This window comes from Pseudomonas sp. 43mfcvi1.1 (assembly GCF_900115935.1).
Lineage (GTDB): Bacteria > Pseudomonadota > Gammaproteobacteria > Pseudomonadales > Pseudomonadaceae > Aquipseudomonas > Aquipseudomonas bijieensis.
In genome coordinates, this window is sequence record NZ_UETT01000008.1 from 1 (window position 1) to 110,896 (window position 110,896).

A 110,896-nucleotide genomic window follows, 5' to 3' on the forward strand; every position below is an offset into this window, starting at 1 on the left:
TAGCCTTTTTTAATATCGATTTTTCCCGTTCAAGCCGGGCAATCCGGGCTTCCAGCTCCTGAATTTTCTGTTGTTCCGGGGTCAATGCTTTGCTCTGCGGCGTAACACCTTGGCGCTCTTGCTGAACCTGATCAACCCAGCGGCGCAGGGCCGACTCGCCGACGCCAAGTGAACGGCTGGCTTCGATGTAGCTGTAGTTTTGCTTGAGCACGAGGTCGGCAGCCTCGCGTTTGAATTCAGCAGAAAAGGAACGGCGTTGTTTGGTCATCTGACACCTCGATCTGGCGAGCATTCTCACCTAAATGGGTGTCCGGTTTCATTAGACCACTACACTCAATACTCTCAGGGCTGATGATGAAGTGGTTGATATGCTCCTCGATCCGCTCTTCCGATAAATGCAGCGAGTCCAGATAACCATTGAAAGAATCCGCCAACACCACATATTCATCGCCCTGCTGACGGCGCCCAGTCCAGGCAGGTAACCCCGCCACCATCGCCGCCACGTCCTGGCGCCCTTCCCGCAAATCCAGCAACAAGATACTCGCGCCGCCGTCGCGCCCAATCGGCAACAATCCCGTTGCGGGGAAGCCTGGCTGTGCCCGCAGTTGCTCCAGTTCAAAGGGATTGGATTCATACTCTTGGTCCGGATCCAGCCCGTACAGCGAAAAACTGAGCAATTCCTCATCGCCATTGGCGAGCGTGGCCAGCACATCGTATTCCACGTAGGCGCCGTTGCAGGTCTTGAGGAACTGGCGATAGTCGTCCGGCAAGCGGGCGCCCAGGCTGGCTTCCAGTTGCGCGATGGCCTGGTCGGTGGCGCCTTCACGGGTGTCTTCGAGGATGAGTCCGCGGTAGTCAGTCATTGATATCTCGAAAGGTATTGGGTGGGACGGGGTACCAAATCTAGCGACCATTCACTTGGGCATTTTGTGGGGGCGACCCCATTCGGTATCACACCACGCTCGCCCGATGCAGGCTGCTCATGTGCCCTACCCCCGCCGCCTTCAAACGGCTCACCAGATCCTCCCGCGCCGTTCGCCCACCGGAACGGACGTATTCCAGCTCCGCCGCCGTGATCAAGACCACCGGTACCAATCTGACCGGGGACAAGGGCATGTCATCCAGCTGGGTAGGGAAATCCGGCTCGGGGGCGCCGAGCAGGACGCCGGTGGAGTCGTCATCGGTCACGAAGAGCTTGGGCAGTTGATCGCTCATGTGGTGCGATTGGCTGAGCCCGGGAAGCTCAAGGGATAGCGCCCCGTACTGGTCGAGTTGGTGGGTGATGCCGCCAGCGTCGGCCACCGTCTTGGCGACATGCTCCAGGAGCTCGAATGCCCAACTGCGCTTGAAAGGATCGACCTCACCCACGGGGCCGCGGGCGTGCTCGGGGATATCTGCGGTTTCGACGAACAATTCCATCTCGAAGCCGTTGCCCATTCCTTCAGTGTCATCAAATGGATCGGACAGGCCTTCGGTGGCGAGGATGATCGTGTCGCCCCGGCGCACCACGCGGTAGGCCTGGCGGGTCGAAGGCCAGTATGGGCCGCCGGAAAAGCTCGGGCTGATCAGGTAGGACAGGACATCCCGCTCGACCGTGCCGACAGAATTCCAATGACGATCCAGGCAAGCTTCGCCGGCTTCCCGGACGGCCAGGTTGGCCGCTTCAGCCTCGGTCAGGTTGCTCTGTTCGTGGGGTTGCGGCACGTCTTGGGCTTGGGGCTCAGGACTTTTCGACGAACCGAGGAGCTTCTTGAAGAAATTCATGGGCGTTCCTTGCTGGATTTCGCTCGGCCTCTCTCGTCTCAGCACTCACTGATCCGATGGCTGGCGTGGCGTGCATTGTGGCGTGTTGGCCTGGATATGAAAACGCGGGCAGGCATTTGCGAGCTGTTTCGACGAAAGGCGTGACAATCAAGCTATACACCGTCAGGTAACGCTGGTGGTCCTGTTCTCCGGTGCCGAAACGCAAGTGCTCGGGCTGCGAAGTGGTGACATAAAGCGTGCCGAACATCCAGTCCCATAGCGACAGGTTGACGCCGAAATTGCGGTTGAAATGACGGCGCGCATCGCTGTGGTGGATCTGGTGCTGGGCCGGACTGTTCAGCACGTGTTCCAGCACCGGGCCAAAGGACAGCCAGACATGGGTGTGACGCAAATTCGCCGCCAGGCTATTGAAAATGAACACCAGGTACGTCACACCGAACAACGTGTAGCGACTGATCTCCCCCCCACAGGCATACCAGAAACCACCCGCGAACAGGCCCAGGCAGGCGGTGATACCGAGTTTCTCGACGATCTTCTCCACGAAATGCACACGACTCGCCGTGGCCGGCACCAGTACGGGCGCCGAATGATGAACCTTGTGAAAGGCCCAGAGCCAGCGCGAATGAAACGCCCGGTGCGCCCAGTAGTGGACGAAATCCTTCACCAGAAACACCCCCAGCCCATAGAACAACGCCAGCGAAAGGTTCTCCCCCAGACGCGGACGAGCGCCCCAGAGGTTGCTGAAAAAAGCCGAGTAATCTCCAGAGCGCAGAATGTACGGGTCCACCAGATGAACAATGGGCAACACCAAGGCAATCTTGAGAATGGCCCGTACGAAGTAGTAGCGATAATCCAGCAATGCCGAACGATGCAGATACACCTGGCTGCCACCGATGAATTGCCAGAACGAACGAGCATCGGTCAGTCGGCGGTGTTTTCTGAAACGAAACAGGCCATAGGCGACACCGTAGGAGGCGCAGAGAAACAGGACTCCGAACCGACCGTTCAGGTTGAAAATGCCGAGGAGCTGCTGGGTGACGGGCGCGATGACCCACGCATTCAGGTGTTGGTAGACAAGGGAAAACGCATCCACGAAATGCCGGCCTCTGTCGAAGGAGCGGTATTGTAAATCAGTCGCGTTGGGCTCGGCTTGGGTTTTCAGGCATTTTCTGGGGGTGGCCGCTCAAAAGAATCTAGGGGCGGCCCGATCTAACGCGACGCATATGAATGAGTGCGGTTCTACGATTATCTGGAGAAACTCGCTCTTCGACAGCGAAGGGCAAAAAGCCCAACTTTGGATAAAGCAGCAAGCCTGCCGTATTTTCATTGAAACACGATACTTGCACCTCAGTGGCGTCATAGCGGTCGAACGCCAGGGCCGTCATCGTTTCCACAAGAAAGGTTGCAACGCCTTTACCTCGAGCCTCTTGGGCAACGATGACATTGCCGATACAGCAAACCCCACCTTTTTCAGCCCGATAGAAGTTAGCAAAACCAACGACACGGTTCCCAACCTCGATGATCGTCGAATCGAATCGTTGAGCGATGGCGTCAGACATCTGAGCCTCAGTCAGAGGGTATTGAGCTTTCGGGAACATATAGAACAGTTCCCGAGCGTCCTGCGCCAAACTACAGAGGGTCTTGATGTCATCAGCCATCACTGGCCTGCTTTGCAATATCATTGGGTGTCCTTGAGATCTATGCACTTGGTGCCTTGGCTCACCTGATTGTGCTCAAACATCTGTCGGGGCGCCAGGACCGGACCGATTCCAAAAGGATGAATATGACATTGACGGTCGAACGGTTGGTCAGGATAGCAATGACCAATCCAATCAACGCGCATATCACCTCGCGCCTACCTTCACTCGGTTTGAATCAATGCATGCTCACCGCTGGCTGCCTGTTCCAAGCCGTCTGGAATCTTCAGTCGCAACGGCCACCGGCTTGGGGCGTGAAGGATTACGACGTTTTTTACTTCGACCCTGACCTGTCTTGGGAAGCCGAGAATGAAGTGATCAACGCCGCCCAGCGTCTCTTCCAGGACCTGGACGTCAACATCGAGGTCAAGAACCAGGCCCGCGTCCACCTTTGGTACGGTCAGCGGTTTGGCAAGCCATATCCTCAGCTTCAGTCGGCCAAGGATGGCATTGATCGTTACTTGATTGCGGGGACGTGTATCGGGTTGGATGTTGAAACCGGTGACGTCTATGCGCCCTATGGCCTGGACGACATAGAGCAAGGTGTTCTTCGTATCAATCCAAAGAACCCCCAGCCAGATTTGTTCGATGAGAAGGCGAAAAGTTATCAGGCTCGCTGGCCGTGGCTCAGGATCATGGAGACCAGAGGCGTTCGCTGATCCGACTCAGCCTTGGCTCATCGTCCCCGAAAAACTTGCCTCCACCGGCCCGATAAGAAAAACCGCCCCCACGCCATCCCATCGCACCGTCACGCTTCCACCATCACATTCAACTTCAACGGTGCTGTCCAACAAACCACGACGAATCCCGTTAACAACCGCCCCACACGAACAAGAGCCTGAACCCAGCGCAATACCCGCCCCGCGCTCCCAAATACGCAACCGAACACGCGTGCGATCAATGATCTGTACGAAATGCACGTTGGTCTTGAGCGGGAACAGCGCGTTGGTTTCGATGGCCGGGCCGATCGTCGCGATATCCACGCTAGCCAGGTCATCGACAAAATAGGTGCAGTGAGGATTTCCCATGCTGCACGCGGCTGGACTGCCGGCCAGTGGCAAGGCAGCGGTGTCCAGTTCCTGCGCTAAAGGAATGTCCGACCAGCCGAAAAGCGGCACACCCATGTCGACGGAAATGTCGCCGGTTGGGGTACGTTCGCAAGTAAGCAACCCACGGTTAGTGCGCAAGGCCACCGAAGTAACATTAGCTTCGCGCATGAGCAGGTCCGCAGCCCCCCGCGTCGCGCTGCCACAAACGTCCAGCGCGGAGCCATCTGCGTTCCAGAACATCACACGCGCATCGGCATCGTCGCAATCGAGCAGTACCGCCAGTTGATTGAACCCAACACCTCGGTTCCGATCCCCCATGCGCCGGGCCATGGCACTTGTCACCGGGTTGGCCGAATTTCGCGAGTCGACAATGACGAAGTCATCGCCATTGGCATGCATCTTATGAAAGCTCAGTTGCATGCAAACGCTCTGCTGGAGATGGAAATGGAATTGCCGTCGGGGTCTTTGGCGTTGGCAAAAGAGTAACCATCCGCCTTGTGGGTAGCGCCAAACTTCAGGCCCTGGGCCAGGCACTTTGCCTTGAAGCCCTCGACATCCTGGAGATCAAAGACCAGCTTTACGGTGACTTGTCCTGTTTTAACGGCCTTGCCCGCCGGGTGAACCATCAGGATCGCGCCACCGTTTGCAGGGCTCAATTCGGTGACGCGGTCATCGGCTTTTTTTTCATGGCTAAAGCCGAAGTGACGCTCGTAAAAATCACAGGTCGCTTGAACGTCCCGGACATACAGCATGATTCGATTGAGTGACGGTTGCATGTGGTCTTCCTTGATCGCTGTTGAAGATGAAGCCCTTTGCACGAAGCATGATTGCCCAGTGCCTTGGCATCACGGGCACTCCAGCGCTTCAAACCGTCCGATCATAACCGCAGAGAACGATTACAGCTCAAGGCCAATCAACAAGCACCGCTTTCGGATCCCCCTGGCGCATCTGGGCCAGTTCAGCATCTGCCTTGGCTTGTGTCGCATGGCAGAACTCGAAAGCGTTCTGTGTCTTGCCGGTCGGTCCCTTGGCCTCGGCCATGCAAACAACAGCGCCGGGGGCACAAACGGCACTGTTGAGTTTGAAATCCCCCCAAACGCCGGGCTGTTCCTGCTTCACTTTGGCGATATAGCTTTTGAGTGAGGGTTGCATGTCGCTCGTCACTCCGGCGATCAATTTGACCGGGCTGACGGCAGCGCCGTACGTATGCTGGGTGGTCAGCACGGCAGTGCAATACATTGCATTCGCCGGGATCGCAGCCGCTACACCGTTCGCCATCACCGTTGGGGTCATCGAGACTTGAGTGCCGCCAGGCCCCACCAGAACCGGAACGACGCTAAACGCGTTGTTTCGCCATACTTTCAGACTCACCCGCGAGCCAATTGACGCTTTTGCAACGGCTACCCTGAAATCGATTGAATCGGCGATAGGCCGATCATCAACTGCCACGATCACGTCCTGAGGCACTATCCCGGCCTGTTGAGCACCACTACCCGGAACGGTCGCCAACACAACAACACCGGCAGGTGGCTGCGCCAAAGCCATGGCCCGCTTCGGATCGATGGTATCGATGCTGGCGCCGATCTTACCGCGAGGTAAATTGGCAAGCTGGCAACCCTTCTCAAGCCATACCTGGCTGGCCGCTTCTTTTCGAGCCGTGGCGACCTGCTTCATGATCGGCTCAGCGCTTGCCTGGTACATCGGCACCTCGCTGAGGGACATTTCGATGTACTCACAGGACTTGGAGCGATACCGGTCAGGTGTTTCCCGGGTCACCAGTTTTTGCAGGTCAATGGGCGGCAGGCCTTGGGGCACGGCGACCGTGGAAGTCGCGGGAGAGACGCTGGCAGAGTCCGCAGTCGCGACCGAAGAGACCACGTAGGCGCCGGCCGCCAGGCCTACGGCACTGGTCATTACGCTGGTGTCGACGCCACCCGGCATGGGAAGCAGCATCGCACCGACCACTGCGGCCTCACCGAGCCCACCATCAGAGGCACAGCCCGTCAGGCCAGTGAAAGACAGTACAACGGCGAGCCTGGTGCTTGATTTGAAGGCGGTAGCAAACATTTCGCTTCTCGGTGCTTGATTCGAATGGATCGTGCCGCATCATGGCAAAGTGCCTTTAAGTTGTATATCGAATGCACGTTTGCCCGGATGTCACTCGTCTCAATCACCACGACAGCACAGTGCCTGGTTGAGGTTGGACAGGATGATGGCCAAATAGTACCTTGCCTGGACCTGCCTAAACGCCACGACCTCAGAGAAGCCCATGTCGACAAAATGCCTTGCCGGAACGCTGGTGCTACTCCCTCTCCTGGCGTCTTGCGTCAACCCCATGTACAGCGCCGCCGAGCGAGCCGAAACAGCAGAATACCTGCGCAAGGTCAGAGACCCGGCGACCTACTACGCCATGGATTGTGAAACGTTCCTGGCTACCAAACGGGGTTGGGAACAACATCCCAACATGGCGGCCGACCCCGTCAACCTGGTGATCCAACAGGTCGCCACACAACGCGACTGTTCCGCTGGCAGCGTCCCTGCGCCCAGTGCTGTTGCGGTGGCGCCAACGCCCGTGACGTCAGCGGCAATGCCCGTACCGATGTCTAATCAGTCGGGTGTATTGGGCCTGCACATCACCCCTGTGACACCAACGGTGGCTCGGCAATTCGGCTTAGCCGCGGTTAGCGGCGTCTTGGTCTTGGGGCCAGTGCCAGGAAGCGGCGCTGAAAAAGCAGGCATGTTGGCCGGCGATATCGTTTTGCAAATTGCCGGGACCTCGGTCAATAGCCCGGCCGAACTGACCGCTGTCGCCAGCCGTATTCGACCTGGTTTCACAGCGCCGCTGAAGGTATGGCGTTACCGGGCCCCCATCGACGTGCTGGTGGAAATAGGCGACTCATCGGGCTTGGCCCCCTCGGTGGCGCCTGCGGCTGTCGCTGCGCCGACGCGTCCCTTGGCCACTGCCGTCACTTCCCCGGCGAGCAATAGCGCAGCAAATATTTCGTTCTGTTTTGCCCTGTTCGAGGCCAGGCAAGTCCAGGGACTGAGCGACTATCCATCAAGAGGCCTCATCACCCCCGTCTGGCAAGGCCCGGCACTGACCGGCACACCGGCTCGCCTGGCCATGCCAGAGTTCCAGGCATTCACCCGGGCCCAAGGCTACGACGTGAAAATGCAACCGATGTTCTGCCAACCCATCGGCGCCAGCGAGCAGTGCCAGGCGATGGGATCGGAGAGTTTCATGCTGACCACTCGCAGTTTTACCGCGATGGTCAATTGCACTGAAACCTTGCAGGACGTAGAAACAACGCGCGGTCTACTGCTCAAACAGTGGCCTTATCTGCAGACCACCGCGTGGCGTCCCTTGGCGGGTCAGTAACCACCTCGAGGGGATGCTCTGGGCGACGTGGGAATCAGGTGTTCGATAAAGCTTTCGCTTTAAGCCATCCCTCACGCGTCATTTCCCAAACTTCCTTGAGCAATGTCCCACAGACAAAGTCCCCCTGCTGCGTCCCGATCATGCGCATGCCTTCGCGCTCCGAAATCCTGCGCGAAGCATCATTGCCCACCGCCTTGGGGACCTGCATGACGGGACGCTCCAGCGTTTCAAACCAATAGGCGTTGATCGTCTCGCACGCTTCGCTCATGTAGCCTTTCCCCTGCCATTGCGGCGCCAGCCAGAAACCCCGGTTGTTGCCGGGCTGGTCGTACAGGCTGATGCTGCCGATGCTCTGTGCCGGATTTTCGGCAAGACGGATCATCCAATGCCACTCGCGTCCGGCTGCAATCGCGCGGAGCGCATGGTCGCGCACGTACGTCAACGCACCGTCATCCGGGTAAGGCCAGGGCACGCGGCTATCCAGGTAACGGACCACTTCCCAGTGTGGAAATAACCGTTGAATCGCCGGCGCATCCGTCAGTTCAAGTGGGGTGAGGATGAGGCGGTGGGTTTGGAACGTGGGGATGGCTTCCAAGATGAATTCCTTTTCTAACGTTTTACGTCCAGGGGAACTTCCCTATCGAAATTACTCGTCGACCTGCAGAACGGATGTCGAAAAAACCAGGTTGCACATCCAATCATGTCACTTCGCGGCCTACACTGGATGCGCTCAGCCCCATTGAACCGCATAAGGACATCACCTTGCGACAACTTACCCTCAGCGACAAAAAACTCCGAGGTACCCCCTTTAAAGTCGACGTTCATTGGTGGTTTGACGGGGAATCCGCGTGACAGTGAAGCCCCACTCAAACCTCATCGCCGGATTGGCCCTCGCAGTCGTCGCGACGCTGAGCTGGGCGTTGAACTTCATTGCGCCCTACGTCACCGGCGCCTACACGATCTATGACTTGATGATCGTCCGGTTCCTGATCGCCGGCACGCTGGGGCTGGGTGTCGTGCTGCTCTATCGCGCCCAACTTCGGCTCCTGCGCCGCGATCAAGTGCTTCTGGCCGCCGGCCTGGGCGTGATCGGCTACCTTGGCTATAGCGCCTGCATCGCCGCCGGCATCATCTTCGGCGGGCCGGTGCTGACCCCAGCCTTCATTGGAATGGTGCCGGTCTTGCTGGCACTGCTGGGCAACGCCACGACCAAGACCCTCCAATGGCGAAAGCTGGCGATCCCACTGGTTTTCTTGACGGTTGGTTTGCTGCTATCGAATCTCGGCGCCATCCATCAACCCGTTGCAAGCGATGGCTCGTGGCTGATGGGCTTGTTGTTTTCAATCGGTGCCGTGCTCCTGTGGCTCGCCTTCAGTTGGTTGAACCAGCGCGCCCTGCTAACGCTGCCACCCCACGCGGCAGGCGCATGGACGGGCCTGATGATGGCTGGCGCCGGAATCGGTACCTTGTGCTTGTTACCGGCGGTACAAACGCTCGACCTGCTCAAACTGCCGAGCCTGGGTTTTGGTGTCTCCGTTGCGGGGGATTTATATCTCTGGGGTTTCGTGATTGCGCTGATGTCATCCGTTGTCGGGGCCTGGGCCTGGAACGCCGCGTCCCGGCGTTTGCCCATGGTGCTTTCCGGACAATTGATCGCCCTGGAGTCGCTGTTCGCGACGCTACTTGGCTTGTGGTTTCATGGTCGGCTGCCGACACTTCTGGAGATGTCAGGTCTTGCGGCTGTGCTTGTGGGAGTGATCATGGGGGTGCGGATCATCCTCAATTCCCGTGGATCGACAAGCGACCCTGCCCCTTGATCAGCAGACGATTGCCCTACTCCTTGTCTGGCTCTTTGACTGTCTTTCTGCGGGCCTTCGAAGCCATCACTTTGTATTCACCGGCGCCGGCCTCTTCCACTGAATGTGCAACCATGGAGTCACTGCGAAAACGGTCATACGTTGAGGTTTTCCTGACGGGAAGACGAACAGTTTCGATATGAGCCGCCTCTGCCGGGCCTGCGGTCAAGAAAGCACTCGGCTCCATCGCAAACCGCTCTGCCAGCGCGTACGCCATCTTGTGGCTGATAGGCCGATCGCCATTGAGGACCTTGGACACTGCCGTCTTATCGCCGATTTCAGGAAGGTCTGAACCCGTGAGCCCGTGCGTCTCCATCAGATCCTTGATCAATTGCACAGGCGTGCAGGTCGCCTCAAAAGCAGCATTCGATTCGCGAAACTGGTCGGAGTCGCGCTGGTAGGCCAGGATTTCATCCTCGAGTTCAACGAGAACTCTCTCCTCGGTCTTGCTCAGTTCGCGCCCGTCGGTGAGCTCATCGAGCAAATCGGTCGCACGCTCATAGTCGGCAGGGGTCTTGATGCCATGCACAAACTCACCGCGCAGGCGATCCAGTACGGCGTGTAGTTCGCCAAGCGTTGCGATCACGGTTTGAAAGTCGTTCCGGGCTGCGCTCATCGTCTTACCCCTTTGTTTCTTGCATACCAGACATTGGCAACGTCGTAATCGGCATGCGTGTAGATGTGTTTGACGTAGAACTTCTGCCGGGCGTAGTTGACTCCGCCTATCACCCTGAGGTTATTGCCACCTACGTCGATCACCACCCAATTCATTACGGCTCTGGGCTTGAACAAGTCGACACCGTGCGTACCGAAAAGCTTTTGCAGGTCCGCGAACGCCTTGGGGCGAGCCATCTTCAAAATGCGCAGGCAACGATCAAGCCCGGCCTTGTCGTTTGGGTACAAAATCGCAGCGTCGTCAAAACGTGATGGCGTGAGTATATCCATGGGCGTCCTTGTCTTTGAGCCGATGGTACTCTGGTTGTGTTTTTTCACAACTACGGTTTATTGGCGGCAACTGGACTCATACTGTGGCAAGCAGACGATTGGGCCTGCAGCATTGGGCCATACGGGTTATCACCTACACATCCCGAGACAAAAACATGAACCCTGTCGACCCGACCCGCCTGAAAATCTGGCAAGCCCTTTCATCGCTCTTCCTGGATACCGAGATCGACGAGTTGACCTACGATTACATCGCTCGCGTGGTCGTTGAAACCGATTATTCGCCAAAGGAAATCCACAGCATCCTGTGGAATGAAGTATTCCCGGTGCTCGAAGCCAACCTCAGGTCCGTTGCGGGTGAATGGGCGGGATGGACGGATGAGTGGCTGCTGGAGCACCTCAGTGCAAGCGATGGGATTGAGCCCAGGAAAGGCCGCGGCAGCATTGCCAAGGAGATTGTCAGGTGTTGGAGCCAGGTCGCGACGCGGCTCCCACCCGGATATGACTGACGCGATGCATCGCCCCTTCAAGCTTCCCTGAAGAGGCACCCGTTCAACCCGTCACACACCCCAACGGCACCTTCCCGGCAAAACTATCCACCAGACTCGCCACCACCATCTCCCCCATCCGCGTACGGGTCTGCAACGTCGCACTCGCGCGGTGCGGTTGCAGCACCACCTGCTCACTGCCGAACAATGCCTCGGGCACATGCGGCTCATCGACAAACACATCCAGCGCCGCGCCGGCAATGTCACCAGAAGTCAGCGCCGCCACCAGATCAGCCTCGTTGACCAGTTTGCCCCGAGCCACGTTGATCAGGTACCCACCCTTGCCCAAGGCGCGCAGCACCTCGGCATCGATGATGGCTTCGGCCTTGTCGGCGGCGGCCGCGAGGATCAGGGCGTCGCTGTCGCGGGCCAGTTGCTTGAGATCGGCGACGAAGGTGTGGTTTACATCGCTCATCGATTGCAGGTCGGTGTAGCTGATCGGGCAACCGAACGCGGCGGCGCGGGTTGCCACGGCGCGACCGACCCGCCCCATGCCGACAATGCCGATGCGCATGCCGGATACTTGGCGGGCCAATGGCAGTGGGGCCAATGGCGTCGGGCTCTGGGGCCATTGGCCGGAGCGCACGTAGCGATCACTGGTGCAGAGGCCGCGGCACACGGCAATCAATAAGCCGATGGCCAGGTCGGCAACGTCTTCGGTCAGCGCGCCAATGGTGGCGGTCACGCGGATTCCGCGATCCCTGGCGTAGGCCAAGTCAACGGCATCGGTACCGACGCCGTTGACCGCCACCACTTCCAGCTTGGGCAGTTGTGCCATGAGCGCCTGGCTGATGCCGGTGTGCCCGCCAGTGATCACGCCACGAATATTGGCACCGTGCTCTTGTAGATAGGCTTGTTTGTCGGCCTGTTCGAAATAGCGTCGTATCGTGAACAGCTCGCTGAGCCGGGCGTTGATTTCAGGGATCAGGATCGGGCTGAGCTGTAGGACTTCTGGCTTCATAAAAACCTCGTGCAGCGAATAAAAAACCGGCTCAACCGCGACCGGCAAACGGCATGGCCGTGGCCATGACTGTCATGTTCAAAACGTTGGCCGACAACGGCAGGCCGGCGATGTAGCGCACCGCGTCGGCCACGTGCTTGACGTCCACCATCGGCTCCACAGCGATGGTGCCGTTGGCCTGGCGTACGCCTTTGGTCATGCGCACCGACATTTCGGTGAGGGCGTTGCCGATGTCGATCTGGCTGCAGGCAATGTTGTATTCACGCCCGTCCAGGGCCAGGGATTTGGTCAGCCCCAGCACTGCGTGTTTACTGGCGGTGTAGGCACTGCTGAATGGCCGCGGAGTGTGGGCCGAAATCGAACCGTTGTTGATGATCCGTCCACCCTGGGGCTGTTGTCGGCGCATCAGGCCGAAGGCGCCACGGGCGCAGAGGAAGACACCGTTGAGGTTGGTGTCGATCACGTTTCGCCACTGCTCGAACGTCAGCTCATCCAGCGGCACGGCAGGCGCGTTGACCCCGGCGTTGTTGAACACCACGTCGAGGCGTCCGTAGACCTCGGCGATGGTTGCAAACAACCCATCGACACTGGCCGGATCACGCACATCGGTGGGCACCGCCAAGGCTTCGCGGCCCTGGCTGGCCGCCAATTCGGCCAATGCTTGCAACGGTTCTGGACGGCGGCCGGCCAATACCAGCGTGTAGCCGTCTTCCATCAGGCCCAGGGCCACCGCACGGCCAATCCCGCTGCCGGCACCGGTCACCAAGGCCACTTTCAATGTGTTGGACATGTGGGTTCTCCCCTCTCGAAATCAGTAAGACAAACGCGGACTCAAGGTCGCGGACCAACGCGCATTTCCAGTTGACCGATGCCGTCGATGCCGGCGCTGATGACATCGCCCGGCTGTAGCACATCGACGCCGGCCGGGCTGCCGGTCATGATCAGGTCGCCGGCCCGCAGCGCCACCGACTGGGAGATGCGGGCGATGACTTCACTGACCGACCAGATCTGACTATCGAGGCTGTCGCGCTGGCGCTCTTCGCCGTTCACGTTCAGCCACAACTCGCCTTCGGGGTGCCCCGCCCGCGAGACCGGCACGATGGCGGTCATTGGCGCGGCGCCGTCGAACACCTTGGCGCCCTCCCACGGCAAACCGTTGCGCTTGGCCATGCGCTGGACGTCACGCCGGGTCAGATCCAGGCCGGCGGCATAACCCCAGACATAGGCCAGCGCCTGGCTTTCCGGGATATGAGCGCCGCCCTCGCCGATGGCCACGACCAGTTCGATTTCGTGGACAAACTCCTCGGTCACCGATGGAAACGCCACTTCGCCGACCGCCTCCACCACGCTGCTGGCAGGTTTCATGAAAAACACCGGTGGCACCCGGGACTCACCCTGGGTATCAGGCCAAGGGTAGTTGCGACCGACGCAAAAGACCCGGCCGACGGGAAAACGCTGTTGGGTGCCGACAACCGGCAAGGTCACTGGCAGGTCCGGGGTAAAGACATACTCGAGCATGTTCATCCTGATAAAAGTCCTGTTGGAAGCGTCAGCGTACGGCGGCAATCCGTGGCGAAGTTGGAGGAATGCCGCCTCGTGTTGGAGAAAAACGGTTTTTTCCGGGTTCAGCGCGCCTTGAGCTCAATGCGATACAAGCGGCCGAGCAGCAACGAATAGGACAAGGTGCCGACCAGCGCCACACCGCCGATGAACCAGAAGGCCAAGGCAAATGAACCGGTCTTGTGGACGATTGCGCCAATCACGATGGGGGTGACGATGCCGCCGATGTTGGCCGCCAGGCTGGTGATCCCGCCGGTCAGTCCGATCAGTTCCTTGGGCGCCACTTCCGACACCGCCGCCCACGAGGACGAAGCGATGCCCTGGGCAAAGAAGGCAATTGTCAGCACGGCGATGCAGATCACGTTGGAATCGGTGAAATTCACCAGCACGATGGACATACCCAGCATCGAGCCGACCACCAGCGGCAACTTGCGGGCAAAAGACAGCGAATAGCCGCGACGGATCAGCAGGTCGGAGACGATCCCGGCGAGCAGGATGCCCACCGTCGCGCCCACGAACGGCAGCACGGCGAAGATCCCGGCCTTGATCATGGTCAGTTGACGCTCTTCGATCAGGTACGTGGGGAACCAGGTGAGAAAGAAGTACAGCGCCGACGTGCTGGCGAACTTACCGATGCAAATCGCCCAGACCTGCCGATAGCTGAACAGCTCGGCGATCTGCCGCCAGTTGAACCGCGTGCGCTCTTGACTGCTCTTGACCAGCCCGCCCCCGGCTTCGATGTACTTGAGTTCTTCCTTGCTGACTTTCTTGCAGTTCAACGGGTCGCGATACAGGAACAGCCAGGCCACACCGAAAACGATGCCGAGTGCGCCGGTGCTGTAGAACACATGGCGCCAGTCGTAGGTGGTCGCCAACCAAAGCAGCGCGCCGGTAAACAGCGCCGTGCCCAGGTACTGGCCGCAGACGTAAATGCTGCTGGCCAGGCCTCGTTCACGCGCCGGGAACCACACCGTGACCGCACGGCTGTTGGCCGGAAATGCCGGTGCTTCCATCGCGCCAACGGCCAGGCGCAGACCGAACAGCGAAGCGAACCCCGTGGCCAAGCCTTGGCACACGGTAACGGTGGACCAACTGATCAGCGATACCCCGTAGGTGAAGCGGGAGCCGAAGCGATCGGCGATGAATCCGGCGGGCACCAATGCGATCGCATAGGTCCAGGCAAACGCGGAAAAAATCAGGCCCATTTCGATCTTGTCCAGGCCCAGGTCCTTGGCGAGGAATGGTGCGGCAATCGAGATGTTTACCCGGTCGATGTAGTTGATGATCGTTGCGATCAGCAGCAACGACAGCATGAACCAACGCCGACGCGATGGCAGCCGCTGCGGCACTATGGCGTCCCGGGCGCCGGCAATCACCGGCGCGGCGGTGGCCTGGGAGGTGTGGGAATTCGACATGAAAAACCTCGTTATTGTTAGAAGAGTCGAAATGTCTACGAGCAGCCGAAGCCATTGCCCTCGATGCCGGGGCAAAACAATCGCTACTGGAATGAGAGGCGTAGACAGCCGATGTCAGATGTTCGAAAACGCTCTGCAACAGGATCTGTCGAGGGAGGTGCCGGGAGGATCAGCGAGGAATCGAAATAGCTTCATGATGTGCGCACCTTTGGATTTGTTTTTGGATAAGGTCGGGTTGCGTGGCCTCAACAGTGGTCGTACAACCATCCAAAATCAACCAAGGCGTTAGATCATTTTTCCCCGTAAAAACAGCGTCGGAGGAACCTGTCCAAAAAAATCAAATCTGCTGTTTTTTTCATCCTCTTTTTAAATTAAATCTAACCCTATGTTTTTAAATAAAAAACTATAGATCCAGTGGCTTATCGTTTTTGGACAGCCGCCCTTCTCCTTCAGGACTGCGAAAATTCACTCACAGCGCCTCATCATCGTATAAGTTCTTGAAAGTCGGCCAGATGCACCGTCACAATCCGCTTCATAGTCGTCGCCATGCACCTGTAGAGGATTCCCAGGAGATGTCAACACCGAGCCGAGTCCCTACCTACGTCATGCAGCAACGCAGCGAATTGACGGACTTTTACATCCGCGACAAAAAGGGCCGGCGCGCCGAAACCAGCCCCCATCGCCACGAGTACTTCCAGATCCAGATCAACCTCGGCGGCGACACCGTGCAGCACATTGGTAACGTCGAGCGCCCGTTTCCACGCAACACCCTGGCCTTCATCCTGCCCCACCGCGTGCATGTGATCCCGCACCCGGCCGAGAGCAATTTCATGGTGATCAATTTTTCCCAGACCTTTCTTCTGCCGCATTTGCAGTGCGACCCGATGGACCTGGAAGAAGTCTCGATTCTGCTGGCGCCCGAACTTTCGCCGTTCCGCTTCCAGGAACACCTGGACTTCATTCTGAGCGATGAGGACTTCGCCAAAGTCTGCGCCCTGATCGAACAGATGCGAGTACTGGACGAGAACCGCCAGTTCGGCACCCGCGAGATGCTCAAGGGTTTGTTGCTGCAATTGATCGGCAGCGTCTGCGCCTTGTACGCCGAGCCGCTCAAGCGCCTGGCCGAAGAGAACGCCGCCGAAGTCAGCCGGCGCGATGCCCTGGGCCGGATGTCCGAATACCTGCGCAAGAACATCGCCGACCCCGACCTCAACCTGATCAAGGTGGCAGCGGCGACGTACTTGTCCCCCACATACCTGACTCACTGGCTGCGCAAGGAAATCGGCAAGACCTTCACCGAGCTGGTACTTGAACGTCGAATGCACGCGGCGCGCAATTACCTGCTCAACGGCACGCGCCCGGTGGGTGAAGTGGCGAGGTTGTGCGGGTTTGCCGACGAAGCTTACTTCTCCCGGCGCTTTCGCCAGATACATGGCCAGCCGCCGGGGCAGTTCAGGCGCCAGCAACTGAATCCGGACAGTCCGCAGTTGCCGTTGAACAATGGCTAGCTGCATTCCACGCCATGAGCCGGTATCGTCAGGTTATCTATACTGGCTTCCCGGACGAAAAACAGAGCGTGAATAATGCCCCACAAGCCCAATCAAAACTCTCCCGTCATTTTGGTCCCTGCTCAACAAAGCGACGCGGACGCTCTGGTGAGTGTTCGAATCGAGGCCATGCGCGAAAGTCCGGAGCGTGTGGGGCGATTTGATCCAATACGCGCACGCGAGCGGTTCCTTAGTGGTTTCGAACCTCGCAACACGCGCCACATAGAGGTGTCGGGAGAGAGGGTTGGATTCGTTGTGGTCAAGCATCACAACAATGAGCTCCTGCTTGACCACTTGTATGTGAAACCAGAGGCGCAAGGGTCAGGAACAGGCTCTGCTGTCCTCGATCATATTTTCAAAGAAGCGGATGCGGCCGCGCTCCCGATAAGGGTTGGCGCCCTTAAAGAAAGCGCTTCGAATCGCTTTTATATCCGCCACGGTTTCCAATTCGTCGAAAGCAGTGAGTTCGACAATTATTATGTTCGGCAGAGCGTTGGTGAAACCTCAGGGTGAGTGGCGTTTGGGTTCAGAAAAGACTAGCCATTTCCGGTTTTTATTCTGGATCAAGCGTAGCTTTTGGGTTGCGCTGTGTGGAAAAGCGAACGGCTCCATGGAAATGCCAATCGAACCCCGCACAACGCCATAGGTCTGCTCCTGTATGACCCATCCGGAATTCAAGCCTATGTCCCCCCACCAAAGCCTGGTTTTACTTGCGCGCGGCGGTTATGCCGCTCGAGGCGTTATTTACCTGATCATCGGCATCTTCGCCTTGCTGGCGGCGCAAGACTCGAGCAAATCGAAAGATAGCCACAGCAGTCTGGAAGTATTGTTAAGCCAGCCATTCGGCCATGCTTTAGTCGGCCTGGTGGTGATGGGTCTACTTGCCTTCGCCGGATGGCGGGTGTTGCAGGCAACCCGTGATGTCGATCATCACGGTAAAGAACCCAAAGGCTTGGTGATTCGGGCAGGCTTGTTGGCGGGAGGTTTGATCAACGGCGCGCTGGCATTTTTTGCGTTGGGTTTGCTGATCAGCGGCCTCAAAAGCTCAGGCGGCTCAGGCGGCGATCAAACCCAGGACCTACTGGCGCGCCTGTTGTCCTGGGATCACTCGAATGTGCTGATTTACCTCATTGCACTGATACCGCTTGGCGTCGGCATTGCTCACATCATCAAGGGTTGGAAGGCGTCGTTCGAGAAGTACTTCGAAGCTGACGAGGACGTCATGCGCTATGTACGCCCGGTGTCGCGCTTCGGGCTGATCGCCCGCGGGGTCGTCTTCATTGAAATCGCCCTGCTGCTGATCATCAGCGGCTCGACTTATAAAGCCATGGACCCACCCGGCATGAAAGACGCCCTCGATGCACTGCAAAACCTGCCGGCCGGTGGCGTGGTTTTAATGGTCATGGCGTTGGGGCTGATCGCGTTTTCGGTCTACAGCTTTTCCGAAGCGGCCTGGCGCAAGATAAACATGGATGTGCCTGGAATGTCGGGAACATAGCGTTATTTATTGCCGAACAGGTTTTACACGACGCAAAAGATCGTCCAGTACGTAGGTATCCAGAAAGGCTGTTACTTCAGTGACCCGGCCATCCTTGAAAGTCATGTGCCAGAGGTAAGTGTTGTTGTAGGGCTTTTGATCAAGGGCCGTGGCCTTGCCGTTCCATAGAACGACCACGACATCGTCCTCGGCAATGATGCTTTGGACGGTGGGAGAGATAGGGCTGGCCAGCCGAGCGCTGATCGGCTTAACGGCCCGCTCCATTAAATCGGTCTTGCTGTTATATACAGCAGACACCGGGCTTGATCCGGCAACAGTCCATACAGCGTCAGGCGCCAGCAGATCGAACACAGTGCCTTTGCCTTGTTGCCAGTTCGTGAAGGCTTGGCGCACCTGATGTGCATTGGCGTCTTGTGTCATTGTTTCCGACGCGTTAACTGTGTTGATCGAAAGTAACAAACACAGTGCGGCAGCCTGAAGACGCATCGCCGAACTCATCCATATAGTCATGATCTTCTCTCACGCCCGTTGATAGGAATCTCTTCAAGAGAACCTTAACGGCTTGCGCCCAGAAGTCCGTGCTCAATACTGCTGCGGGGTTGCCTGATACTGTTTGGCGGTGCTCCAGCCAATTCAGCGCAAATGGTCAGTCATATCGGATCTCGCCATTCGTGGTGTTTTTCCAGTCCACGATTGAAAGGCCCTGGCAAAAGAATTGGAGTCTTCAAAACCCAAGAGGAAGGAGATCTCCGCGCTCGACATCGCCGTGGTACGCAGATAGTGATGTGCCAAAGAATCACGCAGTGCATCCAGTGTCTGCTGAAATGTCGTTCCCTCCTCCTGCAACCTGCGCTGGAGAGTGCGGGTACTGACCCCGAGTTTTCGGCTGACGGCCTGCATCGAGACTTCGCCCGCAGGTAACGTTTCAAGCAACGTGCTGCGCACCCGATCGACCATGCCAGAAGTCCTATCCAAGTCGGACAACCGTTGCCGTAGACTGGGCTCGAAAAACAACCACATCTTGTGGTTTTCCGTCAGGAAAGGCCGCTCGACGTCTGTGGTAGCGAATACTACGGTGGCCAACGGTGTGTTCATCACCGGCACGCCGAAGTAGGCGTGATACGCGTGGGACTTCAATTCAGGGGTTGGCGGCGATGGCCAACTCACTTGCAATGGTTGTACAGGACTGCGCGTTGCCAACCTTGCCAGTTGGACAAAGAAAACCAGTTTGAACGCCAAAAACACGCTCGGCGCCGGCTCCGTGGGATCCAGAAACTCCATCGTCACTGTCGTGTGCGCGCTGGTCCGCACGACCCGGATAGCCATGGGCGCAATCAACCTTACGTACTTGGCGATGCGATCCAGAGCACCGGCCATATTGGTGCTACACAGTGCAGCGAAAAGCTCTGGATCGAACCAGTCGGAAGACATGACATGGGCAATTTGCAACGGCGCTGGCAAGTCCGCATTGACAGTTTGCGCCTCCTCTTCTATCGCTCGCCATAGATTGAAGAAGTTCTTCGAATCCAAGCGCACGTTTTGCCGCGTAAACAAGTCGCCTGGCAGTTGTGCACGTCGCAGGACAGGAGCGGTCGCCAACCCAGCATCCTGCATTAATAACCGCCACCCTGGCCAAACCGAGTAATCCAAAGGTGAGCTGCGCTTGCCATTCATTGGAGTTCCACTTCCCACGCCCAACGTTGAGTTCAAACTGCAAGGGCTCAGTCTAGGTCGCCAATCACGCCATCACAACGGCGGATGGCGCCAAATAACCTTGGCGTCATTCGCAGTCAGGTTGGCGCGCTAGGCGAGTGCCAATCATCAAGAGAGCAAGCAATCTATGGCCTGATTCAACTCATTAGGCCACAACATGAAAAAGACAATTTTGATCACGGGTGCATCCTCCGGGTTTGGCTTGATGCTTGCGAAAACCCTTCATCAACAAGGCTTCTCTGTCATCGGTACCAGTCGCAACCCGGAAAAATATGCGAGTCACGTTCCATTCAAATTGTTGCGTCTCGACATCGCCGATGACAATTCCATCCAGACGTTCCCTGATGAACTGTTCAAACACACCCAGCACCTCGACGTGTTAGTGAACAATGCCGGCTACATGGTCACAGGGATCGCCGAGGAAACACCCATCGCGGCTGGCAGGCAGCAGTTCGAGACGAATTTCTGGGGTACCGTCAAGATAACGAACACCTTGCTCCCCTATTTCCGTAAGCAAAGAAGTGGTCAAATCATCACGGTCAGCTCAATCGTGGGCTTGATCGGGCCACCTAACCTTTCTTATTACTCAGCCTCAAAACACGCCGTCGAAGGGTATTTTAAATCCCTGCGTTTTGAGCTTGATCAGTTCAACATCAAGGTCAGCATGATCGAGCCGGTCTGGTTTAAAACCAATCTGGGCCACAACGCTTTCGTATCGACTGAAGGCAACATTACAGCCTACGATGCGTACCGAAAAAAAGTGAATGCCGCCACGCAAAAAGGCTTGGACGAGGCAGAAGCACCAGATGCAGTGGTCCATGCCATCACTAAACTTATCCGGGCTAAGGCACCGCAGTTCAGTAATCCGGTAGGAAAGATGAGCCGGATGATTGTATTTCTTCAAACCTACGCGCCGAAGATATTCGAGGGTTCAATATTGAAGAGCGTGACCTCTGCCAAATAACAGCATGGCGATTATAGGAGCCGACAATGAAATACTATCTGTGCAAGTACATCCCGCCACGTGCGGACTTCCTGGCTACCATGACCGCCGATGAGCGTGAATGGATGATGCAGCACGGCACCTACCTGAATGATCTCCTTGAACAGGGATTGGTCGTGGCTCATGGTCCCGTCATGGATGATTCCGGTGGTTACGGTGTCTCGTTGTATGAAATTGCCGACGATCGGGATATCAAGGCGATCACGTCGCAGGATCCTATTGTGAAGCATGGTGTAGGGCATTATGAGCACTACCCTATGCTTCATCTGAAGGCGCGTGGTTGACGAACCTGACGTAGCGGTCCGGGACGCCAAGGCCGAGACAAAATGCACAAGCAACAAAAAACCCCTGAAACTTACGCTTCAGGGGTTTTTAGTACGTCGAATTTGGCGGTGAAGGAGAGATTCGAAAGCACCCGATTGCGTTTTTTGCAAAGTCGCTCCCCGGTTTATAAGGGTTTCAGGACGATAGTTAGCGCGCAAGTGTTCCCATGGCAGTCCCATGGAATCTGTGCGGCAACAGGAAGCGAGCTGGCGTATAGGGCTTCATGCGTTTTTTGGGAACGGCGTCGGAAATGAGTCACTTTGGTAACTCATCCTCTGGTCTGCTTGAGAGGCTTTATTTCACTGGCCTGTACAGAATGGGCGCAAGGCAATTTTTAAGTAATGTAGAGGTAAGGTAATTTCCTTTTAAGGAAGTATCTTTCCATTTTCCTGTATCCCTTATAAATCATTAGCTTACGATCATATTGCCTTTTGCGTTACTCAAAATTACTTTCTTAAGTAATCCAGAAAAGCCCATAAATACGGGCTTTCAGCAAGATGAAAGCCTCCAAAATACCACATTACTTTTTCCGAACGCGCTTCAAAAAATCTGGCGCCAAATGGTAACTCACGCTTGGCGAAGGACCCAATCTGAGGAGACGCCATCGAAGCCAGCTACATCAAGCCGCATCGCGCCGGCACATGGCGTCTCGGTGTCTGAAAATATTGACCGAGGGCCAAACAATACATAGTATGCATCCTTCACGCATACTGTGTATGCACTCAGCAGTACAACATGAATGAGAATCAAAATGCTATCAGTACGACTAAATGACAATGTCCGTGAACAGCTGGATCTTTGGGCGCTACGCACGGGCGAGCCGCGCAACTCCATCATCACGAAAGCAGTGAGCCACTACCTGAGCAGCCTGACCTTAGGTGGCATTCCCCTCGAGGAAAGCGTACGAGAACACGCCTCCGAGCTGTTTCAAAGCTGGTTCTCAAGGCCAGAGCAGATAAGGGACAACTTCACGGAAATCAAACGCTGGGTCGAAGATGAGGTGATCTGGACGAAGAAGCACCATCACCCCGAAACGATGACAGGAACGCCGACTCCTGGCATTTATGGGCGGAACGTCGTAACTGGCTACTACGTCGATTCTGAGCATGAGATTTTTGTGATCAGTAAACATGTAACCTGGCCACCGGCGTCCGGGCTGGACAGCTATCACTTATACGTCACCCCATATGCTGACTGGATTGAATACATGCAGGAGGTCAAGCGTAAGATCTGATGCTGCTCCGCCAATGGACTTCGGGCCGAAGATGACGTGTTCTAGTGACGTCGACAGGTCGGCCCGACGTCCTAATTCACGTATAGGTTAGCTGAGGCTCACAAAACATACACTTTGGATAGTTCTCTACTGGTCGTCACTACGAGGTGTGCTGGTAAGTTGAATGCAGACGGTTGGTCAGCACGTATGCAATTTACTGATTCAGCGACGATGCAAATGAGTAGGCAAGTCCATGACACTACGCTGCCCTTTCCTTCGCAGGGATTCGCAGGCTCTTTGCCCCCTGCGAACATCATGACAACGCTCCGCCTTGGCTGAGTTCAGCCTTGCGCAGAATTGCAGAAAAAAAGACCCATTTAGCACGCAGGCGTGGTGGGGGGATGACGGCGCGCGCCGAGCAAACAGAAATGATAAATATGCGAACAATAATCATCTACACTAATTTAATAAATTAGCCAGCTAATTATTCACTTTAGATATAAGAGGTTAATTGAACCGGAAGGGATTCTGATGTAGTGTCATTCTGGCATGAGCGTTTCGCTCATATGTAGCAGTTGAGCAGAAAATCCCGAGATACCTTGCTGTGTCCTTCAATGGAAACGGCGGTAGAACCTGATTTTAGGTCTTACCAAGTGGGCTGGCGGCGGCAAGGAAACCAATCCGCACCGACGATACCATCTCAATGATTAGATCCGCTCGTAGGGTAGAGGCAAGCCAGTTTCGGGTTGCTCACACGTATACTTCTCTACTCTTTTCCTCCGCGAGGAGGCAGCGGGCTAATACATCTAAGGAAAGTCTTCAGCATGGACGAATACGTACCAAAAAAACTTACGGACGAGTCCATTTTTTCTGTTGACAATCTCATTTCCGCACTGGGCATCTGTGAAGCCGACTTCAAGATTATTCAATCCTTAGAAACTAAAGATCGATATACTGCGATAAATCTAAAGAAAAAAAACGGCGATGACAGAATCGTATATGACCCTCACCCGTTAATAAGAAAGATCCAACGCCGTATTAAAAACCGAATTTTTACTCAAATTAGATATCCGAAATATCTCTACGGTTCCATATCAGACCCAGACTGCCCACGCGATTACATTTCCTGCGCAAGTCGACACTGTAAAGCCAAGACCATCTTGAAAATCGACATCACGTCATTCTTTGACAATATCGACTATGATTTGGTCTACAAAATATTCAGAGAACTTTTCTTCTATTCCGACGAAGTTTCAGAAACATTAGCCGGAATTTGTACTCGTGAAGGTGTTGTACCGCAAGGAGCACCTACATCCAGCTTCATCGCAAACTTATGTTTTTTTGATATTGAGGGCGGGATTGTCAAAGGCTTGGAGAGACAAAATCTTAACTACACTCGCCTTACTGACGACATAACCGTCTCATCAACAACTCAAGATAAAGACCTAAATAAAGCCAAAGACAAAATCATCTCAATGATCCAAAATGCCGGCTTTAGAATCAATGAAGACAAAACCTGCATAGAATCAATTTCAACAACGGCTTTCAAAATTCACGGACTTAGAATAAATAAAAACACACCACAACTACCTAGAGACGAAATAAAAAGAATTAGAGCTGCGGTCAACAACTTAAAAATCCTATCCAAAGAACCCAACGCAAGAACGAGTTTCCATTACAGAAAACTTTATGAGAGTGTTTCCGGCCGAGTCAACAAACTCGCACGCACTGGTCATCCTAGGTATCATAAGCACCGACAAGACCTGAGAGATATTTTACCGCTACCATCTCAGAAGGACATAAAGAGATGCCTTGTAATGCTTTCAACTCTTATGCGAGACCATGAAACACTTTGCAGCTCTCCTTTATACATGAAGCGTTATCACCGCCTGCGCCACAGATTAATACTATTACAAAGAACATATAAACATGAAGCAAACAAAATCTGGAAAACCATCAAAGATCTAACCCCCACAAAAAGCGCAGCTGAACATGCACTATAAAAAACCCCTTATCACACTAACCTTCTTCTGCGTCGCCATTCTAATTATTATCATTTCAATGTCGGCATTTTTATCTATATCGATAGCACATCAAGAACAACTTAAATTCTGTTTCAACCCAGGATGCTTTAGCTTGGCAGCAAAGATACTTCAAGAGCCAATTAAAGTTTTTAAGATTGGTGTGGCCTTCGGAACGTATGCATTCGCCGCCATTGGTTCGACGATCGCGATAATGACCTACATCAATACAATAAAAACACAGAAAATCAATCGACACTTCCAAAAATCCACCGACTTCAAAATTTTTGTCGCCGAGTTAATTTCAAAAAACGACTCAGGCATAAAATATCAAAACCTCAATATCAATCGCTATTACAACGCCCTATTCCCTGACTCTACCGACGCTTTTTTTACACCTTCAGATTATTACAGAAACATCATAGATCGCATATCGGAACAAATCCACAAAACAAATTCCACATACGCCCCTGGAAACAACAAAATAATCGAAATTCACTTCCGCACCATGATCTCTCTTCTTGATGCATTGGGAATAACCATAGAGGAACCTACAGAGTATCTACTAATCACACTGGAACCAAAAATCTTCACATTCATAGATAATATCAACAAGCAGTTTACCAACCTCGAAATACATCTCCATGACATAGCAAGGGACTACTCACGTTATAAGTAACTGCTCATATCTAATATTGAATTTAACCACATCCTCACCAACCCAATTATTAATCTGCATAAATCTTGCTTGGATTGGCTCTAATTCGTTTTCTATCCACAGTTCTGTGGCCTCTCTAATAGACCCAAACCCACCTGCATTCTGGGGAACAATCCCCATCAATTGCGGGGGGATACGCAGGCTCGCCAGCACATCATCACGAGTCTGATTCTTGATCGAATTGAATTCGTCCTTGGCCGCTACCTCGCTGACAGGGATTAGCTGAATCCCATCCTTCTTGCCCGTTGGCGAGTAGACAAACAAATTCCGGAAATTCCCCGGCCCCTTGGATTCCTTCAGCGCCTTACGCAACGCATCAATATCCGCCTCAGTCTGCGCCGCATCCGTCATGTACAGAATGAACCCCGCATGGCTCCCGTTCTCATAATACTTACGCCGAAACAGCGTCGCCGACTCATTCAACAACGCCGACTGCAACGCACTGATCCACTCCGGCAGCCCATAAATCTCCTGATGCAAATCCGCCTCACGTAGATGAAAAATGCTCCCCGGCTCAAACGCGTGCTCGTCCTTCCACCCCTGCACCTGATAGAACTGCCCCTCCGGCCCGACCCGCATGTACTTCGCCAGCGACGGCACCAGTTGCCTGGTGCTGCCCAGCACCGAACGGCGCTTTTCCAGATAGCCATTGCCCAGGCACAGAAAATCCAGGGCGAACTGTTCAAAAGCCGCCCGGGACAACATCGGATGCGGGATAAAAGTTTTGCTCAACAGGTTGCGCTTGAACATCAACCCCGAATGCAAATGCACACTCGCCCCCACCGACCGAGCCAAGCCGTTAAGCGACAACGGCGGCTCATACCACCGCCCGTTAAACCAGCATTCCAAGTAATCGAACACCTCCCGACCACCCAACACCGGCGTCGGGTCACCGAAACTGAACACCTGGGTACCCGCACTGGCGGCGTCGAGGGTAGCCGACAGTAGCTCTTGGCTGGCAAGTTGTTTGGTCATGTGAAAATCTCCATTCGCCCGGTATTGGCAGCGGTCTGCCCTTCGAGCGGTTCGTTCTGCAATGCGTGAAAGAGCGCCCAAGCTAGGTCGGCATGACCGGTGCTGTCGTTGCGCCCTGCGGTATAGGTGAACTGCCGTCCACCTGCGGTGATGGTTTTGCGAATCGCCATGAGCGACTGGGCCATGTCGGTCCAGCCGGCGTCGAACTCCAGCCGGCCCTTGTGGATCACGTCGTAGGCCTTCAGCACCAGGCGGGTTTTCACCTCGGGCGAATAGCTGAAGGTGGTCACCGCCGGGAAGAACTGGCGCACCAGCTGGGCAACGCCACTGCCCAGGCCGGTGACATCGATACCGATGTAGGTGACCCAGTAGCGGTCGCACACGCCCTTGATGGCGGCGGCCTGGGCTGCGAAGTCCATGCCGCGAAATTGGTGGCGCTCGAGGACGCGGAATTTGCCGCCGGGCACCAGGGGCGGCGCGACCACCACCAGGCCCGAACAATCGCCCGTCTCGGCCGGGTCATAGCCGACCCATACCTGGCGGTCGCCGAACGGACGCATGGCGAAAGGTTTGTAGTCCTCGGCCCACTCCACCCAGCTATCGACCATGCAAGGCTGCAACACCGACAGCGGGAAGATGCTCGCGCCGTCATCGACGAACTCGCACATCAGCAGGTTGGCGAAGGCCTCGGGGCTGTACTCCCGGCGCAGCTCTTCGATGTCGAACAGATCGCACCCGCCCCGCTCGGCGTCGAGGATGGTGACGATCTGTCGCCACAGCCGGTCCTCACAGAATCGACCCTGCTGGAGCGCTCCGTGGGTCACATCGACTTTAGTGTGTTGCGCGGCAGGCTTGCCCTTGTTGAAGCGCTCGCCGGTCCAGAAGGTGTAGGCCTCGTGGGCCATGCTCGACGGCGTGGAGAAGTAGGTTTTACGCCACTTCTTGTGCATCGCCATGCCCGAGGCAACCTTGTTCAACTCCTCGAACTTGAACGTCCAGAAGAACTCGTCGAAGTAGAAATTGCCGTGATAGCCCTGGGCGGTGCGGGCGTTGGTCCCGAGGAAAAACAGCTCGGCGCCGTTGGGCAGCACAATCGGGTCACCGGTCAGCTCGACGCCGATGACTTCCCGGGCGAAGGCCTGGATGTAGCCACGGAACAGGTAGGCCTGGTTCTTCGAAGCCGACAGGAAAATCTGATTGCGACCGGTGTCCAGAGCGTCGACGAACGCCTCACGAGCGAAGTAGTACGTGGCGCCGATCTGGCGACTTTTGAGGATGACCCGGGTCCGCTGGTTGCCGGCTCGGTACCAGTCTTTCTGGTAGTCGAAACAGCCGTCGATGAACGCCTCGCGCAGCAGCTCGATCTGGTCTTCGCTGATGTCGTTCTTCGGTGACTTTTTCTTCGGCCCCTCGTTGCGCTTGGCGAGGTTCGGGTTGAGGTCGGTTTCGGTACCACCGCTTTGGTAACGCTGAATGCGGGCCTGGCGCTCAAGCTGCCGATGCAGCAGATCGATCTCCTTGAAATCGCCGCCGGTCTTGTTGTCCTTGAGGATCAACTGCACCAAGCGCGCCTCAAGGGCGCCGCCGATGCGTTCAACGTTGTCGGCCCGGTCCCACTTGTCGCGGGCCTTCCAGCTGTGTAGCGTTTTCTCCTTCTCGCCGGTCGCCTCGGCGATCTCGCAGACGCGCCAGCCCATCCAGTACAGAAACTTGGATTGGCGTCGGGGATCGATGGGCAGCAAGGCGGTCGTCATGCCGAGATGCTGCCGCCCACGGCGACGACTCAATAGCGCCGCCCCTTGTGCCCTCCCCGCCTACAGTCCCGCCTCGTTGCCGCCGCTCGCGCCCATGCCGACCATGCCCCTCATTGCAACGCACTGAGAATTCCCGGCATGAAGAAGTACCGCAGCAACTGGTTCCGCGTCGCCATCGAAGGCGCCACGTCGGACAAGCGCACCATCAAACGCAGTTGGCTGGAACAAGCCGCCAAGAACTTCAACCCGTCCACCTACGGCGCCCGTATCTGGCTGGAGCATTTCCGCAGCCTGCTGCCCGATAGCCCGTTCAAAGCTTACGGCGACGTACTGGCGGTTAAAGCCGAAGAGGTGGACGTCAACGGTCAAAAGAAATTGGCGCTGTTCGCGAAGATCGAACCTACCAGCGACCTGATTGCCATGAACAAGGCCAAGCAGAAGATCTACACCTCCATCGAGATCGACGAGAGCTTTGCCGACACGGGCGAGGCCTACATCGTCGGCCTAGCCGTGACCGACTCCCCCGCCAGCCTGGGCACCGACGTCCTGGCGTTCTCAGCACAGAAGCCCGAATCCAGCCCGTTCCAGGACCGTCACTATTCCGCGACCTCCATGTTCACCGAGGCAGTCGAGACCGAGCTGAAATTTGAGGAATTCGAAGAGAAGCCAAGCATCAGCGCTCAGCTCTTCAACAAGGTTCAAATCCTCTTGACCGGCAAACAGGCCAAGGATGACAGCGAGTTCGCCCAGATCGGTGAAGCAGTCCAAGCCATCGCTGAACACGTCAAGGATTTGCCCGATCAACTGGCCGCCGAGAGGCAATTCTCGAAGGGGCTGCAAACCCGACTCGATCAAGTCAGCACCGAACTGACCGAGCTAAAAACCCAGCTCTCCACCACCCAGGATCCCAACCAGAAAACGCGCCCGCAGGTATCCGGCGGCGGTAACCAGGTCATGACCGACTGCTGACTCATCAAGGACGATCAACATGCGTAACGACACCCGAGTACTGTTCAACGCCTACCTGCAGCAATTGGCGCAGTTGCATGGAGTGGCTGACGTCACCACCAAATTCACCGCAGACCCGAGCGTTGCTCAGACGCTGGAAACCCGTATCCAGGAGTCCAGCGCCTTTCTCAGCGCCATCAACATTTACGGCGTATCGGAACAGTCGGGGGAGAAGATCGGGATCAGCATCGACGGCACCATTGCCAGCACCACCGACACCACCGTCAAAGACCGCGAACCCCGCGATCCAAGCAGTCTGGATGACCATGGGTACACCTGCACCCAAACCAACTTCGACACCGGCATTCGCTACCAGAAGCTGGACCAGTGGGCCAAATTCAAAGACTTCCAAGCGCGCATTCGCGACGCCATCATCAAGGCCCAGGCCCTCAACCGGATCATGATCGGTTGGAACGGCATCAGCCGCGCCGCGACATCCAACCCAACCATCAACAAGCTGCTGCAAGACGTGAACATCGGCTGGCTGCAAAAGATGCGCGTGGAAAACCCCGCCCGGGTCATGACCGAGGTGAAAGACGGCAGCGGCAAAATCGAAATCGGCGCCAACAAAGACTTCGCAAACATCGACGCCTTGGTCGTCAGCATGGTCAACGAGTTCATCGAACCCTGGTACCAAGAAGACACCGAACTGGTGGTGATTTGTGGTCGCCAACTGCTGGCCGACAAATACTTCCCCATCATCAACACCGTACAGGCACCGACTGAAATGTTGGCCGCCGACATCGTCACCAGTCAAAAGCGCCTCGGCAACCTGCCGGCCGTGCGCGTGCCGCACTTCCCGGCCAGCGGCCTGATGGTCACCCGCCTCGACAACCTGTCGCTGTACTGGCAGGAGGGCACCCGCCGCCGCACCGTCATAGACAACGCCAAGCGCGACCGCATCGAAAACTTCGAGTCGGTGAACGAAAGCTATGTCATCGAAGACCTGGGCTGCGCGGCCCTGGCCGAAAACATCACCCTGAACTGAGGCGGCCCACCATGACCAACCCCTGCCGCCGCCACTTTGAACGCATCACCGCCGCTGTCGAAGCGGCGGCCACAGACCCCACCCAAACCATGGCCGGCGCCACGGCTTACGAGCACCAGTTAAATCAGCTCTTGCAGGACCGCTTGCGCCTGAAACAGGTCCAGTCCAACCAGGGCAAGGCAGAACTCAAACGCCTGCTACTGCCAAGCTACGAATCCTATGTGCAAGGCGTGCTGGAGGGCGGCAAAGGCGCTCAGGACGAAGTGATGACCACCGTCATGGTCTGGCGCTTCGATGCCGGCGACTTCACTGGTGGCCTCGACATCGCGACCTACGTGCTGAAGTACAGGATGGTCATGCCCGATCGCTTCGCCCGCACGTTGGGTTGCCTGGTCGCCGAGGAAGTTGCCACGGCAGCCTTCAAGGCCCAGAAGATCGGCGAACCGTTCGACCTGGCAACCCTGCATCGCACCGCCGAACTCACCGACGCCGAAGACATGCCCGACCAGGCTCGCGCCAAGCTGTTTCTCGCCATGGGCCGCGCCACGCTGGAAGGCATCACCGAAGAGGCCCCAGGCCAACCCGGCCAGCTTCAAGCCGGTGTGGATCTGCTGAAAAAAGCCATCGCCCTGCACGACGCCTGTGGTGGCAAGAAAGATCTGGAGCGGGCCGAACGCCTGCTCAACAAACGCGCCGGCCCTGCCGGCTAACCAAGCGTCCCCACGCACCCCGCCGGCTCGGGGCGGATCGGCCAGGCCGCTCCACCTGAACGTGAAGCCCCGACCACCGGCGACCTATTTCTGAGTGCTGTTCTATGAGCGGATTTATAGCCGGCGGAACCGTCGCTAGCGGCCTTATCAATACCGATGTCTTCTGGCCCCCAATCGACCTGGATCAGTTGCGCGCCACACTGCGGATCGACGCGAGCGTCACCGCGCCACGCTTGGAAACCGCCGCGGTTGCCGCCGCCATCAGCGTCAACCGCGAGCTGAGCGCATGGCGCGCCACCCAACAAGCGGCCGGCCATACGAAACTTGCCGACATGCCCGGCGAGCGCATCAACGGCGTACTGGTCCTGGTACATCTCTATCGCCGCGCCATTGAGGCCGCTACCGGCGCTGAAGTTTGCGAACGCTACCGCTCCTATGACTCCACAAACAGCGGCCACCAGAACGCAGAAGAACTCACCCCAAACATCGACGATTACCGCCGCGACTTGCGTTGGGCGGTGCGTGACTTTCTCGGCGTCAATCGCACCACCGTAGAGTTGATCTGATGAAGGTCACCGTCCGCGCCCACCAAAACGACACCGTCGATTCCCTTTGCTGGCGCCACTACGGCCGCACAGCTGGCGTGACCGAGGCGGTACTCGAAGCTAACCCCGGCCTGGCTGACCACGGGCCGATTCTGCCCCAAGGCCTGGCCGTGCAGATGCCCGAAGCCCAGATGGCCGCACCACAGCGGCGGATGGTGAATCTATGGGATTGATACCCTCTACAAGACCCGGATCTGATGAACAAACCTGAAAGCCTGCGCACTCACCTGCTCACCACCATCGGCGAACTCAAGCACAACCCCGACCGACTGCTGATCTTCATCGACAACGGCAAGATTCGATGTACTGCCGCCGCCAGTTTGTCCTTCGAGTACAGCTTTGATCTGCAGGTGATCCTCACGGACTTCGCGGGCCATCCCGACAGTGTGATGTTGCCGGTGCTGGGGTGGTTGAAAGTGAATCAAGCCGATCTGCTTGAGAACTTGAACAAGTCCGCAGAGGGTATTCAGTTCGAAGCCGACATTCTGGACAATAGCAAGGTGAACCTCAGCCTGACCCTGTCGCTGACGGAACGCGTAATTGTGGGGAAGGACGCCGATGGTAAGACAACTATCCGCCACCCCGGTGAACCTCAACGCACTGCCGCGTTTCTCGACCCAGCATGGATACCCGGCGCTCACGACTCCAGCAGCGAATGGGTCGTACCAAAGTGACGAATCGACTGGAAGCACTGGAAGACTGGGCCGGAGGTCTACTGGGTCAGCTTGAGCCCACAGCACGCAACAAACTCGCCCGCAACATCGGCCAAACTCTACGACGTAGCCAACAACAGAGGATCATCGCCCAACGCAACCCGGACGGGAGCAAGTACGCACCACGCAAGCAACGCAACCTGCGAAGGAAGCAAGGGCGGGTCAAGAGAAAGGTTCAAATGTTCCAGAAGATGCGCACCGCGACTTTTCTAAAAGCGAAAGTTAATGGTCCTGCAATCAGTGTTGGGTTCACTGGGCGCCTTGCCCGCATTGCTCGGGTGCATCAGTACGGATTGAGGGATCGAGCTGAACGTAATGCCTCGATGGTCCGTTATCAACAACGTGAGATTCTGGGGCTCACAGAAGTCGAAATTGAGCTGATTAGAGACGCTCTTTTAGCGAACGTCCCTACTTGAGATATAAATCACAAAATATAATAGCGCTACCTTTTCAGTATATCCTCTGCCAGGTCAATACAACGATTCCCCCTAGGCCTCCATAACGACCAGTCGACTTTACTCCATTTTACGGTATGAGTAGGATCAGCAGCAGTAGGAGCAGGAATATCAGCACGATCAGGAAGGCAAAACTCTGTCCCTAGCTTTTCAATTCCAACATCCGCTATAGCTCCAGCCTTCGGGACAACGTGCATGCATTCGTTTGCCGCAGTTGAAGATGCATCTATTCTATTTCTGGCTTGTATTATTGTCGCTCTGTTATGGTAAATAATTGAGTATCCCTGCAACCTCTTCTGCTCTTCCTCTATCGCCTTAGAGCGAACTTCACGAGCCCAGAACCTATACTCATACTCTTCCCTACTAGGTTCAGAGAGACTACCTTGATTTGCTGCTGCCAAAGCAGAGGCAATCGCGTACCCCAAAGAAAGCTCCTGTTGCTTCAAGAGATCAAGAACCCCTGCCCCGCCGATTGCTGTCAACTGCTCAGGACTTAATCTGAGTTTTGCAGCCAAGGCAACACTCATGTCAACCTGTTCGCTATAAGCGACATATTTTGCCGCCCGAGTAAACAAAACAATATATGGATCTCCAAACATTGTTTCAATATCATTCGAATCCTTATTATCTTCGTACTGCTTCTTCTCCACCTGAACTCGTGTAACAAAGTCTTTTCCGAGACGAATTGAAGTATCGCGAATACCCGCTAAAATCACATAACCTGTTTGTTTTGAGGACGTTTTACTATCAGCGGAAATGATAGATCCAACCCCTACCCCCCCTTCAGTTTGCGTGGCTCCCGACCATCGAGCAACAACAATATTTTTCTTTCCACCAAGTTTCCTAAGCTCCGCCAAAGACGTTTTAACTTTGTCTTGCGCTGCCAATTTGGCCATGAAAGCATCTGACTGTGCAGCCGTCAGCCCTGCCTCATCCACCGATTTGGCCCCTATACTTTTGGCTATTGATGAAAGTTGAAGATCAGCTCCTGCCTCTTGAGCGGTTTTTCCTTTGACCTTGGACAACCCAATAGAGGCCAAAGTCAACTTAACGTCCGCCACGCTGACTTCAACTGCCTGCTCCGCAAGCCCATCTAGTGCAGCTTTAATGCCGACCACATCGCTATAAACCGCGTCTGTATTAAATTTTGTCACAACCATTTTTGAGCACTGAGCAGAGATAGGGAGAGCTAGTAAGTCGGGAAGCTCTCCTCCAGGGGAGGTAACAGTTTGACCCGCAGATATTGGCAATGAAAGGCCAGTAATATTTACGGATGTTCTGTTCTCGTGACCCTGAGCATCCCCCCGCGACTCATAATCCGCTCCTAAATCCTCAAATGACAATTGAATTGGGTGTTCCTTTGCAGACCAAAATGAGCACCCATTCAATATAGTAGCAACAATCACGAAACCAGCAGACACGGCTATAAATCTCATAAGCGCCCCTAAACCATCTCAACAATCATTATTTAAAAGACAATAACAAAACTAGAGATATGTCTCGAACTTACTGCTTTATACATCCACTTCGTAAAACGCACCAACATTCAACCCGCTCTTACCTCATGAGCAAAACATTGAATCTACGATCACGCATTTAGTTTTGAATACTTCCCTAAAAATGAGCATAGCCATCATTTTGCCGCTAGCAAATAATTTTTATGAGGCCAAAAAACTGGTCAATAATCATAGTGTTGGCTTGTACGCTCGCCTCTATTGGCTAAAACAGCCCGTCATGATTTCAGCGTGAATTGACCATGCCCTAGAGTGTAGGGCAGCAGGAGGTCATCGCCTGACGCACCGAACAGGAGCATCCCCAGCGCAGGAGACAAGGATGCCTGAAGTAAAAGTACGGTCCCTTCAAAAGCTTCGCACGGCGAGCTTTGACAACCCAAAGCAACGAGAATATCGTTAACATCGGACTCAGGAAATCTAGAGATTAATCGCTTAGGACCAGCCCCGCAATAAAAACACTTCCTATTTACCATTTCGTACAAACAGATGCTCTGGCTGTATTTTATCGAGATAAACCTGATGCAAGCTTTCCAAGTAACACTCACCCACACCAGTGAGCACAAAAGACGTCTTAATATACTGAACCGTCTCGCTACTCAGCATACTTTTATTTCGCGAAGCAAGTGATATTTCTCTTTTGGACATTCGCAACACCAATAGAATATCTCCCAAGCCATCCTGAAGCAGATAATCATTATGATAGCCGTGCATAAAATGAAAAATATCCACAAGCATCATAGCGTTAGTAATTCTTATTTGGTCATGAAACTGCGCAAGGGTAATTTCCTTCTTTACCAGACGACGAAAGACCCCACCTAGAATCTTCGCCTTCTGCTCCGAGTCCACCTTCTCGACAAACTCTATAAGCTCAACTACAAGTTCATCTTTTTTACCCTCTCTTTCGAGCATCAACGAAAACTCTTTCATTTCTGCATCTGAGTACGTTCCGGCAGACTCGCAGAACTCCTTGACCTTCTGCTTGAACCTTGCCCCCTTAAACCTACGATAAGCTTTTGACATGCCAAAAACGGTGGACACAATAGGAACTTCTTTAAGCATGTCACTTTCTACAAAAGCATCAATTAATGCCTCAGCATAATCAGCAACAGGTACATCGCTTACTATATCTTTGGCTAGCGCTTTAGATTCTCGTTTTTTCATACCATCTACCTAAGGAATACAGTTTAGATGATGGAGTATAGGTGTTATCTCTGGCTCTGCTCGTTAGATAAGTGCGACTGTGCGCCTCTCTCTTACAATGAGTCGATGCTGCAGCAGTTCACCTGAAGCGCCACCATCAGCGCCATGAACGACCTCCCCACCCTCACCCGCCTAATCGAAAACCTCATCCGCTACGGCACCATCGCCGCCGTCCAGATGAAGCCCCCACGCGTGCGAGTCAAAACCGGAACCCTCACCACCACCTGGCTACCCTGGATCGCCCTACGAGCCGGCGCCGACCGGGAGTGGAATCCTCCGACAGAAAACGAACAGGCCCTGCTCTTCAGCCCCTCCGGCCAACTCGCCAATGGCGTCGTCCTGACCGGCCTGTTCAGCGACCACCTACCAGCCAACGGCGACCGCGAAGGCCTGCATCGCGTCACCTACCGCGACGGCACGGTGATCGAGTACGACAGCGTCGCTCACCACCTCAACGCCACGCTCACCGATGGCGGTACCACAAACCTCATCAGCAACGGCGGCATCAACATCGTCGGCAACATCACGCACCAGGGTGACTACACCCAGACCGGCAACCAGAACGTCACCGGTAAGGTCACCGTCTCGGTAGACGTGGTGGCAGCCGGCATCAGTCTGGTGAACCACCCGCACGGCGGCGTCATGCCTGGCAGCGGCAAGACGGGGAAACCTGAATGAACCGACACACCGGCACCGCCATCACCCCCGCGGAAAGCATCGCCCAATCCATGAGCGACATCCTCAGCACCCGCATCGGTACCCGAGTCATGCGCCGCGAATACGGCAGCCTGTTACCCGAGCTGGTGGACCATCCGTTCAACGACATCACCCGCTTGCAGGTGTACGCGGCCACCGTCATGGCGCTGATGCGCTGGGAGCCTCGTATCAGCCTAAGCCGCGTGCAGTTCCAGGGCGCCACCCTGCAAGGTCAATCCTCGTTGGACATTGAAGGCAGCATCGTCGATAGCAACAAGCCGCTGAACCTGAGCGTGCCTCTGAACTTGGGGGGTAGCGCATGAACTCATTCGTCGCGATTGACTTGGGCCAGCTCCCCGCGCCCGAGGTGGTTGAGCAGGTCGATTACGAACAGATCCTCGCCGAGCGCAAGGCCTACGCCATCAGCCTCTGGCCGGCCCAGGAACAAGCCGAGATCGCCGCACGGCTTGAGCTGGAATCCGAGCCCCTGACCAAACTGCTCCAAGAGAACGCCTACCGCGAAACGGTGTGGCGTCAGCGCGTCAATGAGGCATCGGTCGCCAACATGCTGGCCCTCGCCAAGGGTAGCGACCTGGAGAACCTGGCCGGCAACTTCAACGTCAAGCGCCTGATCATCCAGCCCGCCAAACCCTCGGCCGTGCCGCCGGTCCCGCTGCTGATGGAAAGCGACGACAGCCTGCGGGAGCGGGCTCAAATGGCGTGGGAAGGCCTCAGCACTGCCGGCCCGCGTAACAGCTACATCTTTCATGCGCGCTCTGCTGACGGCCAGGTTGCCGACGCTACTGCCGAGAGTCCGGCCCCGGCCGAGGCGGTGGTTACGGTGCAATCGATCCTGGGTGACGGCACCGCCTCGCCCGCGCTGCTGGCAAAGGTCAATGCCTACCTTAGCGACGACGACCGCCGCCCTGTCGCAGATCGGCTCACTGTGCAAAGCGCCCGGGTCATCAACTACCAGGTCAAAGCCAAGCTGTTTCTTTCAACGTCCGGCCCCGAGAGCGAATTGATTCTCGCGGCAGCCAATACGCAGTTGCTCGCATTCGTGCACCAACGTCGTCGCCTGGGATTGGAGGTTTCGGAATCGATTATCCACGCCTCGCTGCATGTCGAGGGCGTGCGCAAGGTCGTGCTGAAGGACTGGGCGAACATCGTTGCCACGAAGTACCAGGCCCCGTACTGCACGGCTATCGACTTGGCGTTGGGGGTTGAATGATCGCAGACGCGCCCCTGCTCCCCAGCAATTCGACGCCGTTGGAGCGCCAAGCGGCGCAGGCAATGGCCCAGACCCAATGTGTGCCGATTCCATTGCGCACGCTGTACAACCCCGACCTATGCCCGTTGTCCCTGCTGCCTTATCTGGCCTGGACCTTCTCGGTGGATCGCTGGGACAGCAAGTGGCCCGAAGCGGCCAAGCGCGCCGCCATCCGTAGCGCGTACTACATCCACTCGCGCAAAGGCACCATCGGGTCACTGCGCCGGGTTGTTGAACCGCTCGGCTACCGGATCGAAATCATCGAGTGGTGGCAGACCGTTCCGGTCGGTCCTCGTGCCACCTTCAGGCTCAAGGTCGGCGTGCTCGACACCGGTATCACCGAGGAGATGTATCAGGAACTGACTTGGCTTATCGACGATGCCAAGCCCCTGACACGCTATCTCACCGGACTCGCCATCAGCCTGGAAACCACCGGCCTTGTTCATATCGGCGCCTGCATCACCGAGGGCGACGAGATTGATATCTACCCACCTACACAGCGAGACATCGAGGTCACGGGCTACATCCACCAGGGCGGCCGTGAACACCAGATCGACACCATGGACATCTACCCATGACAGACCAAAACAGCCAGTTTTTCGCCATCCTCACCGCCATCGGCAAGGCCAAGCAGGCCAACGCGGACGCTTTGGGCGTTGCGTGGACCTTCGCGCAAATGGGCGTGGGCGACGCCAATGGCACCGACCCAATCCCCAGCGAGCAGCAGACACGCTTGATCAATGAGCGCCGCCGTGCCCCGCTGAATCAGTTGAAGGTTGACCCAACCAACCCCAACATCATCATCGCCGAGCAGGTCATCCCTGAGAACGTCGGTGGCTGGTGGATTCGTGAAGTCAGTCTGTATGACACCGACGGTGACATGGTCGCGGTGGCGAACTGCGCGCCAAGCTTCAAGCCGTTGCTGACTCAAGGATCGAGCCGCACACAGGTGGTGCGGATGAACCTCATCGTCAGCAACACCGCCAACGTCGAGCTGAAGATCGACCCGTCAGTTGTGCTGGCGACCCGTCAATACGTTGATATGAACTTACAGGACATCACCAACGGCTTCGCTCGCTTGCTGTCGCCGACCTTTACTGGCAAGCCCAAGGCCCCGACGCCCGCCCAGCACGACAACACAAAAGCCTTGGCTACCACTGAGTTTGTCCAACGCGGCATGGGCAACTATCGAGGGTTCATCAACGCCACCGGCTCATTGACCCTGACCGCTGCCAGTATCGGGGCGGTCGTGATCTGCATTGGAACATTCACAGTGACGCTCCCCCCGGCCGGTGATAGCCGTAGCGGCTCAACTGTCCACGTTCGAAATACTGGAAGTGGCACCATCACTGTCGCTTGTGCTGAGGCCAATACGATTAATACCGGCGCGGGTCAGGTCACGAGCATGGTTCTTGAGCCCGGAACGAATCTTGAATTGATCGGCAACGGCGCTTCGAGTTGGTGGGCCTCTGGGTCTGCCCAGCTTGGATACTCCGATATTTTCAGTGGACAGTACTCGCCCGCTGGTTTCCAAAAAGGGCCGAACCGTTTTATCGAGCAATGGATGCAAGTCACCTTGTCGGCCTCTGGTACCAGCACAATCACCTACCCACAAACGCTATCGGCGGTTTATGGGATTCACCCCGTGGTGATTTTCGGTGGCGCCTACTATGGCGTGTCGGTTGACGGTACTCCCGGGTTGTCCTCGTGCGGACTGAGAGCGAGCACAGCAGTACCGCTGCACGTATTTGTCCGAATCATTGGGAAGCGTTAACCATGCCTTACTACATCGCTGATATTCGTGGATTCGATCATTCTGAAATTCCGCCAGCTGGATCGGTGTTCATTTCCGATGAGGACTTTCAAGATTTGTTCAGGGACGTGGCGAGTCGCCCTGGCGCCTCGATAGTCCCTAACCGACAAGGCTATCCGGTGTTGCAGGATGCGCCTGAGCCGACCCCGGCAGAGCTGGCCGCTGCGGCTTTGGTTCGTCGTGACGAACGGCTGGCCCGGGCAGCATTGCGGATAGCGCCGCTACAGGATGCGGTCGATACTGATCAAGCCTCTGAAGCAGAGGTACAGCTATTGAGGTTGTGGAAGAACTACCGGGTTGATCTCAATCGGATCGATCAGCAGGACGGTTTCCCTACTTCGGTTGCCTGGCCCATTGCGCCCGCGTCCAGCGAAAGCTGACGTTGGCCTGCCTGGGTAGACTCGATAAACACGGGTGCAATACCTTGTTCTTTCTAACGGCAGGCACTGAACCTACAGCCACATACTCAGTTACACCGGATGCTGACCTAAAGGCTACATCGCCTTGCGCCTTTGCCTACAACTAAGCCAGAATCCGCCCGCTTGTGCGCCTTGAGGCCGGGCTCTATCGTTTCCTGGTCGCTGAAAAGAATCAGCGATCGGGTTTAGCGACCCGAACCATAGGCACATAAGCAACCATGCTTCATTGCGGGGTCTAACCGCAATTACGTTATGGCGGCTGTATGTAGGAGACCTTCGGGTCTGCCGGGTGCCTATGTCCGGTTCGCTAACCTGCGTGCAGTCGCCACCATTCTGTTTAGCGACAGGTCGTGACGACTCCCATTTCTCATAGGAGCGTTACCATGTTCAAGGTCACACCCAATCCTCCGGAATCAGATCCCACCTCTGCCTACTCGAGCCTAGACCCAGAAAAATTCCACGAAGCTACTGAGCGGGCGCTTGATTATTATTTGAAGCCGGAACAGGCCAAACCCAAGAAAGAACCGGCAGCGGATCAACTCTTCACTGTTATCGAAACCATCGACACTGAAAGCCTGCTCGCCAACCTCAGCGAAAACCTGGCCTCCGCCAATGCCATGATCAGCGACCTGGCCTTCGACCTTGAAGGTTCTCGCCGGCATGTTGCAATGGGTATCCAGCAAGTCATCGAGGTAAGTGAGCTGCTGGCGAATCGTGCGCTGGATATCATCGATCCGCGTTAGCAACGGGCCGTGACTGAAAGGGCCAACCGGCGCTTGTAGCCCCCCTGCCTACAAGTCCGTCGGCTCGCCCAATCGGTGCAAACGCGGCAGCCTGTGCAGTGTCAATTCAAAACACTGCACAGGCACCCCATGACCGATTATCTCCATGGCGTGCGGGTCATCGAACTCAACGACGGCACCCGCCCCATTCGCTCCATTCCTACCGCTGTAATCGGCATGGTCTGCACAGCCGATGACGCCGACGCTACCGTTTTCCCCTTCGACACGCCGGTCCTGCTAACCAGCATTCAAACCGCCATCGGCAAAGCCGGTACCACGGGCACCCTGGCGTCCAGCCTCAAGGCCATTGCTGACCAGACCAAGCCGTACACCATCATCGTGCGCGTGAAGGAAGGCGCCACTGAGGAAGACACCGCCAGCGCCCTGATCGGCACCACCACCGCCGAAGGTCGATACACCGGCATGAAAGCCCTGCTCGCCGCCAAAGCCCGCGTCGGCATGGTGCCGCGCATCCTGGGTGTGCCAGGCCTCGACAGCCTGCCGGTGGCTACCGCCCTGGTGTCCATCGCTCAGCAGGTACGCGGCTTTGCCTACGTCAGCGCCTGGGGCTGCAAAACCAAGGAAGAGGTGGTCGCTTACCGGGCCAATTTCGGCGCCCGTGAAGCGATGGTCATCTGGCCCGAGTTCCAGAACTGGAGCACCGTCACCAACGCCACGGTGACCGCCTCAGCGGTGGCCCGCGCCTTGGGTTTGCGCGCCAAAATCGATCAGGAAATGGGTTGGCACAAGACCCTGTCCAACGTTCCGGTCAACGGCGTCACCGGCATCAGCGCCGACGTGTTCTGGGACCTGCAGAACCCCGCCACCGACGCCAACCACCTCAACAGCCACGAGGTCACCACGCTCATCAACGAGGGCGGCTTTCGCTTCTGGGGCAGCCGCACCACCAGCAACGACCCACTGTTCGCTTTTGAGCATTACACCCGTACCGCCCACATCCTCGCTGACACCATGGCCGAAGCTCATATGTGGGCGGTGGACAAACCGCTGCACGCGTCCCTGGTGCGGGACCTCATCGAAGGGGTCAACGCCAAGTTTCGCGAAATGATCGGGGCGGGCTATTTGATCGGCGGCAAGTGCTGGTACCCGGACAACGTTAACGACAAAGACACGCTCAAGGCCGGCAAGCTGTTCCTGGACTACGACTACACACCCGTGCCACCGCTGGAAGACCTCACGCTGCGCCAGCGCATCACCGACCGCTACCTGGTCGACTTCGCCAGCAAGATCAATAGCTGACGCAACGGAGAACCCAACATGGCCATGCCCCGCAAACTCAAAAACCTCAACCTGTTCAACGACGCCAACAGCTACCTGGGCGTGGTCAAGTCCGTCACCCTGCCCCCGCTCGGCCGCAAGATGGAAGGCTATCGCGGCGGCGGCATGAACGGCCCGGTCAAGGCCGATCTCGGCATCTCCGACGACGGTATCCAGTTCGTCTGGAAGACCGGAGGGCTGGACCTGATCGTTCTCAGGCAGTTCGGCGCGGTCAATGCCTCGGGCATCGCGTTGCGTTTTTCCGGCGCCTTTCAGCAGGACGACACAGACGCCATCAGCGCGGTCGAGGTGGTGATGCGTGGTCGTCACGAGTCCATTGAGATGGGGGAAGCGCAGCCCGGGGAAGACACCGAGCACAGCATCACCACCACCTGCACCTATTACAAATTGATCGTCGACAACGAAGACATCATCGAAATCGACCTGCTCAATTTCATCGAAATCGTGGATGGCGTGGACCTGCTGGACAAGCAGCGCAAAGCCATCGGCATCTGACCCATTCCACCCTCTGGAGCCCGCTATGAACACTCAAGACAACCTCGACGCCCTGCCGCCCCAGGACGACAACACCGTACACCTGGATACCCCGATCATCCGGGGCAAGACCGTCATCGACAGCATCACCCTGCGAAAACCACAGTCCGGCGAGCTGCGTGGTGTGCACCTGGTGGACCTGCTGAATATGGACGTCGCCACCTTGTTCAAGATCCTGCCGCGCATCAGCCAGCCCAGTATCACTGCACCGGAAGCCGCCAACTTGGACCCGGCCGACTTGTTCACCTGTGGCGCCAAGATCGCCGGTTTTTTATTGCAGAAAGCGGCGAAGCCCGATGCCTGCCTCGTTGCGTAGAAGACGCCATGGCCGACCTTGCCGTGGTTTTTCACTGGGCGCCGGCTGACATGGACACGCTGGGGCTGCAAGAGCTAATGGAGTGGCGCGAGCGCGCCCGTGTGCGGAGTTCTACCGATGGCGAATGACTTGAAACTGCGCGTGCTGCTCGACGCCATCGACAAAGCCAGCGGCCCGCTGAAGGCCATCGACAAAAGCAGCATCGCCACCGCTCGTGCCTTGAAAGAAACCCGCGACCGCCTCAAGGCCCTCAACGCGCAACAGCACGATGTCAGTGCCTGGCGTGCTCAGCGCTCGGCCGCACTGCGCACCGAACAGGCGCTTAACGCAGCGCGGGAAAAAGTCAAAACACTCAGCCAACAATTCGCTGCCACCGGGGCGCCAACCCGGGCCATGACCCAGCGTTTTCAGCATGCTGTCAGGGCCGCTAAGGCACTCAAACAACAGCACCAAAAACAAGGCGAACAACTCCAGGCGCTGCGCAACCGACTGTCCGCCGCCGGCATCAGCACCCAACACCTGGCCCGCGATGAACGCCATCTACGGCAACAGATCAGCACCACCACTGCCAGTCTCAGCGCCCAGCACAAACAACTGGCAGCGTTGACGGAACAACGCCGACGCCTCAACGCTGCGCGGGCCTCGATGGACGGCTCTCGACGCACCGCTGGCGAGCTGACCACCAAGGGGGCTGTCGCGACGGCGGGCGGTGGTTCGGTTTTGTATGCAGGGGCGCGGTTGCTGTCGCCAGGCATCGACTTCGACGCCAGCATGAGCCAAGTGCAGGCCATCACCCGACTCGACGAACAGGCCTACGCGCTCAAAGCCTTGCGCGCCCAGGCCCGCAAGTTGGGCGGCGCAACCCAATTCACGGCAGGCCAGGCCGCCAATGCACAGGGTTATCTTGGCATGGCAGGTTTTGAGCCCCACGCCATCCAGACCGCGATGCCGGGCATGCTCGATCTCGCAGCGGCCGGCGGCACTGAGCTGGCGCAAACCGCCGACATTGCTTCGAACATCCTTTCCGGGCTGGGACTGACCGCCGATGAAATGGATCGTTTGGGCGACGTCTTGGTGGGCACATTCACCCGCTCCAATACCACGCTGCAAATGCTGGGCGACACCATGAAATACGCCGCCCCCATGGCGAAAACCTACGGCGTGGAACTGGAAGTGGCCGCGGCGATGGCCGGCAAACTCGGCGATGCGGGTTTGCAAGGCAGCATGGGCGGCACGGCACTCAGCTCGATCATGAACCGCTTGGCCGCACCGCCCAAAGGTGCGCGAAAGGCTCTGGAGCAATTGAACATCGCCACGGCCGACGCCGTTGGCAATCTGCGCCCGCTGCCGGACTTGCTGAAGGAGATCCACGGCAAAACCCGCGCCCTGGGTACTGCCGAGAAAGGCGGCCTTTTCAAAGCCATCGCCGGTGAAGAGGCCGTAAAGGGTATGGCCCAACTGGTCGAACAAGCCGGCACCGGGCAGTTGCAAGCACTCATCGCCAGCCTGCGCCAAAGCCGGGGCGAAGCCGCTCGTACGGCAAAGGTCATGGCGGACAATCTCAAGGGTGACTTGATTACCCTCAGCAGTGCCTGGCAGGACCTGGGCATCGAACTACAAGACCAACAGAACGGCCCATTGAGGGAATTGGTTCAATCCGTGACGGCGCTTGTTCGAAGCATCAAAAGCTGGACCCGGGAGAATCCGAAGCTGGCGTCTGGGCTGGTGAAAACCGTGGCCGTCATGGCCGCGCTGGCTGTCGCTGTCGGCGGTTTGATGTTGGCTTTGGCAAGTGTGCTGCTACCGTTCGCGGCGTTGCGTTTTTTCCTGGTGCTGCTGGGCTTTCGCTTGCCAGGGCTGATTGGTCTGCTGACGACGCTGGGCCGTACTGTGCTGCCCTTCCTAGCCAAAGGTTTGTGGGTGATCGGGCGCGCTTTGATGCTCAATCCCATTGGATTGACCATCACTGCCATCGCCGGCGCGGCGTACGTGCTGTATCAGCACTGGGACGCCGTGACAGCCTATTTGCGTGATGCTTGGGACGAGATCCGAAGCGGCTTTGATGATGGGCTGGACGGCATCTTGAAAGTGCTCGCAGACTTCAGTCCGGTTGGGCTGATCTACCAAGCTTTCGCCGCGGTGATGAAGTACCTGGGCGTCGATTTGCCCAATCGCTTTACCGCCTTTGGCGGACTGATGATCGATGGCCTGGTTAAAGGGTTGACCGCCGGTATCGGCAAGCTCAAGGAGGTGGTCGATCGGCTTGGCACCCGAACGATTGATGCCTTTAAGGAAACCCTCGGCATCCACAGCCCCTCGCGAGTGTTTTCCGAGCTGGGCGGCTTCACCATGGATGGGCTCGTCCAGGGCTTAACACGGCGCGCCGACGACCCCGTGCGCGCCATGACGGTTTTAAGCCAACGGCTCATCGAGGCCGGTGGACGGTTGGCGTCCGTTGACTCGATGACGATTGATCGTCGCGCCCCGATCAGCCCGCGGCCCGCCCAGCACATCGACAGTCACGACACCTATGCCATTCACATCCACACCACGCCGGGTATGGACGCCAACGCGGTGGCCTGGGCTGTGCGTGCCGAGCTGACACGGCATCAACACGAGCAAGCCGCTCGACGCCGCAGCCGCCTTGCGGACCTGGAGTAACCGACCATGATGCTTGCCTTGGGCATGTTCGTCTTCAGCCTTTCCACTGCGGCCTACCAGGCGCTGCAACGTCAAACCGAATGGCGCCACGCGAGCAACAACCGCGTCGGCGCTGCCCCCGCTCGACAATTCGTCGGTCGCGGCGACGACACCATTACCCTGCCCGGTATCATCTTGCCGGAGCTGGCCGGCAGTGCCCTGAGCCTCGACGCCCTGCGCCTGATGGCAAATACCGGTAAGGCCTGGCCGATGGTTGAAGGCAGCGGCCGGATCTATGGCTTGTGGATTATCGAAAGCCTGCACGAAACCAAAACCCTGTTCTTCCGTGACGGTACGCCACGACGTATCGAGTTCACGCTGAGCCTCAAGCGCATCGATGATGACCGCATTGACCTGCTAGGCGCTGCCACCCGTGTGGGCGTTAGTATCATGAGGGCGCTGCTGTGATTGACGCGACGTTGTCCAAGGTCACCGGCTACATCGAAGGCTTGGTCGGTGGCTACCGCCGCGATGCCGCTTACCCCGTGCCGGCGTATCGCATCACTGTCGATGGCAAGGACATCGCCCAGTTGATCAGCCCGCGCCTGATGAACCTGGACCTGACCGATAATCGCGGCATCGAGGCCGACCAACTCAGCATCACCCTCAGCGATCATGACGGGCTGCTGACTATTCCGCCGAAAGGTGCAGTGATCCGCCTGTGGTTGGGCTGGAGCGACAGCGGCCTAGTGGACAAAGGCAGCTACACGGTCGATGAAATCGAACACAGCGGCGCGCCGGACGTGCTGAATATTCGCGCCCGTTCGGCGGACCTGCGCAAGAGTTTCAAAACCAAGCGCGAGCGCAGTTGGAGCAACACCACGCTCGGTGCCGTTCTGGCCGATATCGCCTTGGGCAACGGTCTGAGCGCCAGCATCGCCGACGCCTTGGCCGGATTGACCATCCTGCAGTTGGACCAGGCCAACGAATCTGACGCCAACCTGATCAGTCGTATCGGGGAAGAGTTCGACGCCGTGGTCACCGTCAAGGCGGGGTGCCTGCTGTGCCTGCCGGCTGGCGGCGGCAAGACGGCCAGCGGCGCCGACCTGCCGCACATCACCCTCACCCGCACCGACGGCGACCAACACCGCTACCTGAAAACTGATCGCGACAGCTACGACGGGGTGCGAGCGTACTTCTACGACGTGAACAGCGCGAAGAAACAGGAAGCCATTGCCGGTGGTGGCGACTACCTCAAAGACCTGCGCCACACCTACAGCGACCGCCAGTCAGCCTTGCGCGCCGCTCGTGCTGAATTCAACCGGCTACAACGCGGTAGCGCGACGCTCAGCTACACCCTTGCCCGGGGTCGGCCTGACCTGATTCCCGAATTGACCTACACGCTGCTGGGGGTGAAGCCGGAGATCGACGCGATCATCTGGTACGGCGGCAACGTGCTGCACAGCCTCGATGCGGACAACGGTTACACCGTCGACCTGATGCTGGAAAGCAAGCTGCCCGAGGACAGGGTTGAGGATCTGGCTGAAGAGAACAGAGGCGACTTCACCGGCCTCATTGCCCATTACCGAGATCGGAAGACCGGCAAGGAAAAGGCGGTGACTGCAGGTGATCAGAGCAGGCCGAAGCGGTTGCGATGGTTGTACGCCACGGAGAAATCAGCAAAGCGGGCGATTGATCGGGAGTGGAGGCGAATGCAGAGATAGACGCCATGACCCGGACACGGAAAAGCGATTACGAACATCTCAAGGACGATTACATGCAGGACATACGTTGCGGCCATTGCTGTCGCAAGCTGGCCGCCGCCAGCGGCTTCCAGGAACTACAGATCAAATGTCCGCGTTGCCGGACGCTTAACCATTTGAAGGCCCAGAGCCTCCCCTCAGCGTGCCGCGAGCATCCAGAACACCGAGTTCATGAATGCAGCAACCCACCATTGGCAGCCTGTTCGCAGGCATAGGAGGCTTTGATGTCGGTTTTGAAAACGCCGGATACCGCAGCGATTGGCAAGTTGAACTCAACCCCATCAACCGGGCTGTGCTTGCCGATCGATTTCCCCATGCACAGCAATTTGAAGACGTGCGCACCTGTGGCGCCCACAACCTCTCCCCCGTCGATGTCCTCACCGCAGGCTTCCCCTGCCAGGACATCAGCATTGCCGGATGCCGAGAGAGCAACCAAGACACCCGAGGCCTACGCGGCGAGCGCAGCGGCCTGTTCTGGGAAGTCGTACGTATCCTCAAGGAGATACAACCTGGCTGGGTGGTGCTTGAGAACGTCGTTAACCTGCTCGCTGTCAACGATAGCCAAGACTTTGAGACAGTCGTCCGGGCCCTTGCGGACTGCGGGTATGTGGGATTTTGGCGAGTGCTTAATGCTCAATATTTCGGAGTCCCCCAGCAACGTCGTCGAATATTCCTGGTCGCCGGTTATCGACGAATGCCCCCCTTCGAGTTCCTGGCTGACGCCGCGCCAGTGGATGCAATACCTCCAGCGTCTCGCTCGATCCAATGGCCACGCCCCGCGGATACCTGGGCTGCCAATACTCTATTGGCAAACAAAGCCGGCTCCCAGATCGCTATGGGCTGTACCACTTTCGTCGCTCATCCGAACGGATGGGATCAGATGGCTGAGCGGCAGCGAGCGGCTGAAGATGATGGGTTTTGCCTCGGACTGGATGCGGCCAACCTTGCGGAGGCTTTCAGTGCCGGAAATGCCGTTGTTACGCAGGTTGCGGAGTGGGTTGGCACAAAGCTGATCAATGCATAACGTTCAGCACGCGCGATCCAGCAAGGTGTACGGCTGATAGCCGTACACCTTGACAATCGACTGTCGTACGGCTATCATCCGTACCGCTAGCAAAAAATACAATAATGAATGAATACGAGAATTAGAAACGTCAACGTAAATGAGAGGAGAGCACAGTGATCATTATGACCCCATCCAGGGTAAAAAAATGAGATCGACATAAATTTAACCTAGAAGGAAAATATAAATTTAGCACAAGGTATTAAACATGAAAACTTTAGACGAAACACTTAGAACCGTAAAAAGCGCAAGACTTGAAATAAAAACCACCGACTTTGCAAAGGAGTTCATTAAGAAAGCAGCAACGATTTCAGGCTTAGACATGTCATCTTTCATAATGGCTTCAGCCTTTGAAAAGGCAGAAGCAGTTATAGAAAACCACAGGAGAATCGAGGTTTCCGAACAAGCCTTCTCCCGTTTACAACAAATCCTCCTAGAGGATGAAACCGCTGCGCCTACAAGCGCACTACTTAGACTAATGCGAGGGCAACATGAAAACAGACGAGATGCCAACATGTGAGATTGACAGCAATCTGCTTGTCAACTTTGATAAGTACACCTACCCCAAAACGTTCAATTCCGGTGTAGGTGTAATTAATTCGTATTTTACGGGAAGTTTTAAGCGCGCCCTTAAAAGCGAAAATATTAATGCGATTGGTGCAATAACACCAACAAAAGAAGTAATCGGCTTTTGCACGCTTACCTTGTCGGACATTGACAAGGCAATAGCCCAGAATGGCATTAATGATAAAAACTTGCCATCTCGCATCCCAGTCATACGGTTGGTAATGCTCGGAGTCGATGTTAACTATCAAGGGTTGGGCATAGGCCAACAGCTCCTGATGGAAGCCTTCAAACAGGCAGCCCGAGTTCATAAAGAGATCCCTATAAAAGGGGTTTATTTGGACTCAGCACCCAACGCCGTCTCGTTCTATGAACAGCTGGGGTTCAAACAAATTGACGCGCCGGATATCAACCAAAGCACGCCAATGCTACTCGGAATCAAAGTGATCCTGCAGGCTATTGCAGCCTCTTAGCACTATCTATTGATTCGCCTACAGCGATTGTAGCAGGCTTACCTATGTCGCTATCAATGTAACTCTGTTGGCCAGAGCTTCATTGATAGCGAAGCCCATGACACCCATTCGAAGGCCTTTTCAGAACTCTGAAAAGGTTTTTACAAGGCAATCCAATCTGAGGAAAATTCCTCCTAGGTTACTTCACGCAGCGTCAGCACATGAAGCCAAAACAGAACTAATTCGCCCCGTCAGTATCAAGAAGCGGCGCTACACACCATATGGCGGGGCCTTACTGCCATCTTTTCCCCATTTCATCCTTGCTGCGTCGCCAAGCTTTTTGCTCCCTTACTCCCCCTTAATTGCACCCCTGTCCAGAGCCGATCTCGTCGCTACCCGAACGGATGGGATCAGATGGTTGAGCGGCAGCGAGCGCTGAAAATGAGGGGTTTTGCCTCGGACTGGATGCGGCAACCTTCCAGAGGCTTTCAGTGTCATAAACGCCGCTGTTGCGCAGGTCGCGGATTGAGATGGGCGGGGGATGATTGCGGATCTACCGTCATTCTCGGACCGGTAATGTCCGTCCGGGTCTTCTGGATCCGAGGAATATGTTCGACAGGAGTATACCTCTCCGCCTTTCCTGGCTGAGCCACCTTGCATCACGAAGGGGTGGCATTTGGCCATCCAGCGATGGTAGGATGCATTTTTTCGTTAACATGGAAATAAGCAAATGGAATTCGATTTTTCGATTTTATACGATAGTGACGAGAAAGAATTTAACGGATTGGACTTATATTATGGCTCTAAATCATTACAAGGCATAAGTGAAGCAATATCCATTGCCACACACGGCATCGTCAATAAATCTTATATAAGTAGATCTACAGCCAGAAAAGGCATAAAAATCGATTTCAAAACGAGCTTTAGTGGCTCCTTCAAGCAACGATTTAAGGTTGCTTTCACTAACGAAAAGACAATTTCCAATCTTCACACCCTGACCACTAAAAGTTATATCGAGTTACTGCAATATACACTCGGCCAAGTTATTGGCGACAACCGCGAGATAAACAGACGCACGGCAATCAAAACATTTGAGAAAATGTATTTCAGTGAGGACATTACCCATCGCCTTACCACATCGATCTCAGACGTGCACTTACCTGTTAAATATCAAGGTTTGAAAGCTACTCTTTATGCCGCACAGACTCCAATAGCCACCTTCAACCAAAACACGTTGAGTTATCTAGAAGAAGAAATAACCAACCCCGTCATTGAAAAACTTATCATTGGCATTAGTAGGTTCAACGCTCGCACCGGGACAGGAAGGTTGGTTCAAGATATTGATGGGGACTCCTTCAGTTTTGTACCGCACCATATGTTTTCCAAACGTCAGAAAGGCATCCTTGTTAGAAGCCTTCATGGACTCACCCAAGGTAACTTTTCAGCCTTAAATGCTGAGGTGACTCGCGTAACGCTCAACAATGGTGCGACCAAGTACTTCATTCTGCATAAAGCTGAGCTTATCGTGTGAAGCGCTTGCTGATTTGCGGTGTAGCAATACTGCTTTCCGTGATGTACTACATCTATTTTAGCATCGTCGGAGAAGTCACCAAAGCGGACCTCGGCCCTTTGGGTGACTTCATCGGCGGAAACATAAATCCTCTTTTAACCTTTATTTCAGTAGTACTACTCATCGATACCGTAGTCATTCAACGCAAAGCCGCCGAAGACTCAAAAGCCTCTGAGATCGAAGCGCGAAAAACCATAAAGCTTCAATCGGACCTAGCAGCGAAGCAGAGCTTTGAGTCATCACTTTTCAATTTGATAGCTCTTTGCTTGAACGAAATAAAGAATATCCGCCTCCCGTTAAGAAGCGGAACTTATACTGGAAATCAAGCCTTCGGACAATACCTCGAAGTGTTCGATCAGCTCATGTCCTCTCAAAATAAGACAGCGATCCTCAACCAGCTAGAAAGCCTTTCTTCGGACGCGCTTTACGACAACTTAAAAAATTTTGCCATGGTCTTCAAGTTCATCACGGACTATGCGACCCCGTCGGAGAAGGAAAATTATATTTCCCTCGCCTTAACAATGATGCCGACTTCCTTGATTACGTTACTTTGCATAGCTCGTAATCACGGAAACTGGCCGATCCTTTCCAGTTTTGAAACCGCAAAAATATTCGATCGCGAGCCGTTAATAAAAGTACTCCACCACTATTCTTAGACAATTACTCTAACGCTTCCATTGAGGAATGTGTTGACGAACTTGGAGTATGGACTCCCTCGTAGCCCCATAAACAGTTTCACCACAAGTCTCGGCCATGCACTTATTTAAATGCGCTACATCCTCGATCGTCACCATTCCCTTTAAATTATTGTAGTCTTCTGAATCGTTAATCATATATGCATGCGTTGGAGATAACGGGTAGTAAAGGTCTAGTTTTTCCGGAGGGCTGTCTGGCAGAGTTTTCTTCAAACAAGAGTGTACGTTAACGACTGGCCTATCACTTGTGATGAAAGGCTTACCTGTCTTATTTTCAATCAAAAAGTGCCGGTCCTTAGGCGTTTCAAGCAAGCCTTTCCCCAAATTTATACCCAGCATAAAACTCACGAACCACCAGTTACGCCTCATCGCGCTCGTGACAAATTCCGGCAAGTTTCTCGACGAAGCGTCGATAGACTTATCTCGGACTGTTTTAGTTCGAATTAGCTGCTGAGCAATATAAAAGCAAAAGTAGCTTCTTTGATGCTGATCAACTAATAAGTCTGTATTACCTCGGCGTAGCTCGCTGATTAACGGCCAAGCTTCTCGCTCAATCTTGCCATGCATGTCTTCCAAAACATTGAATTGGAGAATTTGCGATGCTAGGTCAGTGTCTGCATGATGGTATTTAGACCTGGATTTGAGCACATTTGAGATGGTAATAAAATTTTCGAGGAATCCCATGTGCAAAGATTGAAGATCATCGCTTGCGAGCTTAGAAATTGTACGAATGTATAAAAGATCATCATCATTGAAGGACGTAATCTTGTAAAAGCCTAGTTCTCTAGCCAGCCCTTTTACGCTATCGGTTGCGGGTAGTCCTTTTTTTGTGATGTAATGAATATCGTTCTTATTTGCCCACGCCTTTAGATAACGCGCCCAGACATAATGGTGTTTTCGCTTTACTTCGAGATCCTTAGGTTTCATAGGCATCCACTGAACGGGGTCACGTTCGAAAAAGGGCAGATATAGTAAGGCTGAATGAATTTTACGGTCGAGCCATCGCGCCTGCCAATGGATGGTTTGAATGGCTCAAAGATCCGGACGATCCCAAAAAAGCCGCCCTACTTCATTCGCCTGAAAAACCAGGCACCGATGTTCTTCGGCATCCTGGCCCAGGTGGCACCGAGACTGGAGCCGAACGACCAAGACGGGCATGTCATCGTCACCGCTGCCAGTGACCAGGGCTTGATCGATATCCATGACTGGCAGCCCCTCCGGTGCTGGCCCCCCATTACTGGCCTGGAAATGGCTCGACCCGGCCACGGCTGAAGAGATCGCCAAGACTGCTTGTCGACTGACTAAGGACTTCGAGTGGTTTCGCGTTGGCAGAGAGGTTGGCAATGTCAACCAAGGCCCACAGCTAATCCTTCCGCTGGATAATCTGCCCTGACAAGAAGGCTTTTCGACTCCTAGAGCCGGTGCGCCATAGCTACATTCAATCAACGCCTAGTGGACGTACGGATGACAAACGTGAAAGCCTAGAGACGGCCAAAAACGGCCTCTACAGAGAAAACCCTATGAGCAGAAAAAAACAAGATGTTGAACAACCGGGGATGACCAATGGCCTTAAGGCTCTTGGCCATGTAGCAATTGGAATTCAGTACGATATGGCACTGGCTTTCGCGAAGGCCAATCCTGGCCTATCTACCGAGCAGATCATTCATCTGGCAGCAGTAGGCTCTACGATCCAATTCGATGCAGTGATTGATCAACACTACACCGGGAAAAGCGCACCTGAAATAACGTCAAAGCTCCGTAATGTCCGTCCTGGAAAAGCACGGTGATTTTGAGCGGCACTAGGATGCCGCATAGCCGTAGGTAGAGGGTCTCCGCCCAGCTGAGATCCTCTACCTTGCCAGCTTCAACTACAACAAACTCGTCATCTTGAAAATAAAGACCTTTCTCAGGCCCCTGTGATCTTTGAGATCATGGAGCGTACGCAAGCGCCCTCGCAACGTGCCTTATATAACCCCGATCTGTATCAGACAGCTCCCTGTACCATGTAAGAAGATTCCACTCATCTCGTGTTAGCTCAGAATTTTCGCGGTCGCTCTTCTCCACGCCAATGTTCTTTTTCTCATCCTGATCCAACATGCCCACTACTCCATTAAGTGCATTGCGTGCGCAACGTTACTTAGGCGTGTGGGAAATCAAAACCGAAATCCATCGTAACGAATCGTTTAAATACAACTAGTTATTTCTCAGCGCCGGAAACACCGGGAGCATCAGCCATCGCCCTGATGATTCGATGCACAGCTTTTTGGTCATAGTCAGACAAGGTCCTGAACTGGTGCAGCAGCGTTTCTTCTGCCTCGGTCAAGCCTTCGAGCGCACGTTGCGTTCGCCTTCCAGTCAACACGTACGGAACATCGACACCGGCCTTGAGCACGGCTGTGAGGTAGACGGAATCAGGGTTTCGCTCTCCTTTCTCATAGCTGCCTTGAGTATTGCGGGTGATGCCACCCAGTTGCGCAAAGGCCTCCTGGTTGAGCCCAAGCCGCGTCCGTTCTTCACGCAAGCGTTCACCCACGCCAACGTCCATGTCATTTTCAGATGCACAACTTTTCAAACTTTCACCCTTTACAGGCACAAATCCTTGGGCATAATTGCACCAAATCAACACGGATGCCCACGAATGGACACTATGCCCGCCCCTCTCACACCCGAGCAAGCCCGAGCGGTGCTTGATCGAAAAGGTCTCAGCATTGCGGAGTTCTCTCGTCAGAACGCGCTGAACAGCAACCTGGTCAGCGACCTGCTGAATGGCCGGAAGAAAGGACGCCGCGGCGAAGCCCATCGGGCGGCGGTGTTACTGGGCATCAAGCTCGGCACTGTGTCGGCAACCGTCACTCCATCAGCCCTCGCGCAAGGACGCCGCCGTGAGCACATACAAATTGGTCTGCCCTCATTGCCAATCACGGATGCGCATACGCACCAGTGAAGGCACACATATTTTTCTTCGCATTGCTTACTTGCAGTGCACTAACGAGGCTTGCGGTTGGTCTGTTCGCGCCGAGTTTGAAATGACGCACGAGATGAGCCCGAGTGGGATGGCCAACCCATCGGTCAAGTTGCCGCTGGCAGATATCGCGCTACGTCGTGAGGCGATGACAACGAATGGCGCTCAACTCGAACTGTTACCCCCACTCAAGGATGGAGCGGACTAAATGAACGATACCCAGCCTATTTCGCTTGATTACCGCAGCAGCATGCAACAGGCCGCCCTCGCCTATCTGGCTCGACATCAAGCAGAACATCTAGTCGATGGCGATCAATTGTTCAAAAACTGTGTCCACCATCTGATCGTTGCCCTTGAGGTGCCGTCCGGCATTGCGACGAAATTGGCACAGTTAGCCTGGACCGAGCATCACGCAGCGTCCGGCCTCAACCACTCCACCACGCTTTAACCCTTAATCATTGGCTCAACCCTACTCGACCGTAGGGCTGGGCTTGTATTGCCCATCAGTTGGTGCGACATGGAACAGTCAGAAACGCTACGGGCTGAAGTGCTTCAGCGGCTCAAGAACGATTACGGATTCAAGGCGCGGCTGAGCGATGTCTATTGGCGCGGCGGTAAGTGCCCAGCCTGTGGACAAAAAGAGCTGTATACCCGTGTTTCGAAACCGTGGCTGATCATTTGCGGCCGCAAGAGCAAATGTGCGCAGCGTTGGCACGTTAAGGAGCTGTATGAGGATCTGTTCGATGACTGGAGCCGTCGAGCGCCCTCTTGCGATCAATATCCCATCGCGACGGCTCGAGCTTATCTGGAATTCGCCCGGGGGTTTCGGCTTGAGCTGATTCAGGGTTGGTTCACCCAGGAGTCCTACTATTCCCGCGAGCTGAACGAAGGCAGCACCACGGTCCGCTTCGCCCTGGAAAAAGGGGGGTATTGGGAACGGCTGATCGATCGTCCGCACCGCTTCGGCAAGATGAAAGCTCGGTTCAAACCTGGCGATAGTCCTCGCGGCGTTTGGTGGTGTCCGCCTTGCGTCGAATTGCTGGAGGTCGCCGAACTGTGGATTGTCGAGGGGATCTTCGACGCTATCGCTCTGGTGCATAACGGCATTGCCGCGGTGTCGTCTATGTCATCCAACGCCTTTCCCGAAGAGTCATTGAGAGAGCTGGCACGACTACGCGGCAGCAAAGTGCCCAAGTTGGTTTGGGCGCTGGACAACGAGCCCGGCGCGCACAAGTACACCAAGCAATGGGTGCGGCAAGCCCGTGCCTTGGGCTATGAATGCGAAGCAGCGCAGATCCCTCAGCCTGACAGCCGCAAGGTTGATTGGAATGACCTGCATCAGCGCTGGGCCTTCATTGATGACGGGCCCCAGCGTACCGAACAAATCAAAAAAGACCTGGCTACCGCCCGCTATCATGGCTCGCTTCTGATCGCCGAAAACGCGACCGAGAAAGGCGTGCTGATGTACGAATGGCGCGAGCGCTACGAGTTTCACTTCGCGTTTGAGAGCCGGTTGTACTGGTTCAAGATGGACCTGGAGAAATTCAACAAGGCCATGCAGGCGTTAGAGTCTTCGGAGCGCCATGAAGACCAGTTGCTTAACGATAAACAACGACGTGACAAGGCATTGCGCCAATGCGGTGGGGTTGTCGAAATCGCCAACTGCTATCCCCAGGCGCTGTACTTCCAACACAACGAGGTCACCGACGAGTCCTGGTACTACTTTCGCGTGGACTTCCCTCACGACGGCGGCAGCGTAAAGAACACCTTCACAGGCGGCCAGGTCGCTGCCGCCAGCGAGTTCAAGAAGCGCTTGCTCAGCATGGCTGCCGGCGCGGTGTTCACCGGCAGTGGGAAGCAGCTCGACAAGATCATGAAGGACCAGCTCTATGGGCTTAAAACTGTAGAGACGATCGATTATGTGGGCTACAGCAAGGAGCACGGTGCCTATGTGTTCGGTGATATTGCCGTGCGCAATGGCATCGTCAGCAAGGTCAACAAAGAGGACTTTTTTGAGTTCGACAAGCTGCGGCTCAAGACGCTGCAGAAGTCGATTGCGATGCACATCCAGCGTGATGCCAAGCACTACCGCAACGACTGGTTGCCCATGCTTTGGACATGTTTTGGTGCCAAGGGAATCGTGGCGCTGGCGTTCTGGTTTGGCTCGCTGTTCGCCGAGCAGATTCGCGCACAGTACAAGTCGTTTCCCTTCCTGGAGGTCACGGGCGAGGCCGGTGCCGGTAAAACGACGCTGCTGACTTTTCTTTGGAAGCTCCTGGGCCGAGAACACGAGGGTTTCGATCCGTCGAAATCAACCCGTGCCGGCCGCCAGCGGGCGATGGGCCAAGTCTCCAACATGCCGGTGGTGTTGATCGAGGGCGACCGCAACGAGCCGGATAAGGCACATGCTAAGGGCTTTGACTGGGACGAGCTGAAAGACTTCTTTGGCGGTGGCACCCTCGGCACCCGGGGGATGAAAACCAGTGGTAACGAAACCTACGAGCCACCGTTTCGGGGTGTCGTCGCCATCAGTCAGAACGCCGACGTTAGCGCCTCGGAAGCGATCCTGACTCGGATTATCAAAACCCACTTTACTCGCCCAGTAGTGACCACTGAGAGCCGTGCCGCAGCGGATAACCTGAACCTGATCCCGGTGGAACAACTCAGCCACTTTCTGCTGATGGCCGTGCGAGCTGAAGCCCAGGTCATGACGAAGTTTGCCGAGCGCGTGGCGGTGCATGAGCAATGTCTGCGCCAGCTTAAGGAGATCCGTGTCGAGCGGATCACCAAGAACCACAGCCAGATCATGGCGCTGGTGGACTGCCTTTGTTTGATCTGTCCGCTGGATGAAAACCAGCGTGTCACGACTCATCAAGCCCTGACCGCCATGGCTCTGGAACGTCAGGCGGCGATCAGTGCTGACCACCCTTTGGTTGCCGAATTTTGGGACGTTTACGAGTACCTGGAAAGCCTCGGCGAAGGGCCGCAGGTCAATCACAGCATCGACCCGAAACTCATCGCCATCAACCTCAACGACTTCGCCGAAAAAGCCAGCGATCACCGACAGAACCTCGCGGATCTCAAGACCCTGCGCACGCTGTTGGTCAATAGCCGCAGCCGCAAGCTGCTAGAGGTGAACAAGGCCACCTACAGCGCGGTTCGAGCAGCTCAGGCAGCCAATAACACGATGGCTAAGAAATCCACAACCGTGCGTTGCTGGACCTTCCAGAACGCCTAAGCAGCATCGTTTGTAACCACTACCAGGCGCAACGCCTGGACAACACCAAAGGAGCAACACCATGTCATCAGATCGACTCATAGAAGCGTTTGACGAAATTTTTCGATACGAGAGAGCCCTTCCGGCTATTCGCCTAGCGGGTATTGAGGCGCTACACCGATTGATGCCTGTCGCTCAAGGTCATTCGGGACAGAGTGGCGTCATAGGGCGCTTCTTGCTCGGGCTTTACAACGGCCAGGACTACCCCTTCGACATGACCGAACTGCGTCGGATCGATGCGGTTCTTTTCGATGATTGTATAGCCGTCTTGCGGCTCGATAACACGGCCGAACGAGAGGTGCATCGGTACTTCGAGAACGGCGATGCGATTTGGGAGGAACTGCGGAATCGATGGGCATGAAGACCGGAACGAAGTCGTAGCAATCATCACGCAAGACCAGGCCAAGGCCTGAAAGATGGTGTCGAGGAGCGCCAACTCCTCGACACCGACCACCACTAAGGAGCAGCACCATGCAAGCACGGAACCCAAGCAGCAGTGCCGGGGAGACTAGCACGAGCGCGCTGGAATTTGATGATGACGTTTCCTACGTTGCCCTAACCAAAAGATGCGTCGACTTCAAGGAGTTGGCGCGATGAACAATGGCAAATCCTTTCCTTGGAATCTCGACCTGACGGGGTTCTGCGACCAATGCGGGAAATACCGCGCCCACGGCAACCATTACAAGTGCAGTAAGGCCCGGCAGGCCATTAACGAGCAACGGCGGGCCGAAGAAGCCCTGTCAGGAAAAGCTTCGAGACCCAAAAGAAGTGCCTGCCTGTTCTGGTTACTCCGTCAGGGCTGATCGATAGCGCTCAGTTAGAAAACAACGCAGCACGGAAGGCCAGGGACGGCCTTCCCTCCCGCCGGGCTCTGGTGGGGGCTATTCATACATCGCATGGAGACGCGCATGGCAAATGGCGTAGAGGCTCGTGGAAATTCGGTACGGGTCTATTTTCGTTTCAATGGAGAGTTGTGCCGGGAGCTTGTGCCCGGCGGCAATACAGCGGCAAACCGGAAGCATGCGGCGCGCCTAGTGAACATCATCGAATACGAGATACAGGCCGGTACCTTCGATTACTGTCGGCATTTCCCTAACTCGGCAAGACTGGTCGAGAACACCTTCGGACACTATCTGGACCTGTGGCTAAAAATTAAAGCCAACGGTGTGGCCGCCGCCTCTTACCGAGGATATGCCAATAAGGCAGAAGTCCATGTCCGACCGCGCTGGGGAAAAGTTCAGATTGACCAGATCGACCACTTGGATTTGCAGGAGTGGGTGCAGGATACGCTTTCGACGCGGCTAAAGAACAAAACCATCCGAGACATCATCTGCAATGTGCGGCAGATTTTCAGGCTGTACCGCACTCGTAAAAAGGTTGCTCACGACCCTACAGAGGGGCTATTCGTCCGCCTGCCCGATCCTGAAGCGCCGGACCCGTTCACCAGGGCGGAAATCAAACAGATTCTTGAAACGCCGACCAGCCGTACGCAAGAGCTGTTGATGGTGCAATTCATGATTTGGGCGGGGCCGAGGGTTTCAGAGACTATTGCTTTGGCGTGGGAGGATGTCGATTTGGAGCAAGGGACGGTGACGTTTCGCCGGTCGAAGGTGCGCGGCGCTTATCGGGTGACGAAAACTCGGCGTTCGACGCGGAAGGTACGGTTGCTGGAGCCGGCTTGGGATGCGTTGCGCAAGATCAATGCAATAAATCAGAAGAAGCAGGCGGAGACAGTCGATATCGTTGAACGCGACAACAAGACGGTGCGGCAACATAAATTGCACTTTGTTTTTTTGAATACCAAAAGCGGTTTGCCGCACGTCAGTGATTTCGTAGTGCGGGATCGGTTTTTCAAGGCTCATTTGAATGCGGCCGGGGTTCGGTACCGAGGACCGGGGCAGTGTCGGCATACGTATGCCAGTCAGTTGCTGACTACGGGGGTGGCTTCGATTGATTGGATTGCGGAGCAGATGGGGCACACGAATGGGAATATGATTCGGCAGCACTATGGCACATGGATTAATGAGGATGGGCCGGATGTTATTGGTTTGCTTCAGCACGCACTTGGTTTATAAATACCTTGCACTTTATGGATGGCAAAAAAATGCCCTTACTGCATCGATATGACTCACTGCTGTTAAAAAAGAATGTAGCTCTTGCACAGCCCTATTCTCATCGTATGAGCCAATGCCTAGCGTTGCGACTTAACAATTATTCTTTGCTCAGGCGACTCAACAAATTTTCGGTATTAGATGAGATTGCGCTGCTTGAAAAAACACCGACCAGTAAATTTACTGGCACAAAAAAAGCTGAAAAATTCAGAGGTTCAATTTTGGGGCGCTTCTGGCACAAGCATTATTTCGACGCACAACATCTGCCTCAGAATGTAGTTAACAAATGGTTCGCTGACTACGCAGTAAACCAAGGCTTACTGAAAGACAAGCTACATGAAATTTTGATGATAGATGAAGATGATTCAGACATGGAGAATTATCGACTAACCAAGGCCAATCAAATATCACATGCCATCGTTTATGGCGGAATAGAATCGAGAAAAAAAAGGGGAGCGCTGACAGGCGAATGGTTAATTTACTATATCCATGATGGGCTCAACTACTATTTGGATTTAGCTGACCATAAAGAACTAGACGATCAACAAAAACTCTTTGACCGTTTGAAAGACGAGTGCGCTTGGGAGTTCCCGTTTGCGTTCGAAACTCCCACCGTCGACGATGCGGGATCCCCCATCTAAAGTGTTGCAAGCAAACGGCTGCAAACCTTAATTTTTCGCAGTCAACGCGGTTCGTGCTTAGGGATGGCGGCGATCTCGAAGGTGATACCACGAGCTGTAAATGCCTCTTGAATCCAAACAGTAAACTTAAGCATAAAAGCCATAAACACAATAAGAAATCTTATTCTATTGTCAGCTCCCGCCCAAGAGTGAGTGATACCCACTGAATTACCATACTGATCTTTCCCTCCTGCATACACCGAAAAATCCTCACACCTTAAAGTCTGAGCTGTTGATTCTACGGCGTCAATTTTTTTCTTCAGCGCGTCTACCATGGATCCTTCAAGGGAATATCCCTTTCTATGAGAGAAGCGATTCCTAATCTCGTTGATCTTATCCATAACGGTATAAATATCGGCCGGCATACCAAGATCTTTTGACTTAGTAAGTTTGGTCCTAAAAGGTACAAAACCTTTGTTATACATATATTCATCGCCAGTCAATTTTCTGGACCAGAGATTCAAAAACTCTTCAAGTATCAAATGGCCTCTTAGCACGCAAAGGGCCTCATCGGGGATGTTGATCATTGCGAGAAAATCATTCGGTTCAAATATCCTGCTGAAATCAGCTCCTACCGCAACATAAGTTTCATTAGCGACCATATTCACCTCGAGCCCATTCATCGATCATTTCTGATCGCACAGTAACATTGCTGCGGCATCTTTCGGGTCACCAGATCAACAGCCAGCCAAAAGCCCTCTCCGGGGAAGCTAGCATGACCGAATAAGCGTGCCATGTTCCCATATTGTTCCCATATCGCCCTTTTTCAGACACCAAAAACCACAAACCCCCGACTTTCTCTAGGAAAATCAGGGGTTTGTGTTTGCAGAATGTGGCGGTGAAGGAGAGATTCGAACTCTCGATACAGTTTCCTGTATACACACTTTCCAGGCGTGCTCCTTAAGCCACTCGGACACTTCACCGTATCTCGGCAAACTGTTCAGTCTGTCGAGGCGCGCTAATGTAGTCGAAAGCTTTTCCGATGGCAAAGGTTTTTTTCAGAATTTTCATGTGGTTAAGGTGGTCGGGCATTTCAAACGCCTCGGAGCATGGCAAATCGGCCAATCTCTGGGTTTGTGTCTGCACTGCACTATAGATAAAGGCATGGCCGGTTGGGCGGGCCAGGTTGTTTGTGGGGCCTTGGGCTGACCGGTGAGTCAGTCACGGCGCTTTACCTGGCCTGCGACGGTGGGTAACGTCGGCGTCACTTCTCTTACAAGGAATAGCGTCATGAGCGACTTGATTGCCTACCATCTCGAAGACGGTATCGCGACCCTGACCTTGAACAACGGCAAGGTCAATGCCATCTCGCCGGATGTGATTGCCGCGTTCAACGCTGCGCTGGACCAGGCGACGGCGGATCGGGCGGTGGTGATCATTACCGGGCAGCCGGGGATTTTGTCCGGTGGTTATGATCTGAAAGTGATGACCGCCGGTCCCAAGGAAGCGGTGAGCCTGGTCACGGCTGGCTCGACGCTGGCCCGTCGCCTGTTATCGCACCCCTTCCCTGTCGTTGTCGCGTGCCCCGGGCATGCGGTGGCCAAGGGTGCGTTCCTGCTGCTGTCGGCGGACTACCGCATCGGTGTGGAAGGACCGTTCAGCATCGGCCTGAACGAAGTGCAGATCGGCATGACCATGCACCACGCCGGTATCGAGCTGGCCCGTGATCGCCTGCGCAAGTCGGCGTTTCATCGCTCGGTGATCAATGCCGAGATGTTCAACCCGCAGAGCGCGGTGGATGCCGGTTTCCTCGACAAAGTGGTGTCGGCCGAAGAACTGCAGGGCGCAGCCCTGGAAGCGGCGCGTCAGTTGAAGAAAATCAACATGACCGCCCACAAGAACACCAAGCTGAAGGTTCGCAAGGCCCTGCTGGAAACGCTGGACAGCGCGATTTTGCTGGATCAGGAGCATATGGGCTGACGCTCCCTGGTCACTCAAGGCTTACACGGATCACCGTGGCGAGGGAGCTTGCTCCCTCGCCACGGGGTAGTGACCTTCCTTAAACCCTCAGCACTGGGCATTTTTCCTACACGCCCCGTTTAGAAGTCCGCAACCGCTCTAGGCCGCTTCTGTCGCGCCATGTGGAAACATGCGCTTAAACATCGTCCATTTCCTACCTCTATAGGGGCAATTGCCGAAAACAGTGCACATCCGTACACTGCGCCACCTTTTGTCCCGATGGGGCCTGTAGATGCTGTTTGTATTGCGTATGTCGTTGATGGGCCTGCATTTTGTCCTGGCTGGCGTGCTCGGGGTGATTCTGGGCCTGTGCCGGCCGTTCAATCCGGACAACAGCCGTTTATGCGCAAGGTTGTACGCATTGCCGGCGATGTGCATTTTGCGTTTGCGGGTCCGGGCGCAGGTCGACACGCTGGTGGACAAGCCCAACGGCTGCGTCATCATCGCCAACCACCAATCCAACTATGACCTGTTCATGTTCGGCAACGTGGTGCCGCGCCGGACCGTGTGCATCGGCAAGAAGAGCCTGAAATGGGTGCCACTGTTCGGGCAATTGTTCTGGCTGGCGGGCAACGTCTTGATCGACCGCGGCAACGCGATCAAGGCGCGAAAGTCGATGCTGACCACCACCCATACCTTGCAGCATGAGGACACCTCGATCTGGGTTTTCCCGGAAGGCACGCGCAATCTGGGCGAGGACCTGCTGCCGTTCAAGAAAGGCGCATTCCAGATGGCAATAGCCGCCGGGGTACCGATTATTCCGGTGTGCGTCAGCAGCTACATCAAGCATATGCGCCTCAATCGCTGGCGCAGCGGTGACATCCTCATACGCTCATTGCCGGCAATTCCTACAGCCGGGTTGAGCATGGATGACATGCCCCGGCTCATCGCCCAATGCCGTGAGCAGATGCGCGAGTGCATCGCGACAATGGACCGGCAGTTGCAAGCCGCCTGAATGGAAAACCCGCCTCTCGGCGGGTTTTCTTTTACCGCCGAACTCCGCGGATTTTGCTGACTCTCAAACTACAGGGCGCGTTAAGCTGGACGCTCCCTGTCACTGCCATTTTCCAATAAGAAGTGAACCACCATTATGGGTAGAGTCGTTGCTGCTGCGGTCTACAGCGCCGGAAAGAAAGTCACCAATATCACCCTCGACGAAGGCAGTGCCTGGGCTGCCAAACCTGGTCATTTTGTGTGGATCGGTCTCGAAGAACCCAGCGCCCTGGAGCTGACCAACCTGCAGCGTCAATTCAACCTGCATGAATTGGCGATCGAAGACGCCATGGAAAAACACAGCCGGCCCAAGCTGGAGACCTTTGGCGATGCGCTGTTTATTGTCACGTATTCGCCGATACGCAAGGACGGCAAGCTGCAGTTCATCGAAACCCATATCTTTGCTGGCAAGGGTTACATCATCACGGCTCGCAACGGGCACTCAGCGTCCTACGCCCACGTCCGGCAACGCTGTGAGGCACGTCCTCTCTTGCTGAAACACGGGGAAGATTTCGTCCTCTACGCCATCCTCGATTTCGTGATTGAAAACTACCAGCCCATGGGAGAAGCCATTCACGCCGAGATCGATGAGCTGGAGCGCAACGTCATGTGCAGCTCCCTGAACGAGCGGGATATCCAGAACCTGCACAGCTTGCGCCGCGACGTGTTGCGCCTGCGTCGCTACGCGGCGCCGATGGTGGAGATCAGTGAAGAGTTGCAGAGGTTGGACTTCCCCTTCATCGACAAGAACATGAGCCCGTATTTCCGCGATGTGCAGATTCATGTCACGCGGCAAATGGAAGACCTGGCGACCCTGGCCGACATCGCCAGCCAGACCATCGAAGTCGGCGTGCTGCTCGAAGCGTCGCGCCAGAGCGTAGTGCAGCGCAAGTTCGCGGCTTGGGCGGCGATCCTGGCGTTTCCCACGGCCGTGGCCGGGATCTATGGGATGAACTTCCAGGACATGCCGGAGTTGAGTTGGCAATACGGCTATTTTGCCGTGCTGGGGGTCATTGCGGTGGGATGCTCCTCGTTGTGGTGGAGCTTCAAGCGATCGGGGTGGTTGTAGGCAAACAATGGGATTTGTGTGGGATTCATCGCGAGCAGGCTCGCTCCCACAAAAGGTAACTCCCAATCCGAAACAACTGTGGGAGCGAGCTTGCTCGCGATGACGATGGCACATCCAACAGAATCGCCAACTGATCCACCGCTATCGCGAGCAGGCTCGCTCCCACATTAGATAGTGGTGATCTTCAGCCTTGGGTGGCTTCGGCCTGTGGCTTGTGAGCAACGAAACGCATCATCCACTCCGCCACCGTGGTGCCATGGTGCTCATGGGCGAGGCTCGCCACGCCCTGGCTGTAGATCTGCTCGCCGAGGTGTTGCTGGCGAATCTCCAGCAAGGCCCGGGAGTAATCGTGGATGAATTCCGGATGGCCCTGGAAGCACAGCACCTGGTCGTTGATGTGGTAGGCGGCGAACGGGCAGAAATCGCTGGAGGCGATGACGGTCGCGCTTTCGGGCAGTTCGGTGACCTGGTCCTGATGGCTGATCAGCAAGGTCAGTTCTTCCATCACCGGGCTCATCCAAGGCGCCTTGGCGGCGAGTTTGTAGCGATGGGTGCCGACACCCCAGCCTTGGGTGGCGCGTTCAGTCTTGCCGCCCAGCAACAACGCCAACAATTGATGACCAAAGCACACGCCCAGCAATTTATCGCCGCGCTGGTAGCGCTCCAGCAAGTAGGTCTTGAGGGTTTGAATCCACGGGTCGGTGCCGAAGGAGTCCGCCTTGCTGCCGGTCACCAGATAAGCGTCGAACTGCTCGTCATCGCTGGGGTAATGCCCCTCCATCACGTTGTATACGACGAATTCGGCCGCAATGGGCTGCTGTGAAAACAGACGCTGGAACATCTGCCCGTAACCCTGATATTGGTCGACCAGTTCCGGACGCAGGATATCGGTTTCCAGAATGCAGATGCGTAGCGACATAAAAAATACCTGACACGATGATGGGAATATTGCACACCCCAGAGCCTGCCCTGAAACACGGTTCCAAGGCAAGCCCCTCCCCGGGTCTGTCAGAAAAGTTCATGCCTGGCGGCTTTCTCCAACAACAGGGTCGGCGGTGAGAAGCGCTCGCCGTATTGCTCAGCCAGATACTGGGCGCGGCCGACAAAGTCCTGCAAGCCGTATTGATTGATGAATTGCAGCGCACCGCCGGTCCAGGCCGCGAAGCCGATGCCGAAGATCGAGCCGACGTTGGCATCGGCCGTCGACGTCAGTACGCCCTCCTCCATGCAGCGCACGGTTTCCAGGGCCTGGATGAACAGCAGACGGTCACGGATATCCTGGGGGGAAATCTGCCCACCGGCTTTCTCGAAGCGGCTCTTGAGCAGCGGCCACAAGTACTTTTGCCCATTGGCCGGATAATCATAGAAACCGGCGCCAGCGGCCTTGCCGGGGCGTTTGTATTCGTTGAGCAGCAAATCAATTACGGCGAACGCCGGATGCTCCATCGGCCTTTTCCCTTCTGCACGCAGGTCCTTGGCGGTTTGCGCGCGGATATGGCTCATCAGGCTGAGGGAAACTTCGTCAGAGATCGCCAGAGGCCCGACTGGCATCCCGGCCTTGCGCGCTTCGGTCTCGATCATCGGCGCACTCACGCCCTCGCCGAGCATGGCGATGCCCTCGTTGGTAAAGGTGCCGAATACCCGGGACGTAAAGAAGCCACGACTGTCGTTGACCACAATCGGCGTCTTGTTGATCTGCAGGACAAAATCAAAACCCCGGGCCAGGGTCTCGTCACTGGTGCGCATGCCCTTGATGATCTCCACCAAGGGCATTTTTTCCACCGGGCTGAAAAAGTGCAGACCAATGAACTTCGTCGGGTCCGGCACGGCCATGGCCAGGCCGGTGATCGGCAAGGTCGAGGTGTTGGAGGCGATCACCGCATCATGTCCCACCACTGCCTGGGCGGCGGCCGACACGCTGGCTTTCAGGGCGCGATCTTCAAACACCGCTTCAATGATCAGGTCGCAACCGGCCAGGTCCGCGTCGCTGTCGGTGGTGCGAATCCGCGCCAACGTAGCTTCGCGCTGCTCGGCGGTGAGTTGGCCACGGGCGACTTTTTTATCCAGCAACGCCGCCGAACGGGCCTTGCCCTTCTCGGCGGCTGCCAGGTCGACATCCTTGAGTACCACGGCAACGCCGGCCACAGCACTGACATAGGCAATACCCGCCCCCATCATGCCCGCGCCGAGCACGCCGACTTTTTTCGTCAGATAAGGCGCAAAACCCTGTGGGCGAGAGCCGCCGGCCTTAATCTCGTTGAGCTGGAACCAGAAGGTACCGATCAGGTTCTTCGCCACCTGGCCGGTGGCCAGTTCGGTGAAGTAGCGGGTTTCGATCAGGTGGGCGGTGTCGAAATCAACCTGGGCGCCCTCCACCGCTGCGCAGAGAATTTTCTCCGGAGCCGGCAAACAGCCCTGGGTCTTGTTACGCAGGATCGAGGGGGCGATCGCCAACATTTGCCCGATTTTCGGGTCGGACGGCGTGCCGCCCGGCAGTCGATAGCCCTTTGCATCCCAGGGTTGCACGACGCTGGGGTTGGCAAGAATCCAGGCCCGGGACTTGGCCAGCAGTTCATCCCGATCCCGGGCCAGCTCATCGATCAAACCGGTCTGCAGCGCTTGTTGCGCATTGATCTTCTTACCCTCGAGCAGATACGGCAAGGCCTTTTCCAAACCGAGCAGGCGCACCATCCGCACCACCCCGCCACCGCCCGGCAACAAGCCAAGAGTGACCTCCGGCAGACCGAGCTGCACCGATGGCAAGTCCAACGCCACACGATGATGGCAGGCCAGGCAGATTTCCCAACCACCGCCGAGGGCAGCGCCATTGATGGCCGCCACTACGGGCTTGCCCAAGGTTTCCAAGGCACGCAATTGCGCCTTGAGCAGCAGGACCCTGTCGTAGAAAGCCTTGGCCTCGGACTTGCCGACCTTGACCAGTTCGTTGAGGTCACCGCCCGCGAAGAAGGTGTGCTTGGCCGAGGTGATGATCACACCGGCAATCGAGTCCTTTTCTGCCTGCAAACGGGCGACGCAGGCGGCCATGGCCTCACAGTACACCGCGTTCATGGTGTTGGCGCTCTGGCCCGGCATGTCCAGGGTCAGGACGACGATCCGGTCCTGGCCGATTTCGTAACGGATGGCATCGGTCATGAATAAGTGTTCCTTGAAGTCGGGGCTCAGAGGCGTTCGATGACGGTGGCGATGCCCATGCCGCCGCCGACACAGAGGGTCGCCAGGCCATAGCGCAGGCGACGCGTCTCCAACTCGTCGAGCAACGTGCCGAGGATCGCGCAACCCGTGGCGCCCAAGGGATGTCCCAGGGCGATGGAGCCACCGTTGACGTTGACCTTGGCGGGGTCGATGGCCATGTCCTTGATGAACTTGAGTACCACCGAGGCGAAGGCTTCGTTGACTTCGAACAGGTCGATGTCCTCGACCCGCAGCCCGGCCTTGGCCAGAGCCTTGCGGGTGGCCGGCGCCGGGCCGGTGAGCATGATGGTCGGGTCGGTGCTGGTGACGGCCGTGGCGACGATCCGTGCCCGGGGTTGCAGGCCCATGGCGCGCCCCTTGGCCTCGGAACCGATCAGCATCAACGCCGCACCGTCGACGATGCCGGAACTGTTGCCTGGCGTGTGCACATGATTGATCCGTTCGACATGGCTGTAGACGCGCAGCGCCGTACCATCGAAGCCCATCTGGCCCATGGCTTCGAAACTCGGCTTGAGCTTGCCCAAACCTTCGAGGGTGGAGTCGGCGCGGATGAATTCGTCGTGGTCCAGCAGCACGATGCCATTCTGGTCCCGTACGGCGACCAGGGATTTAGCGAACGAGCCGTCGGCCCGGGCGCGCGCCGCTTTTTGCTGGGAGTGCAGCGCGTAGCGGTCGACATCCTCGCGGCTGAAGCCTTCCAGGGTGGCGATCAGGTCGGCGCCGATGCCCTGGGGAATGAAGTGACCGTGCAGGTTGGACTGCGGGTCCAACGCCCATGCGCCGCCATCGCTGCCCATGGGCACCCGGGACATGGATTCGACACCGCCCGCCACCACCAGGTCTTCGAACCCGGAACGCACCTTCATGGCCGCCAGGTTCACCGCCTCCAGGCCTGAGGCGCAAAACCGATTGAGTTGCACCCCCGCCACGCTGACATCCCAATTGGCCACCAATGCAGCGGTCTTGGCGATATCAGCCCCCTGCTCGCCCACTGGCGTCACGCAACCGAGCACGATGTCATCGACCTGGCTGGTATCCAGATCCATGCGCTGCTGCAAGGCGCTGAGCAAGCCCCCCATCAGGTTCACCGGCTTGACACTGTGCAAGGCGCCATCGGCCTTGCCCTTGCCACGGGGCGTGCGTAATGCGTCGAAAATCAAAGCTTGGGTCATGACATCCTCGAAAACCACGGGCGTAATGCGATGAGCTCAACCATAAGCCCAGCGGCGCCGGATTCAATGACCACAGTGCTCAATGGCGTTGACGGCCACGCTCAGACGAACGGTAGCGAGCTATCGGGTTAACCGATTCAGGAAAGCAAGCTGTCTAGCAAAAGGGCCGGCAGGAAGGTGGCAATAGGCCTCATAGCTTTTTTAGAGCTATGCGCACCAAGCTGATACGAATTGGATCTAAGCCAAGGCCGCTGCGGCCCCTAATGTAATCCTTGTACAAGAAAGTCGTCGGGTTTTGCCGAGGCGCTTGTCGGACAGGAAGTGCAACGCCAGTCGCCACGGATATGCAGGCTGGCTTTTAGGAAATAACAATAAAGGCGGGTCAGCCATGTTCAAACATTCGAAAGTTCGCCAAGCCGGACTCATTCTCTTCGCCACGACGCTGCTGTTGATTTTGCCGAATATCACCAAGGTGATTGGCTGAATCCTGAGCGTAGGCATCTGCATTATTCCACTGGCTGTATCGCCAAAAAATGTGACGGGTTCGCTGTTCGAGCTGCGATGGCTGTGCCAACCTTTGCGGCACCCCCTCGACATGGAAGGCGATCGACTTGAAAGCTCTCATTGTGTTCGGGGCGTTGCTACTCAGCACGCCCCTTTACGCCGCGCAACTGGTGCTGGAGTTGGGCGCAAGCTCGCGCACCTGGCAAACCGAAGAACTGCTCAAGCACCCGGACGTTCAAACGGTCCAGATCACGGATGACGTTTCCTACAAGAAACCCATGAGTTATCGAGCCGTGCCGCTGACGACGTTATTGACGGGCGTTCAAGCGGACGATCATCTGCAAGCCGTTGCCCTGGATGGCTTCGCTGCCGAAATGCCCGCAGCACCGTTACTCAACAAGAGCGGGGCCCGGGCCTGGCTGGCGATCGAGGACCCGGCCAAGCCCTGGCCACCGTTGGGGGAAGGCAAGCACAGCGCCGGGCCTTTCTACCTGGTCTGGACCGATCCGCAGGCTGGCCATATCAGCCCGGAACAATGGCCCTACGCAGTGGCGACCATCAAACGCCTATCGGCCGTGGCCGACCGCTTTCCGGCCCTGCTGCCGGCGCCCAACCTGGCCAAGGACGACCCGATCAACAAAGGTTTCGAGCTGTTCCAGAAAAACTGCCTGGCGTGCCATCGACTCAACGGCGCGGGCGACGCACAGTTCGGTCCAGACTTGAATATCCCCTTCAATCCAACCGAATACTTCTCCGGGGATTTCCTCAAGCGCTACATTCGCGACCCGCAAGGCCTGCGCCACTGGCCCCAGGGCAAGATGCCCGGGTTCTCGGCAGCGGTGCTGCCGGATTCAGAGCTGGATTTGCTGGTGGGTTATTTGAAGCATATGGCGGGACGTAAGCAGCCATTAGCCCCGTAAGATTGCTTTTTTGTGGCGAGGGGATTTATCCCCGTTGGGCTGCGAAGCGGCCCCCAAACCAGGCAACTCGGTGTGCCAGCAAGATTGAGTTCACTGCTTTAGGGCTGCTACGCATCCCAGCGGGGATAAATCCCCTCGCCACAAAAGCTCGCTCACCAAGCAGTTATTGTTGTTGCACGGTGATCACTGGTGCCGGAGTCGCGACCAGCTTGGCGTGCATCTGCTCGTAACCGCCGCCGCGACGCATGCCACGCACCGGGCAGGCGTCCAGGTAGTCCAGGCCCACGGCCAGCTTCAGGTGTCGCTCCGGACGGGCCAGTTGGTTGGTCACGTCGAAACTGTACCAGGCGTCGTCAAGCCAGGCTTCTGCCCAGGCATGGCTTGCCAGGTGCTCGCTCTCTTCGCTGAACAGATACCCCGACACATACCGCGCCGGCACTCCCAGGCTACGAGCGCAGGCCAGGAATGCGTGGGTGTGATCCTGGCATACCCCGCTACGCCCGGCAAAAGCCTGGGCCGCGCTGGTTTCGACCGCCGTAGTGCCCGGGGTGTAGATCATGTGCTGGTTCAGCCCGTGCATCAGGTCGATCAGCGCCGTACGATCGCGACGCTGCTGGCAGAGCTGGGCGGCGAAGACGCGAAGGGCCTCGTCCGCTTCGGTCAGCCGGGTGAAGCGCAGGAACGGCAGCGCTGACTGGCTCTCGTGCTCGGCTTCGCGAGACGGGTCGATATCCACCTGTCCGCGAGCACCGATGATGACTGTTTCGTGGGGCTCGTCCAGGGTCAGTACGTGAAGGATGTTGCCAAACGGATCCAGCTGCGCCCGCACCGGCCGTGGTAAATCCAGTTGCCAGCTCAGCACATGCTGGCGTTCGCTGTCGTGGGGCGTCAGGCGCAGGTACTGGATGCTGGCGCGAACCTGATCTTCGTAGTGGTAGGCCGTTTCGTGGCTGATCGAGAGTCTCATATGACCTCCAGGTAGGAACTGTGGATGGCATTGCCCAGTTCACGGACCAGTGGGATGAATTCGGTAAGCCAGGCATGCAGGCCCCCGTCGAGGATTTCGTTGATGCCGGTGTAGCGCAGGCGGGCGTCCATTTCCGCCGCCAGTCGTTGTGCCTGCCGGCCATTGGTGCCCGGCAGGCTTGCGAGGATCTGGTCGATTTCTTCGGTACAGGCGCGCAGCGAACGCGGCACGTCGGCGCGCAACAGCAGCAACTCAGCCACATGGCGAGCGCCCGGGGCCTCACGGTAGATCTCGGTATAAGCCTCGAAGGACGACAAGGCCCGCAACAAGGCGCTCCATTGGTAATACGCGTGGGCCGTGCCATCACTGACCGCGTCGGCCTGGTCACCGGCCATTTCGTAACGGGCATCGAGCAAGCGCAAGGTGTTGTCGGCCCTTTCGATGAAAGTCCCCAGGCGAATGAACCTGAATGCATCGTTGCGCATGATGGTGCCGTAGGTTGCGCCACGAAACAGGTGGGAGCGCTCCTTGATCCACTCGCAGAAACGGCTCATGCCGTAGCGATTCAAGCCTTGCTCGGCGATACCACGAATTTCCAGCCAGGTGGCGTTGATGTTTTCCCACATGTCGGCGGTAATTCGCCCACGTACCGCATGGGCGCTGGCTCGCGCGGAGCCGAGGCAACTGTAGATGCTGGCCGGGTTGGCCGCATCCAGGGCAAAGAAATGCAGCAGGCGCTCGGCGTGCAGATCGCCGTGTCGCTCCCGGTAGTCATCCAGCGTGCCGGTGATCAGCAATGGCATGGCCAACTCGTGCAGGCCATCCCCACGCCCGTCCTGGGGCATCAGCGACAACGAATAGCTGACATCGAGCATCCGCGCGAGGTTTTCCGCACGCTCCAGGTAGCGCGACATCCAGTACAGGTCCGAGGCGGTTCTACTTAGCATGGCAGCTCCTCAATCCTCGACCACCCAGGTGTCCTTGGTACCCCCGCCCTGGGATGAGTTCACCACCAGGGAGCCTTCGCGCAACGCCACTCGTGTCAGCCCGCCAGGGACCACGCGGGTCTCGCGGCCGGCCAGCACAAACGGACGCAAGTCGATGTGACGCGGGGCGATGCCGTTTTCGACAAAGGTCGGGCACGTCGAAAGCGACAGCGTCGGCTGGGCGATGTAGGCGTGCGGCTTGGCCTTGATTCGCTCGCCAAAGGCTTCGATTTGCGCCGCCGTCGAGGCCGGTCCCACCAGCATTCCGTAACCGCCGGAGCCCTGGGTTTCCTTGACCACCAGATCGGGAAGATTCGCCAGCACGTGGGAAAGCTCGGCAGGATTACGACATTGCCATGTAGGAACGTTCTTCAGGATCGGCTCCTCGTCCAGGTAAAAGCGGATCATGTCGGTGACGAACGGGTACACCGACTTGTCGTCCGCCACACCCGTGCCAATGGCATTGGCCAGCACTACGTTGCCGGAACGGTAGGAGGACAACAGGCCCGGTACGCCGAGCATCGAATCCGGGTTGAAGGCCAGTGGATCAAGGAAGGCGTCGTCGAGGCGACGGTAGATCACATCCACCGCTTTCGGGCCGTCGGTGGTGCGCATGAACACTTTGTCGTCCCGTACGAACAGATCGGCGCCTTCTACCAGTTCCACGCCCATCTCCCGGGCCAGGAAGGCGTGCTCGAAGAACGCACTGTTGAAACGTCCCGGGGTGAGCACCACGACGCTGGGATCATCCAGCGGGCTGGAGCTTTTCAGGGTGTCGAGCAGCAGGTTCGGATAATGGTCGATGGGGGCGATGCGCTGGGCGGCGAACAGCTCGGGGAACAGGCGCATCATCATCTTGCGGTCTTCGAGCATGTAGCTGACGCCGCTGGGCGTACGAAGATTGTCTTCGAGTACGTAGTACGTGCCGTCACCGTCGCGCACCAGATCGACACCACAAATGTGGGCATAGATGTCACGGTGCAGATCAAGCCCTTGCATCGCCAGTTGGTACTGCTCGTTGGCCAGTACCTGTTCGGCGGGAATGATCCCGGCCCGGATGATCCGTTGTTCGTGGTAGAGATCGGCAAGGAACATGTTCAGCGCCTTGACCCGCTGGATACAGCCACGTTCGACCACCCGCCATTCGCTGGCCGGGATGCTGCGCGGGATCGTGTCGAAAGGGATCAGGCGCTCAGTTCCCTGCTCGTCTCCATAGAGCGTGAAAGTAATGCCGGCACGATGAAACAGCAGGTCGGCTTCACGTCTGCGTTGTGCCAGCAGCTCGTCAGGCGTTTCAGCCAGCCAGCGGGCAAAAGCCCGGTAATGCGGGCGGACCTGGCCGTCAGCATCGTACATTTCATCAAAACCACTGCGGATCATGCCGTACTCCTTGTCACCCTGGCAGCAAGGCTTCGCAAGCCCCGTGCCATCGGCATAAACGCTTTACAATCAACGGGTTGGATTCTCCACTGACAGGCTGTGCACTTTTGTAGTGCAGCAAATACCCTCCACCCCGCTGCCCCCGCTTCATTGCGACGCAGGGGGGGTCGCTCCCCTGAGCATAGTCACGGAAAAACGAAGCGGCTTGATCTGGATACAGTTAGGTACAAAACCCGGAGACGTGATAGTGGTGGGTCGGATATAAATCCGTTTCACATGAAAACGGCCGACACAAAGGTCAGCCGTTGCTGTAGTTGCAGTGAGTGTATTTGTCAGGCCTGCAGGCGCCGGATCTCTTGCTTGACACCCCAGCCCTCGATAACGCCGCCCAAGGGTTCGACGACTGCCTCGAAGTCTTGCTCGAAGTCGCCAATGTCATCGTAAGTGGCGTACATCACCCGGCTCAGTTCCAATGACCAAGCCCCGTCGTCCCGTGCACTGATCTGCGCGTTCAGCGATTCTCCCCGAAAATGACCTGCCGCCCTGCGCGCCCGCTCCTCGTCCGGGAAAATGGCGTAGAACTCGATGGGATGGAATCGGGAAAAATCGAAACCGCCTTCTTTCATGCGGCGCAATACGCTGGTGCTGATGTCTTCTTGATAGGCTGTGCTCATGAAACGTCCTCCTAAAACCGATGGATAGACTTTCCGTCTTCCCGTGCATGAAGCCCTCAGGCTGCAAGCGATACGGCATCAAATAGCCGTCGGGACACAAGCATGTAGCTGACAAGACCGGACCTTGGCGATCCTTTCGCTGATCTCAGTTGCAGAGTAGCCGCAAGTGATGGCCACTGCCAAGCGAGGCCAGGCAACGTTTCATGAAATCGGTGTAATGCTGAGGATTTCGATACTGTTTTGGGACTTGAGATTCTTGACTGTAGGGTCTTCGGTACGGTCCTCCAAGTCGTTGAGGTCCAGTCGCTCGAGCACTGGTAGCAACCTTTCGCGAATCAGTTGGGCGGCCTGCTCCATGGTGGGCTTCTGGTCATAGTCGAACTGCTCGACGGTTTTTTCACCGTGATCGTCAATGAAAGTAATTTCCCACTTTTGCATCAGTGTCTCCTTGATCAATTCAGGGCCTGGCTTACCTTTATCTCGACCTTGAGGGCCGGCCAATCGTTCCGCTGGGCCTCTGGACGGCACACATGAAAAGACCGCCTCTGGGGCGGTCTCTTTAGTGCAGCCTTGGCCGATCAGTTTTCGGCAAGTTTTTTCAGGGCTTCCAAGGTGTTGAATGGCGCGTCCACCACGAACTTGTTCGCCAGCCAGGACGGCACGTCACCACCCGGTTCGGTGTGGACCTGATAAACGACTTCGACCTGGCCCGCGCCCTTTGGCGTGAACTTCCAGAAACCATCGACCTGGGCCACCCGTACGAAGCCCTTTTCCTCAGGCAGGTACTTGGGCACGCCCTTGAGCTTGCGGGTCAGGCTGCCATCGGCACCATCCTCGGTGGTGACTTCCAGCACCGAGTCACGGGGCGTTACCGGCCATGGCGTGTTGAACTGGGTGTAGGTCCAGCTCTTGCTATCTTCGTGCTTGAGCAGCTTCTGGCTCTTGCATTCGTGAATCCAGGCGCAGGCGCCGGAGACGTCTTCCTGCAAGGCACGCAGCTTTGCAACGCTGGTCTTCATGACCGTCACACCACGGTAAGCCTTATATTTGGAGCCGGCCACCTCACTGAGGGAAACCTTGATACCGTCCTTCTCCTTGGCAACCTGCCAGTCCTCTGCCTGAGCCGTGGCCGTTGCCAGCAATACGGTCAACCCACACAACACAGCCATACGATGCAGCGAACCCATAGTTTTTTCCTTATTGTCCAAGTTCGTTCATTTCGGATCTGTTCATTGACTCATTACGCTGCCGTGACTTGTTCCCACCAACCGATCAGCCGGATGGCCTCTTCATTGCTGCTGCCGCAAACCTCGATGTCGGCTTCGAACGCCGAGCACACTGCCGGACGCTCTGGCTGGCCGAAGATCCGGCACAGGTTATCGACCGACAATTGCACGCAACGTTCTCCCGCCGGTTTGCCTTGGGGCATGCCAGGAATAGGTGAGCTGATGGAAGGGGCGATGCAACAGGCGCCACAGCCTTCACGGCATTTCATGACGACAACATCCTCACGGCAGGTAATAGTTGGTAACAGAACACAGAGTAACGACTAAAACACTCGTTTTAAATTCCGTCTGGGTATTTTTTGCGACCGCCGAGATGACCGGACAGTCAGCACCGAGCTGCGTGCCTGGCGAAGGTCTATTGCTTGAATTCGAAATCCAGTGCCGCGCCCTCCACCTCATTGCGCTCCTGGTTGCGCAGTGGCAACTGCATTTCATTGCTCAACAAACGGCCATTGAGCTGGAACGGTCCGGGTTTCTCGCCAAACATGGACGGCAGCAGTGGTTCACGCTTGGGCACCGTCACCTTACCTGGTGGCTGCAGCTCCTCGACCATGTCGTGGGGCAGGCTCAGGTCCAGCTTGGCTGGCGGCAATGGGGTCTTGGCGACCTCATGGGCAGATTTGCTCTTGGAGGCGATGGGCGCGCGCTTTTTCTTCGCGGGTGCCGCCTTCTTCGCGGAAGGCTTCTTGGCCACCGCGTTTTTTTTCGGTGCATCCTTCGTGGCACTGGCGACCGGTTTTTCCTGCGCCGGCGCTGCCGCGACGACGCCTCCCATTTGGAAGGCACTCAACAGCCCAATCAAAACCCAGGCAGCAGGGGCAATGGTTTTCATAGACACAACGGCACTGACGGCAGGGACCCCCATGCTCGCCTGATAATGAGGCGCTGACAAGCACATCGAGCTAAGTCGCTGACACCTAAAGAATTCCGTTGGCCGTCTCTTGGCACAATTGAGTGGCCAACAGCCCGAGAGTCATCAAGGCCCGCTCCGCCTCACGGTTCCAGGGTGTACCGCAGTTCAAGCGGATGCAGTGATTGAACTGTTCGGTGTTACTGAAAATCAGCCCTGGCGCGATACTGATGCCTTGTTGCAACGCCCGCACATGCAACTCCTGGGTATTGACCCGCCCCGGCAGGCTGACCCACAGGATAAAGCCTCCCGTGGGACGGCTCATCTGCGTACCTTCGGGGAAGTACTGTTGCACCGCCAGTTGAAAGGCACTGAGGTTCTTGCGGTACTCCTGGCGGATATAGCGCAAGTGCCGGTCATAGCCGCCGTTCTCCAGGTACGCGGCAATGCCCATCTGCGTAACGCTGCACGCCGAGTGAGTGCTGAAGGTCTGGAGCCGCTGGATTTCCTGCTGGAATTTCCCGCCGATCATCCAGCCGATGCGCACACCTGGCGACAACGTCTTGGAAAAACTCGAACAGTAGATGACCCGGTCCAGTCGGTCGTAGGCCTTGAGGGCCTTGGTGCGGCCCTGCTCGAACATCAACTCGCCATAGATATCGTCCTCGACGATCTGGATGTCGAAGTCCGACGCCAGGCGCAGCAGCTGCTTTTGCCGCTCCTCAGGCATGGTACCGCCCAGTGGATTGCTCAGGCGCGTGGTCAGCACCAGCGCCTTGATCGACCACTGGTTGGCGGCCAACTGCAAGGCCTCCAGGCTCATCCCGGTGACCGGATCGCTGGGGATCTCGATGACCTTGAGACCCAGCAGATCCGCCAGTTGCAGCAAGCCGTAATAGGTCGGCGACTCGGCGGCGATCAAGTCCCCTGGCCGCGTCAGCACCCGCAGGGACATCTGCAGCGCATCGACACAGCCGTGGGTGATCACCACCTCGGAAGGGTCCACCACCACGCCCGCATCGCGCATGCGAATCGCCACCTGACGTCGCAATGGCTCGAAACCTGGGCTGAACATGTAGCTGAACGCCCGCGGGCTGTGGAAACGCGTGACCTTGGCCAGTTGCTGATGCAAGGCCCGCACAGGCAGATAGTCGACGCTTGGCACCGCCGCACCCAGGGGAAACACGCCTTCGCGGCGTGACTCGACCAACACTTGCTGGATGATGCTGCTGCGCGTCACCAGCCCCGGACGCTCTACCCGGGCAATATCCGGCGTCGACGCCGTCAGGGCCGGCGTCTGGTGCACGTAGTAGCCCGACTGCGGCCGCGCGCGAATCAGCCCCTGGTCTTCAAGGTTCGCGTAGGCCTGCAGCACCGTGGCATGGCTGACGTTGAGCTGCGAGCTCATCTTGCGCACCGACGGCACGCGTTCGCCAGGCTGATACACACCGCGCCGGATGTCTTCAGCCAGCTGTTGAGCAATACGTTGATAGAGCAGAAGGTTGGTCATGACGCAGCACTCGATTTCACGGGCATTTTATTCTTGTCGGAAACGATACCGGAACAGTTTAGAAGTGTACTGGGACAGTTGCCAGATTACTCGACAGCACAGTGGAGTGACAGCTCTAACTGTACCCCTACAGACAATCTGCGAGCCCAAAAAAACCCGGCGCCGTTGAAGGGGCCGGGTTTTCCAGTGACGCAGCCCTCAGCGGGCGGCGCCGAGCTGGCCTTTTTCGTCGGAGAACACAATTTCAACGCGACGATTCTGTGCCCGGCCACGCTCGGAAGCGTTGACGTCCACCGGGTATTGATCACCGTAACCTTCGACCTGGATACGCTTTTCGTCTATCCCCAGGTCCACCAGCACATCCGCCACCGCCTGAGCGCGGTCGCGAGACAGCTTGAGGTTCTCCTGCTTACCGCCAGTGCTATCGGTGTATCCCTCGATACGCACCACACGCTTGGGATTGAGCTGCAAGAACTGCACGATCTTGAGCACGACCCGATTGGCCGAGTTCTTCAGTTCCGCTTCACCGGTATCGAACAGCACATCACCCAGGGTCATCACCAAGCCGCGATCGGTTTGTGTGGTCGCCATCGCCATGATCTGTTCTTCAAGCCATTTGCCCTGCTGCTGCACGCTCAGCAACTTGGATTCACGCAGGGCCAATTGCAGGCGCTGGCGCTCCAGTTCGAGCTTCGCCGTACGCTCTTCGTTGAGCACTTGGTCGCTGTGCTCCCGGGCGATCGCACTGTAGCGCTGGCTCAGGTAAGCGTAATGCTGCACATCCTCACCGCTGCCCCAGTAGGTGGACAAACGATCGGCACGGGCCAGGGATTCGCCAGCGCGGATCACGTCCCGGGGCGCGGCGCGCAATACGTTGGCGTCTTCCTTGACCTTCTGGAAGTCGGTGCTGGCCTGTTCGAGCGCCGCTTCGCTACGCTGGCCGGCGCAGCCATACAAGCTGGCAAGGCCTGCGAGGACCAGGCCGCCCAATACGTGGGAGTGCTTCATTGGGCATCCTCCCGCAACTGTTTGCGTAAGCGCTTGATGCGGGTGTCGAGCACGTTCAGTTGCTCCTGGCTCTTGAGGGTCAGCACCTTCGCTTCGGCCAGACGGGCGTCCAGTTCGGCCTGTTCGGCCCGCATGCGCGCCTTCTTGTAGGATTCGTCGGCCATGTTGGATTTGGCGCGGGCGAACTTTTCTTCAGCCAGTTTCAGTTCCGGCACTTCGTCGGCAGTGGCGCCAACGGCCCGGGCTTGCTCCAGTGCCTGTTCGGTCAGGCGGATCTGTTCATTCGGCGCCGGATCGGCTGCGCAGCCCGCCAGAGCCAGAACGGCCAGGGCAGCGAAAAGAGGTCGAATAGTCACTAATGTTCCCTACTGTTTTGGGGCACTGACAGGTGGCTGCAACTGTGTTCTCCAACGCTCGAGATTGCGCTGCAACACAGCCTCCGTCAGGCCGGACGCGGCCAATTCTGTCATCTTTTGCGCCAGCTGTCCGCGTAACCATGGGTCATTGCAGGCGGAGTTATGGGAAATCGCCAGGAACAGCCCGGGTTTGTCCACCGGTTGCGGTGCGGCTTGCAGGTCGTTGGCCATCCCCAGTGTCTGCGCCATTGCCAGGCCCGAATAGCGCCCCGCCAAGACGTATTCCACCTCTCCCAGCAGAAGTTTCTGAAAGGCCTGGGTCAGGTTGGGCGTACGCACCAGGGATAATTTCTGTTCGGCAAAAACGCCGAATCCCTGGGTCATACGCGCCTTTTCCGACAAGGCGCCGGGATGACCATGAAGATCCTCCGGCTGGTTGATGACCAGCGTCGAGTCCTTGCGGGTCCAAACCAGATAATCGTTTTCGAGCAAGGGCGGGTGAACGTAGTCCAGCACTTCAAGCCCGGTAACGGTCAGCGGAGCGTCGGTGAGCAGGTCCATGCGTCCACTGCGCACTTCGTCCAATGCCTGGGCACGCTTGCCGGCATACAGCAGTTCGATCTTGATCCCCAACTCTTGCGCCACGTGCGCCAACAGGTCGGCACCGGCGCCAATCAAGTGCTTGGGGTCCTGGGGGTCTTGCCACAGATAGGGCGGCGCATCCGGGCTGCCGGTGGCGATCAGTCGCTCACATTTGCCCGCGGCAACAGACAGGCCTGGCACCAGTGCCAACGTCCACAGCAACGACCAGCCGGCCAAACGGCGCAGATCCATGGCGATACGCTCCTCTGATGCAGAAATAAAAAGCCCGGCCAAAGGGCCGGGCTCTTTATAAGTGAAGACGCCGGATTAGACCAGCTTCTCCAGCTCTGGGATGGCTTCGAACAAGTCCGCTACCAGGCCATAATCGGCCACCTGGAAGATCGGCGCTTCTTCGTCCTTGTTGATCGCAACGATCACCTTGGAGTCTTTCATGCCGGCCAGGTGCTGGATCGCGCCGGAGATACCGACGGCGATGTACAGCTGGGGTGCAACGATCTTGCCGGTCTGGCCGACCTGCATGTCGTTGGGTACGAAACCAGCGTCGACCGCCGCGCGGGAAGCACCGACGGCAGCGCCCAGCTTGTCGGCCAGGGCATACAGGTGCTTGAAGTTGTCACCGTTCTGCATGCCACGGCCGCCGGAAACGACGATCTTGGCAGCGGTCAGTTCAGGACGATCGGACTTGGCCAGTTCTTCGTTGACGAAGCTGGAGATGCCGGCGTCGTGGGCGGCGCCTACGGCTTCAACGGCAGCCGAGCCACCTTCGGCGGCAACCGGGTCGAAACCGGTGGCACGCACGGTGATGACCTTGACCGCAGCGTTCGATTGCACGGTGGCAATGGCGTTACCGGCGTAGATCGGACGCTTGAAGGTGTCGGCGCTTTCTACCGAGATGATTTCGGAGATCTGGTCGACGTCCAGTGCAGCGGCAACGCGCGGCAGGATGTTCTTGCCGTTGGAAGTGGCGGCCGCCAGGATGTGGCTGTAGCCCTTGCCCAGCTCTGCAACCAGCGGAGCAACGTTTTCCGGCAGTTGGTGCGCGTAGGCAGCGTTGTCGGCCGCCAGCACTTTGGCCACGCCAGCGATTTTCGCAGCGGCTTCGGCAACGGCGCCAGCGCCCTGCCCGGCTACCAGGACGTGGACATCGCCACCGATTTTGGCAGCGGCAGCAACGGTGTTCAGCGTGGCCGGAGCCAGCACCTTGTTATCGTGTTCGGCGATTACCAAGATAGTCATAGTCAGATTACCTTCGCTTCGTTTTTCAGTTTCTCGACCAGTTCAGCCACCGACTTGACCTTGATGCCCGCGCTGCGTGCAGCCGGCGCTTCGACTTTTACGGTCTTGTTGGTGGAGGCGGTGGAAACGCCCAAAGCGTCAGGAGTCAGCACTTCAAGCGGCTTCTTCTTGGCTTTCATGATGTTTGGCAGCGACGCATAGCGCGGCTCGTTCAAACGCAGGTCGGTGGTGACGATGGCAGGCAGTTTCAGGGAAACGGTCTGTGCGCCGCCGTCGATTTCGCGGGTCACGGCAACGCTGTCGCCGGACACTTCGACTTTCGAAGCGAAGGTGCCCTGACCGTAGCCGCTCAATGCAGCGAGCATCTGGCCGGTCTGGTTGTTGTCGCTGTCGATGGCTTGTTTTCCGAGGATCACCAGCGATGGCTGTTCCTTGTCGACAACGGCCTTGAGCAGCTTGGCCACGGCCAGGGAAGTCAGGTCTTCGGCGGATTCGACGAGGATGGCGCGATCGGCACCCAGTGCCAGCGCGGTGCGCAGTTGTTCCTGGGCAGTGGTCGGGCCGATGGAGACGACGACGATCTCAGTCGCCACGCCTTTTTCTTTCAGGCGTACGGCTTCTTCTACGGCGATTTCGCAGAAAGGGTTCATCGACATCTTGACGTTGGCGAGGTCGACGCCGGAGTTGTCCGCCTTGACGCGAACCTTGACGTTATAGTCGACCACTCGTTTGACAGCTACAAGAACCTTCATGGATTCCTCGTTACTCTCCGGTGAAAAAAAGTCGCCTAGGCGAACCTGGCGGTTGATGCTCATGGGCGCAAGGGCACCTCTAAAAACGCCGGCATGAACCACACATGACCCTGCTCACGGGAGTGAAGACCATTCGTCAGTGATGACTGATGAGTCATTCATTATCGCGGCGTGTAAACTGCGCGTCAGAACCGCGCAATACGTCACTTTGTGCTGCCTTCGCCCTGTCTTTAGAGGTGCTCTTGGAACCAACAGTCAGCCTACGGCGAGCGCAAAACCGCCCGTATCTTGACCGGAACGCCTATTCCGGTCAATACGGCAAAATGGTCAGTCATAAGCCGTACGTCAGTGATTTATCTGGGCTGCGGCAATTTCAAACAAACGTTTGTATTGGACCCTGAGAGTGGTGTAGATATAATGCGCCGCTTAAGAGAGACCCGCGTCTCATCCATTGTCGCTTTCGTCGCTTTTCGCGAAGGAAACAACGGATGCAACGCCAAACCTCCAATTAGAAAAACTGTGAGCCTTGAGTAGGAGATAGCCCTGTGGAACGCGAATACATGGAATTCGACGTGGTCATCGTCGGCGCCGGCCCCGCTGGCCTGTCTGCCGCTTGCCGACTGAAACAGAAGGCCGCCGAAGCCGGTAAGGAAATCAGCGTCTGCGTGGTCGAAAAAGGCTCCGAAGTCGGTGCGCACATCCTCTCCGGTGCGGTGTTCGAACCCCGCGCTCTGAACGAACTGTTCCCGGACTGGAAAGAACTCGGCGCGCCGCTGAATACACCGGTCAAGCGTGATGACATTTATGTCCTGAAAAACGCCGAGTCCGCGCAGAAAATCCCTGACTTTTTTGTGCCCAAGACCATGCACAACGAAGGCAACTATATTATTTCCCTGGGCAACCTGTGCCGCTGGCTGGCCCAGCAGGCCGAGAACCTGGGCGTGGAAATCTACCCGGGCTTCGCCGCCCAGGAAGCGCTGTTCGACGAAAACGGCGTGGTGCGCGGGATCATCACTGGCGACCTGGGTGTCGACCGTGAAGGCCAGCCAAAGGAAGGCCTCTACACCCCTGGCATGGAACTGCGCGGCAAGTACACGCTGTTCGCCGAAGGCTGCCGAGGCCATATTGGCAAGCAACTGATCAAGCGTTTCAACCTCGACAGCGATGCCGACGCCCAGCACTACGGCATCGGTCTCAAGGAAATCTGGGAAATCGACCCGGCCAAGCATCAACCGGGGCTGGTGGTGCATACCGCCGGCTGGCCGCTGGATATCATGGGCACCGAAAACACCGGCGGTTCATTCCTCTATCACCTGGAAAATAATCAGGTGGTGGTCGGCCTGATCGTCGACCTGTCCTACAGCAACACCTTCCTGTCGCCATTCGACGAATTCCAGCGCCTCAAGCATCACCCAGTGCTCAAGCAGTACCTGGAAGGTGGCAAGCGCGTCAGCTACGGTGCTCGCGCCATTTGCAAGGGCGGCCTGAACTCGCTGCCGAAAATGGTCTTCAAGGGCGGCGCGCTGATCGGTTGCGATCTCGGCACCCTGAACTTCGCCAAGATCAAGGGCAGCCACACCGCCATGAAGTCCGGCATGCTCGCCGCCGACGCCGTGGCCGATCGCCTGTTTGCCGAGTCCGAAGGCGGTGATGAACTGACCGCCTACGTCGACAGCTTCAAGAACAGCTGGCTGTATGAAGAACTGTTCGCCAGCCGCAACTTCGGCCCGGCGATTCACAAGTACGGCGCGATCATCGGCGGTGGCTTCAACTGGCTCGACCAGAACATCTTCGGCGGCAAGCTGCCGTTCACCCTGCACGATACCAAGCCCGACTATGCCTGCCTCAAGCTGGCGGCCGATTGCAAGAAGATCGACTACCCGAAACCGGACGGCAAAATCAGCTTCGACAAACTCAGCTCGGTGTTCATTTCCGGTACCAACCACGAAGAAGAACAGCCCTGCCACCTGAAGCTGACCGATCCGAGCATTCCGATCAGCAAGAACCTGCCGCTGTACGACGAACCGGCACAGCGCTACTGCCCGGCCGGCGTGTATGAAGTGGTGACCAAGGAAGACGGCGAGAAGCGCTTCCAGATCAACGCCCAGAACTGCGTTCACTGCAAGACCTGTGACATCAAGGACCCTGCGCAGAACATCACCTGGGTTTCCCCGGAAGGCGCTGGCGGGCCGACTTACCCGAACATGTAAGCCGATTCGCTGAACATCAAGGCTCCCGCAATGGGGGCCTTTTTGTTGCCTGCTATTCCGACGACCACACCGAACCAATGTGGGAGCGAGCCTGCTCGCGATAGCGTTTTTCCATTCAACACAGATGTCGACCGATACACCGCTATCGCGAGCAGGCTCGCTCCCACAAGGGAACATCACAGGCTCAAGCTGCGCGCTCTTCCCCGGGGTTGCGTTCGAAGTAGCGCTTGTACTCCCGACTGAACTGCGACGGGCTCTGATACCCCACCTGATGCGCCACCTGGGCCACGCCCATGCCTTCGAGGAGCAGCAGCCGCTGGGCCTTGAGCAGGCGCAAGCGCTTGAGGTACTGCACCGGCGAGAGCAAGGTGCTGCGCTTGAAATGCTCATGGAAGGTTGAAGCGCTCATGTTCGCGCAACTGGCCAGTGTCTCGACGTTCAATGGCTCGGTGAAGTGCGCATGCAAATGGCTCAAGGCCACGGCAATCCGAGCGAACTGGCCTTGCTGCTCCACCAGCGCCCGCAGCACATCGGCCTGGGGCCCGCGCAACGCGACGAACAGCAACTCCCGCAGCCGCGCCTGGCCCATGACCTGGCACTCCAACGGATCGTGCAAACAGCGCAACAAACGTTCGACACACCCACGCATGGCGTCATCAAGCACGGCGCAGGTCATCGATTCCGGCGTCTGCGGCGCCAGGTTCCGACCCGGTACCAGCCCCATGGCCAGCACCAGTTCCCCCAGCATCGCCCGATCGATCGCAACGGAAACCCCAAGCAGTGGAGCATTGGGCATGGCGTAGGTTTCGCATTCGAACGGCACCGGCAAGGCCTGGATCAGATAATGCCCGGCGCCATATTCCAGCGTGCGAGGCCCCAGGTACGCCAGTTTGCTACCCTGGGCAATGATCACCAGACTCGGTTCGTAGAGCTGCGGGCCACGGGCGACGTCCTGACTGGCCCGAAGCACATGTACGCCGGGCAGTGGCGTCGGGACGAAACCGTCGCGGGTCGCCAAGGGTTCTATCAATGAAACCAGCGTAGCGTTGGCATCGAGATGGCGGGTCAACAACATGGACGAAAACTTCACGAAAAAAGGGATGAAACCATCATCGCAGGTCTGGCGCCACATAGGATCAAATCCTGGCCAAGACCGGAGGATTAGGCATGACAGGCGGAGGAATCGCCATCGCCGCACACCGACAGGACTCCCAGAATGAACCCCTCACCGTTCACTGCTTAGCGAGGTCCATCATGTACACAGCCATCGGATATGCCGCCCAGTCGGCCACCACTCCCCTCGCCCCCATGAAATTCGAACGCCGCAGCCCGCGAGCCGACGATGTGGCGATCGACATTCTCTACTGCGGCGTCTGCCATTCCGACATCCATCAGGCCCGCAATGAATGGGGCATCGCCGTTTATCCGCTGATGCCCGGCCATGAGATTGTAGGAAAAGTCACCGCCGTCGGTGCGAATGTCACCCGTTATAAGGTCGGCGACCTGGTGGGCGTTGGCTGCATGGTCGACTCCTGCCGCGAGTGCGAAGCCTGTCGCGCTGACCTGGAGCAATACTGCTACCAGGGCATGACACAGACCTACGCCAGCCCGGACCGTATCAGCGGCGGCCACACAATGGGCGGTTACTCCAACAGCATCGTGGTCAGCGAGCACTTCGTGCTGCGTATTCCGGAAACCCTCGACCCGGCCGGCGCCGCGCCGATTCTCTGTGCAGGCATTACCACTTACTCGCCCCTCAAGCACTATGGCGTGAAGGCTGGCGACAAGGTTGGCGTGCTGGGCATGGGTGGGCTCGGGCACATGGGCATCAAGTTCGCCAAGGCCATGGGCGCGGAAGTGACGTTGTTCACCCGCTCGGCGAGCAAGGCTGAAGAAGCCCGTCGCCAAGGTGCGGACCACGTGATCGTGTCTACCGACGCCGAGCAGATGGCCGCTGCCGCCGGACGTTTCAACTTCCTGCTGGACACCATTCCGGTGCAGCACGACCTCAATCCCTACCTCGACACCTTGCGTTTCGACGGCGTGCATATCCTGGTAGGTCTGGTCGAGCCGATTGATCCGCCGGTGCATGCCGCAAAACTGATCATGGGTCGTCGAGTCCTGGCTGGCTCGTTGATCGGCGGTATCGCAGAGACTCAGGAAGTGTTGGATTTCTGTGCCGAACACAACATCAGCTGCGACATTGAAATGCTCGACATTCGCCAGATCAACGAGGCCTACAGCCGCATGATCGCTGGGGACGTGAAGTACCGCTTCGTCATCGACATGGCGACCCTCAAGGCCTGACGTTCGTCAGACCTTGGCACCCAGCTCCGCCGATAGCCGGGCTGTAACCCCTTTGACCAGGGGAATCAGCTCGGCCATTTTTTCCAGCGGCATGTACGGCACGGTGCTGGCGATGCTGATACCGGCGACAATGCGCTTGCCAGCGTCGCGAATCGGCGCCGCCACGCAACGAATCGACGGTTCGTTATCCTCCAGATCGAAGGCATAACCTCCCGCCACGTACTCCACCATCCGTTGCTGGAACTGTTCCCAGGATTGCTCCTGATGCTGGGGCCAGAACTGATTCTTCCCGCCGGCCGGCAGGCTGATTTCGTACAGCCTTTTCCATTGTTCTTGCGAGTCATCGAGCATCAGCGCCTTGCCAATCCCGGTGCGCGCCAAAGGCATGCGATGGCCCACGCGCGAGCGCATCTCCGGGCCGTTGCGCCCCGGATTTTTCAGCAGGTACAAGACTTCGTCGCCCTCGCGAATCGCCAGGTGAACGGTGTCGCCGGTAAGAGCCGACAACTCATCCAGATACGGCCCGGCCAGGCTCACCAGTGGCAGTTCTTCCCGGGCCTGGAAACCCAGTTCGATCAGCTTCGGCCCCAGCAGGTAACCCACTTGCGGCACCACGCGCAGGTAACGTTCGTCCACCAGGCAACTGGCCAGGCGATGGGTGGTGCTGCGGGTGGTGCCGATCAGCCGGGCGATTTCCTTCAAGTCACGGGCGCCGCTGGCGACCGCCTGAACCACACCCAGGCCACGCAGCAATGTCTGCGTGCCTGTAGGCGCGGCGTCCTTGGTGATTTTTGGATCGTCTTGCTGCATATCCGGCCTTCAACAGTGAGCGGGGAACGGGCGGCATTATGGTCGCCCGCCCCGTCGGACTACAACTCGATGCGCTCGACCTTCCCCACCAGCAAGATGTAGGACAGCGCCCCCACCAATGCCAGCACGGAGATATAGGTGATGGCCGGGGCAAACGAATCGCCGCTGGCAAGGAAGCCAATGACGATAGGCGTGGCGATGGCCGCCAGGTTACCGATGAAGTTGAACACCCCACCGGTCAACCCGAGCAGTCGCGCCGGCGCCAGTGTCGAGACCAGCGACCAGGTGATCGACGCCAGGCCGTTGCCGAAGAACGCCAGGGCCAGGAAGGCGATGACCAGCGGCGTCGACTCGACAAAGTTGGCGCCGATGATCGATGTGGAGATCAGTAATCCGCCAATGATCGGCAGCTTGCGCGCGAACCCCACGCTGCTGCCACGACGAATCAGCCAGTCGGAAAAGAACCCGGAACACAGCACGCCGACAAACGCCGCGAGAAATGGCAGCGATGCCAACAGGCCGGACTTGATGAAATCCATGCCGCGATATTTCACCAGGTAGGTCGGGAACCAGGTCAGGAAAAACCACAGTGTGGAGTTGAGGCAGAACTGCCCCAGGTAAATGCCCCACAACTTGCGTTGGGTCAGGACAATACCCAGGTCGGTCCAGCTGAATTTCGCCTTGGCCTTGGCGGTATCGGCCTGGATATCCACCAACCCACCGCCTTCGCGGATCAGTTCGATTTCAGCGGCGTTGGCGCCTTTGAAATCCCGTGGCTCGCGATACACCGCGTACCAGATCGCCGCCCAGATAATGCCCACCGCGCCCGTGGCGACAAACACCATGTGCCAGCCGAAGGCGTGTTGCAACCAGGCCAACACCGGCGTCAGGAAAGCCAATCCGACGAACTGCCCGGAGGTGTAGAAACCGATGGCCGTGGCCCGCTCACGTTCAGGGAACCAGGTAGTGACCACGCGGCTGTTGATCGGATAAGCCGGCGCTTCCAGAGCACCGACCGCCATGCGCAGCACGAACAGCGCGATGAAACTGGCGGCGAAGCCAAGCATCACCGTGGCCACCGACCACAACAGCAACGCCACGCTGTAAAGAATGCGCGGCGGTACCCGGTCCACCAGCCAGCCACCAGGGATCTGCATGGCCGCGTAGGTCCAGCCGAACGCCGAGAAAATCAGCCCGACGTGGATCGGGTCGATGCCCAGGTCACTGGTCAGTGCGGGCGCGGCAATCGAGAGGTTACTGCGGTCCAGGTAATTGATCACCACGGTGATGAACAGCAGGACCATGATGAAAAAACGCTTGCGGCTGGGCGTCACCAACGACGCTTGCGCGCTCAGGGTGTGCGCTTGCATGTGAGGTGCCTCTTTTTATGTTTATTGAGGAAACGGGCATACCGAGAAGGATCTCCCTGTCTACGGAGATCAACCTGTGGGAGCGAGCCTGCTCGCGATAGCAGTGGGTCAGTCACCCATAAGCCAATTGACACACCATCGCGAGCAGGCTCGCTCCCACAGGGGAACTGGGTGGATCAGGCGTGACTCACCACTCGGCAAAACTGCCATCGGCATGGCGCCAGATCGGGTTGCGCCAGCGATGGCCGATAGCCGCGCGTTCGATGACGTATTCCTCGTTGATCTCGATACCCAGGCCCGGGCCATTGGGGATTTTCACGAAGCCTTTGTCGTAGTCGAACACCTGTGGATCCTTGATGTAATCCAGCAGGTCGTTGCTCTCGTTGTAGTGGATGCCCAGGCTCTGCTCCTGGATGAACGCGTTGTAGCAGACCGCGTCCAGTTGCAGGCACGCCGCCAGGGCAATGGGGCCCAGCGGGCAGTGCAGGGCCAGCGCCACGTCGTAGGCCTCGGCCATGTTGGCGATCTTGCGGGTTTCGGTGATACCGCCGGCATGGGATGCATCCGGTTGGATGATGTCCACGTAGCCTTCGCTGAGGACTCGCTTGAAGTCCCAGCGCGAGAACAACCGCTCGCCCAGGGCAATCGGGGTGCTGGTCAGCGGCGCCAATTCCTTGAGGGCTTCGTAGTTTTCGCTGAGCACTGGCTCTTCGATGAACATCAGCTTGTAGGGATCGAGCTCCTTCATCAGCACCTTGGCCATCGGCTTGTGCACCCGACCGTGGAAGTCCACGCCAATGCCGACGTTCGGCCCCACCGCGTCCCGCACCGCCGCGACGTTGGCCAGGGCCAGGTCGACCTTTTCAAACGTGTCGAGAAATTGCAGCTCTTCGGTACCATTCATTTTCACCGCCGTGAAACCCCGCGCCACCGCCTCTTTCGCCGCGCGAGCGGTGTCCGCCGGTCGGTCGCCGCCGATCCACGAATACACGCGGATCTTGTCGCGCACCTGGCCACCGAGCAAATCGCTGACCGACACACCCAAGGCCTTGCCCTTGATGTCCCACAACGCTTGGTCGATACCGGCCAGGGCACTCATGTGGATCGCCCCACCGCGGTAGAAGCCGCCGCGATACAGTACGGTCCAGATGTCTTCAATGTTGCGTGGGTCTTTGCCGATCAAGTAGTCAGACAGTTCTTCGACGGCCGCCGCCACCGTGTGGGCACGGCCTTCAACTACGGGCTCGCCCCAACCGGTCACGCCCTCGTCGGTTTCGACCTTGAGGAAGCACCAGCGCGGCGGAACGATAAACGTGGTCAGTTTGGTGATTTTCATCTTGTTGTCTCTCTTGTCAGATGCAGCGCCCGGGGCGCTGGAAAAGTCTTCAGTTCAAGGCATTCCACGCGGCCACGTAGGCCTTGGCGCGCACCGCCACCTCATCTGCCGTCAGGCCTGGCTTGAACAGCCCGGAGCCGAGGCCAAAGCCCTTGACGCCGGCCTCGACGAACACCGCCATGTTGTCCGGCGTGATCCCGCCCACCGGCACCAGCACGGTCCCGGCCGGCAGTACCGCGAGCCAGGCCTTGACCACCGCCGGGCCCATTTGCTCGGCGGGGAACATCTTCAGTACATGGGCGCCTTCGGCCAGCGCGGCAAAGGCTTCGGTGGGCGTGGCGACACCTGGCGACAGGTATAAGCCCGCCGCTTTCGCCGCACGCAGCACCTTCGGATCGCTGTGGGGCATGACGATCACTTGTCCGCCAGCGGCTTTCACCTGCTCGACCTGTTCCGGCGTCAGCACGGTGCCGGCACCGATCAGGCAATCGGCGGGCAAGGTACTGCGCAGGATGCGGATACTTTCGTACGGCTCGGGGGAATTGAGCGGTACTTCGATGACGCGAAATCCGGCGCCGTACAGGACTTCACCGATGGCCGCCGCCTCTTCGGGACGCAGACCACGCAGGATCGCGATCAGCCCGTTGTGCGCCAGTGCTTGTGTGAGCATGTCAGACCTCCAGTCAGGTTTAACGCGATGCGGTGGAATCGAGCAGCCCGGCCGCCACGGCCAGTTGCCACAAACCACGTTCGGTGGCCTGTTCGGCCAGGGTCACCCGGGCGAAACCGCAGGCGTCGAGAGCCCGTTGATAACGGGCGCAGAGTTGGGAATTGCCGATCAACACCACGGCGGGCAAGTGGATGCTGTCGCGTCGCCGACGCTGCACGGTAGCCAGCGCCGTCAGTTCATGGCCGATCAACAGGCCAGAGAGATAGTCCGCCTGGGCGCTGGCAGCGAGTTCGCCGGTCAAGCCCAGGCTGCGGGCGCTGAACACGGTGGACAACGGACCGATCTGGCCGTCAACCGACAACGCCACCTGCACGCCGCGATCGAAGGCCTGGCCGTCGAGCGTCGCGCCGCGCTGCTGGGTACGGCCGAGAATGCTGTGGTCACTGAGCACGGCGAAGATCTCGCCGGTCATGAAGGTGTCGAAATGCACGATGCAACCATCGGCCACTTCCACCCATTTCGAGTGGCTGCCGGGCAGGCCGATCAGCACCGCTCCGTCCGGCAGGTTATGCAAGGCGCCGAGCACCTGAGTCTCTTCGCCGCGCATGACGTTGGGCAGCCGTGAACGCTGGATCACGCCGGGTACGATGTGCACATCGACACCGCGAAGACTACGAACGGTTTGTAGGGAATGTCCGAGATTGGCGACGTTGGCGGGCGTGTCGCAGTAGGGTGCTTCGCGCCAGCCCTGGGCGCTGCCGACCATACCGCAGGCTATGACAGGCAGGCCCGGCTGAGCATTGAGCCAATCGCCACAGGCCTCATCAAAGGCCAATTCGAAGCCGTCGATGCACACCTGGCCAGCCAGGGTTCGTGGCCCGGAGGGCAACTGCATGATCCCCGATGACAGCGAGCGCTGTTCGAGCACCTCGCCCCCGGCGGCGAGTTTGTAAGCCCGTAATGAGGTGGTCCCCCAATCGAGCGCAATCAATTGCGCCTGCATCCGTTTCACCTGTTTTGTTTTTTGGCAGTGAGTGGGACGGACTATAAACCTGAGCGCAATAAAATCTCAATATATAAATATCACTCCCACATATTGGGATTTAGTACATCAACAACAAAGCCAATCGCCATCCGCCCAAGACCCTGCTACGTTTCTGCCCGGATGCCAAAAAACTCAGGGACAAAGTGATGGGACAACAGTTGAAAATCCTCGGCCGCACTTCTTCAATCAACGTCAGAAAAGTGCTGTGGACCTGTCAGGAACTGGAGATCGCCTTCGAGCGCGAAGACTGGGGCATCGGCTTTGCCTCGACCCAGGACCCGGCGTTCCTGGCCTTGAATCCCAATGCCCAGGTGCCGGTCATCATTGATGAGAATGGCGTGCTCTGGGAGTCCAATACCATTTGCCGTTACCTGGTGGGCAAACATGGGGCCGGCGACCTGCTGCCTGTCGAGCCTGCCGCCCGAGCACGCATCGAACAGTGGATGGATTGGCAGGCCACGGAACTCAACCCGTCATGGGGCTACGCCTTCCACGCCTTGGTGCGCAAGAATCCGGACTTCCAGGACCCGCAGCGCATCGCCGCTGGCATCAAAGGCTGGAACCAGAAGATGGGTTTGCTCGAACAGCAGTTGAACCGCACCGGCGCCTACGTGGCCGGTACGAAATTTTCCCTTGCGGATGTGCTCATCGGCCTGTCCGTCCACCGCTGGCGCCAGACGCCCATGGAGCGTCCTGACTACCCGGCCGTGGCCGCCTATTGCAAGCGGCTCGAACAACGGCCGGGGTTTGCCGAGTACGCTGGCGACGCGTACTCCTGAGACGCTCAATTGCCTTGGGCGAAATCCCGGAGCACCTTGCCGTCCATTCGGTAGCGCACCCACTCTTCCTGGGGTTGCGCGCCGAGGGATTTGTAGAAGTCGATGGCCGGGGTGTTCCAGTCCAGCACGCTCCACTCGAAGCGACCGCAGTCGTTGTCGCAGGCGATCTTCGCCAGGTGGCGCAACAGCGTCTTCCCTGCGCCGCCACCGCGCTGTTCAGGGGTGATGTACAAGTCTTCGAGGTACAGGCAGTTGCTGCCCAGCCAGGTGGAGTAACTGAAGAAAAACACCGCGAAACCGATCGGCACGCCATCACGCAGGCAGATCAGCCCGTGGGCGGTCGCGCCCTCGCTGAACAGGCTGCGCTCGATGTCGGCCACACTGGCGATGACTTCGTGGCGGGCCTTTTCGTAATCGGCCAACTCGGTGATGAAGGCAAGGATTTGAGGCGCATCGCTGGGTTGCGCAGGACGGATCTCGATGGACATGAACAGGCCTTGTAGCCAATTGAAAGCGCCATACTAAGCCGCCACGTGCCGCTCGTCACATATCGATCGATTTGATCGCGACACGAACCCACCTTCAAAAGCGCCATTCGTCGCGCCCCAGGCACCAACCCAAATCCAGTGCAGCCCAAGATCAGGCAAGCATTCTAAAAATGGAGGCGACACCATGATCACTTCAAGGCTGACTGCATTCACATTCGCCACGCTGCTGTCCTCGGTCGCTTTCGCGGCATCCACCGCTGGCACCGGGCCGACCGATCCGGTTCAACCACCCAACTCTCCCGCAACCGAAGGCATGCCCAAGTTGAATACCGACGGCACTGGGGACCTGAACAATGGCCAGCCTCCCGCCACTGGCACCGATCCGCGCGTACAGGGCAATGACATGGGACGCCAGGGTGGAATGAATACGCCTGACTCCACCACCCCCGACAACGCAGGGACCGGCGTGGGCTCGAAAACCACGACCGGAGGTTCGGGCTCCGAAGGTGGTGCCGCCAGCCAATAGCCTCTGCTTAGACATTTGAGGAGGAACATCCCATGCCTCGTGGAAGCAAAGACAAATACACCGCCGAGCAAAAGCGCAAGGCCGAACACATTGAAAAAAGTTACGAGAAAAAAGGTGTGTCCGAAAACGAAGCCGAGGCCCGAGCCTGGGCGACAGTGAACAAACAATCCGGTGGCGGCGAGCGTTCCGGTGGCTCGGGCAAGGACAAACCCGCGGCGGCCAAGAAAACCGATCGTAAGGAATCGGCCCGACGCGCCGCCAAGACCCGCGAAGGTCATCCACGCACCAGCAAAGCCTCCCATGGGACCCAGACCGTGGACAGCCTGATGAAGGAGGCCCGGGCGAAAAACATTCCCGGGCGTTCGAAGATGCGCAAGCAGGAGTTGGTCGAAGCATTGCGCAAGGCGGGGTGATGTTGGCGTCAGGGAGGACGCTATCGCGAGCAAGCTCGCTGCCACATGGGGTCCGCGTTGTGCCGAGGTTCTGGGCTCTGACACAAAGACCTGTGGGAGCGAGCCTGCTCGCAATGGCGGTGGGTCAGGTTAGAAGGTATTGAATGCACTGACGCCTCGCGAGCGGGCTCGCTCCCACATTGGATCTTCGGTGCGCCGGAATTTTGCGGCTGACACAAAACCTGTGGGAGCGGGCTTGCTCGCGATGGCGGTGGGCAGGTTAGAAGGTATTGAATGCACTGACGCCTCGCGAGCGGGCTCGCTCCCACATTGAATCTTCGGTGCGCCGGAATTTTGCGGCTGGCACAAAACCTGTGGGAGCGGGCTTGCTCGCGATGGCGGTGGGCAGGTTAGAAGGTATTGAATGCACTGACGCCTCGCGAGCGGGCTCGCTCCCACATTGAATCTTCGGTGCGCCGGAATTTTGCGGCTGGCACAAAACCTGTGGGAGCGAGCCTGCTCGCGATGGCGGTGGGTCAGGTTAGAAGGTGTTGTATGTACCGACGCCTCGCGAGCGGGCTCGCTCCCACATTGAATCTTCGGTGCGCCGGAATTTTGCGGCTGGCACAAAACCTGTGGGAGCGGGCTTGCTCGCGAGGCGGTAGATCACTCGCCAGCGATCTCTGGTTTCAGCGTTGTTTCAAGCGGTCAATCACCACCGCCAGCAACAGGATCGAGCCGCGGATAACGTATTGGTAGAAGGTGTCGATGTTCTTCAGGTTCATCGCGTTTTCAATGATCGCCAGAATCAGCACGCCCGCAATGACATGGCGAATCATGCCGATACCACCGCTCAACGACACCCCGCCCAGCACGCAGGCCGAGATCACGGTCAGCTCGAAGCCCTGGCCAATCATCGGCTGGCCCGAGGTCATGCGCGACGCCAGGATCACTCCGGCCAGGGCGCCGATCACGCCATGCACGGCGAAGATGATGATCTTGGTGCGATCAACGTTCACCCCTGCCAACAACGCCGCTTCCTGGTTGCCACCGATGGCCATGGTGTTGCGCCCATAGGTGGTGTAGTTCAGCAGCCAGCCGAAAAACAGGAAGCAGGCGATGGTGATCAGGATCGGCACCGGCACGCCGAACAATTGGCCGTTGCCGAATACGAAAAACGATTCCTGGGACACACCCACCGCTTTGCCGTTGGCGAAGATATAGGCCAGGCCCCGGACGATCTGCATGGTCGCCAGGGTGGTGATCAAGGCGTTGACCCGCAGCTTGGCGATGACGATGCCATTGATCAGGCCGACGATCAGCCCCATCACCAGCGCAGCGCTGACACCGAGGAATACGCTGTTGGTGTCGCGCATCACCACCGCCGCGACCACGCCGGCACAAGCAATCACCGAACCGACCGACAAATCGAAGTGCCCGGACGCCAGGCAATACAACATGGTGCAGGCGGCGATGCCGGTGGTGGAAATCGCCAGACCCAGGCCACGCATGTTCAGCGGCGACAGGAAGTTATCGATCATCAGGGTGCAGAGCACGAAGATGCCGATGGCCGCCAGCAGCATGACCCAGTCGTCCAGGAAACGGCGCAAGTCCAGGGGTTTGCGTGCCGTTGGCAGTGCATTGTTTTGAATGGTCATGATTTACCTCTCAGTTCGCCGCGTCGGCAACGCGTTGGCGCGGCAGCGCCAGTTGCAGCAGGTTGGATTCGTTGGCCTGGTCACGCGGCAGCTCGCCGCGCATGGCCCCTTCGCACAGGACCAGGATTCGGTCGGAAATGCCCATCACTTCCATCAGGTCGCTGGACACCACGATCACCGCGATGCCCTCGGCCGCCAGGTTGTGGATAATCTGGTAGATCTCCGCCTTGGCGCCGATGTCGATGCCACGGGTCGGTTCGTCCAGCAGCAGGACTTTCATCGGCATCGACAGCCAGCGACCGAGAATCGCCTTCTGCTGGTTGCCGCCGGACAGGTACATGATTTTCTGGCTAGCCGCCGGCGTCTTCACCTTCAGCGACTTGATCTGCTTGTCAGCGTTGCCCCGCTCCCAATCACCGCGCAACAGGCAGCCAAGGGCGGAATGAGCCGGGCGCGCACTGATGTTGATGTTCTCGCCCACGCTGCCCAACGGGATGATGCCTTCCTTCTTGCGATCTTCCGGGCAGAGCAGCACGCCCGCGGCGATGGCATCGCGGGGTGAACGCAGTTTCAGTTCCTTGCCGTGCAGCACGAGGCTTCCCTCGCGCTGACGCTCCAGGCCACTGAGCAAGCGCAACAGCTCGGTACGACCGGCGCCGACCAGACCGAACAAGCCGAGGATCTCGCCCTTGTGCACCTGGAAGCTCACCGGTTCGCGCAAGCCCGGCCCCAACAGGTTCTTCACTTGCAGCGCCACATCGCCGCGCTCCCGAGGACGGTAATCATAGATGTCCTGGATATCGCGGCCGACCATGCAGGTGACGAGTTGATCATGGGTCAACTCGCTCATGTTTTCGAAGGTGCGGACATAACGACCGTCCTTGAATACCGTCACCGCATTGCAGATACGGAACACCTCTTCCATGCGGTGGCTGACGTACAACACCACTTTGCCCTCGTCTCGCAGGCGGGCGATGATCGCCATCAAACGGTCGATTTCACGGGCCGACAGGCTACTGGTGGGTTCGTCGAAGGCAATGACGTGGGCGCCCCGGGACAAGGCCTTGGCGATCTCCACCAATTGGCGCTGGCCGAGGGACAGGCGACCGACTTTTTCCTGCGGGTCGATTTCGTCGGCCAGGCCCTTGAGCAGTGTCAGCGCCTGCTGGCGTAGCACACCACGGTTGACCAGGCCGAAACGTGCCGGCAAATGGCCGAGAAACAGGTTTTCCGCGACGGTCATTTCCGGCACCAGGTGCAGCTCCTGGTGAATCACCGCCACACCGCTGGCGATGCTGTCAGCGGTGCCCTTGAAGGCCATCGTCTGTTCGCCGATCTGCAGGTCACCGCTGCTCGGGATGTAGGCACCACCGAGGATCTTCAGCAACGTGGACTTGCCGGCGCCGTTTTCACCCATCAAGGCATGGACCTGCCCCGGATGGGCAACGAAACTGATATTGGCCAGCGCCTGCACGCCGGGAAAGGACTTGCCGATCCCGTTGAATCGCAAGCTGCCGCCGATGTTGTGTTGCCGTGTCGCTGTTTGCGCTTGCATAACCACCTCGAACTCACAGAGATCAAGCGATCCCGGTCACTCAGGTAACCGGGGTCGCTTTTGAATCAACCGACCGTCAATTCCACAGGCCGATCTTTTCCAGCTCCTGCTTGAAGTTCTCCCGGGTGATCAGCGTCACCTCGTCCATGGCGGTGTACTTCGGCGGTTCCTTGCCGGTGGTGATCCACTCGTACATCATTTCGGCGGTCTTGTAGCCTTCGATGTGCGGGCTTGGCAGCATCGAACCGAAGAAGCCGCTTTTCGGTTTTTTCAGCTCACCGATGGCGTCGGTACCGTTGATACCAATGCCGATCACGTTGTCGGCCTTGAAGCCGGCCGCTTCGGTGGCGCGTACGCCGCCCAGCACGGTGTTGTCGTTCATGCCGCCGATGATCAGATTTTTCGCGGCGCTTGGCAGCTTCACCAAGGCCGAGTTGGTGGAGTCCATGCTGCCGGGTACGTCGAGGGTCTTCAGCGCGGAATAAAGGATGTGGTCTGCCGGCATCCCGGCCTTCTTCAGGGCATCGACCGAACCGTCGGTGCGCTTCTTGCCGGTGTCCAGCTCGTTGAAGGTGTTGATCACCGCGTAGGTATCTTTCCAATCCCAGTTACGCTTTTTCGCTTCAGCAGCCATGGCGGCGCCCTGCTTCTGGCCCACTTCGAACGCGGCCATGCCCAGGTACGGCACGTCTTCCATGAACTTGCCGCTGGCGTCGACGAAGCGGTCGTCCACGGCAATCACCTTGAGATCGTTGAGCTTGGCCTTGGCCATGATGGCAGGGCCGAGGGACACGTCCGGCGGGCAGATCACAAAGCCCTTGGCGCCGTTGGCGGCCAGGCTGTCGATGGCCGAGAGGGTTTTCTCGCCGTCAGGCACGGCGATCTTGATCAATTCGAAGCCTTTGTCCTTGCTCGCCTTCTCGGCGAACGCCCATTCGGTCTGGAACCAAGGCTCCTCGGCCTGCTTGACCAGGAAACCGATTTTTACGGGATCAGCTGCCAGCAAGCTGCTGCTGAGGCTGACCGCGGTAACCGCCAGGGCGGCGCGACACAGGGAACGGATCCCACGACGATGATTCATAGCTGACTCCTTGTTTTTTTTATTGAAAGCCAAACGTCCAGGGTTCTGCTCCACCGTCGGTGGAAATGCGCAGGCTGGGCGGTTACATCAAGTTGCTACACAGCATAGGTCTAAATAGTCATATCGTATGATGATTGGATTACAGGCGAAGTTTCCGACTGCAATCCGGAAATATTCAGTCGTGATACATGACCGAACGTCCCCCATCGATGGTGATGCATGAGGCATTGATAAACGGTGCTTCGTCACTGGCCAGGAACACGGCTGTCATTGCCACTTCGATCGGTTGCCCGACGCGTCGTGGCGGGTGCAGGTCCAGCGCACGCTGACGTTCGGCATGGGGATCGGCGAAGCCGTTCCAGTAGTCGACGTTCAGTTGGGTTTCGATATACCCCGGGGCGATGGCGTTGACGCGTACCCCTTTGGGCGCGTATTCGATGCCCAGGGCGCGGGTCAGGCCGAGCAGGCCATGCTTGGCCACCGGGTACGGGAAACAGCCGGGAATGATGTGGGACGAATGGACCGAGGCAATATTGATGATGCTGCCCACGCCCTGCTCGATCATCTGTGGCAATACCGCCTTGCAGCCGTACCAGGCGCCATCCAGGTCGATGGCGAAGCAGCGACGCCAGTCTTCTTCGGTCATTTCCAGCGGGTCACGGAAGACATTGACGCCAGCGCAGTTGACCAACACATCGATGCGCCCGTGCAGCTCGACGGCGCGACGGGCCATGGCCTGCAAGTCCTGCGGCTTCGACACATCGGCCTGCAGCGCTTGCACATCGGCCCCGCGCTCCCGCCAATGAGCCGCCACCGCCTCGACCTTCTGCGCCTGGATATCACTGATCACCAGTCGAGCCTGTTGCGACGCGAACGCCGCGACGATGGCCTCGCCGATGCCTTGGGCGGCACCGGTCAACAACACGACCTTGTCTTTCAGGCGCTCACCCTTCGGTGGCTCCGGCACGGGTGGCAAGACCAAGGGCTCAGCCATGGTTCAAGACTCCTGTACGGGGGCACGACAAAAACCGGGCATCCACGGATGACCGGCGCAAAGGCGCTTGTAAGAACAGTGGCCGGCGTACGCCACCGGGGCGTACGGGGAAAGATCGTTGCATCACTTCACCTGTTTTGTTTTTTTAGTGTGAGTGCGTATTGCCGATGGAGCCGACTATAAACCCGGCCGCCAAACAATCTCAATATATATATTTACATCCCATATTTTGGGATTTAGCCTGCAAACCGTGTACACGCCACGCCGGGCACATCGACACGCATCGACAGCAGCGCACCGTCCAGCGGATGACCCAACGGGCTCGCGGCGCTGGTGATGTACAACGTCTTGAGGTCTTCACCGCCGAACACACAACTGGTCGGGCGGCTGACGGGCAGTTCGATCACCCGATCGACCTGGCCATCCGGGTTCAGGCGCAACAGGCAACTGCCGTCCCAGCGGGCGTTCCAGATGTATCCCCGGGCATCCATTGCCGAGCCATCCGGACCGCCACGCGGGTGTGGACCGAACCAGACCTCGGCAGGCGCCAGGTTGCCTTCCGGGTAGATAAAGTGCCGATACAACGTGCCATCCAGGCTGTCGCCGAAATACACCGTGGTGCCATCGGGGCTCCAGACCAAGGTGTTCGGAATACCCAGCCCGCGCAACAGGGGCAGGACACGGCCATCACTCCCGACGCGAAAAAGGCCGCCGGACCGGTGCTCGATCGGCAAGTCCTCGCCTTCGGCACCGATGTTGTTCTGCATCGTGCCGAGCCAGAGCTGGCCCAGGGCGTCGCAACGGGCCTCGTTGGCACGATTGCCTGGCTGGGGATCGGCCATGCACAACAGCGTCAGGCGCGGCTCCAGGCCCGGCGAATCAAGATCAAGGCGGTAGACACCGCTGCTCAGGGTCACCAAGGCGTCGCCATTTTGGGTCGGTATGAAGGCGGACACATGCTCAGGCATCTGCCAGATACCAACATTGGCGCCGATCAACCGCAGTGCCTGCTTGCCGGCGATATCAACCCAGTACAATGCCTGGGTCGGCTCGTCCCAGAAGGGCCCCTCGCCCAATTTCGCCCGGTGTTCCGTCACAGCCGTCCACTTCATTGAAACCTCCTGTTCCCGACTTGCCCGGCGGCGTCTGTTCGACCAGCCATGACATTGGGGTAAAAGCGTTTGATCGCCAGGTCGGCGTTATCGATCAGGGTCATGCAGGCCCAGACACCCCGCGCCGCGTCACGGGCGGCGATGGCATCGGCGATGTCCTTGTGGATGGGCAAGGTGCGGCGCAGCTCATCCGGGTCGGCCGCCGACACCTCGAACGACACCGCAAGCAGTGCCCCCAGGGCCGGGACCATTTGTTCGATGAATTGATTATGGCTGGCGGCGAGGATGCACTCGTGGAAAAACTGGTCGGCGCGGTTGTAATCGGCGCCGCTGTCCACCGCCCGCTCCAGCGCATGGTAAGCCAGGCGGATCGCCTGCACCTGATCGGCGGTGGCCCGCTCGCACGCCCAGCGCACTGCCATCGGCTCGATGGTACGGCGCAGGTCCAGCAAGTCATCGACAAAGTTTTCCGGCAGGCCGCTGCGTGACAACCAGCCCACCACTTGGGGATCGAACAGGTTCCAGCGTCGCACCGGCAACACCCGCGTGCCGACTTTCGGCCCGACTTCCAGCATGCCCTTGGCGACCAAGGTCTTGATCGCCTCGCGAATCACCGTGCGACTGACGCCCAGTTGCTCGCCCAAGTCCGCCTCGACCTTGATGGTTTGCCCAGGCTTGACCTGGCCGGCGGCTATCCAACTGCCCAGCCAATCGACGGTCGACGCATGAAAACTGCTGGACATGAAAACCCCGCGGGCCACTCTTATTGGAGGCCCACGCTAATCATCATATGATTGGGTGTCAATTTGAATTTTACGGCTTCACTCCTGTGGGAGCGAGCCTGCTCGCGATAGGGGTGGGTCAGTTAAGGCCGGGTTGACTGTGCTGCCATCATCGCGAGCAGGCTCGCTCCCACAGAGGATCAGGGTTCCAGGCCTATGGGGAAAAACTCTCCGCCGCTCCACACGCCCAACCAGCGCTGTCCGTCGATCTCGCGGCTGACCGCCAGTTCCACCAGTTGGTAGAACACATTGCGATGGATCAGCGCTTCCAGATTGCTGCGCACATGCACGTAGGGCGCTGGCTCCTGGGTCTGGGGGTCGATCACCACCCGTATCGGATGTTCGTCGCCGGCCTCGGTGGTTTCCTCGACATTGGTGGTAAAGCGCAACAACTGCCCTTCCCCGTGCCCTTCGACCTCGAGGGTCACGGCCACGAACGGCGCGTCATCGACCTTGATGCCGACTTTTTCCACAGGGGTAATCAGGAAGTAATCATCGCCGTCGCGGCGGATGATGGTGGAGAACAGCTTGACCATCGGCTTTCGCCCAATGGGCGTGCCCAGGTAGTACCAGGTACCGTCCCGGGCGATACGCATGTCGATGTCGCCGCAGAAGTCGGGGTTCCACAAGTGGACTGGCGGCAGGCCTTTGGTCTTGGGGATCTGCCCCAGCAAGTCATTGGCTTTTTGCGGTCCGCTCATGGTGACTCCTTAGTTACTCGTCGCTCATCCCCAGCAGGCTACGGGCATATTCACGCAAGGGCGTGGCGATGAGGTCTTGTGGCTGCTTGTCGTGCAACGTCAGTAAACCGCCACGACTCTTGATACGTGCAGTATCAATCAAATACTGGGTGCTGGTCTCGATCAACATGATTTGAATCACGCTGGTATCGACACCCAGGCGATCCACGGCTTCCTCATCCTGCCATTCGTCAGTGTTGCCGATGCGGTTGTCGGCCTTGGCGAACCGGGTGTACAGCAGGTAATGGGCACCGGCGGAACGGGCTTCACCCATGGCCTGGTCGAGGCCTTCGGGAGTACGGGCGCGACGGACCATGGGGAAATATTCGATGAAGCCATTGAAGGCTTCCTCGGCCACGACATTGGGACGCGGATAGGCGCTGCCTGGCGGAGCGAAGGCTCCCTGGGCAATGTAGATGAACGAGTCTGGCTGGATACGCAGGTTGTTTATACGACGGCTGTCGCTATGGTCCAGCAGGCCGGCATCGCTCATGTGATAACGAACGCCCTCTCCCATGTCGCTGACATTCATGCAACCGCCAAGCACCAAAACGGCCAGCAGCAAAACCAGGCTACGCATCCTACCCTCCAAAAACCGGTGTCGGAAAACCGGCGAATGGTCGTGGGATGCAGCTTTTGCGCCAGCTCATCAAGATGAGGGTCAGACGTACCCAAGTGAATGGGAAATTGCTATCGCGGGCAAGCCTTGCTCCCACATGGTAAGTGTCGTACTTGTGGGAGCAAGGCTTGCCCGCGATAGCAATGGATCAGCCGCCGATGATTTTCATGATGGTCGCGCCGCCGGAGAACGCCACTTCCTGCTTGTCCCCCAAGGCCTTGACCAGCAAGCGCTGAAGCGCCGGCAAAGCCTGGTGGCGAGGCTTGTCCAGGAGGTCGCCGACGAAGTGACGGTTACTCGACGACAGGCATCCGTGCAGCCAGCCCGTGGACGACAACCGCAGTCGCGAACAGGTACGGCAAAAAGGTACGCTTTCATTGGCAATCACACCAAAGTGCCCCAGCCCCGGTATCTCATAACGCACCGCCGTGGCATCCACCGGTGCGTCGGCTTGCAGGTATTCGTACTGATCGCCGATCAGGCTGAGCAGTTGCTGGAGGCTGACGAACTGCTGCAGGAATGCATTGGAGTCGCTGGCCAGGTGGCCCATGCGCATCAACTCGATGAAACGCAACTCATAGCCACGTTCCAGGCAGTATTCGAGCAACGGCATCACCTGATCCAGGTTCTGCCCGCGCAACGGCACCATGTTGACCTTGATCTTCATCCCGGTGGCCCGGGCCTGTTCCATGCCGTCGAGCACGGTCGCCAGGTCGCCGCCACGGGCGATACTGCGAAACGCAGCGGGGTCCAGGGTGTCAAGGGAAACGTTGATCCGGCGAATGCCAGCGTCTACCAGCAAAGGCAGTTTTTTCGCCAGCAACTGACCGTTGGTGGTCAGGCTGATGTCTTCCAGCCCCATCTGTCCCACCGCCGTCATGAAACGTTCGAGCTTGGGGCTGACCAGCGGCTCACCGCCAGTGATGCGCAGCCGCTCGATTCCGGCGGCCTCGATCAAATAGGCTACGCCGCGTGCCATGGCTTCGGCTGACAGTTCATCCTGCGCAGCCACCAACCGCTTGCCATCAGGCACGCAGTAGGTACAGGCGTAATTGCAGGCAGAAGTCAGGCTGATCCGCAAATTGCGGAAACGCCTGCCTTGACGGTCAACGATCATGGATCACTCCGGCGAAAGAAGAATCGGACCTGTGAAACTTGACCTCTAAATCAAGATTTCGCAAGACCCAAGCCTGAGTATATTACTGGGGCACTGCGCCATGTAAGCGGACATGGCGCAATAAGACAGCTGAATGTCTTGGCCTGTGCGGCCAATCAGCTACTCGGGACGTCGGTATCGCGCTTGCGCTTGTTGCCCATGCGCACGCCAATGTCCATCAGGAACTGGAAGAAGCCTTCCTGGTCTTCCAGCACATTGCTCCAGAACGGTGAGTGATACAGCGCCACCGCGCCGTGCACCAACGCCCAGGCTGCGCAGTAATGGAAGTAAGGCGGCACGTCTTCGAGCTTGCCTTCGCTGATCCGGCCTTTGATCAGCTGGGTCAGGCGTTCGAAGTTCGAGGCGCGGATCTTGTGCAGCTCCTCGACCATCTCCGGCACCTGGTTGCCCTTGACCACCTTTTCTTCCAGGCGGTCGAACAAGCGGTAGCGCTGCGGGTCACGCATGCGGAACTCGAAGTAGGCCCGCGACAGGGCTTCCTTGTCCTTGTCCACATCCGCCGAATGCAGCAACTCGTTCAAATCGCGCTCGTAATCGAGCATCAGGCGCAGGTAGATCTCCGCCTTGGATTTGAAATGTTTATAAATCGTGCCTTTGCCGATACCCACGGCATCCGCAATCATCTCGACGGTGACACTGTCTTCACCCTGGTCGAGGAACAACTTGAGCGCGGTGTCGAGAATTTCCTGCTCGCGGCGGCGAAACTCACGGACCTTACGGGGTTCTTTGTGCATAAGAAAAAGGTCTGAAGGGTCAAAATTCGAAGCCGGGTATTATGCCTAACTTACGCAAAAATGCACGGATCATCCGTTCTCGGCCACTGTTCTTCACAAAACCGTACACACCCGGCCCGCCGTTTCCCACGCCAATGTACCGCGCCTGCGCGCTTTGACGACAGTGAGAACTTATCCGAAGCGAGCGTATTCCAAATTTGTTTAAAAACCACCCCGGCCCGACTGGACGCGTTGGCATACTGATCAATACTTCAACTGTCGGCGCGACATCTCCCCCAAGTGACGCGCTGATAAAGGTACCAACGGACCGCGTGCCTTTGTTTTACTCCTAATGGTCTTAACCCGGATTCACCCCCCAGAACCCGGGTTTTTTTTGCATGGAATTCAGGCTTGCACCGGCCGGACGTGAGCCAGCGGAAACAATTGCTTAAAATTTTCCGTCGTCTGCTCGGCAAACCGCTCGTAGGACTCGCCGCGCAGCATCGCCAGGAACTCCGCCACTTCCCGTACGTATTGCGGAAGATTCGGCTTGCCTCGATAGGGAATGGGCGCCAGGTAAGGCGAATCGGTTTCCACCAACAATCGATCAGCCGGCACTTTGCTGGCGACATCGCGCAATGCATCGGCATTGCGGAACGTGACAATCCCGGACAAGGAAATGTAATAGCCCATGTCCAGTGCTGCCTTGGCCATGTCCCAGTCTTCAGTGAAGCAATGCAGCACCCCGGCCTGGGGCAGCGCGGCATCACGCAGCAAGGCCAGGGTGTCGGCCCGGGCGCCACGGGTATGGATGATCACCGGCTTGCCGGTTTGCCGGGCGGCCTCCAGGTGCAGCCGGAACGACGCCTGCTGCACGTCGGCGGCTTCCGGCTCGTAGTGATAGTCAAGGCCGGTTTCACCAATGGCGACAACCCGTGGATGGTCGAGCTCACGCAACAACCAATCGAGCGCCGGCGCGGCGTCTGGCTGGACATCCAGCGGGTGGACACCGACCGAGCAATCGACATCGGCATAACGTTCGGCCAGTGCCTTGACGTCGGCGGCGTTGTCGGCGCTGACGCCGATGCACAGGAAGTGACCGACACCCCGTTGGCGGGCCGCGTCCAGCGCAGCATCCAGGGAGCCGCCGTGGGCAGCGAGGTCGAGACGGTCAAGGTGACAATGGGAATCTACAAGCATAAAGGGCTGGGCTACATCGTATGGGTGGGACGGTCGGACTTCAGGGAGCCGGCCAAGTGGGTTTCGATCTGATTGCGAGCCGAATTGTCGCCGTCGTTGAACTGCACGCCAACGCCAGCGGCCCGGTTGCCCTGGGCGCCTTTGGGCGTCATCCAGATCACCTTGCCGGCGACCGGGATCTTTTCCGCTTCATCCATCAAGCTCAAGAGCATGAACACTTCATCGCCCAAGCGATAATTCTTGTTGGTCGGAATGAACAGGCCACCGTTCTTGATAAAGGGCATATAGGCGGCGTAAAGCACCGACTTGTCCTTGATGGTCAAAGACAGGATGCCGTTGCGTGGCCCGGGACTGACAGGTTCGTTCATGCTGATCTCCGCTGCAATTGAGCTGAGTTTAGGCAGTACCTGTCAGTTTCGACCAGGCAAACTCGCCCACTGCACCAACAGCGCCTCGAGCAATAGCACCCGATTGAGGTTCGCCTTGCCTAGCACCTTCTGACGTTGGGCAAGAATCCAGTCCTGAATGTTCAAGATTTTATCCTGGCTGCTTTTTTGCGCCAGGTACTGGATGACCTTGCGCATGTCCGCCAACCCCAGGCCGGCCTCATCCTCGGTCAGCTGGTAACGCAGGATCAGGCTCGACCAGTCGCAGAACCAGTCAAACAGCAGGAGCAACGGGATCGCATTCCAGCCCTCGGCCAGTTGCGTGGGCGATTGCTGCTGCTTGAGCAGTTTCTTGACCCCATCCACCACCAGGGCCCGCTGTTCACGCACGCCCTGGGCCTGAAGGCTGACAGCCGCCAAGGGCGAGCCGGCCGCCAGGGTCAGCAGCTCGACACGCTCTTCGTCGCTGCTATCGGGCAAGGCCTGGGCCAGCCACTGCAAACTCATCGCCTCGCTCGGCAGCGGGCAGGCCTGCTGCACGCAACGACTCTTGATGGTCGGCAGCAAGCGGCTCGGCTGGTGGCTGACCAGCAACAGCACGGTATCGCCGGAAGGTTCTTCAAGACTTTTGAGCAAGGCGTTGGCGGCGTTGATGTTCATCGACTCGACCGGCTCGATCAGTACCACCTTGCGCCCGCCCATCTGCGAGGTCTGGACCACGAAGCTGACCAGATCCCGGACCTGGTCGACCTTGATCGCCTTGTCCGCCTCCTCCGGCTCCAGCACGTAATTGTCGGGATGGCTGCCTGCCTTGAGCAGCAGGCATGACTTGCACTCGCCACAAGCGTCGTTCGAGACACCCGGGCGCAGGCAAAGCAGACTGGCCATCAGACGCTCGGCCAGTGCCCGCTTGCCGATGCCGACCGGTCCGTGCAGCAGATAGGCATGGGCATGCTGGGCACGACCGGCCAATTGCTGCCAGAGACCGTCTTGCCACGGATAGGCTTCAGCCACGGACACGCTCCAGCAAACGCGGCAGCAAGCCGTCCAGGGACTGTTGCACCTGGGCCAGCGGTTGCGCCGCATCGATCAACAGGTAACGCGCCGGATCGGCCTTGGCGCGACTCAGGAAGGCATTGCGCACGGCGTTGAAGAAAGCCTGGCCCTCAAGCTCGAAACGATCCAGCCGGCCACGGGCGCTGGCGCGGGCCAGGCCGATTTCCACCGGCAAGTCGAACACCAGGGTCAGGTCTGGCCGCAGGTCACCTTGGACGAAGGCTTCCAACGCGGCGATGCGCTCCATGGACAAACCGCGACCGCCGCCCTGGTAGGCATAGGTCGAATCGGTGAAACGGTCGCACAGCACCACGGCACCACGGGCCAGCGCCGGGCGAATCACCTCGGCCAGATGCTGTGCCCTGGCCGCGAACACCAGCAACAGCTCGGTGTCGGGGTTCATAACTTCTTCAATGGGCGCCAGCAGCACCTCGCGAATTCGCTCGGCCAACGGTGTGCCGCCCGGCTCACGGGTCAACACCACCTCGAGGCCGGCGGCCCGCAGGCGTTCGGCCAGGTATTCGCGATTGGTGCTCTTGCCGGCGCCTTCCGGGCCTTCCAGCGTTATAAACAAGCCAGTCACAGGCGATCCTTTATCAATGTTCATTGCGAGCTCGGCGGCTCGCTGGCATTCGGTTCAGGGGCAGGTTGCTGGGGCGGTACCTGGGGCACGTCCTCAGGCGCCGTATCGGGAGATGCCGCCGGGATCGGCGCCTGCTCGTCCGGGGTTGCCGGGGCCGGGCTGGAGCGGTAATCGGCACGGCGCTTGAGCTGGAATTCGCGCACCGCGTTGTTATGCGACTCCAGGTCATCGGAAAACACGTGGCTGCCATCACCGCGTGCGACGAAGTAAAGGCTATTGCCCGACGCCGGGTTCAATGCCGCATGAATCGCCTCGCGTCCCACCATCGCAATAGGCGTCGGCGGCAAGCCTGGAATCAGATAAGTGTTATAGGGATTTTCTTCTTTCAAATGGGCACGAGTCAGTTTGCCAGTGTAGCGCTCGCCCAGGCCGTAGATCACCGTGGGATCGGTCTGCAGGAGCATGCCCAGGCGCATGCGTCGCACAAAGACGCCGGCAATCTGCCCGCGCTCCTGGGGCACGCCGGTTTCCTTCTCCACCAGGGACGCCATGATCAGCGCTTGATACGGTTGGGTGTAAGGCACATCGGCGGAACGCTGTGCCCATTCCTTGGCGAGCACGTCTTCCAGGCGGTCGTAGGCTTTTTTCAGCAAATCGACATCCGAGGTGCCACGCACGAAGCGATAGGTGTCCGGGAAGAACCGGCCTTCGGGAAATATTCCGGAGTGGCCGATACGCTCCATGACCTGGTTATCGCTCAGGTCGGTGAGGGTCTGCTGGAGCTTTTCATCCTTGGCCAACGCTGCGCGCACCTGGCGGAAATTCCAGCCTTCCACCAGCGTCACGCTGTACTGCACCACTTCGCCGCGCTTCCAGACACCGATCAGGCCTTCCATCGTCATGCCTGGCACCATCCGATACTCACCAGAGTGCAACGGCTGGTCAGCGAGATTGAAACGCCAATAGATCCGCAGCCAGAAGGCGTCCCTGATCAGGCCGTCGGCTTCGAGGCGCTTGAGGGTTCCGGTCGGGGTGGTTCCGTTGGGCACGTCCAGCAATTCTTCCTGGGTGATGTTCAGCGGCTGTTGCAGCGCCGAATGGATCTTCCAGGCCGAAGCCCCCAACAACAGCCCTGCCAGGACCAGGCCGGTCTCCAGCAGCAGCAAGAATTTACGTCTCACGAATCAAGCATCCAGTAGCGCACGGGCAAGGGTCTGCAGTTTACGGGTGAGCGGGCCAACCGACCAGCGCGCCGAACCGCATCCACGTACCGGCCACACGCCATACACGCTGTTGCAGACGAAGACTTCATCGGCCTGGTGCAACTGTTCGAGGCTGATGTCCGTGATTTGCGTGGCGATGCCTTGGGACTTGGCTTGAAACAATAATTCCGCGCGCATTACACCGGCCACGCCGCAACGGCTCAAGTCCGCCGTGAACAATACGCCATCGCGCACCAGGAACAGGTTGCTGAACACCCCCTCGATCACCCGTCCGGACGTATCCAGCATCAAGCCTTCGGCATGTTCCGAGTCGGCCCATTCGGCACGGGCCAGCACCTGTTCAAGGCGATTGAGATGCTTGAGGCCGGCGAGCAAGGGCTGCTCGGACAAGCGCACGGTACAAGCAAACAGGCGAATGCCTTGTTCGGCATGGGTCGTGGGATAAGCGGCCGGCGGACTCCCCTGCAGGATGCGCCGGGCCATGGCCAAGGGATCAGCGGCATAACCGCGCAGACTGTCGCCACGGGTCACGATCAGCTTCAGCACGCCGTTACCCAGCCCCCGGGCGTAGGCACTCAGCTCAGCGCTCAACGCGTTCATGTCGACATTGAGCGCCAACCGCCGGCAGCCTGTCTCCAGGCGTTGCAGGTGACGATCCAGCAACACGGGCCCGCCGTCGTGCACGGCGATGGTCTCGAACAACCCATCGCCATAAGCCAGGCCGCGATCTTTCAGCGACAGGACGTCGGCCGGCTGACCGTCGACCCAGCTTTCCATCAACCGGCGAACCGGCGGAACACCAGCGAACCGTTGGTCCCGCCAAAGCCGAAGGAGTTGGACAGCACCACATCGATATCCATGCTGCGGGCGGTGTGCGGCACGAAGTCCAGGTCGCAGCCTTCGTCCGGCTCATCGAGGTTGATGGTCGGCGGCGCCGTCTGGCTGTTGATCGCCAGGACGCTGAAGATCGCTTCCACCGCCCCTGCCGCACCCAGCAGGTGACCGGTCATGGACTTGGTCGAACTGACCGCCAGCTTGTACGCGTGCTCGCCAAACACGGTCTTGATCGCCTGGGCTTCGGCCAAGTCGCCGGCCGGGGTCGAAGTGCCGTGGGCGTTGATGTACTGCACCTGCTCGCCGTTGATTTTCGCGTCACGCAAGGCATTGGCGATGCAACGGGCCGCACCGGCACCATCGGCCGGTGGCGAGGTCATGTGGTACGCATCGCCACTGGTACCAAAGCCGATCAGTTCGGCATAGATGGTCGCGCCACGCGCCTTGGCGTGTTCCAGTTCCTCGAGCACCAGCGCACCGGCACCGTCGGACAGTACGAAGCCATCGCGCCCCTTGTCCCATGGCCGACTCGCGCGGGCGGGCTCATCGTTGCGGGTCGACAGCGCACGGGACGCGCCGAAACCGCCCATGCCGAGGCCGCAAGCGGCCATTTCAGCGCCACCGGCAATCATCACGTCGGCTTCGTCGTACATGATGTTGCGCGCGGCCATGCCGATGCAGTGGGTACCAGTGGTGCACGCCGTGGCGATGGCGTAGTTGGGTCCCTGGGCACCCAGGTGGATGGACAGGAAACCGGAAATCATGTTGATGATCGAACCCGGCACGAAGAACGGAGAAATCCGACGCGGCCCCGAATCGTGCAGCGTGCGGCTGGTTTCTTCGATATTGGTCAAGCCGCCAATACCCGAACCCATGGCCACGCCGATGCGTTCACGGTTGGCGTCGGTGACCTCCAGGCCAGCGTTACGCACTGCCTGGAAACCGGCTGCCAGGCCGTATTGAATGAACAGGTCGAGCTTGCGGGCTTCCTTGACCGACAGGTATTCCTCGACATTGAAGCCCTTTACCGAGCCGCCAAAACGGGTGGAATAGGCAGAAAGGTCGGTGTGTTCGATCAGACCAATGCCACTGCGGCCAGCCAGAATGCCCTGCCAACTGCTCGGCACATCCGTGCCCAGTGGCGACAACATACCCATACCGGTGACTACGACGCGTCTACGCGACACAGCACTCTCCTTTTTCTAATGACGACTTTGCATCAGGCCTAAAGAAAAAACCGCACGCCGTGACGGCAGTGCGGTTTTTCCATGACAGCTAGCGACGACTAAAAACGATTACGCCTGGTGGCTGGTAACGTAGTCGATAGCAGCTTGTACAGTAGTGATCTTCTCAGCTTCTTCGTCAGGAATCTCGGTCTCGAATTCCTCTTCCAGAGCCATCACCAGCTCAACGGTGTCAAGGGAGTCGGCACCCAGGTCTTCAACGAAGGAAGCGGTGTTCACAACTTCTTCTTCTTTAACGCCCAGTTGCTCGGCAACGATTTTCTTGACGCGCTCTTCGATGGTGCTCATACCTTGTTTTCACTCCTAATGGACAAATTCAGGCAGCTGGCCGGTGGGTAAGTGTATAGAAGAACTTTTCGGTTTTTCAACCGAAAGCTTCACTCCTCAGACCCCGCGGCCCGCCGTCTATAAATTGATTGCAGCTTTATAACGGATTTTAGACAGCTCGTATGACATTTTTTTGAAGCAATCCGTCACATTTAACTCATGTACATCCCGCCGTTTACCGGGATTGTAGCCCCGGTCACGTATG

At 57.6% G+C, this 110,896-nt stretch carries 124 protein-coding genes, 1 tRNA gene and 1 pseudogene (1 of these 126 cut by a window edge); 57 read left to right on the top strand and 69 right to left on the bottom strand.

The genetic code is table 11. The features are described from left to right. The 5 genes from DTP52_RS16250 to DTP52_RS16270 all read right to left on the bottom strand — a co-directional run. Positions 1–268 (bottom strand): transposase (locus DTP52_RS16250; RefSeq protein ID WP_146206860.1); only part of this gene is annotated, 268 nt, incomplete at its 3' end. After that, a complete protein-coding gene (locus tag DTP52_RS16255) occupies positions 237–863 on the bottom strand; it encodes an SMI1/KNR4 family protein (RefSeq protein ID WP_178082490.1) in 627 nt (208 codons plus the stop codon). The genes DTP52_RS16250 and DTP52_RS16255, both read right to left, overlap by 32 nt. Positions 864–951: 88 nt before the next feature. Next, positions 952–1,764, bottom strand: a complete 813-nt coding sequence (locus tag DTP52_RS16260; protein ID WP_109754283.1) for a suppressor of fused domain protein — start codon at positions 1,762–1,764, stop codon at positions 952–954. Next, positions 1,721–2,857, bottom strand: a complete 1,137-nt coding sequence (locus tag DTP52_RS16265; protein ID WP_109754284.1) for a sterol desaturase family protein — start codon at positions 2,855–2,857, stop codon at positions 1,721–1,723. The genes DTP52_RS16260 and DTP52_RS16265 overlap by 44 nt, the downstream gene beginning before the upstream one ends. Before the next feature lie 100 nt (positions 2,858–2,957). Continuing rightward, entirely contained in the window at positions 2,958–3,446 is a 489-nt protein-coding gene (locus tag DTP52_RS16270; protein WP_109754285.1) for a GNAT family N-acetyltransferase, read from the bottom strand. Between the two features lie 101 nt (positions 3,447–3,547). Here DTP52_RS16270 and DTP52_RS16275 point away from each other — a divergent pair, with 101 nt between their 5' ends. Next, positions 3,548–4,120 (top strand): nucleotidyltransferase family protein, encoded by a 573-nt coding sequence (locus tag DTP52_RS16275; protein ID WP_109754522.1) that lies wholly within the window; start codon positions 3,548–3,550, stop codon positions 4,118–4,120. Positions 4,121–4,126: 6 nt separating this feature from the next. Here DTP52_RS16275 and dapF read toward each other — a convergent pair whose 3' ends face one another. From dapF to DTP52_RS16290, 3 genes are all read right to left on the bottom strand, one after another. Continuing rightward, positions 4,127–4,930: a diaminopimelate epimerase gene (dapF, locus tag DTP52_RS16280; protein ID WP_109754286.1), complete on the bottom strand. Its 804-nt coding sequence runs from the start codon at positions 4,928–4,930 to the stop codon at positions 4,127–4,129. Next, a complete protein-coding gene (locus DTP52_RS16285; protein WP_109754287.1) occupies positions 4,921–5,286 on the bottom strand; it encodes a VOC family protein in 366 nt (121 codons plus the stop codon). Before DTP52_RS16285 ends, dapF begins: the two co-directional genes overlap by 10 nt. 127 nt (positions 5,287–5,413) lie before the next feature. Then, the gene (locus DTP52_RS16290) at positions 5,414–6,577 is read right to left on the bottom strand and encodes a PDZ domain-containing protein (protein WP_109754288.1); all 1,164 of its coding nucleotides are present in this window, start codon (positions 6,575–6,577) and stop codon (positions 5,414–5,416) included. A 268-nt stretch (positions 6,578–6,845) separates the two neighbouring features. Here DTP52_RS16290 and DTP52_RS16295 point away from each other — a divergent pair, with 268 nt between their 5' ends. Continuing rightward, the gene (locus DTP52_RS16295; protein ID WP_158285167.1) at positions 6,846–7,889 is read left to right on the top strand and encodes a S1C family serine protease; all 1,044 of its coding nucleotides are present in this window, start codon (positions 6,846–6,848) and stop codon (positions 7,887–7,889) included. A 34-nt stretch (positions 7,890–7,923) separates the two neighbouring features. Here DTP52_RS16295 and DTP52_RS16300 read toward each other — a convergent pair whose 3' ends face one another. Beyond that, positions 7,924–8,484, bottom strand: coding sequence for a GNAT family N-acetyltransferase (locus tag DTP52_RS16300; protein ID WP_109754290.1), 561 nt, complete (start codon positions 8,482–8,484; stop codon positions 7,924–7,926). 253 nt (positions 8,485–8,737) lie between these two features. Here DTP52_RS16300 and DTP52_RS16305 point away from each other — a divergent pair, with 253 nt between their 5' ends. Further along, positions 8,738–9,706: a DMT family transporter gene (locus DTP52_RS16305; RefSeq protein WP_109754291.1), complete on the top strand. Its 969-nt coding sequence runs from the start codon at positions 8,738–8,740 to the stop codon at positions 9,704–9,706. A gap of 16 nt (positions 9,707–9,722) precedes the next feature. Here the strand turns inward: DTP52_RS16305 and DTP52_RS16310 are convergent, their stop codons facing one another. Together DTP52_RS16310 and DTP52_RS16315 are read right to left on the bottom strand one after the other, a co-directional pair. Next, positions 9,723–10,361: a type II toxin-antitoxin system HigA family antitoxin gene (locus tag DTP52_RS16310; RefSeq protein WP_109754292.1), complete on the bottom strand. Its 639-nt coding sequence runs from the start codon at positions 10,359–10,361 to the stop codon at positions 9,723–9,725. Then, on the bottom strand, positions 10,358–10,690 hold the full coding sequence (locus tag DTP52_RS16315) for a type II toxin-antitoxin system HigB family toxin (RefSeq protein WP_109754293.1): 333 nt from the start codon (positions 10,688–10,690) through the stop codon (positions 10,358–10,360). The genes DTP52_RS16310 and DTP52_RS16315 overlap by 4 nt, the downstream gene beginning before the upstream one ends. Positions 10,691–10,845: 155 nt before the next feature. Here DTP52_RS16315 and DTP52_RS16320 point away from each other — a divergent pair, with 155 nt between their 5' ends. Continuing rightward, positions 10,846–11,196, top strand: coding sequence for a hypothetical protein (locus DTP52_RS16320; protein ID WP_109754294.1), 351 nt, complete (start codon positions 10,846–10,848; stop codon positions 11,194–11,196). A 43-nt stretch (positions 11,197–11,239) separates the two neighbouring features. On the opposite strand, the gene DTP52_RS16325 is transcribed toward DTP52_RS16320, so the two are convergent. The 4 genes from DTP52_RS16325 to DTP52_RS16340 all read right to left on the bottom strand — a co-directional run bounded on the left by DTP52_RS16325 (position 11,240) and on the right by DTP52_RS16340 (position 15,171). Further along, positions 11,240–12,196, bottom strand: a complete 957-nt coding sequence (locus DTP52_RS16325) for a 2-hydroxyacid dehydrogenase (protein ID WP_109754295.1) — start codon at positions 12,194–12,196, stop codon at positions 11,240–11,242. A 31-nt stretch (positions 12,197–12,227) separates the two neighbouring features. Next, positions 12,228–12,986: an SDR family oxidoreductase gene (locus DTP52_RS16330; protein WP_109754296.1), complete on the bottom strand. Its 759-nt coding sequence runs from the start codon at positions 12,984–12,986 to the stop codon at positions 12,228–12,230. A gap of 41 nt (positions 12,987–13,027) precedes the next feature. Beyond that, positions 13,028–13,720, bottom strand: coding sequence for a fumarylacetoacetate hydrolase family protein (locus DTP52_RS16335; protein WP_109754297.1), 693 nt, complete (start codon positions 13,718–13,720; stop codon positions 13,028–13,030). 101 nt (positions 13,721–13,821) lie between these two features. Continuing rightward, positions 13,822–15,171 carry an MFS transporter gene (locus DTP52_RS16340; protein WP_109754298.1) on the bottom strand — a complete coding sequence of 450 codons (1,350 nt, stop codon included), beginning with the start codon at positions 15,169–15,171 and terminating at the stop codon, positions 13,822–13,824. Between the two features lie 572 nt (positions 15,172–15,743). Between DTP52_RS16340 and DTP52_RS16345 the strand changes: the two genes are divergently transcribed. The 3 genes from DTP52_RS16345 (at position 15,744) to DTP52_RS16355 (ending at position 18,216) form a co-directional block, all read left to right on the top strand. Next, positions 15,744–16,679, top strand: a complete 936-nt coding sequence (locus DTP52_RS16345) for an AraC family transcriptional regulator (protein ID WP_109754299.1) — start codon at positions 15,744–15,746, stop codon at positions 16,677–16,679. 75 nt (positions 16,680–16,754) lie between these two features. After that, complete coding sequence (locus DTP52_RS16350) at positions 16,755–17,231, top strand: GNAT family N-acetyltransferase (protein ID WP_109754300.1); 477 nt, start codon at positions 16,755–16,757, stop codon at positions 17,229–17,231. A gap of 169 nt (positions 17,232–17,400) precedes the next feature. Continuing rightward, positions 17,401–18,216, top strand: a complete 816-nt coding sequence (locus tag DTP52_RS16355; RefSeq protein ID WP_109754301.1) for a DUF1206 domain-containing protein — start codon at positions 17,401–17,403, stop codon at positions 18,214–18,216. Between the two features lie 6 nt (positions 18,217–18,222). Here DTP52_RS16355 and DTP52_RS16360 read toward each other — a convergent pair whose 3' ends face one another. Further along, on the bottom strand, positions 18,223–18,714 hold the full coding sequence (locus DTP52_RS16360) for a nuclear transport factor 2 family protein (RefSeq protein WP_109754302.1): 492 nt from the start codon (positions 18,712–18,714) through the stop codon (positions 18,223–18,225). A gap of 135 nt (positions 18,715–18,849) precedes the next feature. After that, a complete protein-coding gene (locus tag DTP52_RS16365; protein WP_162893914.1) occupies positions 18,850–19,830 on the bottom strand; it encodes an AraC family transcriptional regulator in 981 nt (326 codons plus the stop codon). 256 nt (positions 19,831–20,086) lie between these two features. Here DTP52_RS16365 and DTP52_RS16370 point away from each other — a divergent pair, with 256 nt between their 5' ends. The 5 genes from DTP52_RS16370 (at position 20,087) to DTP52_RS16390 (ending at position 25,169) form a co-directional block, all read left to right on the top strand. Beyond that, the gene (locus DTP52_RS16370) at positions 20,087–20,893 is read left to right on the top strand and encodes an SDR family NAD(P)-dependent oxidoreductase (RefSeq protein WP_109754304.1); all 807 of its coding nucleotides are present in this window, start codon (positions 20,087–20,089) and stop codon (positions 20,891–20,893) included. 26 nt (positions 20,894–20,919) lie between these two features. After that, positions 20,920–21,216, top strand: a complete 297-nt coding sequence (locus DTP52_RS16375) for a YciI family protein (RefSeq protein WP_109754305.1) — start codon at positions 20,920–20,922, stop codon at positions 21,214–21,216. A 791-nt stretch (positions 21,217–22,007) separates the two neighbouring features. Then, the gene (locus DTP52_RS16380) at positions 22,008–22,490 is read left to right on the top strand and encodes a hypothetical protein (RefSeq protein ID WP_109754306.1); all 483 of its coding nucleotides are present in this window, start codon (positions 22,008–22,010) and stop codon (positions 22,488–22,490) included. Between the two features lie 803 nt (positions 22,491–23,293). Beyond that, positions 23,294–24,472: a reverse transcriptase family protein gene (locus DTP52_RS16385; protein ID WP_109754307.1), complete on the top strand. Its 1,179-nt coding sequence runs from the start codon at positions 23,294–23,296 to the stop codon at positions 24,470–24,472. After that, the gene (locus DTP52_RS16390; protein ID WP_109754308.1) at positions 24,462–25,169 is read left to right on the top strand and encodes a retron Ec48 family effector membrane protein; all 708 of its coding nucleotides are present in this window, start codon (positions 24,462–24,464) and stop codon (positions 25,167–25,169) included. Before DTP52_RS16385 ends, DTP52_RS16390 begins: the two co-directional genes overlap by 11 nt. On the opposite strand, the gene DTP52_RS16395 is transcribed toward DTP52_RS16390, so the two are convergent. Continuing rightward, the gene (locus DTP52_RS16395) at positions 25,155–26,183 is read right to left on the bottom strand and encodes a phage portal protein (protein WP_109754309.1); all 1,029 of its coding nucleotides are present in this window, start codon (positions 26,181–26,183) and stop codon (positions 25,155–25,157) included. The genes DTP52_RS16390 and DTP52_RS16395 overlap by 15 nt on opposite strands. After that, a complete protein-coding gene (locus DTP52_RS16400) occupies positions 26,180–27,937 on the bottom strand; it encodes a terminase ATPase subunit family protein (RefSeq protein ID WP_109754310.1) in 1,758 nt (585 codons plus the stop codon). The genes DTP52_RS16395 and DTP52_RS16400 overlap by 4 nt, the downstream gene beginning before the upstream one ends. A 138-nt stretch (positions 27,938–28,075) precedes the next feature. Between DTP52_RS16400 and DTP52_RS16405 the strand changes: the two genes are divergently transcribed. The 7 genes from DTP52_RS16405 (at position 28,076) to DTP52_RS16435 (ending at position 32,377) form a co-directional block, all read left to right on the top strand. Next, a complete protein-coding gene (locus DTP52_RS16405) occupies positions 28,076–28,906 on the top strand; it encodes a GPO family capsid scaffolding protein (protein WP_109754311.1) in 831 nt (276 codons plus the stop codon). Positions 28,907–28,925: 19 nt separating this feature from the next. After that, complete coding sequence (locus tag DTP52_RS16410) at positions 28,926–29,933, top strand: phage major capsid protein, P2 family (protein ID WP_109754312.1); 1,008 nt, start codon at positions 28,926–28,928, stop codon at positions 29,931–29,933. A gap of 11 nt (positions 29,934–29,944) precedes the next feature. Then, entirely contained in the window at positions 29,945–30,643 is a 699-nt protein-coding gene (locus DTP52_RS16415) for a terminase endonuclease subunit (RefSeq protein ID WP_109754313.1), read from the top strand. Positions 30,644–30,747: 104 nt separating this feature from the next. Then, positions 30,748–31,209, top strand: a complete 462-nt coding sequence (locus tag DTP52_RS16420; RefSeq protein ID WP_109754314.1) for a head completion/stabilization protein — start codon at positions 30,748–30,750, stop codon at positions 31,207–31,209. Next, positions 31,209–31,421, top strand: a complete 213-nt coding sequence (locus DTP52_RS16425) for a tail protein X (protein WP_109754315.1) — start codon at positions 31,209–31,211, stop codon at positions 31,419–31,421. The genes DTP52_RS16420 and DTP52_RS16425 overlap by 1 nt, the downstream gene beginning before the upstream one ends. Positions 31,422–31,445: 24 nt before the next feature. Next, entirely contained in the window at positions 31,446–31,922 is a 477-nt protein-coding gene (locus DTP52_RS16430) for a phage tail protein (protein WP_109754316.1), read from the top strand. Beyond that, complete coding sequence (locus DTP52_RS16435; protein ID WP_109754523.1) at positions 31,919–32,377, top strand: phage virion morphogenesis protein; 459 nt, start codon at positions 31,919–31,921, stop codon at positions 32,375–32,377. Before DTP52_RS16430 ends, DTP52_RS16435 begins: the two co-directional genes overlap by 4 nt. 26 nt (positions 32,378–32,403) lie before the next feature. On the opposite strand, the gene DTP52_RS16440 is transcribed toward DTP52_RS16435, so the two are convergent. Next, on the bottom strand, positions 32,404–33,852 hold the full coding sequence (locus DTP52_RS16440; RefSeq protein ID WP_146206861.1) for a hypothetical protein: 1,449 nt from the start codon (positions 33,850–33,852) through the stop codon (positions 32,404–32,406). A 540-nt stretch (positions 33,853–34,392) separates the two neighbouring features. Further along, positions 34,393–35,091 carry a hypothetical protein gene (locus DTP52_RS16445; protein WP_109754318.1) on the bottom strand — a complete coding sequence of 233 codons (699 nt, stop codon included), beginning with the start codon at positions 35,089–35,091 and terminating at the stop codon, positions 34,393–34,395. Positions 35,092–35,235: 144 nt separating this feature from the next. Here DTP52_RS16445 and DTP52_RS16450 point away from each other — a divergent pair, with 144 nt between their 5' ends. The 20 genes from DTP52_RS16450 (at position 35,236) to DTP52_RS16545 (ending at position 50,967) form a co-directional block, all read left to right on the top strand. Next, a complete protein-coding gene (locus tag DTP52_RS16450) occupies positions 35,236–35,808 on the top strand; it encodes a phage baseplate assembly protein V (protein WP_109754319.1) in 573 nt (190 codons plus the stop codon). After that, positions 35,805–36,149: a GPW/gp25 family protein gene (locus DTP52_RS16455; RefSeq protein ID WP_109754320.1), complete on the top strand. Its 345-nt coding sequence runs from the start codon at positions 35,805–35,807 to the stop codon at positions 36,147–36,149. Before DTP52_RS16450 ends, DTP52_RS16455 begins: the two co-directional genes overlap by 4 nt. Next, complete coding sequence (locus tag DTP52_RS16460) at positions 36,146–37,057, top strand: baseplate J/gp47 family protein (RefSeq protein WP_109754321.1); 912 nt, start codon at positions 36,146–36,148, stop codon at positions 37,055–37,057. The genes DTP52_RS16455 and DTP52_RS16460 overlap by 4 nt, the downstream gene beginning before the upstream one ends. Further along, complete coding sequence (locus tag DTP52_RS16465; RefSeq protein WP_109754322.1) at positions 37,054–37,674, top strand: phage tail protein I; 621 nt, start codon at positions 37,054–37,056, stop codon at positions 37,672–37,674. Before DTP52_RS16460 ends, DTP52_RS16465 begins: the two co-directional genes overlap by 4 nt. Further along, positions 37,671–38,870, top strand: a complete 1,200-nt coding sequence (locus DTP52_RS16470) for a phage tail protein (RefSeq protein ID WP_109754323.1) — start codon at positions 37,671–37,673, stop codon at positions 38,868–38,870. The genes DTP52_RS16465 and DTP52_RS16470 overlap by 4 nt, the downstream gene beginning before the upstream one ends. A 2-nt stretch (positions 38,871–38,872) precedes the next feature. Further along, complete coding sequence (locus tag DTP52_RS16475) at positions 38,873–39,289, top strand: tail fiber assembly protein (RefSeq protein ID WP_109754324.1); 417 nt, start codon at positions 38,873–38,875, stop codon at positions 39,287–39,289. 422 nt (positions 39,290–39,711) lie between these two features. Beyond that, the gene (locus DTP52_RS16480; protein WP_109754325.1) at positions 39,712–40,071 is read left to right on the top strand and encodes a DUF6124 family protein; all 360 of its coding nucleotides are present in this window, start codon (positions 39,712–39,714) and stop codon (positions 40,069–40,071) included. A gap of 129 nt (positions 40,072–40,200) precedes the next feature. Further along, the gene (locus DTP52_RS16485; protein ID WP_109754326.1) at positions 40,201–41,370 is read left to right on the top strand and encodes a phage tail sheath protein; all 1,170 of its coding nucleotides are present in this window, start codon (positions 40,201–40,203) and stop codon (positions 41,368–41,370) included. A gap of 18 nt (positions 41,371–41,388) precedes the next feature. Continuing rightward, positions 41,389–41,904 (top strand): phage major tail tube protein, encoded by a 516-nt coding sequence (locus tag DTP52_RS16490; protein WP_109754327.1) that lies wholly within the window; start codon positions 41,389–41,391, stop codon positions 41,902–41,904. Between the two features lie 25 nt (positions 41,905–41,929). Then, the gene (locus DTP52_RS16495) at positions 41,930–42,259 is read left to right on the top strand and encodes a phage tail assembly protein (RefSeq protein WP_109754328.1); all 330 of its coding nucleotides are present in this window, start codon (positions 41,930–41,932) and stop codon (positions 42,257–42,259) included. An 8-nt stretch (positions 42,260–42,267) separates the two neighbouring features. Further along, the gene (locus DTP52_RS16500) at positions 42,268–42,387 is read left to right on the top strand and encodes a GpE family phage tail protein (protein ID WP_100263901.1); all 120 of its coding nucleotides are present in this window, start codon (positions 42,268–42,270) and stop codon (positions 42,385–42,387) included. Next, the gene (locus DTP52_RS16505) at positions 42,377–44,920 is read left to right on the top strand and encodes a phage tail tape measure protein (protein WP_109754329.1); all 2,544 of its coding nucleotides are present in this window, start codon (positions 42,377–42,379) and stop codon (positions 44,918–44,920) included. The genes DTP52_RS16500 and DTP52_RS16505 overlap by 11 nt, the downstream gene beginning before the upstream one ends. A 6-nt stretch (positions 44,921–44,926) precedes the next feature. Continuing rightward, on the top strand, positions 44,927–45,367 hold the full coding sequence (locus DTP52_RS16510) for a phage tail protein (RefSeq protein WP_109754330.1): 441 nt from the start codon (positions 44,927–44,929) through the stop codon (positions 45,365–45,367). After that, the gene (locus tag DTP52_RS16515; protein ID WP_109754331.1) at positions 45,364–46,623 is read left to right on the top strand and encodes a phage late control D family protein; all 1,260 of its coding nucleotides are present in this window, start codon (positions 45,364–45,366) and stop codon (positions 46,621–46,623) included. Before DTP52_RS16510 ends, DTP52_RS16515 begins: the two co-directional genes overlap by 4 nt. Before the next feature lie 53 nt (positions 46,624–46,676). Continuing rightward, positions 46,677–46,877, top strand: coding sequence for a Com family DNA-binding transcriptional regulator (locus DTP52_RS16520; RefSeq protein ID WP_109754524.1), 201 nt, complete (start codon positions 46,677–46,679; stop codon positions 46,875–46,877). Next, the gene (locus DTP52_RS16525; protein ID WP_109754332.1) at positions 46,838–47,686 is read left to right on the top strand and encodes a DNA cytosine methyltransferase; all 849 of its coding nucleotides are present in this window, start codon (positions 46,838–46,840) and stop codon (positions 47,684–47,686) included. Before DTP52_RS16520 ends, DTP52_RS16525 begins: the two co-directional genes overlap by 40 nt. A 247-nt stretch (positions 47,687–47,933) precedes the next feature. Beyond that, positions 47,934–48,245 carry a DUF1778 domain-containing protein gene (locus DTP52_RS16530; RefSeq protein ID WP_109754333.1) on the top strand — a complete coding sequence of 104 codons (312 nt, stop codon included), beginning with the start codon at positions 47,934–47,936 and terminating at the stop codon, positions 48,243–48,245. Continuing rightward, positions 48,217–48,762: a GNAT family N-acetyltransferase gene (locus DTP52_RS16535; protein ID WP_109754334.1), complete on the top strand. Its 546-nt coding sequence runs from the start codon at positions 48,217–48,219 to the stop codon at positions 48,760–48,762. The genes DTP52_RS16530 and DTP52_RS16535 overlap by 29 nt, the downstream gene beginning before the upstream one ends. A gap of 709 nt (positions 48,763–49,471) precedes the next feature. Then, positions 49,472–50,272: a hypothetical protein gene (locus DTP52_RS16540; RefSeq protein ID WP_109754335.1), complete on the top strand. Its 801-nt coding sequence runs from the start codon at positions 49,472–49,474 to the stop codon at positions 50,270–50,272. Then, positions 50,269–50,967, top strand: coding sequence for a hypothetical protein (locus tag DTP52_RS16545; RefSeq protein WP_109754336.1), 699 nt, complete (start codon positions 50,269–50,271; stop codon positions 50,965–50,967). Before DTP52_RS16540 ends, DTP52_RS16545 begins: the two co-directional genes overlap by 4 nt. 9 nt (positions 50,968–50,976) lie before the next feature. Here DTP52_RS16545 and DTP52_RS16550 read toward each other — a convergent pair whose 3' ends face one another. Further along, positions 50,977–51,933 (bottom strand): DUF4238 domain-containing protein, encoded by a 957-nt coding sequence (locus DTP52_RS16550; protein ID WP_158285168.1) that lies wholly within the window; start codon positions 51,931–51,933, stop codon positions 50,977–50,979. Positions 51,934–51,987: 54 nt separating this feature from the next. Between DTP52_RS16550 and DTP52_RS16555 the strand changes: the two genes are divergently transcribed. Together DTP52_RS16555 and DTP52_RS31060 are read left to right on the top strand one after the other, a co-directional pair. Then, positions 51,988–52,278 (top strand): hypothetical protein, encoded by a 291-nt coding sequence (locus DTP52_RS16555; RefSeq protein WP_178082491.1) that lies wholly within the window; start codon positions 51,988–51,990, stop codon positions 52,276–52,278. A gap of 248 nt (positions 52,279–52,526) precedes the next feature. Then, the gene (locus tag DTP52_RS31060; protein WP_146206862.1) at positions 52,527–52,793 is read left to right on the top strand and encodes a hypothetical protein; all 267 of its coding nucleotides are present in this window, start codon (positions 52,527–52,529) and stop codon (positions 52,791–52,793) included. A 410-nt stretch (positions 52,794–53,203) separates the two neighbouring features. On the opposite strand, the gene DTP52_RS16560 is transcribed toward DTP52_RS31060, so the two are convergent. After that, the gene (locus DTP52_RS16560; protein WP_109754338.1) at positions 53,204–53,551 is read right to left on the bottom strand and encodes a helix-turn-helix domain-containing protein; all 348 of its coding nucleotides are present in this window, start codon (positions 53,549–53,551) and stop codon (positions 53,204–53,206) included. Positions 53,552–53,653: 102 nt separating this feature from the next. Between DTP52_RS16560 and DTP52_RS16565 the strand changes: the two are divergent. The 4 genes and pseudogenes from DTP52_RS16565 to DTP52_RS16580 form a co-directional block, all read left to right on the top strand. Further along, a pseudogene (locus tag DTP52_RS16565) lies at positions 53,654–53,848 on the top strand (DNA-binding protein); the annotation flags it as partial. A 40-nt stretch (positions 53,849–53,888) separates the two neighbouring features. After that, positions 53,889–54,176 (top strand): ogr/Delta-like zinc finger family protein, encoded by a 288-nt coding sequence (locus DTP52_RS16570; protein WP_109754339.1) that lies wholly within the window; start codon positions 53,889–53,891, stop codon positions 54,174–54,176. Then, the gene (locus DTP52_RS16575) at positions 54,177–54,416 is read left to right on the top strand and encodes a hypothetical protein (protein WP_109754340.1); all 240 of its coding nucleotides are present in this window, start codon (positions 54,177–54,179) and stop codon (positions 54,414–54,416) included. Positions 54,417–54,485: 69 nt separating this feature from the next. Continuing rightward, the gene (locus DTP52_RS16580) at positions 54,486–57,206 is read left to right on the top strand and encodes a toprim domain-containing protein (protein ID WP_178082492.1); all 2,721 of its coding nucleotides are present in this window, start codon (positions 54,486–54,488) and stop codon (positions 57,204–57,206) included. A 151-nt stretch (positions 57,207–57,357) separates the two neighbouring features. Here DTP52_RS16580 and DTP52_RS31120 read toward each other — a convergent pair whose 3' ends face one another. Then, positions 57,358–57,702 carry a hypothetical protein gene (locus DTP52_RS31120; protein ID WP_158285169.1) on the bottom strand — a complete coding sequence of 115 codons (345 nt, stop codon included), beginning with the start codon at positions 57,700–57,702 and terminating at the stop codon, positions 57,358–57,360. Positions 57,703–57,838: 136 nt separating this feature from the next. On the opposite strand from DTP52_RS31120, the gene DTP52_RS16590 reads away from it, so the two are divergent. From DTP52_RS16590 to DTP52_RS16600, 3 genes are all read left to right on the top strand, one after another. After that, entirely contained in the window at positions 57,839–58,048 is a 210-nt protein-coding gene (locus DTP52_RS16590; RefSeq protein ID WP_109754342.1) for a hypothetical protein, read from the top strand. A gap of 105 nt (positions 58,049–58,153) precedes the next feature. Next, a complete protein-coding gene (locus DTP52_RS16595) occupies positions 58,154–59,320 on the top strand; it encodes an Arm DNA-binding domain-containing protein (protein WP_109754343.1) in 1,167 nt (388 codons plus the stop codon). Between the two features lie 29 nt (positions 59,321–59,349). After that, on the top strand, positions 59,350–59,997 hold the full coding sequence (locus DTP52_RS16600) for a hypothetical protein (protein WP_146206863.1): 648 nt from the start codon (positions 59,350–59,352) through the stop codon (positions 59,995–59,997). Between the two features lie 41 nt (positions 59,998–60,038). On the opposite strand, the gene DTP52_RS16605 is transcribed toward DTP52_RS16600, so the two are convergent. Further along, the gene (locus DTP52_RS16605; protein WP_146206864.1) at positions 60,039–60,638 is read right to left on the bottom strand and encodes a hypothetical protein; all 600 of its coding nucleotides are present in this window, start codon (positions 60,636–60,638) and stop codon (positions 60,039–60,041) included. Positions 60,639–60,869: 231 nt separating this feature from the next. Next, positions 60,870–60,959: transfer RNA gene (locus tag DTP52_RS16610), tRNA-Ser, on the bottom strand. A 307-nt stretch (positions 60,960–61,266) separates the two neighbouring features. Here DTP52_RS16610 and DTP52_RS16615 point away from each other — a divergent pair. The 3 genes from DTP52_RS16615 to DTP52_RS16625 all read left to right on the top strand — a co-directional run bounded on the left by DTP52_RS16615 (position 61,267) and on the right by DTP52_RS16625 (position 64,057). Further along, the gene (locus DTP52_RS16615; protein WP_109754346.1) at positions 61,267–61,956 is read left to right on the top strand and encodes a crotonase/enoyl-CoA hydratase family protein; all 690 of its coding nucleotides are present in this window, start codon (positions 61,267–61,269) and stop codon (positions 61,954–61,956) included. A gap of 271 nt (positions 61,957–62,227) precedes the next feature. Further along, positions 62,228–62,950 carry a 1-acylglycerol-3-phosphate O-acyltransferase gene (locus DTP52_RS16620; protein ID WP_109754347.1) on the top strand — a complete coding sequence of 241 codons (723 nt, stop codon included), beginning with the start codon at positions 62,228–62,230 and terminating at the stop codon, positions 62,948–62,950. Between the two features lie 135 nt (positions 62,951–63,085). Next, the gene (locus tag DTP52_RS16625; RefSeq protein ID WP_092204682.1) at positions 63,086–64,057 is read left to right on the top strand and encodes a magnesium and cobalt transport protein CorA; all 972 of its coding nucleotides are present in this window, start codon (positions 63,086–63,088) and stop codon (positions 64,055–64,057) included. A 184-nt stretch (positions 64,058–64,241) separates the two neighbouring features. Here DTP52_RS16625 and DTP52_RS16630 read toward each other — a convergent pair whose 3' ends face one another. From DTP52_RS16630 to DTP52_RS16640, 3 genes are all read right to left on the bottom strand, one after another. Beyond that, on the bottom strand, positions 64,242–64,976 hold the full coding sequence (locus tag DTP52_RS16630) for an amidotransferase (RefSeq protein ID WP_003204170.1): 735 nt from the start codon (positions 64,974–64,976) through the stop codon (positions 64,242–64,244). An 89-nt stretch (positions 64,977–65,065) separates the two neighbouring features. Then, on the bottom strand, positions 65,066–67,210 hold the full coding sequence (locus DTP52_RS16635) for a 3-hydroxyacyl-CoA dehydrogenase NAD-binding domain-containing protein (RefSeq protein ID WP_109754348.1): 2,145 nt from the start codon (positions 67,208–67,210) through the stop codon (positions 65,066–65,068). Between the two features lie 26 nt (positions 67,211–67,236). Beyond that, the gene (locus tag DTP52_RS16640) at positions 67,237–68,442 is read right to left on the bottom strand and encodes an acetyl-CoA C-acetyltransferase (protein ID WP_109754349.1); all 1,206 of its coding nucleotides are present in this window, start codon (positions 68,440–68,442) and stop codon (positions 67,237–67,239) included. Between the two features lie 611 nt (positions 68,443–69,053). Between DTP52_RS16640 and DTP52_RS16645 the strand changes: the two genes are divergently transcribed. Beyond that, on the top strand, positions 69,054–69,866 hold the full coding sequence (locus DTP52_RS16645; protein WP_109754350.1) for a cytochrome c: 813 nt from the start codon (positions 69,054–69,056) through the stop codon (positions 69,864–69,866). A 163-nt stretch (positions 69,867–70,029) separates the two neighbouring features. On the opposite strand, the gene DTP52_RS16650 is transcribed toward DTP52_RS16645, so the two are convergent. The 14 genes from DTP52_RS16650 to DTP52_RS16715 form a co-directional block, all read right to left on the bottom strand. Continuing rightward, complete coding sequence (locus DTP52_RS16650) at positions 70,030–70,833, bottom strand: transglutaminase family protein (protein ID WP_109754351.1); 804 nt, start codon at positions 70,831–70,833, stop codon at positions 70,030–70,032. Next, positions 70,830–71,780, bottom strand: a complete 951-nt coding sequence (locus tag DTP52_RS16655) for an alpha-E domain-containing protein (protein ID WP_109754352.1) — start codon at positions 71,778–71,780, stop codon at positions 70,830–70,832. The genes DTP52_RS16650 and DTP52_RS16655 overlap by 4 nt, the downstream gene beginning before the upstream one ends. A 9-nt stretch (positions 71,781–71,789) precedes the next feature. Then, a complete protein-coding gene (locus DTP52_RS16660; protein WP_109754353.1) occupies positions 71,790–73,199 on the bottom strand; it encodes a circularly permuted type 2 ATP-grasp protein in 1,410 nt (469 codons plus the stop codon). Positions 73,200–73,531: 332 nt separating this feature from the next. Continuing rightward, positions 73,532–73,873 (bottom strand): ribonuclease E inhibitor RraB, encoded by a 342-nt coding sequence (locus DTP52_RS16665; protein WP_003179463.1) that lies wholly within the window; start codon positions 73,871–73,873, stop codon positions 73,532–73,534. 201 nt (positions 73,874–74,074) lie between these two features. Further along, positions 74,075–74,311, bottom strand: coding sequence for a hypothetical protein (locus DTP52_RS16670; protein WP_109754354.1), 237 nt, complete (start codon positions 74,309–74,311; stop codon positions 74,075–74,077). A 140-nt stretch (positions 74,312–74,451) separates the two neighbouring features. Next, positions 74,452–75,060 (bottom strand): START domain-containing protein, encoded by a 609-nt coding sequence (locus tag DTP52_RS16675; RefSeq protein ID WP_109754355.1) that lies wholly within the window; start codon positions 75,058–75,060, stop codon positions 74,452–74,454. Between the two features lie 53 nt (positions 75,061–75,113). Then, positions 75,114–75,368: a YkgJ family cysteine cluster protein gene (locus tag DTP52_RS16680; protein WP_109754356.1), complete on the bottom strand. Its 255-nt coding sequence runs from the start codon at positions 75,366–75,368 to the stop codon at positions 75,114–75,116. Positions 75,369–75,514: 146 nt separating this feature from the next. Next, entirely contained in the window at positions 75,515–75,991 is a 477-nt protein-coding gene (locus tag DTP52_RS16685) for a translation initiation factor 2 (RefSeq protein WP_109754357.1), read from the bottom strand. A gap of 85 nt (positions 75,992–76,076) precedes the next feature. Then, positions 76,077–77,519: a PLP-dependent aminotransferase family protein gene (locus DTP52_RS16690; protein ID WP_109754358.1), complete on the bottom strand. Its 1,443-nt coding sequence runs from the start codon at positions 77,517–77,519 to the stop codon at positions 76,077–76,079. 198 nt (positions 77,520–77,717) lie between these two features. Continuing rightward, positions 77,718–78,527: an OmpA family protein gene (locus tag DTP52_RS16695; protein ID WP_109754359.1), complete on the bottom strand. Its 810-nt coding sequence runs from the start codon at positions 78,525–78,527 to the stop codon at positions 77,718–77,720. Further along, entirely contained in the window at positions 78,524–78,883 is a 360-nt protein-coding gene (locus DTP52_RS16700) for a DUF4398 domain-containing protein (protein WP_003204190.1), read from the bottom strand. The genes DTP52_RS16695 and DTP52_RS16700 overlap by 4 nt, the downstream gene beginning before the upstream one ends. Positions 78,884–78,892: 9 nt before the next feature. Further along, the gene (locus tag DTP52_RS16705; protein ID WP_109754360.1) at positions 78,893–79,717 is read right to left on the bottom strand and encodes an ABC transporter substrate-binding protein; all 825 of its coding nucleotides are present in this window, start codon (positions 79,715–79,717) and stop codon (positions 78,893–78,895) included. Between the two features lie 75 nt (positions 79,718–79,792). After that, positions 79,793–80,722: an electron transfer flavoprotein subunit alpha/FixB family protein gene (locus DTP52_RS16710; RefSeq protein ID WP_109754361.1), complete on the bottom strand. Its 930-nt coding sequence runs from the start codon at positions 80,720–80,722 to the stop codon at positions 79,793–79,795. Positions 80,723–80,724: 2 nt separating this feature from the next. Continuing rightward, a complete protein-coding gene (locus DTP52_RS16715) occupies positions 80,725–81,474 on the bottom strand; it encodes an electron transfer flavoprotein subunit beta/FixA family protein (RefSeq protein WP_003179445.1) in 750 nt (249 codons plus the stop codon). 545 nt (positions 81,475–82,019) lie between these two features. Here DTP52_RS16715 and DTP52_RS16720 point away from each other — a divergent pair. Next, positions 82,020–83,684, top strand: a complete 1,665-nt coding sequence (locus DTP52_RS16720; RefSeq protein ID WP_109754362.1) for an electron transfer flavoprotein-ubiquinone oxidoreductase — start codon at positions 82,020–82,022, stop codon at positions 83,682–83,684. A 184-nt stretch (positions 83,685–83,868) separates the two neighbouring features. Here DTP52_RS16720 and DTP52_RS16730 read toward each other — a convergent pair whose 3' ends face one another. After that, positions 83,869–84,759 (bottom strand): AraC family transcriptional regulator, encoded by an 891-nt coding sequence (locus tag DTP52_RS16730; protein ID WP_109754527.1) that lies wholly within the window; start codon positions 84,757–84,759, stop codon positions 83,869–83,871. 179 nt (positions 84,760–84,938) lie between these two features. Here DTP52_RS16730 and DTP52_RS16735 point away from each other — a divergent pair, with 179 nt between their 5' ends. Beyond that, positions 84,939–85,991 (top strand): NAD(P)-dependent alcohol dehydrogenase, encoded by a 1,053-nt coding sequence (locus DTP52_RS16735; protein WP_109754364.1) that lies wholly within the window; start codon positions 84,939–84,941, stop codon positions 85,989–85,991. Between the two features lie 6 nt (positions 85,992–85,997). Here DTP52_RS16735 and DTP52_RS16740 read toward each other — a convergent pair whose 3' ends face one another. The 5 genes from DTP52_RS16740 to DTP52_RS16760 all read right to left on the bottom strand — a co-directional run bounded on the left by DTP52_RS16740 (position 85,998) and on the right by DTP52_RS16760 (position 91,180). Next, a complete protein-coding gene (locus DTP52_RS16740; protein WP_013693986.1) occupies positions 85,998–86,801 on the bottom strand; it encodes an IclR family transcriptional regulator in 804 nt (267 codons plus the stop codon). 59 nt (positions 86,802–86,860) lie between these two features. Next, on the bottom strand, positions 86,861–88,171 hold the full coding sequence (locus tag DTP52_RS16745) for an MFS transporter (RefSeq protein ID WP_109754365.1): 1,311 nt from the start codon (positions 88,169–88,171) through the stop codon (positions 86,861–86,863). Positions 88,172–88,358: 187 nt separating this feature from the next. After that, positions 88,359–89,507 carry a galactonate dehydratase gene (dgoD, locus tag DTP52_RS16750; RefSeq protein ID WP_003179439.1) on the bottom strand — a complete coding sequence of 383 codons (1,149 nt, stop codon included), beginning with the start codon at positions 89,505–89,507 and terminating at the stop codon, positions 88,359–88,361. Between the two features lie 49 nt (positions 89,508–89,556). After that, the gene (locus tag DTP52_RS16755; protein WP_047228220.1) at positions 89,557–90,177 is read right to left on the bottom strand and encodes a 2-dehydro-3-deoxy-6-phosphogalactonate aldolase; all 621 of its coding nucleotides are present in this window, start codon (positions 90,175–90,177) and stop codon (positions 89,557–89,559) included. A 19-nt stretch (positions 90,178–90,196) separates the two neighbouring features. After that, entirely contained in the window at positions 90,197–91,180 is a 984-nt protein-coding gene (locus DTP52_RS16760) for a 2-dehydro-3-deoxygalactonokinase (protein WP_109754366.1), read from the bottom strand. Positions 91,181–91,368: 188 nt separating this feature from the next. Here DTP52_RS16760 and DTP52_RS16765 point away from each other — a divergent pair, with 188 nt between their 5' ends. Further along, complete coding sequence (locus tag DTP52_RS16765; protein WP_109754367.1) at positions 91,369–92,001, top strand: glutathione S-transferase family protein; 633 nt, start codon at positions 91,369–91,371, stop codon at positions 91,999–92,001. Between the two features lie 5 nt (positions 92,002–92,006). Here the strand turns inward: DTP52_RS16765 and DTP52_RS16770 are convergent, their stop codons facing one another. Continuing rightward, the gene (locus tag DTP52_RS16770; RefSeq protein WP_109754368.1) at positions 92,007–92,489 is read right to left on the bottom strand and encodes a GNAT family N-acetyltransferase; all 483 of its coding nucleotides are present in this window, start codon (positions 92,487–92,489) and stop codon (positions 92,007–92,009) included. A gap of 184 nt (positions 92,490–92,673) precedes the next feature. Between DTP52_RS16770 and DTP52_RS16775 the strand changes: the two genes are divergently transcribed. Together DTP52_RS16775 and DTP52_RS16780 are read left to right on the top strand one after the other, a co-directional pair. Then, the gene (locus tag DTP52_RS16775; protein ID WP_109754369.1) at positions 92,674–93,015 is read left to right on the top strand and encodes a hypothetical protein; all 342 of its coding nucleotides are present in this window, start codon (positions 92,674–92,676) and stop codon (positions 93,013–93,015) included. Positions 93,016–93,047: 32 nt separating this feature from the next. Beyond that, the gene (locus tag DTP52_RS16780) at positions 93,048–93,428 is read left to right on the top strand and encodes a Rho termination factor N-terminal domain-containing protein (protein WP_109754370.1); all 381 of its coding nucleotides are present in this window, start codon (positions 93,048–93,050) and stop codon (positions 93,426–93,428) included. Between the two features lie 668 nt (positions 93,429–94,096). On the opposite strand, the gene araH is transcribed toward DTP52_RS16780, so the two are convergent. The 19 genes from araH to fabG form a co-directional block, all read right to left on the bottom strand. Continuing rightward, complete coding sequence (araH, locus tag DTP52_RS16785; protein WP_003204223.1) at positions 94,097–95,065, bottom strand: L-arabinose ABC transporter permease AraH; 969 nt, start codon at positions 95,063–95,065, stop codon at positions 94,097–94,099. 10 nt (positions 95,066–95,075) lie between these two features. Then, positions 95,076–96,620, bottom strand: a complete 1,545-nt coding sequence (araG, locus tag DTP52_RS16790) for an L-arabinose ABC transporter ATP-binding protein AraG (RefSeq protein WP_109754371.1) — start codon at positions 96,618–96,620, stop codon at positions 95,076–95,078. A gap of 76 nt (positions 96,621–96,696) precedes the next feature. Then, entirely contained in the window at positions 96,697–97,701 is a 1,005-nt protein-coding gene (locus DTP52_RS16795; protein WP_109754372.1) for a substrate-binding domain-containing protein, read from the bottom strand. Positions 97,702–97,876: 175 nt separating this feature from the next. Next, complete coding sequence (locus DTP52_RS16800; protein WP_024616941.1) at positions 97,877–98,695, bottom strand: SDR family oxidoreductase; 819 nt, start codon at positions 98,693–98,695, stop codon at positions 97,877–97,879. A gap of 236 nt (positions 98,696–98,931) precedes the next feature. Then, the gene (locus DTP52_RS16805) at positions 98,932–99,807 is read right to left on the bottom strand and encodes an SMP-30/gluconolactonase/LRE family protein (protein ID WP_109754373.1); all 876 of its coding nucleotides are present in this window, start codon (positions 99,805–99,807) and stop codon (positions 98,932–98,934) included. Continuing rightward, complete coding sequence (locus DTP52_RS16810) at positions 99,804–100,550, bottom strand: FadR/GntR family transcriptional regulator (RefSeq protein ID WP_109754374.1); 747 nt, start codon at positions 100,548–100,550, stop codon at positions 99,804–99,806. Before DTP52_RS16810 ends, DTP52_RS16805 begins: the two co-directional genes overlap by 4 nt. A gap of 179 nt (positions 100,551–100,729) precedes the next feature. Further along, a complete protein-coding gene (locus DTP52_RS16815; protein WP_109754375.1) occupies positions 100,730–101,290 on the bottom strand; it encodes a DUF1285 domain-containing protein in 561 nt (186 codons plus the stop codon). Between the two features lie 13 nt (positions 101,291–101,303). Further along, a complete protein-coding gene (locus tag DTP52_RS16820) occupies positions 101,304–101,909 on the bottom strand; it encodes a DUF4823 domain-containing protein (protein WP_109754376.1) in 606 nt (201 codons plus the stop codon). 187 nt (positions 101,910–102,096) lie between these two features. Beyond that, positions 102,097–103,065 carry a GTP 3',8-cyclase MoaA gene (locus tag DTP52_RS16825; protein ID WP_014339493.1) on the bottom strand — a complete coding sequence of 323 codons (969 nt, stop codon included), beginning with the start codon at positions 103,063–103,065 and terminating at the stop codon, positions 102,097–102,099. 155 nt (positions 103,066–103,220) lie between these two features. Next, the gene (locus DTP52_RS16830; protein WP_109754377.1) at positions 103,221–103,859 is read right to left on the bottom strand and encodes a TetR/AcrR family transcriptional regulator; all 639 of its coding nucleotides are present in this window, start codon (positions 103,857–103,859) and stop codon (positions 103,221–103,223) included. Positions 103,860–104,243: 384 nt separating this feature from the next. Then, the gene (locus DTP52_RS16835) at positions 104,244–105,038 is read right to left on the bottom strand and encodes a TatD family hydrolase (protein ID WP_109754378.1); all 795 of its coding nucleotides are present in this window, start codon (positions 105,036–105,038) and stop codon (positions 104,244–104,246) included. A gap of 11 nt (positions 105,039–105,049) precedes the next feature. Further along, positions 105,050–105,406, bottom strand: a complete 357-nt coding sequence (locus DTP52_RS16840) for a PilZ domain-containing protein (protein WP_109754379.1) — start codon at positions 105,404–105,406, stop codon at positions 105,050–105,052. Between the two features lie 42 nt (positions 105,407–105,448). Further along, on the bottom strand, positions 105,449–106,438 hold the full coding sequence (locus DTP52_RS16845) for a DNA polymerase III subunit delta' (protein WP_109754380.1): 990 nt from the start codon (positions 106,436–106,438) through the stop codon (positions 105,449–105,451). After that, positions 106,431–107,063, bottom strand: coding sequence for a dTMP kinase (tmk, locus tag DTP52_RS16850; RefSeq protein WP_109754381.1), 633 nt, complete (start codon positions 107,061–107,063; stop codon positions 106,431–106,433). The genes DTP52_RS16845 and tmk overlap by 8 nt, the downstream gene beginning before the upstream one ends. Before the next feature lie 20 nt (positions 107,064–107,083). Further along, entirely contained in the window at positions 107,084–108,244 is a 1,161-nt protein-coding gene (gene mltG / locus DTP52_RS16855) for an endolytic transglycosylase MltG (protein WP_109754382.1), read from the bottom strand. 3 nt (positions 108,245–108,247) lie between these two features. Beyond that, complete coding sequence (gene pabC, locus DTP52_RS16860; protein ID WP_109754383.1) at positions 108,248–109,063, bottom strand: aminodeoxychorismate lyase; 816 nt, start codon at positions 109,061–109,063, stop codon at positions 108,248–108,250. Next, positions 109,063–110,307, bottom strand: a complete 1,245-nt coding sequence (gene fabF, locus DTP52_RS16865; RefSeq protein WP_109754384.1) for a beta-ketoacyl-ACP synthase II — start codon at positions 110,305–110,307, stop codon at positions 109,063–109,065. Before fabF ends, pabC begins: the two co-directional genes overlap by 1 nt. 108 nt (positions 110,308–110,415) lie before the next feature. After that, the gene (gene acpP, locus DTP52_RS16870; RefSeq protein ID WP_003175607.1) at positions 110,416–110,652 is read right to left on the bottom strand and encodes an acyl carrier protein; all 237 of its coding nucleotides are present in this window, start codon (positions 110,650–110,652) and stop codon (positions 110,416–110,418) included. Between the two features lie 191 nt (positions 110,653–110,843). Then, a protein-coding gene (fabG, locus tag DTP52_RS16875; RefSeq protein ID WP_109754385.1) for a 3-oxoacyl-ACP reductase FabG crosses the window boundary here: on the bottom strand, positions 110,844–110,896 show its 3' end. Its footprint extends 691 nt past the window's final position; the window shows 53 of its 744 coding nt (coding positions 692–744); its start codon lies beyond the right edge, outside the window; its stop codon occupies positions 110,844–110,846.

Excerpts from the sequence above, each read along its gene's own strand:
- DTP52_RS16400 (WP_109754310.1), bottom strand. The coding sequence starts at position 27,937 with ATGACGACCGCCTTGCTGCCCATCGATCCCCGACGCCAATCCAAGTTT.
- DTP52_RS16360 (WP_109754302.1), bottom strand. The coding sequence starts at position 18,714 with ATGAGTTCGGCGATGCGTCTTCAGGCTGCCGCACTGTGTTTGTTACTT.
- DTP52_RS16560 (WP_109754338.1), bottom strand. The coding sequence starts at position 53,551 with ATGGACGTTGGCGTGGGTGAACGCTTGCGTGAAGAACGGACGCGGCTT.
- DTP52_RS16285 (WP_109754287.1), bottom strand. The coding sequence starts at position 5,286 with ATGCAACCGTCACTCAATCGAATCATGCTGTATGTCCGGGACGTTCAA.
- DTP52_RS16475 (WP_109754324.1), top strand. The coding sequence starts at position 38,873 with ATGCCTTACTACATCGCTGATATTCGTGGATTCGATCATTCTGAAATT.
- DTP52_RS16365 (WP_162893914.1), bottom strand. The coding sequence starts at position 19,830 with ATGCAGGATGCTGGGTTGGCGACCGCTCCTGTCCTGCGACGTGCACAA.
- DTP52_RS16665 (WP_003179463.1), bottom strand. The coding sequence starts at position 73,873 with ATGAGCACAGCCTATCAAGAAGACATCAGCACCAGCGTATTGCGCCGC.
- DTP52_RS16535 (WP_109754334.1), top strand. The coding sequence starts at position 48,217 with ATGAAAACAGACGAGATGCCAACATGTGAGATTGACAGCAATCTGCTT.
- DTP52_RS16760 (WP_109754366.1), bottom strand. The coding sequence starts at position 91,180 with ATGCAGGCGCAATTGATTGCGCTCGATTGGGGGACCACCTCATTACGG.
- DTP52_RS16335 (WP_109754297.1), bottom strand. The coding sequence starts at position 13,720 with ATGAACATGCTCGAGTATGTCTTTACCCCGGACCTGCCAGTGACCTTG.
- DTP52_RS16415 (WP_109754313.1), top strand. The coding sequence starts at position 29,945 with ATGACCAACCCCTGCCGCCGCCACTTTGAACGCATCACCGCCGCTGTC.
- DTP52_RS16410 (WP_109754312.1), top strand. The coding sequence starts at position 28,926 with ATGCGTAACGACACCCGAGTACTGTTCAACGCCTACCTGCAGCAATTG.
- DTP52_RS16380 (WP_109754306.1), top strand. The coding sequence starts at position 22,008 with ATGCTATCAGTACGACTAAATGACAATGTCCGTGAACAGCTGGATCTT.
- DTP52_RS16765 (WP_109754367.1), top strand. The coding sequence starts at position 91,369 with ATGGGACAACAGTTGAAAATCCTCGGCCGCACTTCTTCAATCAACGTC.
- DTP52_RS16620 (WP_109754347.1), top strand. The coding sequence starts at position 62,228 with ATGCTGTTTGTATTGCGTATGTCGTTGATGGGCCTGCATTTTGTCCTG.
- DTP52_RS16490 (WP_109754327.1), top strand. The coding sequence starts at position 41,389 with ATGGCCATGCCCCGCAAACTCAAAAACCTCAACCTGTTCAACGACGCC.
- DTP52_RS16390 (WP_109754308.1), top strand. The coding sequence starts at position 24,462 with ATGCACTATAAAAAACCCCTTATCACACTAACCTTCTTCTGCGTCGCC.
- DTP52_RS16550 (WP_158285168.1), bottom strand. The coding sequence starts at position 51,933 with ATGAAACCTAAGGATCTCGAAGTAAAGCGAAAACACCATTATGTCTGG.
- DTP52_RS16735 (WP_109754364.1), top strand. The coding sequence starts at position 84,939 with ATGTACACAGCCATCGGATATGCCGCCCAGTCGGCCACCACTCCCCTC.
- DTP52_RS16540 (WP_109754335.1), top strand. The coding sequence starts at position 49,472 with ATGGAATTCGATTTTTCGATTTTATACGATAGTGACGAGAAAGAATTT.
- DTP52_RS16840 (WP_109754379.1), bottom strand. The coding sequence starts at position 105,406 with ATGAACGAACCTGTCAGTCCCGGGCCACGCAACGGCATCCTGTCTTTG.
- DTP52_RS16275 (WP_109754522.1), top strand. The coding sequence starts at position 3,548 with ATGACATTGACGGTCGAACGGTTGGTCAGGATAGCAATGACCAATCCA.
- DTP52_RS16395 (WP_109754309.1), bottom strand. The coding sequence starts at position 26,183 with ATGACCAAACAACTTGCCAGCCAAGAGCTACTGTCGGCTACCCTCGAC.
- DTP52_RS16375 (WP_109754305.1), top strand. The coding sequence starts at position 20,920 with ATGAAATACTATCTGTGCAAGTACATCCCGCCACGTGCGGACTTCCTG.
- araG (WP_109754371.1), bottom strand. The coding sequence starts at position 96,620 with ATGCAAGCGCAAACAGCGACACGGCAACACAACATCGGCGGCAGCTTG.
- DTP52_RS16625 (WP_092204682.1), top strand. The coding sequence starts at position 63,086 with ATGGGTAGAGTCGTTGCTGCTGCGGTCTACAGCGCCGGAAAGAAAGTC.
- DTP52_RS16795 (WP_109754372.1), bottom strand. The coding sequence starts at position 97,701 with ATGAATCATCGTCGTGGGATCCGTTCCCTGTGTCGCGCCGCCCTGGCG.
- DTP52_RS16355 (WP_109754301.1), top strand. The coding sequence starts at position 17,401 with ATGTCCCCCCACCAAAGCCTGGTTTTACTTGCGCGCGGCGGTTATGCC.
- DTP52_RS16520 (WP_109754524.1), top strand. The coding sequence starts at position 46,677 with ATGCAGGACATACGTTGCGGCCATTGCTGTCGCAAGCTGGCCGCCGCC.
- DTP52_RS16755 (WP_047228220.1), bottom strand. The coding sequence starts at position 90,177 with ATGCTCACACAAGCACTGGCGCACAACGGGCTGATCGCGATCCTGCGT.
- DTP52_RS16600 (WP_146206863.1), top strand. The coding sequence starts at position 59,350 with ATGCCCTTACTGCATCGATATGACTCACTGCTGTTAAAAAAGAATGTA.
- DTP52_RS16815 (WP_109754375.1), bottom strand. The coding sequence starts at position 101,290 with ATGAGCGGACCGCAAAAAGCCAATGACTTGCTGGGGCAGATCCCCAAG.
- DTP52_RS16690 (WP_109754358.1), bottom strand. The coding sequence starts at position 77,519 with ATGACCAACCTTCTGCTCTATCAACGTATTGCTCAACAGCTGGCTGAA.
- DTP52_RS16430 (WP_109754316.1), top strand. The coding sequence starts at position 31,446 with ATGAACAAACCTGAAAGCCTGCGCACTCACCTGCTCACCACCATCGGC.
- DTP52_RS16635 (WP_109754348.1), bottom strand. The coding sequence starts at position 67,210 with ATGACCGATGCCATCCGTTACGAAATCGGCCAGGACCGGATCGTCGTC.
- DTP52_RS16510 (WP_109754330.1), top strand. The coding sequence starts at position 44,927 with ATGATGCTTGCCTTGGGCATGTTCGTCTTCAGCCTTTCCACTGCGGCC.
- DTP52_RS16655 (WP_109754352.1), bottom strand. The coding sequence starts at position 71,780 with ATGCTAAGTAGAACCGCCTCGGACCTGTACTGGATGTCGCGCTACCTG.
- DTP52_RS16680 (WP_109754356.1), bottom strand. The coding sequence starts at position 75,368 with ATGAAATGCCGTGAAGGCTGTGGCGCCTGTTGCATCGCCCCTTCCATC.
- DTP52_RS16820 (WP_109754376.1), bottom strand. The coding sequence starts at position 101,909 with ATGCGTAGCCTGGTTTTGCTGCTGGCCGTTTTGGTGCTTGGCGGTTGC.
- acpP (WP_003175607.1), bottom strand. The coding sequence starts at position 110,652 with ATGAGCACCATCGAAGAGCGCGTCAAGAAAATCGTTGCCGAGCAACTG.
- DTP52_RS16555 (WP_178082491.1), top strand. The coding sequence starts at position 51,988 with ATGAATTTTACGGTCGAGCCATCGCGCCTGCCAATGGATGGTTTGAAT.
- DTP52_RS16705 (WP_109754360.1), bottom strand. The coding sequence starts at position 79,717 with ATGGATCTGCGCCGTTTGGCCGGCTGGTCGTTGCTGTGGACGTTGGCA.
- DTP52_RS16450 (WP_109754319.1), top strand. The coding sequence starts at position 35,236 with ATGAACGACCTCCCCACCCTCACCCGCCTAATCGAAAACCTCATCCGC.
- DTP52_RS16315 (WP_109754293.1), bottom strand. The coding sequence starts at position 10,690 with ATGGATATACTCACGCCATCACGTTTTGACGACGCTGCGATTTTGTAC.
- DTP52_RS16460 (WP_109754321.1), top strand. The coding sequence starts at position 36,146 with ATGAACTCATTCGTCGCGATTGACTTGGGCCAGCTCCCCGCGCCCGAG.
- DTP52_RS16615 (WP_109754346.1), top strand. The coding sequence starts at position 61,267 with ATGAGCGACTTGATTGCCTACCATCTCGAAGACGGTATCGCGACCCTG.
- DTP52_RS16255 (WP_178082490.1), bottom strand. The coding sequence starts at position 863 with ATGACTGACTACCGCGGACTCATCCTCGAAGACACCCGTGAAGGCGCC.
- dgoD (WP_003179439.1), bottom strand. The coding sequence starts at position 89,507 with ATGAAAATCACCAAACTGACCACGTTTATCGTTCCGCCGCGCTGGTGC.
- DTP52_RS16320 (WP_109754294.1), top strand. The coding sequence starts at position 10,846 with ATGAACCCTGTCGACCCGACCCGCCTGAAAATCTGGCAAGCCCTTTCA.
- DTP52_RS16780 (WP_109754370.1), top strand. The coding sequence starts at position 93,048 with ATGCCTCGTGGAAGCAAAGACAAATACACCGCCGAGCAAAAGCGCAAG.
- DTP52_RS16630 (WP_003204170.1), bottom strand. The coding sequence starts at position 64,976 with ATGTCGCTACGCATCTGCATTCTGGAAACCGATATCCTGCGTCCGGAA.
- DTP52_RS16385 (WP_109754307.1), top strand. The coding sequence starts at position 23,294 with ATGGACGAATACGTACCAAAAAAACTTACGGACGAGTCCATTTTTTCT.
- DTP52_RS16670 (WP_109754354.1), bottom strand. The coding sequence starts at position 74,311 with ATGCAAAAGTGGGAAATTACTTTCATTGACGATCACGGTGAAAAAACC.
- DTP52_RS16595 (WP_109754343.1), top strand. The coding sequence starts at position 58,154 with ATGGCAAATGGCGTAGAGGCTCGTGGAAATTCGGTACGGGTCTATTTT.
- DTP52_RS16465 (WP_109754322.1), top strand. The coding sequence starts at position 37,054 with ATGATCGCAGACGCGCCCCTGCTCCCCAGCAATTCGACGCCGTTGGAG.
- DTP52_RS16340 (WP_109754298.1), bottom strand. The coding sequence starts at position 15,171 with ATGTCGAATTCCCACACCTCCCAGGCCACCGCCGCGCCGGTGATTGCC.
- DTP52_RS16325 (WP_109754295.1), bottom strand. The coding sequence starts at position 12,196 with ATGAAGCCAGAAGTCCTACAGCTCAGCCCGATCCTGATCCCTGAAATC.
- DTP52_RS16830 (WP_109754377.1), bottom strand. The coding sequence starts at position 103,859 with ATGCACAAAGAACCCCGTAAGGTCCGTGAGTTTCGCCGCCGCGAGCAG.
- DTP52_RS16835 (WP_109754378.1), bottom strand. The coding sequence starts at position 105,038 with ATGCTTGTAGATTCCCATTGTCACCTTGACCGTCTCGACCTCGCTGCC.
- DTP52_RS16685 (WP_109754357.1), bottom strand. The coding sequence starts at position 75,991 with ATGAAAACCATTGCCCCTGCTGCCTGGGTTTTGATTGGGCTGTTGAGT.
- DTP52_RS16525 (WP_109754332.1), top strand. The coding sequence starts at position 46,838 with ATGCAGCAACCCACCATTGGCAGCCTGTTCGCAGGCATAGGAGGCTTT.
- DTP52_RS16425 (WP_109754315.1), top strand. The coding sequence starts at position 31,209 with ATGAAGGTCACCGTCCGCGCCCACCAAAACGACACCGTCGATTCCCTT.
- DTP52_RS16505 (WP_109754329.1), top strand. The coding sequence starts at position 42,377 with ATGGCGAATGACTTGAAACTGCGCGTGCTGCTCGACGCCATCGACAAA.
- DTP52_RS16495 (WP_109754328.1), top strand. The coding sequence starts at position 41,930 with ATGAACACTCAAGACAACCTCGACGCCCTGCCGCCCCAGGACGACAAC.
- DTP52_RS16770 (WP_109754368.1), bottom strand. The coding sequence starts at position 92,489 with ATGTCCATCGAGATCCGTCCTGCGCAACCCAGCGATGCGCCTCAAATC.
- DTP52_RS16730 (WP_109754527.1), bottom strand. The coding sequence starts at position 84,759 with ATGTTGTTGACCCGCCATCTCGATGCCAACGCTACGCTGGTTTCATTG.
- DTP52_RS16270 (WP_109754285.1), bottom strand. The coding sequence starts at position 3,446 with ATGATATTGCAAAGCAGGCCAGTGATGGCTGATGACATCAAGACCCTC.
- DTP52_RS16640 (WP_109754349.1), bottom strand. The coding sequence starts at position 68,442 with ATGACCCAAGCTTTGATTTTCGACGCATTACGCACGCCCCGTGGCAAG.
- DTP52_RS16660 (WP_109754353.1), bottom strand. The coding sequence starts at position 73,199 with ATGATCCGCAGTGGTTTTGATGAAATGTACGATGCTGACGGCCAGGTC.
- DTP52_RS16480 (WP_109754325.1), top strand. The coding sequence starts at position 39,712 with ATGTTCAAGGTCACACCCAATCCTCCGGAATCAGATCCCACCTCTGCC.
- DTP52_RS16485 (WP_109754326.1), top strand. The coding sequence starts at position 40,201 with ATGACCGATTATCTCCATGGCGTGCGGGTCATCGAACTCAACGACGGC.
- DTP52_RS16345 (WP_109754299.1), top strand. The coding sequence starts at position 15,744 with ATGTCAACACCGAGCCGAGTCCCTACCTACGTCATGCAGCAACGCAGC.
- DTP52_RS16650 (WP_109754351.1), bottom strand. The coding sequence starts at position 70,833 with ATGAGACTCTCGATCAGCCACGAAACGGCCTACCACTACGAAGATCAG.
- DTP52_RS16695 (WP_109754359.1), bottom strand. The coding sequence starts at position 78,527 with ATGAAGCACTCCCACGTATTGGGCGGCCTGGTCCTCGCAGGCCTTGCC.
- DTP52_RS16530 (WP_109754333.1), top strand. The coding sequence starts at position 47,934 with ATGAAAACTTTAGACGAAACACTTAGAACCGTAAAAAGCGCAAGACTT.
- DTP52_RS16775 (WP_109754369.1), top strand. The coding sequence starts at position 92,674 with ATGATCACTTCAAGGCTGACTGCATTCACATTCGCCACGCTGCTGTCC.
- araH (WP_003204223.1), bottom strand. The coding sequence starts at position 95,065 with ATGACCATTCAAAACAATGCACTGCCAACGGCACGCAAACCCCTGGAC.
- DTP52_RS16445 (WP_109754318.1), bottom strand. The coding sequence starts at position 35,091 with ATGAAAAAACGAGAATCTAAAGCGCTAGCCAAAGATATAGTAAGCGAT.
- DTP52_RS16810 (WP_109754374.1), bottom strand. The coding sequence starts at position 100,550 with ATGTCCAGCAGTTTTCATGCGTCGACCGTCGATTGGCTGGGCAGTTGG.
- DTP52_RS16455 (WP_109754320.1), top strand. The coding sequence starts at position 35,805 with ATGAACCGACACACCGGCACCGCCATCACCCCCGCGGAAAGCATCGCC.
- pabC (WP_109754383.1), bottom strand. The coding sequence starts at position 109,063 with ATGGAAAGCTGGGTCGACGGTCAGCCGGCCGACGTCCTGTCGCTGAAA.
- DTP52_RS16575 (WP_109754340.1), top strand. The coding sequence starts at position 54,177 with ATGAACGATACCCAGCCTATTTCGCTTGATTACCGCAGCAGCATGCAA.
- DTP52_RS16745 (WP_109754365.1), bottom strand. The coding sequence starts at position 88,171 with ATGCAAGCGCACACCCTGAGCGCGCAAGCGTCGTTGGTGACGCCCAGC.
- DTP52_RS16440 (WP_146206861.1), bottom strand. The coding sequence starts at position 33,852 with ATGAGATTTATAGCCGTGTCTGCTGGTTTCGTGATTGTTGCTACTATA.
- DTP52_RS16310 (WP_109754292.1), bottom strand. The coding sequence starts at position 10,361 with ATGAGCGCAGCCCGGAACGACTTTCAAACCGTGATCGCAACGCTTGGC.
- DTP52_RS16715 (WP_003179445.1), bottom strand. The coding sequence starts at position 81,474 with ATGAAGGTTCTTGTAGCTGTCAAACGAGTGGTCGACTATAACGTCAAG.
- DTP52_RS16740 (WP_013693986.1), bottom strand. The coding sequence starts at position 86,801 with ATGCAGCAAGACGATCCAAAAATCACCAAGGACGCCGCGCCTACAGGC.
- DTP52_RS16580 (WP_178082492.1), top strand. The coding sequence starts at position 54,486 with ATGGAACAGTCAGAAACGCTACGGGCTGAAGTGCTTCAGCGGCTCAAG.
- DTP52_RS16295 (WP_158285167.1), top strand. The coding sequence starts at position 6,846 with ATGTACAGCGCCGCCGAGCGAGCCGAAACAGCAGAATACCTGCGCAAG.
- DTP52_RS31060 (WP_146206862.1), top strand. The coding sequence starts at position 52,527 with ATGAGCAGAAAAAAACAAGATGTTGAACAACCGGGGATGACCAATGGC.
- DTP52_RS16470 (WP_109754323.1), top strand. The coding sequence starts at position 37,671 with ATGACAGACCAAAACAGCCAGTTTTTCGCCATCCTCACCGCCATCGGC.
- DTP52_RS16800 (WP_024616941.1), bottom strand. The coding sequence starts at position 98,695 with ATGGCTGAGCCCTTGGTCTTGCCACCCGTGCCGGAGCCACCGAAGGGT.
- DTP52_RS16350 (WP_109754300.1), top strand. The coding sequence starts at position 16,755 with ATGCCCCACAAGCCCAATCAAAACTCTCCCGTCATTTTGGTCCCTGCT.
- DTP52_RS16405 (WP_109754311.1), top strand. The coding sequence starts at position 28,076 with ATGAAGAAGTACCGCAGCAACTGGTTCCGCGTCGCCATCGAAGGCGCC.
- DTP52_RS16370 (WP_109754304.1), top strand. The coding sequence starts at position 20,087 with ATGAAAAAGACAATTTTGATCACGGGTGCATCCTCCGGGTTTGGCTTG.
- DTP52_RS16675 (WP_109754355.1), bottom strand. The coding sequence starts at position 75,060 with ATGGGTTCGCTGCATCGTATGGCTGTGTTGTGTGGGTTGACCGTATTG.
- dapF (WP_109754286.1), bottom strand. The coding sequence starts at position 4,930 with ATGCAACTGAGCTTTCATAAGATGCATGCCAATGGCGATGACTTCGTC.
- DTP52_RS16805 (WP_109754373.1), bottom strand. The coding sequence starts at position 99,807 with ATGAAGTGGACGGCTGTGACGGAACACCGGGCGAAATTGGGCGAGGGG.
- DTP52_RS16330 (WP_109754296.1), bottom strand. The coding sequence starts at position 12,986 with ATGTCCAACACATTGAAAGTGGCCTTGGTGACCGGTGCCGGCAGCGGG.
- DTP52_RS16500 (WP_100263901.1), top strand. The coding sequence starts at position 42,268 with ATGGCCGACCTTGCCGTGGTTTTTCACTGGGCGCCGGCTGACATGGAC.
- DTP52_RS16710 (WP_109754361.1), bottom strand. The coding sequence starts at position 80,722 with ATGACTATCTTGGTAATCGCCGAACACGATAACAAGGTGCTGGCTCCG.
- DTP52_RS16605 (WP_146206864.1), bottom strand. The coding sequence starts at position 60,638 with ATGGTCGCTAATGAAACTTATGTTGCGGTAGGAGCTGATTTCAGCAGG.
- DTP52_RS16420 (WP_109754314.1), top strand. The coding sequence starts at position 30,748 with ATGAGCGGATTTATAGCCGGCGGAACCGTCGCTAGCGGCCTTATCAAT.
- DTP52_RS16825 (WP_014339493.1), bottom strand. The coding sequence starts at position 103,065 with ATGATCGTTGACCGTCAAGGCAGGCGTTTCCGCAATTTGCGGATCAGC.
- DTP52_RS16290 (WP_109754288.1), bottom strand. The coding sequence starts at position 6,577 with ATGTTTGCTACCGCCTTCAAATCAAGCACCAGGCTCGCCGTTGTACTG.
- DTP52_RS16590 (WP_109754342.1), top strand. The coding sequence starts at position 57,839 with ATGAACAATGGCAAATCCTTTCCTTGGAATCTCGACCTGACGGGGTTC.
- DTP52_RS16260 (WP_109754283.1), bottom strand. The coding sequence starts at position 1,764 with ATGAATTTCTTCAAGAAGCTCCTCGGTTCGTCGAAAAGTCCTGAGCCC.